The organism is Dysgonomonas sp. GY617 (assembly GCF_015233815.1).
Lineage (GTDB): Bacteria > Bacteroidota > Bacteroidia > Bacteroidales > Dysgonomonadaceae > Dysgonomonas_A.
The window spans coordinates 1-115,343 of sequence record NZ_JADCLR010000002.1; the positions used below are offsets into that span (position 1 = coordinate 1).

Sequence of the window (115,343 nt, forward strand, 5' to 3'; positions counted from 1 at the left end):
GGGGATCCACCTCTTCCCATTCCGAACAGAGAAGTTAAGCCCAACCACGTCGATGGTACTGCCGTTAGGTGGGAGAGTAGATAGCCGCCCTCTTTTTAAAAGACTCTGATTAGTGCAAACTAGTCAGAGTCTTTTTTTTTGTTTTTAAACATATCAAATACGAATAGAAAGATAGCATTAGCAAAAGAAGAAATCAGTAAGGTTCCCGAATTGGGCAAAAGTAAATATAATGTAGGATTGTATTGAGACTATTTTAAGTGATTTAAGAAATAACCTTACTCTAATTTCCTGGTTGATATAATATTATTAGATATTTATATTATCTTAGATTAATCAAATTTTCAGATATGACTAATCATGTACCTTTGATATCTATAGCATTATGTACCTATAATGGAGAGGCTTTTATACGAGAGCAGCTAGACTCCATAATTAATCAGTCATATACTAATTTAGAAATTATTATTGTTGATGATTGTTCTTCGGATAGTACAGTTGATATCTTGAGAGTTTATGAGGCTAAATACTCTAATATCTCTATATTCATAAATGACATCAATAGAGGGATTAATAGTAGTTTTTCCAAGGCCATTAGTTTATGCAATGGAGAGCTAATTGCTATTTCGGATCAAGATGATATTTGGTTGCTTAATAAAATCGAAGAAGCTTGTCAATATATAGGAAATAATATAATGCTATATTCCAACTCAATGTTAATTGATGAGAATGGCGTTGATTTGCATAGAAGAAAGTTTAAAAGCAAAAAACTATATTCGGGTTGTGATTCGCGAGCTTTGTCTTTCTTTAATGAAGTTGCTGGTCATACTATGATTTTTAAATCCTCCATTAAAAGAGATATATTATCGATTCCTAAATGTAGCCATTATGATTGGTGGATTGCTTTTGTCTCTGCTAATTTAGGAAGTATAGTTTCTTTGAATACTCCTTCTGCGATGCATCGTGTTCATACGTGTAATGTTTCAAGGCATTTGAGTTCGATTAAACAAGATTGTTATAAAGCTATGTTAAGATGGACAGAGGTGATGCTTTCTACTCAGAAATTGAAAAATAGAGTGTTTTTTGATGAATTATACTCTATTTTGAGCATGGACAATATAAAGAAGAAAAAACTTAAGTTATTATTATTTCAACTTAAGTATAGAAATCTCATTTTTACTAATAAAGGTTTTTTTTCAACAATAAATCGTGCACGAAAGCTTAGATTTGCATATATTCCAGAAGATAAATAAGGAGAGTAGTTTTTCTATTTTTTGAATGATATAATTGGGGAATATATGAATAGCTTTATATTTGCATTAAAATATATAACATGAAGATAGTATATGTAGTGCATGGTTATACTAATTCTGCTGGAACTGAAAGGGTTTTAGCATTGAAAGCAAATTATTTAGTAGATTATGGTTACAATGTTTCTATTATATCTCTAGCAGGACCTTCAGAGCCTTTTTTTTATTTTAATCCTAAAATAGAGCTATATCATTTAGATATAGCTAATAAGGAAAAGAATAAATTGGTCTTTGTAGAGAAGGTGGAGAAAATATTAGAAGAGATAAAGCCTGATATTTCAATATCAACAGGTATTGGAATATCAAGATATTTATATTTGGCTAAAGATTCAAGTAAAAAGATATTAGAAATGCATTTTGCTAAATATCGGAGGAAGTTTGAATTAGCACGAATTGAGCATACATTCTTTGGTCGGTTGGTTGCTGACTTATATTGTTTGAAAAAGAATCGTATAGTAAAGCAATATGACCGCTTTGTTGTTCTGACAGAAGAAGATAAAGAATCGTGGCGAAATATACAGAATCTTCGAGTTATACCAAATCCAATAACACTACTTACAAAAGAATATTCAAGCCTTGAGGCTAAGCGTATTATTGTGGTGGGTAGGTTCACTTACCAAAAAGGAATGGATCTGTTAATCCCTATTTGGGCAAAAGTAGCATTAGAGTTCCCTGACTGGGTATTGTCAATATATGGCTCAGGAGATAATAAGATAAAGAGAAAAGTTGAACAGGAGATCCAATCGTATAATCTTTCGGATCAAGTAATCATAAATGAACCGATAAAAAAAATTGAGACTGAGTTCGTAAAAAGTTCTATCTTTCTATTAACTTCCCGATATGAAGGTATGCCTTTAGTTTTGTTAGAAGCTATGAGTTGTGGTCTTCCGGTTATATCATACGCATGCAAATGTGGTCCACGAGATATTATAACTAATGGAGAAGATGGTTTCCTTATCAATAATGGCGATTCAGATGAATTTGCTGCTCGATTGAGAAAGTTAATGAAAGATGAGAATCTAAGAAAAAAAATGGGTTCGAATGCCAGAGAAAATGTAAAGCGATTTGATAAAGATATTATTATGAAAAAATGGATAAGTCTTTTTGAAGAATTGATAGTAGAATAGCTCTTTTCTGTTATCTTGAAATATATTTCTCGAGCATTTTATCAAGTTCTTTCCACACAGAATTTATATCTATAAGAGCAAGCTTCTGTTCGAATGTAAGGTTTTTATCTAAAGCCGACATTGGGTCTATATTAGGTAATTCTATTCCTTGGTTGCTTGGTGAAGGGTTAGGTAGCCATTCGATCATTTTTACACAAGGAGGAAAAATAGCGAAAGAAGGAATACCGAAAGCCTGGGCTATATGGCGAGGGCCTCCCTCATTTCCAAAGAAAAAATTCACATTTGATATCATTGCTGATAATTCTCTCAGATTAACAGCTTCTATATTAATAAAAACTCGAGGATGATGACTTCCTGCTTTATGTATTTCCTCTGCTACTTCTTTTTCTTTATAGCCTGCGTAATTAAATATTAGTTGTGCATCTTGGTATTTATCTAATATTCGATCTATTATCTCTTTCATTTTGATCTTTTCCCAAGCCTTAAACTCTAGTCGTGCAGTTATTGCACACAATATTATAGGCTTAGATAAATCAATGTCTTTTGATTCCATATAATGAGCAAAAGCCTCTTTTTCCTCTTTTGTTACAAAAAGCTTGAAGTAAGGATCTGTATATATATTGAAGTCTTTTTCTAAGGGATTGAGCAAGTCTAAGTTTAATTGGACGTTATCTCTAGTTCCATCAGGGAAATTATCAACTCTATAATTGTGTATGAATCTGTTATATGCCTTCCTTCGTCCTATTCTATATGGTGTTTTTAGTGAAAATAAGGAGAATAGCATAGTTCTAATAGTTGACCGAGTATCTATTATAATATCATAATCTACATTGCTTACAACTGATTTCACTTTGGATATGTATCGTTTGGTTGAAGACATATCATAGTCACTAAAAGTAACTATTTTGTCTATATCAGGGTGGTGTTCGAAAAGTGTTGCAATATTTTCATTTAAGACGTAATGTATCTTGGCATTAGGGAATGACTTCTTTAAGGAGGTACATAGTACCGTAGACAAAGTTGCATCACCCACTCGTCTAAAGCGAATAATCAGTATATTACGTATTTGCATGTCTCAGTTTCAGTTGTTTCTATTCTGGAAACAAAAGTAGTGCTTTTATGAAGATATAGTGTAATATAAATCTAATATTTGTTGAGCCTGCTTTTTATTTAGCATAATATTATAGAAGCTATGTTTAAGTATTAGACTTCTAAAAATGAGTGTCTAATTTTTTATATTTTTACAATTGGATCATATAAAATAAAAAAAGCTGAAGGATATACTGCATATTATAATCCGTTTGATAGATATATTCAATATATTTGCTATTATTTACATTTTTTGAAGATGAAGATTTCGGTTGTAATACATACATATAATGCTGAAGAATTCTTAGACAGGGTCTTGGAATCGGTAAAAGGCTTTGATGAAATTGTGATTTGTGACATGTACAGTACTGACAGAACTCTTGAAATAGCAAATAAGCATCATTGTAAAGTTGTGTTTCATGAGAATGTAGGTTTTGCTGATCCAGCTCGTACATATTCTATTTCTCAGGCTTCTCATGAATGGGTTTTCATGGTTGATGCAGATGAACTTGTTCCTACTGTATTAAGAGAGTATCTATATTATACTATCCAGAGAAGACCTGATATAGGAGGTTTGAGAATACCTCGTAAGAACTATCAAATGGGACGCTTTATGCATAGTGCCTATCCTGACTATATATTACGATTCTTCAAGAAAGAGAATACAATATGGCCTGCAACAGTACACTCTCAACCTATAATTGAAGGAGGAAAAATATTTGATATTCCTTCGAAGCGTAAAGATCTAGCTTTTATTCATTTGTCTAATGAGACGATTCGTCAGACTATCAATAAGATGAATACATATACTGATTTTGAGACTGAGCGTAGACGACACAAAAACTATGGAGTACTTTCTCTTATATTTGAACCTTTACTCAGATTCCTCAGGTTTTATGTTTTCAAGGGAGGCTTTAGAGATGGGATTCCAGGCTTGATCTGGGCTTCTGAATATGCTTACTATAAATTTATTACAATTGCTAAAGTAATAGAGTCTAAGGTAACTAAGGAGGATTGGGATAAGGATTTAAAAGAATAAAGGATAATTTATTTTATTTTTTACCTAAAAAGAGTTTCATACGTTTTTTTCTCTCTTTCTTTTTCTCAAATTGATGTTTGTACTTTAGCATCAATTGATGGCAGATATCACTGTCCAGATTACGAATCTTGGCATATATTGGAGCTATAAATTCAATTGCTTCATCATATTCGAACAGACGACAAAAGTTTTCACATCCTTTGTTTATATCTACGTTTTTAAATTGCATTCGGTTAATATCTACCAATGAAAATTGATATTGGTTATTATTCTCAGAAATTAAAATATTTCCGGGTGAATAATCTAAATGTAAAATACCGGCATTATGTAATTCTGCAGTATATTGTGCAAAAGCTGCTAATAATTCTTTGTCTTCGTTTGCCTTGGAAAAGTAGTGTTCTCTTATCTCTCTGGCATTTTCTATTTGTGTACTTACAAAATATGAAAGGGAAAGTAATCTCGCTTTCTTTAGTTCTATGTATGCAATAGCCTTTGGGGTATGGAAGCCTCTTTTTGTAACCTCTAATGCGTTGTAATATGCTTTATATGCTTTAGGTTTCCGAAAGAAGGAATAGACTATTCTATTGATAAATATAGGCTTCCTAAACAGTTTAATGTTTAGTTTAAGACCATCAACATTTATTGACTTTATTATATTACGTCTTTTCTGAATTATATCCCCTTGTGTTTCAAAAGTTAGAGGCAAATTATGAATAAACTCTTTTAGATATTCATATTCTGGATTTATGACAATATTTGTTTTCAAAATGAAGGTATATAATTCTTGTGACTTTATATTTGGTTGATACAAAGGTAATATATAAAATATAAAAGCAGTGAATAATTTATTCACTGCTTTTATGTTATTCTTTTATTGAAAGACAATTTAAAGTGTTGTACTTTATTTTACGTCTTTTACAAATGTAAGGATTACTTTTCCATCTTTAGAGAAAGTAATTTTATTTAAGCCTGCTTCAATACTAGATGTTCCTGTGATAATTTGTGTGAATTTACCTTCACCTTCCATATTAGGACAAGCCATTCTTGTTGACATTACTGGACCTACTGTTATTGTTGTACCTTCTATTTTGTAGGTTGCATTATAACGGTTGCATCCTGCATTTCCTCCAAATCTGCTTTCAGCAAGATCAAATGAAATAGTAGGAATATTGTCTGCAAATAGGGTTGCTACGTCACCGTCAGCAATAGTTTCTAATTTCCATTCTCCTATAAGAAGAGATGTGTCTATGCCTTTTTCGAACTCTGCAACAACTTTGCCGTTATTGCTTAGTTGAAGTAGTACTCCATCTCTAATGGAAACTTTGTTTGGTTGACCTAGAACTTGGTGGAATTGATGTTCTTGATTTTCATCAGGACACATCATCATAGTCGATGCTAAATTAGGAGCTGAAAGGATTCCTTTTTCGTAAGTGAAAGAACCTGTATAGCCGTTACAGCCACCGTTTCCAAATATTCTTTTCTCTACAACATCTATATTCATTGTTGGAGTTTTTCCTTTAAAAATGCTCGCTGTTGGCTGTCCATTCAATGACTTCAAAACCCAAGTTCCTGTTATATTGGGAGTGTTTTCACCTGGATAGTCATTTTTAGATGATTGTTTACTTGTTTTACAACTTTGTGCCATAATTCCTAGCGATAGTATCATTGCCAACGCAAATGATAATTTTACTAATTTCTTCATTGTTTACTCTATTTAGTATTACTTAATTATATAACAAACATCTATTGATCTTGTTTACTTAGATTAAAAAGACATTTGACCTATAAAGTTTCAGTATGCTTTTATTTCTACTGTGTTATTAATAGAGAGTAAATTTATCTGCATCTTTCCACACAGGGAATTTATTTCTAAATAAATTTAACTCTTCTTTTGAGATTTCAACAGTTGCAGTCTGTTCAGTAGCAGTATCCAGATATACCCTTTTATTGCCTTTGTAATCAATTAGAGCCGATTGTCCTGTATAAGTAAGACCTATATCGTCTTTACCTACTCTATTTACTCCACAAACATAAGATTGATTTTCTAATGCGCGTGCTTCTAGCAATGTATTCCATACTTTTATTCTTGCTTCTGGCCAATTAGCTACATACAAAAGCAGGTCGTATTTGTTATCTACATTACGTGCCCAGATTGGAAAGCGCAAATCGTAGCAAATCAGCAAGCAAATATTGAAGCCTTTGTACTGAATGATACATTGTTTGTCTCCTGCCGAAAAGTGTTTAGATTCGTCTCCCATTCTGAAGAGATGTCTTTTGTCGTAAAAGGTAGCTTCGGTTGGAGTTATAAAAAATCCTCTGTTATAATATTCGCCATTATCTCTAGCAATAAAGCTGCCTGATAGTGCTACATTATATTGAGTAGACCATTTTTGTAGTGTTGTGATTGTCTTTTCGTCCACTCCCTCTGCCAAGGTATGACTGTTCATGGAGAAACCAGTAGAAAACATTTCCGGAAGGACAATTAGGTCTGTCTTTCCGGTTAGTTCTAAAATATATCTTTCAAGAGTTGTCAGATTGTACTCTTTGTCTTCCCATTTAATATCTGTTTGGAGAAGACTTACTCTTAGATTGGTATCTTCATTCTGCATTTCCTGATGAGAACTTTTCTTGGTGTTTACCATTTGCGTTCTTATAACGATCTTGTATTGCAGCTATATCTTTTTCGGCATCTCCTGTGGGAGTGAAAACAGAATCAAAATATGCTGTTTTATCTTTATAGTCAAGTATTGCAATTACAATAGGAACATTTGCTGTTGTTGCAATATAATAAAAGCCACGTTTCCATTCTGTATTTTTACTACGTGTACCTTCAGGGGTAATTGCTAATTGAAAATCATCGCGACTGGCAAACTGCGAAGCCATTTGTTCTGTCAATGATGTTTTTTTCGATCTGTCAACCGGTATTCCTCCCATTGCATTAAATAATAAATTCATAGGGAAGAAGAACCAGGTTTTCTTTATAAGAAAATAAGATTTTCTACCTAATGATAAATATATTAATTTGCCTAAAAGTAAATCCCAATTACTGGTATGTGGTGCAACACATATTATACATTTGGAGGGTAAATCGGTTGTACCGACAATTTTCCATCCTATTTTTTTTAGGATGAAGCTACTAAGCTTTTGCATGTGCGGGGATCAGTCTAATTTTTGAATTTCTAATCCAAATTTATCAAGCTGAGTTTTCAAGTCTTCTTTTACTTTTTTGTAATAAGCTTTAGTTCTGCTTTTAATTTCTTTGCCTTCTGATGTGCTTAAACGATTTATTAAATCGGTATGTACATCTGCTATTTGAAGAATAATTTCATTCGCCTTTTCTACGTTTGGGCTATGAGTGAATACTTTGTAAAATATACAGTCATTGTATAATAACCCCATTGAGTTATTAATTAGTTTTTTCAGATCTTTTCTGCTGCTCATTTTGATGTTTTTTTATTGCCGGTTTGTTTGTCTCGGGCTTTTTATTATTGGTTGCAAAGGTAGCTAAAATAGACCAAGCTCTAGAAGTATTTATATTATTATTCCTTAATCAAGAGTTTATATCACTCATAAATTGGACGTAATGGTTAGAACCTTTAGGAGAAAAAAGCGAAAAATAGTCTTCAATCTGGTTTATTCTTAAAAAATATCACCTGTATTTTGTAATCTCAATAAAAAATGTTTCATTTGTATATATTTCTTACTAGCAAATATGTTTAATGGAATCAATCTGTAAATTAAAAGATATATATAAAGCTCTCTACAACTTCGAAAAGGAGTTTGCAGAGAAGAATGGTATTACTATTAATGAAGGGATGATACTTTGTTGCTTGAAAGAAGGCAAACCCAAGTCAGCTAATGAATTGTGTGATTTTGTAGGGTTGTCTAATTCTCGTGTATCTCGAGTGATAAATACGGTCGAGACAAAAGGATTTATAGTTCGTGAAATGGGTTTGACTGATAAGCGTCAAATGATATTTACACTCAGTGAATCTGGGAAAGCTAAAGTTAAAGAAATGTTGAAACAGGATATGGATTTTAAAGAGTTGGGTTCTCACTTTTTTAAATTAATGGAATAGTTTCCATTTTTATTTAATAATATTGTTGCTAATAGCAAATATGTTTAATGGTAAATTAATAGATGATGAAAGTACTTATTATAGGAGGAGTTGCAGGAGGAGCCACAGCGGCTGTACGAATGCGAAGAGAGAGTGAAGATGCTCAAATTATTTTATTTGAGCGAGGAGAATATGTGTCGTATGCTAATTGTGGTTTGCCCTATTATATTGGAGGAACAATTAATGATAGAGACAGACTATTCGTGCAAACCGTAGAGGGATTTGTAAATAGCTTTAATATTGATATACGGATTAAGTCGGAAGTGACAGCTATTGATGTGCAAAGTAAAACTATTACTGTGCAGAATCGCTCAACTAACGAAAGTTATACCGAGAGCTATGATAAGTTAATTATTTCTACTGGTGCGGAACCTATAAAACCTGCGATGCCCGGAATAGATGATTCGAGGATATTTTCTTTGAGGAATGTTCCGGATATGGATAATATAAAAGCATATATAGACCAGCATAAACCCAAAAGGGCAGTTGTGATAGGAGGTGGATTTATTGGTCTCGAAATGGTTGAGAATTTGCAGGATGCAGGTGTAGAAGTCTGTGTGGTAGAAAGAGCAAATCAGGTGATGGCTCCTATCGATTTTTCGATGGCTAGTTTGGTACATCAACATTTGAAGAGTAAGAATGTTGGTTTGCTTTTAGGTGAAGTTGTAGAAAGTTTTGAATCGGATAACGATGAAATAAAAGTATTACTCGAAAGCAAGAAAAATGTTTCGGCTGATATGGTAATACTTAGTATAGGCGTACGTCCCGAAGTTTATTTGGCTAAAACCGCCGGTTTAGAATTGGGTTCGTTAGGAGGTATAAAGGTTAACGATTATATGCAAACTTCCGATCCTGATGTTTATGCTTTGGGCGATGCTGTAGAAGTGTTTAATCCTGTGATAGGCAAACATTCATTGATTCCTTTAGCAGGACCAGCCAATAAACAAGCACGTATTGTTGCAGATAATATATTGGAAGGAAATATCTATAAATATAGCGGAACGATAGGTACTTCTATTGCCAAGGTGTTTGATATAACCGTTGCTGCAACGGGTGCTTCTTCAAAATTATTGGATAGGGAAAATATCTCTCATTTATCTTCATTTATACATGGAAATTCGCATGCAGGATATTATCCGAATGCTCTGCCCTTATCCATAAAAATAAATTTCTCACCTATTGATGGGAAATTATTAGGTGCACAAATCGTAGGTTTTGATGGTGTAGATAAGAGAATCGATTTATTTGCTCAGATTATCAAAAAAGGGGGAACTATTTATGACCTGATGGAAGTAGAACATGCCTATGCACCCCCATATTCATCAGCAAAAGATCCCGTAAATATGGCTGGATTTGTTGCCGATAATATTCTTAAGAACAAAGTAAATATTATTCATTGGAGAGAGGTTCGTAAACTTGATAAGAATGAAATACTATTGATTGATGTTCGTACAAGTGGAGAATTCCAGTTTGCACATATTGATGGTGCTATAAATATTCCCGTTGATGATATTCGTTCTCGTTTATCGGAGATACCAAAAGATAAAAATATTGTAGTTTACTGTGCTGTAGGATTGCGCGGATATTTAGGCTCACGTATTTTATTACAGAATGGGTATTCTAATGTATATAATCTTTCAGGAGGATATAAAACATATTCGGCTGCAACTGACATTCAATCAACAGATGTAGCTTTCAAAGATGCGTTGCCATTGGTCAACAATAATATTAAATCAGAAATGAAAACAATAACAATAGATGCCTGCGGATTGCAATGTCCGGGTCCGATAATGCAATTGAAAAAGAATTATGACCAAATAGAGAATGGTGATAGATTAGAAATAAAAGTGACCGATCAAGCATTTGGTGAAGACTTAAGTGGATGGTGTCGAATGGTAGGTGCAAATTTGATAAGCATAAATAATTTGGGAGGGGTAGTGACAGCTTGTGTTGAGAAAACAGAAAAGGCTCAGTCTTGCGAAATGGTTTCTAAACCAAAGGACAATAAGACTTTGATTGTTTTTAGTGACGATCTGGATAAAGCTTTGGCTTCTTTCGTTATTGCAAATGGAGCACTGGCATCGGGTAAAAAAGTAAGTATGTTTTTTACTTTCTGGGGATTGAACGTGATTAAGAAAGTTTCGAAACCAGCTGTGAAGAAAGACTTCTTAGGGAAGATGTTTGGTATGATGCTTCCTTCGAGTAGTAAGACATTGGGATTGTCTAAAATGAATATGGGAGGCTTAGGTGGAAAAATGATGCGCTATATAATGAAAGAGAAAAAAGTAGATACACTCGAAAGTCTTATGCAGCAGGCAATAGATAATGGTGTAGAGTTTATAGCTTGCTCGATGTCGATGGATGTAATGGGTATAAAACAAGAAGAATTGATGGATCATGCTACAATTGGAGGAGTAGCTGCTTATCTGGATAGAGCTGAGAATGCTAATGTGAATTTATTCATCTGATAGTGAGTGAACAAGGATTCTATTAAAATGTGTCTTTTTGAAAAATAGGGAGAGATTTTTAACTGTAGTTTAGATCTATTATTTACTTTTACGCTTAATTTAGGTAACTATCATTTAATATTCAATTTCTATGAAATCTATCTCATTCTATTCCTCTATGGGGATGATGCTAGCTATGCTTGTGTGCAGTAGTATAGCCGTTTCTCAGAATTCAGCTTTTCATCCTGATCGTAAAGTTGAAATGATTGTAGAAAAGCCTTCATCTAAAGCAATCGAATCTCTACAGATTTTAAAAGAGGGTAATAAGCGATTTCTTTCGGGAGCATCTACGCATGAACGCCAAGATCCGGAGAGAATAAAAGATTTAGCCAAGGGTCAAAATCCAAAATGTGTTATTGTAGGCTGTTCTGATTCGCGTGTTCCACCCGAAATTGTATTCGACCAAGGTTTAGGAGATGTATTCTCTATACGTACAGCGGGTAATGTAATGGCTGATTTTGAAATAGGTAGTATAGAATATGCAATAGACCATTTGCATACCCCTCTAGTTGTTGTTATGGGACATCAGGGATGTGGAGCGATTAAAGCATTATTAGATCATGTGGATAATGTGGATGCGGGTGGATGCATCGGAAAGAGAAGATCATGTATCTAAGATTATCGAGAAATTGAAAAGTGAAGAAGAGGAGCAAGAGGTGCTTAGAACTGCCGGAAAGAATTTTAATTTAGCTGTAGTCGCTAATGTGGTGCACGGTGTAAAGCAACTACGTAACTCTGATCCACATTTAAAAAAGGCATACCTTAACGGTGAAATTAATATTGTAGGAGCAATTTATCATATTGAATCGGGAGAAGTTGAGTTTCTAGATTTCTAATCAAACAATCAATTCCGAAATAAATAAAAAAGAGTTACCCTTTATGGATAACTCTTTTTTATTTATAGAGAGATTCTTCTTAATTGATGTCACGCATATCGCTAAGAGCTTTATTTTGATATTTTATTTCAGAGAAAATTCCTGTAAAACCAGTACCTCGTGATCCATGTGCCGCAAAACCAACTTTAAGGTCTGCTGTTGTATCAAGATGAAAGTTTCGGATCATTTTCCAGCTCTTGTTATCTTCGGAATAAAAGAATGAAAATTCATTGTCCTTTTTCACAATTGAAAGGTAGGCAAACGATCTAGCCTTTTCTGAATTACAATCGTCAGATAATGATCTTGTAACTACCGATACAATTGTGGGTTCTTTAAGTACCGAATTCTCATAACAAAATTTCGCCCAAGTGTATTCATCTTGATATATAACCAATGCTGCAACGTCATATATAAATTTCAGATCACCTGTCACTTTTGCACTTAATGTAAAATCAGTGTCAGGCTTAAACAACAACATCGGTGCATTATGAATATTTGATTTTCCGTTTGGATTATTGAAGAGATTTGTCTTCTCTCCCGATGTAATTTTAATCTCAGAATCATTTATTACATAGCTAATCGGATTGTTATAAACCTCTAACTTATAAGGAATACTCTTTACTCGTTGCTCCGACTGCTGAGCGAATAGACTTCCCGCTATAAGAATAAATGTAAATAGAATGCCTATACGGCTCGAGGTTAATGCTGTTTTCATAATAGGTTAATTTAAATGATCTAAGATCTTGTATTGATTAGGTTCTTATGGTTTAACAGATAATCATATTATACAAATAGGGACGTATATAATACGCCCCTAAATTTAAATAAAATAATGTATGTTTATCAACGATTTGAATTTGCTTCTATACTTTATATCAATTCACTAAGTTCTATCCAGCGAAAAGTCTTTTCTTCTATTTCAGTAATCAATTCGCTTATACGATTTGATTTTGATAAAAGAGCTTCTGGTGATAAATTGCTGTCAGATAATTCGTTCTCTAATTTTACTTTTTCAGCTTCTAATTTGGGAATCAGAGCATCCAATTCTTCAAACTCACGTTTGTCTTTGTAAGATACCTTTTTCTTTTCTTCCTTTCTGGGAGCTTCAACTTTAGGTTTTTCCTCTTTAATTTCTTTTGCTTTTTCAGTTTGGGCAGCTTCTTTTGCTATTAATTCCTGTACCTCTTTCCACTCGCGATATAGCGTGTAGTTACCTGGGAAATCTTTTATCTGAGCGTTACCCGAGAATGCCAATAGATGATCTACAACCTTATCTATAAAGTAACGGTCGTGCGATACTACAATAACACATCCTTTGAAACTTTGAAGATATTCTTCGAGAATATTTAAAGTCATAATATCCAAATCGTTCGTAGGCTCATCGAGAACGAGGAAGTTTGGATTTTTAATCAATACTGTACATAAATACAAACGGCGTTTTTCACCTCCTGATAGTTTATATACGAAGTTGTGTTGTTTTTCGGGTGGAAACAAAAAGTGTTGCAGAAATTGCGATGCAGTAAGACGATTACCATTACCCAAGTCAATCACTTCGGCTATGTTCTGAACTACATCTAATACTTTCATCTGATCATCAAACTGTAAACCATCTTGACTATAATAGCCGAAGTTTACTGTTTCGCCCACATCAAATTCGCCTTTGTCGGGTAGGGCATCTCCAATCAACATTTTGATGAAAGTTGATTTTCCTGTCCCGTTATTTCCCACGATACCCATTTTTTCGTATCGGGCAAATACGTAATTGAAATCTTCAAGAATCTTTAAATCTCCAAATGATTTATATATATGCTTTGCTTCGAATATTTTATTACCAATATACGAGCCCTTCATTTGTAGTTGTACATTACCCAAATCACGTTCCTTTTCTGCCTTCTTCTCCAGATCATAATAGGCATCTATACGTGATTTTGCTTTTGTACCCCTTGCTCTGGGTTGCTTACGCATCCATTCCAGTTCTTTACGAAGAAGATTATTAGCTCTGTCAATTTCTGCATTTTGACCGCTTACTCTCTCTTGTCTTTTTTCTAAGTAGTAAGAGTAATTACCCTTGTACTGAAACAATTGTTTTTGATCGATCTCAATGATTTCCGAACAAACTCTGTCTAAGAAATAACGGTCGTGCGTTACCATCAATAAACTTAATCGTGAGCGTTGAAGGTATTCCTCCAACCATTCGGTCATATCTAAGTCAAGGTGATTGGTAGGCTCATCCAGAATAATAAGTTCGGGTTCGGTAATCAATACGTTTGCTAATGCAACACGTTTTAATTGTCCCCCAGATAATTCGGATATTTTTTGATCGAAATTTCGAATCTTTAATTGCGATAGAATTTGTTTGGCTCTTTGCTCATAATCCCAAGCTTTCAGCATATCCATACGTTGAAGTATGTCATCCAGATTCGAGTGATCTCCCAATTCCATTGCCTTTTCGTATTCTGCAATTACATCGGTTACATCGGTTCCTGATAGGAAACAAGCATCAAGAACTGTTATATCGCCCGGATATTGAGGATCTTGTTCTAAATAGGCAACTCTCAAGTCACGACGAAATACCACAGAACCTGAATCGTATGACTCTTTACCTGTTAATATATTGAGTAGGGTTGTTTTTCCTGTACCGTTTTTGGCAAGTAAGCCAATGCGTTGCCCTTCGGCAATGCCAAATGACATATTGCTGAATAATATTAAATCACCAAAGCTTTTGGTGAGCTGATCTACCTGAAGATAGGATATAGCCATTATTTTGTTATTTCTATTTTTAAGGTCGAAGACCTGTTTCTTGTATCGCTAAAGACTATATATATCTGATTGTCTTTAGATAATTGGTGTAAATACCATATAGTATTTATATGTAGCAAAGGTAGAAAAAATATAAGCTATTCTTCCTTTTTTTCTATGGGCTCTATAGAAAACTTATAACGAAGTAAAAGTTTAGGAAAAGCATCATTGGTCATTCTGCATACGAGATCTACTCCTGCAAACGATTCGGGGACTATATATTTGCCTCCCGATCCATCAAATACTATTTCATCCCCACTTTCGAACCAACGGTATCGGGTTTCTTTTCCATTTTTCATAAACTCAGAACTGAGATCTATGGTATCACCACATTGAGCTATGCCTCCATCTATAATAGTTTGTGGAGAATAAGTATAATTTCTGATGAAAGTATAGTCCGATAAATTGATTGAGGAAAAGCTTAAGGAGTTGTGCGAACAATTCATTTTAAAGAAGAAGCTTTTGTCGATATCTAAATTGGTTATATTATTGCTCGAACAATCTAAATAGAGTAGAGGAAGGTTGCGAGGCAACTCCAGATTATCTAGCGAATTGTTAGAGCAGTCAAGCTTACTCAATACTTGATTATTACTGAAATCTATTTCTGTCAATTTATTTGCCGAGCAAGTAAGTTCCGTTAGTCTATGATTGTTACTTATGTTGAGATTGCTAAGCTCGTTGTCGTCACAATATAAAATGCTTAAGTGTTCACATTTAGTAATGTTGAGCGAATCGATGGTATTTATAGAGCAATTTAAAGTTTTTAAGAGTGTATTGTATTCTAAGTTCAAATCTTTTAATTGATTATCCGCACAGAATAAATCTGTTAGTTTCTTGTTCTTTGAAGTGTCAAGTTTACTAAGCTTGTTTACTGAACAACTAAGCTTTTCTAATTTGATAAGGGGAGTTATATCCAGATTCTTTATACTGTTAGAATCGCAGTTTAAAGAAATAATATCTTGATTGTTTTGTAGATCTAGCGAGGTTAGTTTGTTAGATATACAATCTAGTTTTGAGAGATATTTATTAGCGGAAATGTCAAGTTGTGTAAGCGCATTTGACGAACAGTCTAAAGTAAGCAACTCTAGATTGTTTTTTATATCAATATCTGCCAATCCATTACTTGAGCAATATAATTCCATCAACATGCTGTTTTGATCAATGTCTAGTTTTGCAATGGGGTTGTCCGATATTTTCAATAATTGGAGGTTTGGATTTTTAGAAAAATCGAAAACCATGATAGAGTTTTTCGAACAGTCAAAAATATTGAGATCATGCAGAGTAATTAAATTGAGGTTACGAAGTTTATTGTCCGAGCAAGAGAATATAGATAAAACAGAAGTTTCACCAAAAGTTATATCTTCGAGTTGATTTTTGTCGCAAGCCAGATGAAAGAGTTTTATATTTGATCGTAGATCCAGACTTTGCAACTTATTTTCGGTACAGTCTAGGTTCTCAAGTAAAGTGTTTTTCGAGAGATTAATAGAAACGAGATAGTTTGCATAGCAACTCAAATCTACTAATTGCTTATTGCCCGATAAGTCTAAGGTGGTGAGTTGGTTCCAATAAATATCTAACGACTTAAGTGCTGAGTTTTTAGATAAGTCGATATCTTTTAGTCCATTATAACTGCAATTGAGATGTTCTAGTTGTTTGTTGTTTTTCAGATTAATAGAAGTTAACCCATTCCCCGATACATTTAGATACGAGAGTAACTTATTATTCAATAGATATATACTGTCTATTTCATTTTGAGAAATGTTCAGGTGAAGTAGCTGCTTATTTTTCTGAATATCTATTTTAGAGATGTGGTTATTGGCACAAATAACTGATTGTAGCTCGTGAAAATATCCAAAGTCAAAGCTTCCCGATAAATTAACACTTGTCCAGTCTATACTTGTAATTCGTTTGGGTAGCTTGTCGTTCCACTCTATTCCTTTTAATTTAGTGATCCATGCGTCAGATGTTTCCCAATTTGTGGTATCGCTCTCACTGAGACCCAATTGTTCCAGATTTAAACTGTCTCGGTTCATCGATTCTTGTCTGAGTATCTGCATCAATCCTGCTTTATCATCTTTATGATAATTTTGGGCATGAGTGAATATGCAAACCAACGAGAGTAAGACGAGAGTAAATATTTTTTTCATGTATGTAGTGAGTCGCTATCGTGTGAGCGGTATATTAAAGACAAAAGGTTGTAGACCTTTTGTTTATACTTTGGAAAGAATAATAGCTACAGCTTGTTCTGTCTCAAAAGTATATCATTAATAATACCTTCACTTTCTTATTTTTATAAGATACCTATTTTTACACAAAAGTAACAACAAAACTTTAATATACTAAATAAGCCCTATGCTTTAATTATTTTACTGATTTAGAGAATTAGAGAACCAATCTGTCGATTTATTTCTAATTTTGTTTTGTAATTAAGTTTAAGATCGAATTATCGTTATTATGATAGAAGTACAGAATATAACCAAGAGTTACGGACAACTGCAAGTCCTTAAAGATGTCAATCTACATGTCAATCAAAGTGAGATTGTATCTATTGTTGGCGCTAGTGGTGCGGGTAAAACAACTCTACTCCAAATAATGGGAACTCTGGATAAACCCGATTCGGGAACGGTTATAATCAATGGTCAGAGAGTGACAGGACTGAATGATACGAATGTTTCAGATTTTAGAAATCGTAATATAGGATTCGTTTTTCAATTCCATCAATTATTGCCCGAATTTACGGCTCTTGAAAATGTAATGATTCCTGCTTTGATTGGTAGAGCTAAGGAATGGGAAGCTAAGAAGAAAGCTAAAGAATTACTCGAATTATTGGGGTTGTCTTCGAGGCTTGAACATAAACCGAACGAATTGTCGGGAGGAGAAAAGCAGCGTGTAGCGGTAGCTCGTGCTTTGATCAATAATCCAGCAGTGATATTAGCTGATGAGCCATCGGGTAGTCTTGATACCGAAAATAAAATAGAATTACATAAGCTCTTTTTCGATCTTAGAGATCAGTTTGGTCAAACATTTGTGATTGTAACTCACGATGAGGAACTAGCCAAAATTACAGATCGTACTATATATATGAAAGATGGCTTTATCTTATAAGACCTCAAACCTTTTTATTATTTGGGTAAGCGATAGTTGCAATTGGTTATTATGCCTTTCAAAGTGCAACCTTCTACTTATATTGAGAGGGAGCCGTCTAATTTTATATTACTTAACGCTTATTTTAAACTTCTATTAATATTTATAGTATATCTTTGTTACGAGTTTAAAAAGTCTGCTTAGACTTTAGGGTATCTTTAATCGTTAGAACAAATTGAAAGTGCAAATGACAAATAGGCAAAAAATAGCCTCGTTATTTATTATCGTCTTTTTCGGTGTAATACTGATGAAGCCGGTTCACTTCTTCTTTGTAGATCACGGTTCTCATTACGATACACATTGTCATTCGGCAGGAAAATCAGCAGCCATTCATCAGGATTGCGATATCTGTCTTTTTATGCTTCAGGCATTCACTCCACAACAGTTTGCCGAATTACAACAACATTTTGATATTTACTTTGCTGAAATTATACAAGCTGAGATCCAAACTCAGACTTATCAACCTATTCTTCATGTTTCGCTGAGAGCACCTCCTGCACTCGGTCTTTTCTAAAATAAATACCAAGGTCTAGGACCTTGCTTCTACTTTGGCTAAGAGTAACAACAATAGATTGTTATGTCTCTAAAGTGTCATTAGAAATAGCTAAATTATTCAAAATCTATTTATTGTGCGAATTGTAGACTGAATTTATTCAATCTATGCGATTCGGGTGTATATCATTCCGTTAATCATAATCGTACGATAAATGTAGTATCCAAGTCTACCTGTTTTTAAGTAACAGCCACTTATTTAGTGTGTTGTTTCTAGGTGGCAACTGGTAGTTGCGCTTATACTTATAAAATAATAAGGTTTTAGACTGTAAAGGGTTGAAATTCAAAACATCAAAAAAGAACATGAAAGTAATATACACAATCATCATATGCCTACTCTCTTTGGCAACACTATCTGCTAATAATGCGCCTACCGATAACAGGTCGCTACAAGGAGTTATTACAGACGAAAAAGATGGAGAAGCTCTTATGGGAGTAAATGTTTATCTCCCCGATCTGAAAAAAGGAGCCATTACTAATGAGAAAGGACAGTATCGAATTGACAATCTGCCTTTAGTTAGAACTACTGTACAAGTAACTTATTTAGGTCATCAAACACTTGTTCAGACAGTTGATTTAAGATCTGTAAATGATCTGAATTTTGCTTTGAAAGAATCGAGTGCCGAAATTAATGAAGTAGTGGTTACCTCATTAACGGGTAGCTCGCTTATAAAACGGACGCCATCTCCTATATCATTCATTGCACGTAAAGAATTGCTTCAACAGTCATCCTCTAATATAATTGATGCTATATCGCGTCAACCGGGAGTTTCTCAGATAACAACAGGTTCGGGGATATCTAAACCCGTTATTCGTGGTTTAGGATACAACAGAGTTGTGGTTGTTAATGACGGAGTGCGTCAAGAAGGGCAACAATGGGGAGATGAGCATGGTGTGGAGATCGATCCTCAATCGGTAAATTCGGTAGAAATACTTAAAGGTCCTGCAAGTTTAATGTACGGATCGGATGCCATGGCAGGGGTTATTAATTTTCAATCAGATCCAATCTTACCCGACGGAACAATCAATGCAAATGTTTTGACTGAGTACCAAACTAATAATGGTTTGATTAATTATTCAGTCAATACAGCAGGTAATAAAGGAGGTATTGTTTGGAATGCAAGATATAGCGACAAATGGGCTCATTCGTATAAGAATAAATACGATGGATATGTGTTTAACTCAGGGTTTCAAGAAAGGGCTGTTTCGGGGCTTATAGGTCTTAATAAAAATTGGGGTTATTCTCATTTGACCTTAGATTACTATAATATTACACCTGGTATTGTTGAGGGTGAAAGAGATGAGAAAACAGGAGGCTTTCTTAAGCCTGTAGTTGTGGATGGAGAACAGGGTACAGCTATTGCTACTGATAGAGATGGTAGGTCGTATAGACCATTTGTGCCTTATCAACAAGTGTATCACTACAAAGCAGTATCAAGTAGTAATATAATATTGGGTGATGGGAGTTTACGTACCATCTTTGGGTATCAACAAAATCGACGTCAGGAATTTGAGAATGTGATGGATCGCAATGAGTATGCTTTGTATTTTCAGTTACATACAGCAACCTATGATGTACGTTATAGCTTACCTGAGATAAATGGATATAAGTTGGTGACTGGTGTAAACGGAATGTATCAATCCTCATTAAATAGAGGACATGAAACGCTTTTGCCAGAATATAAATTGTTTGATATGGGGGTATTTGCCATTGCTTCTAAGAACTTTGGTAAATTAGATGTTAGTGGGGGATTGCGTTTCGATCGCCGCCATCAGAGTGTGAAAGAGTTTGAACCTCATACACACGACCATGGAAGTGGTGGACACGAAGACCATGAGGACGGTGATGATCACGACCACGACCATGATGCAGAAATATTTCCGGCATATACCCGAAATTTTCAAGGGCTTAGTGGAAGTTTAGGTTTTACCTATCAGCTATCGGATGGTTGGTATACAAAATTAAATTTATCGCATGGTTTCCGTGCTCCCAATATTAGTGAACTAGCTTCTAATGGAGCGCATGGAGGTGCTGTTCGTTACGAAATAGGAAACCCTAATCTTAAAGCTGAAAATAGCTGGCAGGCAGATTTAGGTTTTGGTTACTCATCACCTATCATTTCGGGGGAAGTTTCTTTGTTTGCCAATCGTATCAATAATTATATCTTCTCTCATAAATTATTAGATGAGGATGGGCATGATTTATTGACCGATGGTTATAAAACATTTCAATTCGTATCGGGAAATGCACGTATTCTTGGAGGCGAAATAAGTATTGATATACATCCTATTGAAAGATTACATTTTCAAAACTCATTCTCGTATGTAAATTCGGTACAGTTGAATCAGCCCGATTCTACTAAAAACTTACCATTTACGCCAGCTCCTAAGTTAATTTCAGACTTACGCTTCGATTTGATTCGTCATGGAAAAAACTTGAATAATACTTACGTTTCGGTAGGTATAGAGAGTAATTTGAAACAAGATCGAATATTTTCGGCTTTTGATACTGAAACAGTGACACCTGCCTATACATTATTGAATGCTTCTTTTGGAACGGATTTTGTACATAAAGGACGTACATGGGCTTCGCTTTATTTTATGGCGAATAATTTAACGAATAAGGCTTATCAAAATCACTTGAGCCGTTTGAAATATACCGATGTAAATCAAGTAACAGGTAGAGAAGGAGTTTTTAATATGGGGCGTAATTTTGGCATAAAGTTGCTTGTTCCGCTCAATTTCTAAATATGATAAAGTAATATTAAGTTCTTAGAATTTAATGTTATATTTTCTTTTTTAATCAAAGTTTATATAGTGATAAAGGAGTTGCTTTAATTAGTAGCTCCTTTGTTTTTGTGGTAATGTTTTTCTATTTTTAGATTCAAAATAAAATACTATGAAGAAGATTATACTGTGTTTAATTTCCATTATACTATATACAACAAGTTCTTTTTCTCAAGAGAATCAATCGGTAGAGAAAAAGTATTATACATATTGTATGGTGTATTTGCATGACGCGGAATTAGTCTTGGGTTTGTCAGAGAACTATTGGCTGGAAAAAGAACCTCGCCTTAGAAATGCGAAAGGTAAATTGGTGAAGTTTCGCGAGTTTATCGATGCAATGAATTATATGGAAGCTTTAGGATGGGAAGTTATGCAGATATATCCTGATAATAGGGGATTTTCTATTAGTTCAGACGGGAATATGGAAGAATTGTCTATTTCTCGTGCAGGTTATAGAGTAAAGCTATTCCGTAAAGAAGTTACAAAAGAAGAGTTGGAGCAGATAGGTGCTGCAATTCAGCAAAGACTGTAACTTGGGTTAAAAATAATAATAAAAGACACAATGAGTAGCTTAGATGAATCTGCCTATTGTGCCTTTTCTAGTTGAAGGTTTTAGCTAATATCTTTCTTTTGTTGTTTTGGCTTCATTGATTAGTTATAGATTCAGGGCAAACTGAATATAGTCTTCTGCACTTTTTTCTAAAGTTTCAGTGTGAAGTGCATCATGTGAATTGTATAAAACGAAATGTCCTCTAAAGTCAGACTTAGTATAAAGTGCTGTTGTTTTAAAAGGTAAGATCAGTTGTTCTATTGTAACTTTCCATGTTCCATTTTCTTGAAAATCTACTTCTTCAATTCCTGCAGATATAGCTAATGCTATTTTTTTGTCTTTCATCTTATCTCCAGTAGAACCATAAGCCCATCCATAAGTGAAAACATCATCTAACCATTGTTTTAAAAGGGGAGGGCAGTTGAACCAATATAAAGGATACTGAAGAATCAGAGTCTCGTGTGCTTCAATTAGTCTTTGCTCTCTCTCAATATCTATTTTGCCATCGGGGTAGGTGTTGTATATATTGTGTACAGTAAACTGTTCGGGATGTTTCTCCAATTCTTTTACCCAACGTTTATTTATTACTGAATCTTGGATATTCGGATGACTGACAATGATAAGTTTCTCCATCTGTTTTTTTCTTTTACGTTTATTGAAATACAAAGTTAGTATCACTGAGTATGAATCACAATAAGGGATTTTTTTATCTCTAAGTGATAATTTTGTCACTAACTTTGTATCTAAATTATATTCTAAGAAATTCAACAGACGGTGTATGTATGAACGAAAAATACCTTTAGATTTTGAGTGCGGAATCACTATTGCTACGGAAGTTATTTTCTCGAAGTGGAAATTTTGCATACTTATGGAGATTGATAAGGGGGTAACACGACCTAAAGATTTGGTTGAGGCTGTAACGGGTATTACCAAGCGAGTATTACATCAACAATTGAAGCAGTTGGAGTTTTATAAAATAATAGATCGAACTACTTACCCTGAAATACCACCAAGAGTAGAGTACTCGCTTACTGAGGATGGTAAAAAGATATTGCCTATTCTGAATGATATTAATAAATGGGGTTTAAATTATGCTCCTAAGTTTAAAGAGATAACGGAATCTGAGAATCTATGATTATTTAGGCATTGTTTAAATAGTTATGTACTCTAAAATCAGAACGGGAGAAATTCAACTTATTGAATTTCTCCCGTTCTGATTTATATTTTTACTTTTTATTTAATCCAAACGTTAAGTATTTCTCCCATATACATTTTGTGTAATGCTTTTCCATTCCACTTCTTAGCAGCATCTGAAGTTGTGTCTGCTATTGCATCTTGTGATAAAGGTTGTGCAATCATTTTTTTGCACTCGAATATCATCCACGCCTCGGCAAATGCTGTTGCTCCCGAAGGTGTTTTGATTGGAGTTAATCCCGAACCTTTTATCTTATCCTCGTTACGTCCGCTTGTCGATCCACAGTATTGAATAGCATCATTATAGGCTTCAGTGTAGAAAGATATAGTGTAGGTCTCCCCTTTATCCATCGTTGAGATAGAATAACGTTGAGGATTCAAGAAGCAGAATGACACAGGTTTTTCCCAGAAAACACCCAATCCACCCCACGAAGCAGCCATTACATTTACATCATCGCCCGATCCCGAAGTTATCAGAGTAGCATTGTTCAGTAGTTTAATTATATTTCCGGGGATTTTATCAGCCGAAATTTGTCTAAATCCAGCAAGTGTAGCTCCCGATGTTGTATTGGTTGCCGGTGCCGATTCGCCTGCAGGAGAGCTAGCTACCAATGGAATCATCGGTATAGATTGAGATTGTGTGGGCTCTGTTAAAGCAGTCATCGGTACTGTTTTCTGAACTTCAGTTTCTGCAGCTCCCTCTCGTCTTTTTACTCCATTTAAATACACATCAATAGAATTAAATATTCCGTTTATACTATCTACTGTGTGAGTTCTGAATTTATCGTAATATCTGTTTAGTTTCTGACCATTAAGAGCCACTTTGTCACTAATCAATTCTTCCGCAGTATAATAATCTTTATTGCCTTTGTCGTAATAATCGTATTTTATATTTTTTACGGTTGCCTGACATTCGCCCGATTCAATCTTAAGAATAAGTTGATATGTTATTACGGTTTTATCAAGTGAAAGAGCCGATTTACTGAATATAATATCCTTTTCGCCTCTGCAAGCAATCGTTTTATCCGCAGGGTTTGATAATAATATTCGTTGTGTTGAATTGGCTGATGAAGAATAATTATCCTGTGCCCATTTATTCATCAGATCAAATATTTTTTCGTCCGATATACTATTATTTACTTTTATGGCTCTGGAGAATATTACTTTTCCGTCCACCTCAGGTACTGCTCCTTTAAGGTATTTAGAGTCAACTTGTGCATAGGTACTCAACGAGATTATTGCAAAGAGTATAAATAAGATATGCTTGTTCATGATACTTAGATAAAGTGAGATTTCTATTGTTATCTTGTTTTATTATAGTGAATTATACTAAATAGAGTTGCCTTACAATAAAATGTATGTGGCTTAAACATCTAAGATGTATTTTATTCAAAGATAGGAAAATCTGATAAAAACTTGGGTAGACATTTCGAAAAGACTTTTAATGATGTAAAGATTATTAATGGAAGCAGAAAACTTAAACAAAGTCAGGCTTTTACAGTATTGTAAAAATGAATAACTTTGAGGGCGAAATTTGGAAATAAATTATCAATCTATATAACGAATGAAATACAAATCTATTATGGCGATTGCTTTGAGTGCCGGAATGTTAGCTTGTGGCTCTGGAAAAGAGAAAGCCGAAGATGCTAACGAAGCTCCTTTGATCGGAAAATCTGCAATAAAAATTACAGATGGCGTAATGACTCCAGAAGCTCTGTATAGCTTTGGGCGTGTGAGTGATGTGCAGGTCTCTCCTGATAATGCCAAAGTGTTGTACGGTGTTACGTATGTGAGCGTTGAGCAGAATAAAACTAACCGTGAACTGTTTACCATGAATGTGGATGGAACAGATAATAAGCAGATTACTAAAACACCAAAGAGCGAGAATAATGCGGTTTGGGTAAAGAATGGTTCTAAAATTGCATTTTTGAGTAGCGAAGGCGGGTCATCTCAAATATGGGAAATGAATGCTGATGGAACAGATCGTATTCAGATTAGTGATGTAAATGGAGGTGTTAATGGTTTTGCTTATTCTCCTAATGGGCAAAAGGTGCTTTATATCAAAAATGTAAAATACGGAGAGCGTGCGGTTGATAAATACCCTGATTTGCCTAAAGCTTCGGGGCGTATCATTGACGATTTGATGTATAAGCATTGGGATGCTTGGGTGGAAGAAGTTCCGCATCCTTTTATTGCAGACTTCGATGGTGAAAAATTAGTAAACGATCTTGATCTTTTAGAGGGTGAACCTTATGAATCGCCAATGCTTCCTTCGGGCGGTATAGAACAGCTTGCTTGGAGTCCCGATAGTAAAACGGTAGCTTATACTTGCCGTAAGAAAAAAGGGCTGGAATATGCTTTATCAACAAATTCGGATATTTATTTCTATAATCTCGACACTAAAGAGACTCGTAATATTACCGAAGGGATGATGGGATACGATATTAACCCAACGTTTTCATCTGATGGTAAGTATGTTGCTTGGCAAAGTATGGAGCGTGACGGTTACGAATCGGACAAGAACAGATTGTTTGTAATGGATTTGTCGTCGGGCGAAAAAATATATGTAACTGAAGATTTTGATTATAATACCGATTTTGCAGTTTGGAGCAAGGATAATCAAAGTATGTATATTGTGTCATGCGTTGAGGCTAAGACTCAAATATTTCAAGCTTATATCCATACAAAAGAGATAAAAGCTTTGACTAAAGGTGTACATGATTACGAATCCTTCGCAATTGCAGGTGATAAATTGATTGCTCTTCGTCATTCTATGTCTCAGCCAAATGAAATTTATTCGGTGAATACTTCAACAGGAGAGGCTGCTCAAATAACACATGAGAATAAAGAAATACTTGACCAAATAACAATGGGTAAAGTAGAGGAGAGATGGATTGCTACTACCGATGGTAAGAAAATGTTGACATGGGTAGTATATCCACCAAATTTTGATGCAAATAAAAAATATCCAACATTGCTTTATTGTCAAGGAGGTCCTCAAAGTACAGTAAGTCAGTTCTGGTCATATCGTTGGAATTTGCAAATGATGGCTGCTAATGGTTATATTATAGTTGCGCCTAATCGTCGTGGTCTTCCTAGCTTTGGCAAAGAGTGGAACGAGCAGATTAGTGGAGATTATGGTGGTCAGAACATGAAAGATTACCTTTCAGCAATAGATGAGCTGGCTAAAGAGCCATTTGTTGATAAAGATCATTTAGGATGTACTGGTGCCAGTTATGGTGGGTTCTCTGCATATTGGTTAGCAGGTAATCATAATAAGCGTTTTAAAGCATTCTTAGCTCATGCAGGTATCTTCAATCTGGAGGCTCAATACTTGGAAACAGAAGAGATGTGGTTTGCCAATTGGGATTTAGGAGGATCATTCTGGGATCGAAGTAATTCTATTGCTCAACGTTCATATGCTAACTCACCTCATCGTTTTATTGAAAAATGGGATACTCCAATCATGATTACTCATGGTGAATTTGATTTCCGCATCCTAGCTTCACAAGGTATGATGGCATTTAATGCAGCTAAGTTGAGAGGAATTCCTACTCGTATGTTGATATTTCCTGATGAAAGTCATTGGATAGCTCAACCTCAAAATGGAATTTTATTTCAGAGAGAGTTCTTCCGTTGGTTTGATCAGTGGTTGAAAAACTAAAGATTAAAAGGTCATATATAAATAATATCTCAAAGAATTCTTTGGGATATTATTTTTTCTTGAGGGTTGTTGTTCCTGAATAATGTCTGATAATGAAATGAATAATGAATGTTTGTATTGCGAAAAGATTTTTTTTGTAAAAAAACGTTGTAAATGTTTGGAGAAAACAAAAAACGGACATATCTTTGCATCGCATTTCAGAGGAAATGTCACTTCTGAAATGGAGTAAAACAAAAATGGTGTGGTAGTTCAGTTGGTTAGAATACCTGCCTGTCACGCAGGGGGTCGCGGGTTCGAGTCCCGTCCATACCGCCAAAGCAAAAGCTAGATATCTTATTAAAGATATCTAGCTTTTTTTGCCTTATTGCGTTGTTGGTATTCCCTAATCAGTTTGCTAGCTTTTATTTATCTTTCGCTTTAGCGTATCTTTTTATAAATAGTCCTGTCTAATTGGAGAGAGCACGTCTACAACTTCTCCTGCTTTTATAATTTGCAATGAGTGTTCAGTATTCGCTGGAATCGAATAAGTATCTCCTTCAGATAAGAAATATTCTTTTTCTCCAGAGATCAATTTATACTTACCTGAAATAACGTAACCGCTTTGTTCGTTAAGATGCTTATGTGGAGTAACATTGTCTGTGCTTTTATAAAACACTTTTGTGACTATTGTATCTTTTCCAATGGAAAGTACTGTGAAATCAACACCTAAGAACTGTTTATAAATAACACAAACTTTTACTACATTTCGCGTTATTTCATTGTTTTATTATTAATGTTAATTCCATTTGTATACCCATACCCGTATTATTGTACTTATTGAGGGATGAGAATGTCCAATTTCCTCTGCTACTCTGGTTATTGTACGTGGATTTCCATCAGATAAAATAAAGAAAATAGGAAACTATGTAGCATTAAAATCCATACCATAAAGTTGATATCTTTTCGAAGCGTCTTCGACTATTATATCTGTTAGCATTCGTAGTATATTACCAATAGTCATTATACCTATTTTGTCGAAAAAAAATCCATAGAGTATAATTTATAATGTAATTAAAAAATTATTTTAAATATTGCTTGATTCTATGCATTATTTCACACATACAAGGCTTCTACATTTATTATTTAAATCTTGTTGAGCCAATAAACAAAATACTACATTTGTAAAAAAGATACTTTATGGAATTCGAACGCGATGAATCTCTGACTTTTAGTTACTCCGATGTTTTTTTTAGCTATCTGTTCAATAATGACCGGAAATGTACACCTATGGTAAAAGATCATATGCTTGTATATGTTTACTCAGGAGAGTTAATAGTGGAGCAAAAAAGTAAGAAAACTATAATTCGAGAGGGTGAGTGTGTGTTTCTACGTAGAGATAATCGGGTGAGTTTAACAAAGCAACCCAAAGGAGAAGAACATTTCCAAGCCATCTTTATGATTTTCAATCGTAACTTTCTTCGCGAATTTTATCAGAGTTTTGATAAGAAACGCCTTCCGGATACAAACACCAAAGAATTACCTAGTGTTGTTAAATTACCCCAAACACCTGATATTGCAAGCTTGTTTCAATCTATGACGCCTTATTTCGACTCCTCAGTAAAACCTGCTGATGAATTGATGAAGCTTAAATTGCAAGAAGGAGTATACTCCTTGTTCAATATAGATGAGATGTACTTTCCTATTCTTTTTGATTTTACCGAACCTTGGAAAATAGACATACTCGATTTTTTGGAGGAAAATTATATGTATGATCTTACAATTGAAGAAATAGCTCATTTTACAGGGCGAAGTTTAGCTTCCTTCAAAAGAGATTTTAAAAAAATAAGTACATTGTCTCCCCTAAAGTGGTTAATGGAGAAACGACTGAAAGTAGCACACTATAAAATTCGGAATGAGAATAAAAAGGTGTCAGATGTATATCTCGAAGTAGGTTTTAAAAATTTATCACACTTTTCATCAGCGTTTAAAAAACAGTTTGGGTATTCGCCAACACAATAAATAGTGAGCCATATAGCAAACTATCTTTGAGCCACAGGGAAAAACATTCTCTGTGGCTCTGTCTTTATATTTGCATTGAACTTTGATACTTAATCTTTTCGACGATGGAATTTAATATTAACGAATCAATAACATTTAATTACTCCGATGTGTTTTTTAGCTATTATTTTAATGATGAGCAGATATGTCGGCACATGGTAAAGAACCATACATTAGCCTATGTTTATTCGGGTGAACTACTATTGGTGGAAGGGAAAACGAAGACTAAAGTTCATAAAAGCGAATGTGCTTTTCTGAGGAGAGACAACCGTGTAATTATGACAAAGCAGCCAAAAGGTTCGGAACAATTCAGTGGCATTTTTATGATTTTCAATCGTAATTTCTTACGCGAATTTTATCAGACAATCGATAAAATGCAATTGCCGTTAGAAGTTGAGAAATGTAAGCCTAGTGTGGTAAAGCTTCCTCAAACGGTTGCTATAGCAAGCCTATTCCAATCGATGATACCGTATTTTGACTCGTCAGTAAAACCTGCTGAAGAATTAATGAAACTCAAATTACAGGAAGGTGTATTTTCTCTTCTACAAATAGAGAATAAATTTTACCCTTGCCTTTTTGATTTTACCGAACCTTGGAAAATAGATATACTCGATTTTATGGATAAGAACTATATGTATGACCTTAGTATTGAAGAAATCGCTCATTTTACAGGTCGAAGTCTGGCTTCATTTAAGAGAGATTTTAAAAAAGTAAGCACTTTACCACCTCAAAAATGGTTGATGGAAAAAAGGCTTAAAGCTGCTCAGGATAAATTAAATAATGAACAGAAGAAAGTCTCAGATGTGTATCTGGAGGTAGGCTTCAAAAACCTCTCACATTTTTCGACAGCTTTTAAAAAGCAATTTGGATATTCACCATCAAAATAAGAAAATGAGCTTTATAGAATAATTATTTGAGCCATAAGGAAAAACAGTTCACATTGCTTCCGGCTTACTTTTGTATAGTGAAATTTTAATACAGAAGAATTATGCGTCCTAAAATTATTTGTCATATGATGACATCTGTAGATGGAAAGATTACTGGTCCGTTTTTGGAAACCGAAGCAGCAAGTAATGTGAACGAAGAGTACGAGCGCACAAACGAAATATATAATCCTCAAGCATGGTTATGTGGACGTGTTACGACAGATGAGAACTTTACATTTTACCGCATTCCTGATTTGGATGATAATGCACCCATGGTGCCAGATGGCGATTATGTTGCAATAGATGATGCAGATATGTATTACATTTCGGTGGATGCTTCGGGTAAAATAGGGTGGACATCAAATACACTGCATTATGCAGACAGACCGGTGGCACATATAGTTGAGGTATTGACAGAAGGAGTATGAAATGCTTATCGTGCATTTCTTCGAAAATTCAACATCTCATATATTATTGCAGGAAATGATCGTTTAGATTGCACATTGGCTTCGGAGAAATTAAAAGCACTTTTCGGTATTAAGACTCTTATGTTATCCGGTGGTGGCTACATAAATGGCTCTTTTTTTAATGAAGGATTAATTGATGAGTTGAGTATTGTTATAGCTCCAGTTACAGACAGCTCTTCTGATACGGTGACATTATTTGAAAGAGGGGATTCTTTGCCGGAGAGAATACCTACCGAATTTACACTTAAAAGTGTAGAGGAATTAAAAGGGAATGGCGTGTGGCTTCGTTATATAGTAAAGAACTAATAAGATGTTCAAAAACAATAGCTTTGGCTTGAATGAGGTTATTACACAACTCTCGTTTTTTAGGCAAAATATCTAATAACTAAACTCAACAATACAATGAAACAGTTCGTTATAATAGTAATGGCGTTTACTGCTAGTCTATTTACCTCGTGCAACAATAACACAAAAACAAATAACGATATGGAAACATCCAATAATTTAAAAGCAGATATGATTTTCCCTAAAGGAGATAAGCTTGAAAATAATAATTTTAGTGGAACTGCATGGCTTCAAATGTTAGTTACCAATCAGGAAGCTTTTGATATGACAATTGGTAATGTAACCTTCGAGTCGGGAGTGCGTAATAGTTGGCATTCGCATCCTGGAGGACAGATATTACTTTGTACTGATGGTACAGGTTATTATCAGGAAAAAGGCAAACCTATACAAATACTAAATAAGGGTGATGTAGTTGAAATTCTACCCAATGTGGTGCATTGGCATGGAGCAACTCCCGATTCGGAATTTACTCATATCGCAATCAGTACAAAAATCGGACTAGGACCGGCAGTGTGGCTAGCCCCTGTAACAGATGAGGAGTATAACAGTTTAAAAAAGTAATTATGAAAAATGTTGTATTGAATAATGGAGTAGAAATGCCCATCTTAGGATTTGGTGTTTATCAGATAGAAGATAGTAACGAGTGTGAACAAAGCGTATATGATGCTATTGAGGCAGGATACTGTTCTATTGATACAGCTGCTGTTTATTTAAATGAGGAAGCAGTTGGTAATGCTATAAAAAGGAGTGGGGTTGCAAGAGACGAATTGTTTATTACTACAAAGCTTTGGATTCAGGATATGGGATACGAAAATGCAAAGAAAGCATTCGAAAAGTCTTTATCCAGATTACAATTAGATTATCTGGATCTATATCTTATCCATCAACCATTCGGAGATATATATGGTTCATGGCGTGCTATGGAAGAACTTTATGAAGAAGGCAAAATTCGCGCAATTGGTGTAAGCAATTTTCAACCCGATCGTTTAGTAGACCTTATTCTGAATAACAAGATAGTTCCCGCTGTTAATCAAGTGGAAACAAATCCTTTCTGTCAGCAAATAGAAAGCTCTCGGATCATGAAGGAGAATAATGTTCAGATCGAGTCATGGGCTCCATTTGCTGAGGGGCGAAATAATATGTTCGAAAATGAAGTGTTAGTGTCGCTTGCTCAAAAATATAAAAAATCAGTAGCTCAGATAGTTTTGCGTTGGTTGATACAAAGAGATGTAGTAGTAATTCCTAAGTCGGTGCGTAAAGAAAGAATCATCGAAAATATTGAAATTTTCGATTTTGAACTAGATCAGGCAGATATGGATAAAATAGCAGTATTAGACACAAAGGAAAGCTGTTTCTTCTCTCATCGCGATCCCGAAATGGTAAAATGGCTTAGTACATTAAAGCATGATATCTAAGTATTAAGTGTGCTTTTCTAGAGTAACAAATTTTGTATTTTATACCTGCCAAAGCAAAAATAGGTCTGAGACCTGACATGAACTATACCATTTAAAAAATAAGATTTACACAATGAAAAAAAGAATATTAGGAAGTTCTAATCTCGAAGTTTCTGCTATCGGATTGGGATGTATGGGCATGAGCTATGGCTATGGACCTGCAAAAGATAAAAATGAAATGATTGCTCTGATCCGCAAAGCATTCGATCAGGGTGTTACTTTGTTTGATACAGCTGAAATTTATGGACCATACGTCAATGAAGAATTGGTTGGAGAAGCTCTAGAGCCCATCCGTGATAAGGTTGTGATTGCGACTAAATTTGGATTTAATATTGAAAACGGAAAAGAAACAGGAGTAAATAGCCGCCCTGAGCATATTAAACAAGTAGTTGAAGGATCGCTAAAGCGTCTTAAAACTGAAGTGATAGACTTGTATTATCAACATCGTGTAGATCCTTCTGTGCCTATTGAAGATGTTGCCGGAGCAGTAAAAGACTTAATAGTAGAAGGTAAAGTAAAGCATTGGGGATTGTCCGAAGCTGGCGTAAAAACAATTCGCCGTGCACATGCTGTTCTGCCACTTACAGCTGTTCAAAGCGAATACTCTCTTTGGTGGAGACGTCCAGAAGAAGAATTGCTACCTACACTCGAAGAACTTAAAGTCGGTTTTGTACCGTTCAGCCCGCTAGGAAAAGGGTATCTGACCGGAAGTTTTAATGTTAATTCAAAATTTGAAGGAAATGATTTTCGCAGCGTACTACCTCGTTTTACACAAGAGGCTCTTGAGGCTAATCAAGCTATTGTTGATCTTATAAAACAAATAGCAGATGAGAAAAATGCAACTCCGGCTCAAATAGCATTAGCTTGGTTACTTGCTCAGAAATCATGGATTGTACCTATTCCTGGTACAACAAAACCGCATCGTTTACAAGAGAACCTGGGTGGAGATAATGTAGAATTGACTTTAGAGGATGTGAAGAAGGTTAACGAAGCTAGTTCTAAAATTAATCTGAAAGGAGATCGTTATCCCGAAGAACTCGAAAAAAGAACAGGACTTTAAGCCTTAGATATCTAAAAAGCAGTAAACGCATTAAGGTGATAAATATGAAGATGACAAATGTAATATTAATGACCATTATAGCTACTTTATTGTTTAGTTATGATAATCAATTAAAAGCTCAAAACATGAAATCAGTAATTACAGAGACTGCACATAAGAATCATGAAGAGTTGTTTCCAAATTATGTATCGAAGGTAAAAGTTACCGATTCTGAATTAATTGAAGTATTCGATAATTTTGCCTTTGATGAAATTCTTAGTTATGGAAACTTAGATACCAAAACAAGAGTTATGGCAATTTTGGCATCCACAATCGCCAGTCAAGCTCTTAGTGAATATAAGATGATGCTTGGTGGAGCACTAAATGCGGGGGTAACTCCTATCGAAGCCAAAGAGATTCTTTACCAGTCTGTTCCGTATGTAGGTATTTCGAAAGTACTCGATTTTATACATGCTACGAATGAAGTATTAACTGAAAGAGGTGTAGAGTTACCTTTAAAAGGGCAATCGACCACTACACGCGATACACGATACGAGAAGGGGTTGGCATTACAAAAAGAAATTTTTGGAGAAGAAAGGATTAACAACATGTATAATAATGCACCTAAGAATCAAATTCATATCCAAAAATATTTATCGGCTAATTGCTTTGGTGATTATGTAACTAGAGATGGTCTTGATATTAAAACGCGAGAGCTTTTAACCTTTTCGATGCTTTTATCGTTGGGTGGATGCGAATCTCAATTGAAAGGGCACATCTTAGGAAATGTAAATGTGGGAAATGATAAGGAAACTTTGTTGAGTGTAGTTACACAACTGATTCCCTATGTAGGGTATCCCAGAGCCTTAAACGCAATAGGTTGTTTGAATGAAGTGATACCCGAATAACAATATCGAAAATCTAATTTAGTATGGATATTTTTGAAAGAATGAGAGAGGGTGAATTAATCAGACTAGATGATCCTGATTATCCAAAGGTATATGCAGCTATAATGAGGGCATTTAAAATTACCGGAGAACTCAATTCATCTTATCATACTCCTGATGAAACACGTGTTGTTTTGAGTGAACTTATTGGTGAAAAGATTGATGAATCTACAACCGTGATGCTTCCCTTTTACACTGATTTTGGACAGTTCACCCGTTTAGGGAAAAATGTATTTGTAAATTTTGGATGTGGATTTATGGATAGAGGAGGGATAACAATTGAAGACAATGTCTTGATAGGTCCCCGAGTTAATCTTATCACAGAAAATCATTCGGAAAACCCTCAATTGAGGCAAAATGTTTATTCGAAGCCTATTGTGATAAAGCGCTATGCATGGATAGGTGCTGGAGCTACAATTCTTCCAGGAGTAACTGTCGGAGAGAATGCAATTGTTGCAGCAGGTGCTGTTGTTAGCAAAGATGTTCCTCCCAATACAATAGTGGGGGGAGTTCCTGCTAAGGTTATCAGAGAAATAGAATACTAAAAGTGATGAAAATACTTTTGACCTTTCTGGTATTTTCAATGAGTTGCAGTTTTGTATTATGCGAGACAGAGAATGATAATCAAAATTTACTTGAAAACATGAAACTCAAGATAACAATAGGTGAAAGAATCCTTACAGCTACATTAGTCAATAATCCGACAACAAGAGATTTTATTTCACAGCTCCCATTAACACTAACATTGAGCGACTATGTGCAAGCCGAAAAGGTAAGCGACCTTCCGAAACGCTTGTCAACTAAAGATGCACCTTTAGGTTTCGAACCTACCATTGGTGATTTAACTTATTATTCTCCATGGAATGGTTTGGCAATATTTTATAAAAATAGAGATTATGCAAGAGGTCTTATTCCCATCGCAAGAATTGATGCTGGTGTAGAAGTTTTTAGCATGTCGGATTCAGTAAAAGTTACTATTGATATTATAAAACAAGAAAAAGAATAAATTTAAAAACATTAGAATTATGGACGCAAAGAACACAAAAGCATTTGGTACAGTAGCCAGTGATGCACCTTTAAAAGAAATACATATTCAACGTCGTGAAGTAACACCAAAAGATATAGAAATAGAGATTCTGTATTGTGGTGTTTGCCATTCCGATTTACATACAGCTCGTAACGATTGGGGAGGAAGTGTTTACCCTGTAGTTCCGGGACACGAAATTGTAGGAAAAGTAACCAAAGTAGGGAGTGGAGTTACCAAGCTAAAAGTTGGTGATTTAGCAGCTGTGGGTTGTTTGGTCGATTCATGTAGAGAGTGTGATAGCTGTCAGCATGATTTAGAGCAATATTGTTTGAACGGTTTTACAGGAACATATAACAGCCCTGACAAACATCTACATTTACAGACTTACGGAGGATATTCAGAGAAAGTAGTAGTAGATGAGCATTTCGTATTGAAAGTTCCTGCTAATCTTAATTTAGCAGCTGTTGCCCCCTTATTGTGTGCCGGAATCACTACATGGTCTCCACTTAGACATTGGAATGTAGGAAGAGATAGTAAAGTAGCAGTTGTAGGTTTAGGAGGTTTAGGTCATATGGCAATTAAGTTGGCTAAAGGCTTAGGAGCAGAAGTTACTTTATTCTCAAGAACACCCGAAAAAACTCAGGATGCAAAAGAACTTGGAGCAGATACAGTAGTAATTTCTACAGATGCAGAGCAAATGAAATCGGTAAAGGGTAAATTCGATTTAATTATCGACACTGTTCCATATATCCATGACATTAATCCTTATATCTCAACACTAAACATCAACGGAACGCATGTACTCGTGGGATATTTAGGAGATCTTAATCCGATGTTAAATTCTGTGCCTATGATTATGGGACGTAAATCGGTTGCGGGTTCTGTTATCGGAGGTATTGCCGAAACTCAAGAGATGCTCGATTTCTGTGGAAAGCATAATATTGTATCCGAAATAGAAATTATTAAAATGCAGGATATCAATACTGCTTATGAAAGAATGCTAAAGAGCGATGTGAGATACCGTTTTGTTATCGATATGGCTTCTTTGAAAAAATAAATCAGAAGAATGACTAACGTATTGATAATAGGAGCGGGTGGTGGTATTGCTCAAATCGTAATAGACTTGTTATTAGATAACAAAGATCTTAATTTGACTCTATACCTTCGCAATGCTAAGAAGCTGGTGAATAAAGATCTTTCTAAATGTCGTATTGTTGAGGGCGATGTTATGGATCTCGAGAAACTGAAAGAGGCTACTAAAGGACAAGATATTGTTTATGCTAATCTGGCCGGAGATCTCGAAAATATGGCTAAGAACATTGTCAAAGCGATGAAAGAAACGGGTGGTAAACATCTCATCTTTATAAGCTCGATAGGGATTTATGATACTCCGATAAAATCGGTTTTAGTTCCTTATCGTAAAGCCGCAGATGTGGTTGAAGCTTCGGGGCTTGATTATACGATATTACGTCCGACATGGTTTACTACTACACATGAAGTAGATTATGAAACTACAAGAAAAGGCGAACCAGAGAAAGGTTCGGTTATTTCACGTAAAAGCCTTGCGACTTTAATTACGAAAATTATCGAATCGCCAGAAAAGTATGCTCGAGAGAATTTAGGGGTAAACAAGCCCAACTCTTAATTTCGATTTACAAACTTAGCTTAAAATAAATATTTATGAAGCAGAAATTTATTTTCACATTACTATTCACTATTTTATTTTCGGTCACTTTATCTGCCCAGCATAATCATTCACATGGAGATCGTGTTCCGAGTAAAGGAATGGCAATAATGGATGAGAATGCAGTGTTTGTACCTTTTGATTTTGACAGACATCCCGTAGGTGATAATGATGTATTGATTGAGATTCTTTATTCTGGAATATGTCATAGCGATTTGCATCACGCACGGGGAGATTGGCGAAAAGAAACGTACCCAATGGTCCCCGGACATGAAATTGCGGGACGGGTAACCGAAGTAGGGAAAAGCGTTACTAAATTTAAAGTGGGCGACTATGCAGGCGTAGGCTGTATGGTTAACTCATGCGGTGTATGTGATTATTGTAAAGCAGGCGAAGAGCAATATTGCGAGAATGGACGTGTTTTGACGTATGCCTCAAAGGATATTTTTCATGATAATGAGATGACTCAAGGTGGTTATTCGAACAACATGGTGGTGTCTGAAAAATTTGCGATCAAAATTCCTGAAAATGCTCAGTTAGAGAAAGTAGCTCCATTGCTTTGTGCAGGTATAACAACTTATTCGCCTCTCAAATATACTCATGTGAAAAAAGGAGACAAAGTTGGTGTTGCAGGTTTTGGAGGATTGGGACACATGGCTGTACAATATGCAATTGCTTTTGGTGCAGAAGTAACCGTATTTGATATTACCGAAGATAAAAGACAAGCAGCTTTGGATATGGGAGCAGCAAAATATGTAAATGTGAACAATCCTAAGGAATTAGAAGGCATGAAGAGTATGTTTAATGTGATAATCAGTACCATTCCTGCTAAATATGATCCTCGAATGTATGTCAATATGTTGGAAATTGATGGAGAGTTGGCAGTAGTAGGTCTTCCCGCAACTAAGGATGTTCCGAGTATTGATCTTGCTACATTAGTATTTCAAGGACGTCGTAAGGTTTTTGGTTCATAAATTGGAGGTATCAGAGAAACGCAAGAGATGCTCGACTACTCAGTGAAAAATAATATCTATCCATATGTAGAAATAATTGAACCTTCACAAATTACAGATGCCTATAAAAAGGTAGCTGATGGTGAAGTACGTTTCAGATATGTAATTGATATGTCGAAGCTGTAGTAATTGAGTTTATTCACAAAACAGTAAAAGCCACAAGTGTATTTCTTGTGGCTTTTTTATATTCAGATAAAAGGAGCTTTTATACAGTTTTGTTCCGAAACCAAGCATCTAATCCTATACGGGCATCAGCTAGTTTGTCTTCCCAATGTTTTACTGAGTTTTGACCTATAATATCTGTAATGTATTTAACTGCAATAAAGGGAATATTAAATTCTTCGCAAACAATCGCTTGAGCAAATGCTTCCATATCTACAACATCTCCCTCTATAAATTCGGCTTGCGTAACAAAGCTATCACCAGTGTTGCATACAGCTGTTTGTCCGTTTGAGGATATCCAATCTAGAGCTATTCCGTTTTCGGAAAGTATGGAGTTAAAGTCTATTTCAAACTCAACTCCCGGAAGTTTTACAGACTGAAAGTCTCTGTCAATAAAGCGTCGACAAACAAACACATCTCCAATAGCATGGTTTAGCGTCCCTGCTGTTCCCATATTCAATACAAAATCAGGACGCTTTTCGCAAATAGCCTCCGTCAGTTTCATCGCAGCTTTGGCTTTTCCAATTCCAGTTAAAGCATATCTTATTTTATAGCCTTCGAGAGTTATGGGCATAAACTCATCTTTTACAGCATAAGTGATCAAAATTTCTTTCATTTCTAATAAGTATATATAGATACGACTCCTTTTTTTATATGGAGTAAAGGTATAAATTAAAATACTAAGAAGATAAAACCTCATGCATTCGGGATTGAAGCCTCTTCATCCTTTTGTTTTTCGAAGTATGCTTTTAATCTCGCGCGATGTACTGTAACTACAATTCCATCTTTAACCTTACATTTATTTACAGATCCCAAGGGTAGAATAGTTATTACATCTGCACTCAACAGTTTCTCTAATTGGTTTAATGAAATGGTGAAACATCTTCTAATAACTGAGGTTAATTTCAGGTTGAGATTTATATTGGCTTTTATTTCAAATTCAATTAACTCTTCTTCCATATTCGATATATCTTCAAGCATAATGTCTTCATGAATTATCTCATACTCGATATTACTGTAATCAAGTTCCATGCTATTCTTTCTTATCGTTTCAGGATCGAAAGCATATTGCCAAGCTGTATTTTCATCATTCATACTGAACTTTTGAAACAACTCTTTGTTGATAAGTTCGGGCTTTGTTCGAGAGAGAATTGTCATATTACATGTATTATCGCATTTTACGCATCTGTAAATCAGCCATACATCAATGCTCTTTTTTTGAGAGTTTAGCCTGAATTTATTGCTGCAATAATAAAGGTTGCTACTTCTACATTTACTGCATTTTCTCTTAAATAAGGGAGTACTTGTTGGTCTCACTTCCCATGTGAAATTTTTAACTGCTTTTTTATTTGTCTTTAATTCTTTTGAATTAGTCTGCTTAATATCTTTTTCGGAATTTTCCATTTGCATTTGATGCATGTATGAATCAATCGCCCCATCGTATTGAAATGGTCAAAAGATTCGGTAATAGTTAAGCGATAGCCTTTCAAAAAGGATATCGTAAACTGATAATAAATTTTAATAATGAAAAACTCATTTGAGCTGAATTACCCAAATGAAAAATATATTAGCCTGTGGTATTAAAGGCTAATGTTAAGCAGTAATATATAAGAGAATTATTCTCAAAGCACGTATGTTTATAATTTCGTGTACAAATATATAATTTTTCTTTTGAGGATATTCATGCTAAAGGATAAAGAGTGGAACTATCTTTTGGGGCGAATAGCGTTCGCCTCTACGGCCAAGAATAGAAAAGTCTGTGGTCTTAGACTCTAAAATTTTGAAAAATATAGTTACTTTTATTTCTTGCTTATAAATAATCGCTATAATGCGATTTATAAATAGATGAATAAAATTAAAGCCTCGCCAACTATCCTAGGTATAGAAGATTAAGGGCTGTCGCTATACTTACCCTAGCAATAAAGGTTTGAAACCTTAATTATTTTATGATGAATATAGATGTCAATAATATTACACTGAATTATACTAAATTAGGTAAAGGTAATCCTATTATCCTATTACATGGCAATGGAGAAGATCTTCATATTTTTGATCCTTTAGTTGATAGGTTGAAACTTCATTTTACCGTATATGCTGTGGATAGTAGAAATCATGGTGACAGCACTAAAACCAAAGACTGGACTTATGAAGCAATGGCTGAGGATATTTTTCAATTGATTGAAAAACTACAACTGAAAAAGGTCTCGATAGTCGGTTTCAGCGATGGTGCAATTATTGCTTTATTATTGGCTATAAAGCATCGTAATTTATTCTATAAGATGGTACTTCTCGGAGTTAATCTAAAACCAACAGATTTTAAGAAGAATATATATAAATCTCTAGTTGATGAATATGAGAAAACTCAAGATCCTTTAGTCAAAATGATGTTAGAGCAGCCAAATATAGAATTAGAAGAATTAAAAAATATAGAGACTCCAACATTAGTTGTTTCAGCAGAACACGAATTGTTTTATCGGAAAGGTTTCAAAGATATGGTGAAGATAATGCCAAATGCGAAATTGAAAATTATGAAAAATCATGACCATGGCAGTTATATTATAAATGAGGCTATTTTATATCCTGATTTGATGGAATTTATTGAATAGTTTACATCTTTTATATAAATAGCAAGCGCCTGATATCTCCAAATATCAGGCGCTTACTTATATGTGACTTTTTATGATTCTTCCATATTAGCAACTTTGGGTTTTAAGAATAACAATTGAACGCAAAGCACTATAAACACAAGAATACTCAACATGGCGAAGTCAGTTCCAAGAGTTCCCGAATCGGTTGATTTACCTAGGAGATTGGTGATAAATGCTCCTGCAAATACACCCGTCATATTCATGATACCATAAACAGTACCTCGATATTTGGACGATACAAACTGACAAAGTATAGGCATATTATTAGCATCAAACATTCCATATCCGAAGCCGAAGCATAAAGCTCCTCCGATAATCATAGGTAAATTATGACCGAATCCTAAGAAAAGCAAAGAAGGTATAGTCAATCCCAATCCTATTGCACCCGTATAGATACGTCCTTTTATATTCTTTTGTACCCATTTGTCGGATAATATTCCTCCAAGAATAACCCCAATAAAAGAAGATACAGCTATGGTAATAGTAGACATAGGACCGGCGTGTGCCATATCAATCGACAGATTCGATGAAAATAGGGTAGGGAGCCAGTTCTTAGTTGCCCAACCTGGTAAACTGGGGGTTGCAAAATATAATAAAATAACCCAGAACCATACATTTGCAGCTAGCATAGTCAGCCCCTTGAATATGGGTATCCTTTCTGTTGGCTTCTCTGTTTTTACGGGTTGTTCTACGGTTTTCTTATCTCTAAGGAAAAGAATTAGTATAATGCTATATATAACACCAACGATACCAAACCAATGAAAGGTTGCTTCCCATGAGTATGCTTTTGCTACAGTTGCACCAAAACCGCCAATTGCCTGACCTGTATATAAGCCCGTCATATGTATACCAACTGCTAAAGATCGGGTTTTATTGGAATGAAAATCGGCGATTAACGATAGTCCCGCAGGAATATAAAGAGCTTCGCTCAATCCCATTAATGCTCTGAGGGCATACAGTTGATCGAAGCTGGTAGCATATCCCATCAAGAGTGTAACTAGAGACCATACAAAAAGGCTACTTACTATTAGCCATTTGCGGCTAATCTTGTCGGCTATTATTCCTGCAACAGGGCTCATTAGTCCGTAAGTCCATAAGAATATCGCCATCAGACGACCGAAGTTTGCAGCCGATTCTAATTCCGTAATATCTATCATCATGGCATCTCGCATGGTCGATAGCATCTGCCTATCCATATAGTTTAGCAGTGCAACAACCCATAGCAATGCCACGACAACCCATGGGTAGATTGTTCTATTTTCTAATTTCATAGTTTTAAATAGTGTTTAATCGACTCTAATCTATCGATTTAAGGTTTATAGTCTCATTTTTCAGTCCTTCTGAAATAGCTTTTAATTGAATATTGCCCGTTTGTCCTTTTATGGAACGAATAATAACAAGGCATTTACCATTAAAAGCTTTTATATTTTTATTCTGAAAAGGTTCATGACTGGTAGGGTCTCCATTATCAGTGGCAACTATTTCTCCATTTCCAGATAATTCAAATTGTACCAGATTGTTAGCTCGAGGTACAAAAATACCATCTTTATCTTTGATTTCTACAGTTACATATATCAAGTCCTGCCCATCGGCTTTCATTGTGTTTCTATCAGCTTCCACTTTTAATTGATAAGCATCTCCACTGGTTTTTATTTTATCGGATGCCCATACTTTATTGTCTTTGTATGCAATAACTTCAATAACACCTGGTTCGTAAACCACATCATCCCATCGCAAACGATATTCGTATTCTCCTTTTGTCTTTTTACCTAATGACTTTCCATTCAGAAATAATTCTGCTGAATCGCCCGAAGTATATACATGAACGGGTGTTACTTGACCTATTCTTTCAGACCAATTCCAATGTGGAAGAATATGAGCCATAGGAAGATCGGGGCGCCAGCGTGCCTGATAGATATAAAAACGGTCTTTCTTGAAGCCAGCTAAATCTACAATTCCAAAATAAGAACTACGAGAAGGTACTTCTATTTTGCCCATTTCTTTTAGAGCTTGTTCGGCTTTAGCACGTTCAATAGGGTCATGATAATTTGTTAGAACGGTCAAGTCTCTGGTGAATGGGGTAGGTTCTCCCAGATAGTCAAATCCAGTCCATACAAACTCACCGGCATTAGCTTTAGCCTGATCTTGTCCCTTAAACTCAGTATCGGGAGGTGATGCCCAATCGGGAGCATATAGATCGTAAGAACTCATTTGGAATCCTATTTTACCTCCGCTTTTATCATCGTCTACGGGGAATAGATATTCGCCACGAGTGCTTATACATGATGCTGTTTCGCTTCCATAGAATGGAATGTTTGGACGATCTGCACTAAATTTAGAATATAGATGAGGCTTATAATTAAAGCCGAATATATCTGTTGTATTTTCAAAACCGTTGAAGGCTGCATTCGGATTGTCGCATCCTATTGTTGCCGGACGGCTTGGGTCTTCTTCGTGAACAATAGAAGTAAGGAGATTAGAAATGCGAATACCATCGGCAGAGCCTTGTTCGCCTACTTCATTTCCTGTACTCCACATGATTATACTCGGGTGATTTCTGTCACGTTGCATAAATGCTCTTAGGTCTTGTTCATGCCAATCGTTAAATAAGATAGCATAGCCGTTCTTCTTTTTAGGAACTACCCATGTATCTATAAATTCGTCTATAACAAGAAATCCCATTTTGTCGCATAGATCGAGCATTTCGGGTGCAGGTGGATTGTGTGACGTACGGATGGCGTTTACACCCATTTCTTGAAGAATTTCCAACTGACGTTCCATAGCTCGGTAGTTAAAAGCTGCACCTAATGCTCCTAAATCGTGGTGCATACATACACCTTGCAGTCTAACGCGTCTGCCATTCAGGTGAAAACCATTGTTTGCTTTAAACTCAATGGTTCTTACTCCAAAAACAGTATTGTATGTATCTATTGCTTTTCCGTTTTTTTGTAGTGTGATTGATGCTACATACAGATGAGGATTATCTATATCCCAAAAAATAGGCTGTTTTAAAGTCAGCGATTTTTCAAGTTGGCTCTCTTTACCCGATAGTTTTAGAGGGGTATTATCAATAATAAGAGGCTTTCCTGTTGGATTACCTTGTTTGTCTACATTGTATATTTTGGTTTTTACATTTATCTGATCTTTTGCCGAGTTAACATTATCTATGTTCATCTTCAGATTCAAAGTGGCTTTCTCTTTACTGATATCTGTGGCTGTAATAAATGTACCCCATTGAGCAATACTTATGGGATTGGTCTTAGTTAGCCAAATATTGCGATAGATACCTCCTCCGGGATACCATCGGGAAGATTCATCGGGATTGTCGAGACGTATTGCAATCACATTTTTTTCTCCTGCTTTAATATAGGGAGTCAAATCTATACGGTAAGATGCATAGCCATAAGGCCAGCCTCCAACAAAATGTCCATTACACCAAATTGTAGAAAAAGACATGGCTCCGTCTACATCCAGATAAAATTGTTTTCCTGCATCAGATGCATTTATGTCTAAACTTTTGCGATACCACGATACTCCGAACCACGGTAATTTGGCTGTTTCTCCGGGGTATTCCTGTACAAACGGACCTTCGATTCCCCAATCGTGAGGAAGGTTCAATTGTCTCCAACTACTGTCATCATAAGCATATTGGGCGTACTTTCCACCATCAAGGTTTGCTGTTGGTTTTTGTGGCTTATTTGATTTTACAAGGAATTTATTTCCCGAAGGAAGAACCCATTGTTTTATTTTTTCATAGTCGAGCGTGTGATTTATTTCAGTAGAGTCGAGTTTCTTGAATCGCCAACCTTCATTAAGTAATACTCTATCTCTGGACGAAAGATTCTGTCCAAGAAATAAAAGACAAATAATTAATAGATAGTAATGTTTCATATGGTATGTTTAAGTAAATGACAATTTTAAGTAATCTGCTTTAGAGTTCTATTTCTGTTACGACTTACAAAGTAGCTGTAATCTTAGTTAATAGTAATACAATTTACTTCTGCTGTACGGATTCCCGGTTTCAATTCACCACAGACAATATAGATTTTGTTTTTCCAGATAGCAACGCCTGCTCCTGCACGAGCCAATTGTGGAAACTCGCCGAGCGTTTCCCAATTATTGGTTTTGAGATCGAGTGATATCAATTCTGTTTCGAATTTATACCAGCTAATCTCTTGGCTCATGTATTCTTTTCCTACTAGTTTAAGAGAATCAGCCAATGCAGTATCTCCACTTTCTTGTGCTTCTTTAGTTTTCTTGATCCGTTTTAATGCCGATGAAAAAAGGTCGTAATTAACTCCTCCCATAAATAGAATCTGATCTGCTTTATAGGGAACTCCGGCTGCACCAACAAGTGTTTTTATGGCGTTATTTTCTGCATTAATTTCAGAAACTGTATCCCATTGTTTTTTCTCAGGGTTATATCTTATTACGTCTATAAAAACTTTAGCCTCTGCTTCATCATAACCTCCTGCAACAAATAGCTGACCATTTTGCGCAACTACAACGGGTTGTTGGCGCTCATAGTCTGTTGGTATTGTAATTTGTGTCCATCCATTTTCTAATTTCTCTAAATCAAGAGTAAAGATGAATCCTTTTGTTTTGCTACTGCTTACCCCTCCCGTAACATATATTGTTGAGCCGATAAGGGATGCACCTCCGTTGAAAAGACCTGTTGGTAATTGAGGTAGTTCTGTAAAGATAATAGAATCTACGTCATACTTAATAAGGGTTACGTTAGTTAACGAACCGTCTTTGTTTTGTCCACCAATACAAACCAGTCCTTTGGGTGTGGAGACAGAAGCTCCGTATGCAGCTTCGTAGGGAAGTGCTTCGCATTTTATCCATGATGTATTCGTTGAATTATCGGATATGTCAAGCACAAAAACGTCATTGTAAAATGCTTTTACACCTCCTTGTGATGCAGGTGTTTCGGGGAAATTACACCCTCCGACAATAATTAATTTGTCTTCGTAGATTCCGGTAAAGGGAGCTGATACTCCTCCTTGAATAGGTAGGTCGGGTAGTGGTTTACAATTTGCAATTGTTTTCATATCGTTTTCGGTTTTAAAAGTTGAAGCAGGCAGATTGGCTTTATTCACTAGGTTTGCACGTGTAAAAGGTTGCCATCCATAGCGTACATATTGTGGTGATTTGATATCTTTAGACCACACTTTAATCGTATTATTTTCAACTATAGCTTTGGCTGGAAAATAAAGTCCTTCTATTTCGGCTATTTCAAATGTTTGTAGTTCTTTTCCATCTGAAGAATGCATTCCATCTGAGTAATCAAAAGAAATATATGCGGCTCCATTTTTGAACGTTACCGATCTGTAAATAGGTCCCGATGGAATTATATTTTTTCGATTGTAAGTATTATATAGAGCTTGAAAAGCAAGTCTTTCACCTATTGGTTTTTTATTTCTTGGATGCACATCTAGCGAATCACCTTTGTCGCTCGATACAACCATATGTATATTAGGTATTTTATCCATCAATCTACGTTGCGAATCTCTGAACCAAGTCCATGAAGGTCGGTTGAGGCTCGATAACTGAACGTAATAAACGGGTAGTTGAGTATTGTTCCAATTCTTACGCCAACTCTCGGTTAAGAGCGGAAATAATTTCTCATGTGTTTCTATATTGTGAGCATTAGATTCTCCCTGATACCAAATGACACCCTTAATAGAATATTGTTCTAATGGAATAATACCCGCTTCAAAGAGATAGCATGGTTCGTATGGGTGACGCTGCAATTTATTTTCGGCTTGTTTTATATTCAAAGACGCTCGTTCTCTTACCCAATCTTGTATGAAATCGTTTTTTGTCCAATCACTTAGTATATCGGGGAACTCATATTCCAGAGTGTGCCTGTCTATCCACGATTCTGTTGGAGAGCCACCTACGGAGTTATGTATTAATCCGATTGGTACTTTTAAACTGTCTGCCAACGCCTTTCCGAAATAATAGGCTATGGCGGAAAAATTGACAACATTGTCGCTTGTGCAAATATTCCAATGAGTAGTTTTGTAATATTCTAAGTTATTGATTGAGTCGAGAACACTTTTGTCCCATTCAACAGCATTAGTGTTCCAGCGGGGTTTCATGTCAAACAATCGAATTAAATTGTTATTTGTATTTTTAGTGCTCTCGTTTCCCGAAATATCTTCGTTAAGCATGAATGCCATATTAGATTGTCCAGAACAGAGCCATACTTCGCCTACCATTACATTCGTATACTGTAAAGAACGTTTTTCAGTGGTTATCTTTAAATTGTAAGGACCACCTGCTACCATAGGGTCAAGCGTTATCGACCACTTGCCGTCTGCTTGAGTTGTAGTTATTCTATCTTGTCCGTCTATTTGTATCCTTACTTCTTCTCCTGCATCTGCAATTCCTTTTATTTTGAGAGGAATGTTGCGCTGAAGAACCATATTATCCGAATATATTACTGGCATCTGTAGACCTCCATAATCACCCGTAAGTGCAGAATAGACTGTTTGAGCTAAGATGCCTGCACCTTCGATATTAGGATGAAGTGCATCGGGTAATAAATGTGGGAGGTTATATAATTTTGCTTGTAAATCGATAAGTCCTACATTCGAATAGCTTGCTATCCGTTCTATTGTATTTTGTATTTCTTGGTACCAATCTCGTGTGCCCGATCGGAAACGGGGATGACTGTCTCCAATGGGGGATAGACCGCATATCCATATTTTACTATGTGGATTTACCTTTCTAAAAGAGTCAATCAGATTTATATAATCTCTAAAAAAGTTGTCTTTGTAATTTGGCCAGTTACGCGGATCTGTATCATTGAGTCCCAAATGAATGATAACTATATCAGCAGCATAATCAAGTGCATCCTGATAAACTTGTTGTTTTATGTAAGGTTTATGTCCTTTGCTGAGATGTGTAGCTCCACTATATCCAAAATTTCGGACTTCGTATTTACCGCCCAACATCTGTTGTAACTGATATGGATAAGCATTCTTTTCCCTTTCGGGCAATAGGGCGCCGTATGTCACACTATTACCAATGCAACTTATTTTTATTTTAGTCTGTGCATATTGTGACAGGCTAAAAAGGACGAAAAGGAATAGAACTAAAGTTTTTTTCATCGCTTTGCTTATTCGTTTACATAAGGCAGTATTATTTTATGCCACAATATATAACCTGCTCCCAATAGGTGTAAACCATCGTTGGTATAGGCTGGGTTCATTTTATCCGTATTATTTTCTTTAAAAAGTGAATACAGATCTATATATCTAATATTGTGTGTAGTTGCTATGTCACACAATCTGGTATTTACTTCTTTTATTACTTCTGGTTTCATATGACCTTGAAACATCCCAAAATCAGGATTCACAGGTAATATACTTTGTATATAAATTCGCGTTGATGGCGATTCTTCTTTTATTTTGTCTATAATCCGTTCAAAATTCATCGTGATAGAATCTGCTGTCGTACCTCTTGCAATATCATTAATGCCTATCATTAAAAATATTTTGGCAGGCTTGTTTTTTGTTATCATTTCAAGTCGATCATAGACTCCAGCGGCAATGTCTCCACTAATGCCTCTGTTCTTAAGTTTATCATTATTGAACAGTTCTGCCCACTCAGCACCGTTTGTAATACTATTTCCCAGAAAAATAATATCGTGCGGCGATATGGATAGTTCTTCAAACAGTGAAGTTCTTTGTTCATAAAACGTAGAATACTTACGCTGTTGGGCAAAACCATTCAAAGAGAGAAAAATACATATAAAAATAATCGTGTTTTTCATAAATAGAAGACCTTATATCTTTTTGTCTGGCGAATAGATTAATCCATCTACAGACTTATTTCCGTCTGATGTTACAAAAACGCAGGTAAACATCCACTTTACAAGTCGTACCTCGTGAGTAGAGAACTTACCAACAGGTAATTTTAGTAAAACTTTGTTCCAACCTTTATTTAGAGTAATTGATATGGGTTCTCTAACTTCGAAATTTTCGTTTGTTAGAGGTGTTTCATTTGACTTTTCTGTGTGATTCGATAGTCATTTAGGGGGATGAATTTCATTGTTATTAATCCAGATTTTACTTTCTCTATAATCCCACTTGCCTAGTGGCGGAGGCAGATCTTTTTCTGAACGGCTGTAATTCTGGAAATTTATCCATAATCCGACATCTTGCTTTTTATCTGAGTACACATATGTATATGCATATGCAGTATGATCGGGTTGAGGGTCTTTATAAAATGCAGGAACAAAAGTTCCCCAAACATGACGTAAGTAAATAGCTGCTCCCGTAGCATCTCGGGTGTTATATGTTTCCCCCTGATATTGATATGTGTTGTTCAATTCTACTTCTTCGGGAGGAAATACTTTAGCTAATTCTCCTTCATTCGGAAAAGCATCGGTTATGCGCCACTTTACATTTGTTTGATTAACATAAGCAAAAGGATACCCTTTAAAGTTATTTGCCTTATGCCAGAGCAGTCTGTTTTCGAAATCTTGAAACGATCTAAATTCGGGAGAATCTTCTTTGGGCAACATAGTCCCATTCTTATCAAAGTACTCATACCCTCCACCCAGCCAAGCACGTTCAGCTAAAGCTAGTATTGAGGGATAGAAGCCATTCTGAATAAGTAAATCGTATTCAGATGTTACATATCTATCGTGCCACATACCTATTATGCTGCCGGCGTGATCCCTATCACCATGCTCTTTATTCAAAATCTTACTGTTATATAAGGATATTATATCAGCAAAAGCATCGAAATGATTTATGTAATGAAATTTTGAATCAATGGCAGGGATGCCTTTTTGAGCTTTCCCTCTATAACTCCAAAGCTGTGTCATATCTATTTCTCCCGGTCTGTAATTCCACCCGGGATTCCACGAAATAACTTTCTTTCCCTTGTTGCGGATATAGGCGATCATTTCGGGTACAAAATCGGGATTAGTAAACTCTATTTCATCAGTACCAATGTGAATATAGGGGACATCGAAAGTCTCGCAGACCTCATCCATCAATAGTTTGAGAATAGTCATTCCTTCTTTGCTCTGCATATCGTGACGAAATGCTTTTCGAAATGCCAGACTATGACCGGGCATATCTATTTCAGGAACAAGTAATACATTGTGTTGTTTACAAAATTCAACTAACTCGCGAGCTTCTTCTAATGTATAATATCGACCGGGCATACGTTGATAATTGATACTGTCATTAAGCATTGGAAATATTTTGCTTTCGAGCCTCCATCCTAAATCTTCGGTCAAATGCCAATGAAATACATTTATCTTGTACTGAGAGAGAATAGCGATTTCCCTTTTCAGTTCTTCTATAGAAATGTAGGTACGTCCTACATCCTGCATAAATCCTCTTATTCTGAAAACAGGATAATCGATAATCTCACATCCTTCGAACGTCGGTTTAACTTTGCCTTCGACTTGTAGTTGGCGTAGTGTTTGTATTGCCCAGTACACGCCTTTTTGAGAAATAGTTTCAACCTTTATTTTATTCTTGGTTACAGTTAAAGTATATGCTTCGTCTTTGTTGTAAAGGGCTGTTGGTATATCATCAACCAATATTACTTCTATCTTTTTCTCGCTCTGTTTTACAATCTGACCTCCCGTTGAGGAGATAAAGTCTGTCCACTCTTTTTCTAATACAGGAGTGGACAGATACACTTTATCCATCTGAAAGTAATTATTGTTCTTTTTAATATTCTGAGGTTTAGGCAATAATTGGCCTATTCCGCCATAGGCATAAGCGGAACAGAATAATAAAAATAAGAACAGAAACGGGAACTGTATATGTTTCATAGTGAGTGATTATAGTTAACTGAGGCTATAAACTCATTTCTTGATTATATCCGAAAGTTTTATTGCTTGAAAAGTCATGTGAGCCACACTGCTTTCATAGAATATGCCTACTGTTTCTTTGTCAATCATCGAAAGGCATGAGTATCCCCAACTGTAGTCCTCATCAAGTAAGATCTGCTGCTCGGGTAACCATGTGTTTCCACCATCTAAACTTGCTTTGATAGTTATATCTTTTCGCTCCTTTGTTGTATTTGGGTTTGAGAATAATAGTATATCTTTCTTTAATACATTGTCTTTAGCTGCTACTTTTATGATACTAGCCATGCAAACAGGCTCTTGTAATGCTGAGCGAGACGATGGGTGTTCCGTCCATGTTTTTCCCATGTCTTTGGTTGTCGCTACTGCACGGCTTCCTCCTCTGTTGTCTCTCATATTTAGCATTAGCACGCCCGGTTCTATTTCTACTACTTGTGCTTCGGTAGTGTTCGTTCGTGCATAATTATGTGTTTGCCATGTTTTACCATGGTCTTTACTGTATATGATTCCGGCATTGGGTATTCTTTCGGAGTCTATAAATTGACTTGCAAATACAATTGTTCCATCTTGCATGGTGATACCGTTTCCAGGGCCTTGAAGAAGAAAATACCATGAAGGGTCTTTCAGTTGAGGTGTAACATTGATTGGTTTTGACCATGTTTTGCCATCATCGTCACTTTTTACCATTACTAATTGAGCAGTTTGGTCTATACCCATTCCTTGTTGCGAGTTAAACCATGCTCTGCCATTGCCCATACCGTGAGTCCAAGCTGCAACGACCCAAATAGTACCAGTTGTTTTATCAACCAGAATTGCAGGATCGCCTACACCATTCTGAGCCTTAGGTAGTCCGCCGTATTCATCAAAGTCCATGATGATACGCATTGGCTCCCATGTTTGACCTTTGTCAACACTACGGCTCAATCCTACATGAACATATTCTTGAAGGTCTGCACTATTATTATAGCGTACATCGTATACTCCAAGCATAGTTCCTTTATTGGAAGTTGCTAAACCTGGTATGCGATAAGCAGCAGCTTTGTCGTCTCCTGCATGGCGAACGCCTATCCCTAATTTACGGCTAACCGATCTTTCTTTATCGAAAGCTAGAATAGCTGATTTATTATCCAGAATAACGTCTGTTATATTTGCCTGTACGTTAGAAAGTAAAGAGGCATTGGGTTTCATCTCTATGCTTACCCAGAAATAATTAATCCCCGGAAATAATGGCTGATCGGCTGTAAGTGTAATCTCATTTTTGAGAGTCCTTAATTCTGTCTTCTTTACAGAGTAGGAACTGTTTGCTGCAAAAGTATTTCCCGGCACATCTTTAGAAATATATTGTACAGGGGCATAGAATGTTTTGCCTTCACGTTGCACACATTCAGTGCCGCTGTAGTATAACTTGATTGATTTTATTTCATTCAGATTTACTTCCTTGTCAAGATTTACTTTGACATTGTTTAGAACTTTGCTGTTTGCAGCATCCAATCGGATGTAAAATAGTACATTGTCTTGCCTGTCGGTTAGAATAGGAATTTGAGGTGCTTTTATTTTAACTGTATCACTTGCTGAATTTATTGTAAGTGATAATAAGAGAAAAAAGCTAAGGAATAAATTTTTCATGGTTTTGTTTTTAGTAACGAGGAATATTCTATAAATATAACACTTTCCTTTACTGGTAACAGCCTTGTTATTGATAAGTAACTGAAAATATCTAATGTCGTATCTCAGAATCCGAACTATCATTTGTTGGTATGCTTACCCAAGCGATAAAGAAGTCTGAGAGCTTAATCATAAAAGACTGCCCTGCATAAGGCAGTCTTTTATGAAAGGTTTTATTTATTCATATCCAGGTGTTTGAGTCAATGCCGGATTTTTAGTTATTGTACTTTTGTCGATAGGCCAAAGCAAGCGAAGAGGGTTTAGAGGGTCGGCTAATGTATGTTTAAATACATATTCGTTTCCGAAGCGTCTTAGATCGTACCATCTTTTTCCTTCGAGGATAAATTCAAAGAATCTCTCTTCCAATATGGCGTCATTGATATTCTTATCTATTGCTTGATTAGGATATGCTATTGAGCTGTCATAATTGTCTCCGTATGCACGTTTTCTAACATCGTTTATTTCGTTCGCAGGATTTTCTCCTAATATTGCTTTCGCTTCTGCAAGCATCAAAAGTAAATCTGCATAGCGATAGATCGGATAATCGTCGGCGGCAACGCGTACACTTCCATTCATTGTACCCGGATATTTTTTAGGATACGTACCTACTAATGTCAGTTTACCATCTACAAAGTCATATACTCCTTTTATGATTGCTCTCTTACGTGAGTCTTTATCATTGAAGCGCGTATAGTTGGTTGTTTTAATTTGTAGACGCATCAAACCGAAGTTGTTTTCTACTGCTGTATTTATTTTTGTTCCCGTTTCATCGTAATAATTACGTAGGTACAAATCTCCCGGAAGTAGGTTATATGCATAGCTTCCTCCTAAAAGATTAGCTTCGTTTAACTGATTGTGAATTGCAAAAATAATTTCGTTGTTGCCTTTCTTACTGTAATCGAATACGTCGGTGTACTTAGGTTGTAAAGCCAATTCGGGAACATTCTTTTGAATGTCTAGCAATGCTTCTTTTACTTTTGCAGCATCTGCAGTTCCTCCGTTAAGCTGGCGACTGCTCCATAGATATACTTCTGCTTTCAGCATAAGTGCTGCCGGTTTAGACCACAACGATTTAAGTTCCTTTATAGAGTAATCGTTCCCGAAAGAGTTTATAGAGGCATCTATATCTTTTTTGATATATTCCATAATCTCATTTGCAGGAGTGGCTGCTTTGTCGAGCTTTCCGATTTCGAAACTCTCACTTGGTTCTTCTGTATAAACAGCAGCCCCCCATGTGCGGTATAGTTGAAAGAAATAATAAGCGCGCATAGCGTAAGCTTGTCCCAAATAGTAAGCCTTAGCATTATCCGTTAGAACATTGGTTGCATTTGCTTTTTTGATGAAAAGATTAACCTGATTGATATTTGTATAGAAACCACCGTAATTAGATATCCCCGGATTATCTATATTAAGTGTATTGAAGGGGAATCTTTCCATTCCTTGTGAAGCTTCACCTCCAAAGGCTTGGTCTCCAAAAATATCGCTTCGTCCATCACCCATTAAAAAGAAATTCCAAGCATGAGTTCTAAATCTGCTGTGCATGCCATACATAAATGCATCGAAGTGTTCTTCGGTCTTCCAATAGTTTTTGTCCGTAATCTCGCTGGTCGGCTCAATATCTAAATCTGTACATCCACTTAGCAGGAAGAGCGATGTCAGAATATATAAAAATATATTTTTCATTGTTTTCTGATTTATTAGTTATTAAGTAAATAGAAGTATTTAATGATATATTTTCGGTTGATAACAATCGATAATTATTATACTTACCAAAGTTGTAAATAGGTTTTAGGCATTAAAATGCAACTTGAATACCAAACAATATACTTCTAGGAACAGGATAACGTCCGTTGTCGATGCCGCCACGTCCATTCGCTTGATAATCTACTGCCGGCTCGGGCGATGTACCGTCATAACCAGTTATATAGAAAAGGTTTTGTCCAGTTACACTAAGTGTCATATCGCTCATGTAGGCTTTGCTGATTAGGCTTTTAGGCAATTTATAGCTTAGCGAAAGTTCTCTCAACGATAGGTAATCTCCCTTTTCATAGAACAGAGAACTGTTGTTGTGCAAGGCAGTACCTCCATTATTGGAACGTGTAATATTTTTCTTTGATAATTGATCAGCATAATAGAACTTAGGATATTTGGCATTTGGATTACTTTCCGACCAAGAATCTTTTACTTCTGATATGATATTAAATGTTCCTTGATATTGACCTAGCGAACGAGCTTTAAGATCATTATAAATAGTGTGACCTAAGACAAAGTCGAAACGAGTATAGAGTGAGAAGTTTTTGAATGATAGTGACGATGAAAATCCTCCTGTCCAGTTAGGGAAAATGTTTCCTACTTTTACTCTGTCATACGAATTTATGATTCCATCATTGTTTAAATCTGCCCATTTCACATCTCCCGGTTCTATTTGCTGTTTCCCCGTTTTATTAGCTAGAGCATTCCATGCATCAGGCCCGTATAATTCTCCAATAGCATCGTAACGATTAGCTGCATTTGCTTTTATATCGTCCCAATCTGTAAATAAACGCTCATGCTTGTAGGCATATATTTCACCAAGTTGTTGTCCTTCCTGATATCCTCCTGCCCAGATGTTTTTGCCACTTTTAGGGTCATATATTTCATGCCCTCCTTGGCGGTTATTTTCCAATCCGTTATTGGGTAACTTGAGTATCTTGTTAGATACAAATGCCGCATTGGCTGAAAAATCCCAGCTAAATCCTTTTGGATTATTCAGAATGTTGAATTTTGCTTCTATCTCAAAACCTCTGTTTTGGATGGTTCCCAAATTTGTTTTAAATGAATCGAATCCGGTATAGCCTGGTAAATCAAGGTCGGTAAGCAAATCTTCTGTTTTACGATTATAGTAATCGAATATCAGATAAATACGGTTCTGGAGAAGTCCAAGATCAAGTCCAACACCAAAAGTTTTACTTTTTTCCCAACGCAGATTGTTGTTTACAACACCTGTATTTAGAAATCCTGTATTCTCGTTATATGCAGTCTGAGTTTTATAGATACCGTATACATCAAAATTGCCAATACCATTTACATTACCATTAGTACCATAAGTTATACGTGGTTTTACAACAGATACTGTTTTTTCGATACTGGAATTTTTGAAGAAGGCTTCTTCGTGCATATTCCATCCTCCCGAAATACCGGGAAAGAATCCCCAACGGTTATCTGATAATTTAGATATACCATCGTAACGAGCCACAAGCGACAGCATATAACGATAGTTGAAATTATAGTTGATACGTGAGAAAGCCGATACTATCTTATAATCTGTTTTAGATGACGAGATAGATGTTTTCTCCGAAACTACGTTTAGGGTAGGGATGTCATCACTTGGAGCACCTCTTCCGGCAGCCGAAAATTCAGAATAGTTATTCTCAAATATCTCTCCCCCGATCATGGCATCTAAATTGTGCTTTTTGGCAAAAGATTCTGTGAATGTTAATGTTGCATTATGTTGTACCTGATAGCTTTTAGTTAATCTAAACATAGATTCTCTATTACTATCGGGTGTAGCACGATTTTGTAACTGAAATTTCTTATCAAATGATTCGAATTGGTAATCAACATAGTACAAAGAGCTATTTTCATTCAAGAAGAGTTTCTTAGGTATTAGCTCTAATTGCGCTCCTATATTGAATGTTGTTTTTCTGGTTTTATTTTTGCGGCTAAGTTTTTCTTTCCAATATAAAGGGTTACCGTCCGATTTGCTAAAACCTGATGCGGGGTTACCATCTTCGTCATAAGGATTCCATGTAGGCCAGATACTCATTGATCGGTAGAATAATTCAAATTCACCCGTTTCACCCGAGTTATTACCTGTCCATAAATTAGGTGAGCTCGATTGAGAGAATATACCTCCCGCATTAACAGTTAATATGGAATTGATTTTGTACGAACCGTTAATAGTTCCACTAAAACGTTCATAATTTGTACCTACAACCTGTCCGTCTTCTTTGTAGTATCCAAGAGTCGATGCAAATGTACCTTTTTCAGTTCCTCCTGAGAAGCTTAAGTAATGGTCTTGCATAGATGCGGGATCGTTGAAAGCATCTTCACGCATTTGTCCTCCATAATCTTTAAATATAAGAGTTTGGCTTTCATCATAAGGGTCAGTCATAGATTTCCATCCCTCGCCTAATAACTGCTTGTTATCATTGGTCATCTTGGCAATAGAGAAAAGCCCACCGGAGTTTAAGCCATATCCGTTTTGGTTCTCAATACCGGCACGTCCGGTACGTTTGTATCCCAAACGATTATAGTATATATAATCTTCGGCATTAAGGAAGTCATATCCTTTTCGAGCATAGCTAGGTCCACCTCTAAATTTGTAGGCTACTTGTGCTTGTCCTTCTTTTCCTTTTTTTGTGGTTACAAGAATAACTCCATTATTGGCACGAGATCCGTAGATAGCAGTTGATGCAGCATCTTTTAATACCTCAATCGATTCTATATCCGAAGGGTTGAAATCGTCCAAAGAACGTATAATTCCATCAATAACAACCAGAGGGCCTTCCAAAGGTTTATTGATAGAAGCTCCACCTCTTAATACGATATTGGGGCTGCTACCGGGTTTTCCCGAAGTATTTATAACACGCAGACCACTCACTGTACCTTGTAAAGAAGAAGCTGCATTTGCCATTACCGATGTTTTGAGAACTTTGTCATCTAATTTAGATATAGAGTTACTCATCAGCGATCTTTTCTGGCTGGTTCCATATCCGGTTATGATAACTTCGTCCAGAATTTGTGAATCTTCTTGCATCACAATCCGCAAGTTGCTTTGATTTTGTGGTGAGATAGTTTGAGATTTATATCCTAAAAAGCTAACCGTTATTTTGCTGTCAGGTTTAGCTAATTCGAGAGAAAAATGTCCGTCGATATCGACCATTGTTCCATTTGCTGATCCTACTTCGGTAACCGTTGCTCCGATAATAGGTTCATTATTTGTGTCAACTACAGTTCCTGTAATCGACTTTGTCTGTGCTATTATCTGCAAGGATAAACACAAACAAAATAATAATACCAAAAAGTTTCTCATAGAAGTGAATAATTAGATTTAATAAAAAAGTTAATATAATTGAGGAGAGGTAATATTGCTCGTAATTATTTCATGGCATATCTGATACGATTTTATCATCATGCGTGGTATATGAAAAGGTCCTTTAAACAGATTGCCTTTAGCCGATTGAGATACAGTTCCGTCATAATGTAGATAGCCAAACCATTCACCGTATTCCTTATCTGGAAAATGAGAATAAGTATAATCGCTGATTTGCTTATGCATTTCTAGATACTTCGGGTTCTTTGTTGCCTGATAAGCATATAGAGTCGCTATAATAGTTTCTGTTTGAGGCCACCAGAATTTCATGTCGTGCGAATAATCCTGAGGAGGTAGATTTTTGCAATCTTTAAAATTGCTTATTCCTCCTTTATCTTTATCCCAGCCCCATTCCCAAGACCAGTCGAGAATAGTTGTCGCAGTCTTAACCATCTCAGCATCCCAATTTCGATATTTGGCTTCTTCCAATATAAACCATGCGGTTTCGATACAATGCCCCGGATTTATGGTTCTTCCTAATGTGCTGTCTATAAATTCTCCGTTAGGTCCTACAGTTTCCAATAGAGCTTTAAATTCGGGATGTATGAAATCTTTACAAATAGAATCTATTGATTCGTTGATCTGAGCATCAAGGCTAGGGTCTTTAATAGCTTCGCGTATTCTGCTCGCTGTATTTATAAGAATCATAACAAGGGAATGTCCTTGCATGTCAACTGTTTTTTCGTACTTCGGAGCTAATAGTCCGGGTGTGTTTATTAGCCTTAGCATATTCTTAAATAAGGCAAGTGCTTTTTTTGCATAGCTAGTATCACCCGAAGCAATAGCATATTCAGACATGGCTATGGCAGCAAATGTTTCTGAAAATATATATCTGCGTTTTCTTATTGGTTGCCCTGTATTGGTTACTTCAAAAAACATTCGACCATCGGTATCAAAGCAATGTTTTTCTATAAAATCGATTGTTAGCTTAGATGCTTTCAACCATTCGGGTTTTCTTTCGATAGTATTGTATGCAAAAGCACAGACGAATGCAAACCGTCCTTGAAACCAAACAGACTTTGTGGTATCAATCAGCGATCCATCTCTGTTAAGGCAGGTATAAACGCCTCCGTTTACTTTGTCTAAACCGTTGGTTAACCAAAAAGGCATTATATCTTCGATCAGATCTTTTCGATATCTTTCTGCCCAGTCTTTTATGTATTGATTTGTCGCTGTCATTATTTTAAAAGTGTATAAGAGTATCCTGTCAGCAATAAAATTGTTGACTAAACTGTTTGTATTTAAGATGTTCTGTTTTTTAGAGCTTATTGCATCTCTCGAAGAAATTTATGTTTTCTAGTTCCTTTTTCATATTAGATTCTTCCTCATCAGTCATGTTCTGAAATGGGGTACGATTCTTACCCAGATCTAAGCCTATCAGTTTCATAATTCTTTTTCCGCCTACAATATTTCCTCTGTAATGGCAGATCACGTTTATTACATCTTGTGAGAAATTTTGTAATTCTCTGGCTTTTTCTAGATTACCGGCATTCCATGCAGAAATAATTTCGGTCAAGGCTTTTCCGTTGTAGTTTGTTGTTCCACCTATTCCTCCTTCGGCTCCGCCCATTGCCAAACATGGTAATATGGTTTCGTCCTGCCCATGTAACATGTCGAACTTACCATTTTTATATAATCGGCACTGATTGTATTCGTATATACTTTCGTAAGTGTATTTTATTCCGGCAAAGTTTGGAATACGGCCATCTACTGCTTCCAGAAAAGAAACCATAGGTAAATAAACTCCGTTGAATGCAGGAATATGATAGAAATAGAAAGGTAGTTGGGGAGCTCCGCATGCTATTTCTTCGCAATACTTTACAAGTTCTTCAATTCGCGCTACTTTAGGAAATGGAGATGCCATTGCACCTATGCCCCATGCGCCTATTTGTTGTGCATGTTTAGCTAATTCGAAACTCGATTTTACGCAAGTGCTGCCTACGTGTACTATTACTTTAAAATCTTTGGGTGCGGTTTTTACCCATCTTTCAGCTATTAGTTTTCGTTCGTCATCAGTAAGTAGGTAACCTTCTCCTGATGAGCCATTGATGAAGACACCTTTCAGTCCGTTTTTAGCAAGCATGTGTCCGTAAGCTTCTATCGGTTCAAGGTTTATTTCTCCATTTTCAAGAAAAGGAGTAAATGGTGCGTTTATCAAACCTTTTATTCTTTCCATAGTGATTGTGTATTTTAAGATTATTATAGTATAAGAAATGTTATATCGCAAATATATTAATTAAAATAATTTAATCAACCATAATTAATAAAATATTTTAGTTAATAATGAAATTATGGTTGATTTATTTCTTTAATAAGCTCTTCAAACGATGTATTTATTGCTATGTTGATTCAATATTTTGCTACATTTGTATTAATGGAAAACATAACCCAAACAGTATGAATAAGAATTTTATTCAGGAAATAGCAAAAGGCACAAAGAATGCGCTTATAAAGAAGAAGATTATAAATTACTATATTAATAATGGCAATTCAACTATTCCTGATCTGTCAAAAGAACTAAACCTAAGTATACCTACTATCACCAAATTGATTACCGAAATGTGTGGCGAAGAGTTTTTAACAGACTATGGTAAGTTAGAAACCTCGGGAGGCAGATATCCTAATTTGTATGGTTTAAATCCCGATTCGGGATATTTTATAGGAGTGGACATTAAGAAATTTACAATAGATCTTGCCTTGATGAACTTTAAAGGCGAAATGTTGGATTTGCAAAAGAATGTGCCTTTTTCTTCGGAGAACACAACTGAGTCTTTTGAGAATCTGATTGTAATAATACAGTCTTTTATAAATAGCCTTACTATAAATTTAGAGAAAATACTGAACATAAACATCAGTATATCGGGACGGGTAAATACCGACTCGGGGTATAGTTACAGTTTGTTTTATCTTGAAGAACGATCGTTGACTGATATTTTGGCTGAACGACTGGGATATAGTGTTTCTATTGATAATGATACCCGAGCCATGACTTATGGTGAGTATATGGTAGGTAATGTAAAGAATGAGAGTAATATTATTTTCATCAACATTAGCTGGGGATTAGCCGTTGGGATAATAATTGATGGTAAATTGTATCAAGGGAAATCGGGCTTTGCCGGAGAATTTGGACATATTAATGTATTTGACAATGAGATTCTTTGTCATTGTGGGAAAAAGGGATGTCTTGAAACCGAAGCCTCGGGATTGGCAATTCACCGAACATTGCTTGAAAGAATAAGTGCCGGTGCAAACTCTATCCTTTTGAAAAAAGAGAAAAGTCATGCGCCTATCTTCTTAGAAGATATCATTGATGCAGTAAACAAAGAAGATGTACTATGTATAGATATCTTTGAAGAGGTAGGTCAAAAATTAGGCAGGCAGATAGCGGGCTTAATAAATATATTTAACCCCGAACTTGTTATTATTGGAGGAACGGTTTCTCTATCGGGAGATTATATTCTGCAACCTATAAAAAGCGCTGTTCGAAAATATTCACTTAACTTAGTTAATAAAGACTCTAATATTATTATTTCAAAACTAAAAGATAAAGCAGGTATCGTGGGTAGTTGTTTATTGGCTCGCAGGAGAATATTTGAAGAATCATAATAGTGAATTTAAGGTCCTGTGACTGATTTAGGTTTTAAAAAGATCTGTTCTCAAATAGGAATATAATAATTTAAGAATATATTTGTAATTGGATAAAAACGAACAGCTTTGTTACTTATTATATGGAGATTAAAAAACGTATTCTTCTCATTTTTCTTTGTTCAATATGTATAACTTCTCTTTTTGCACAAAAGGATAGTATACATGATACTGAACGATTGGAAAAAAGAGTAGATAATCTGGAAAAGATAGTTAGCAGACTTAATAATATTACTCTAAGCGGTTATTTTCAAGCTCAATATATATCAGCACAAAAGGATGCCGACTTAAGAATCGGTGCAGTTAACGAAAATCCGAATAATGCTTTTAGCCGTATTGGTATTCGTCGAGGTCGTATAAAAACCACTTATGAAGAAGGGTTGGGTTCTGCTGTCTTTCAGTTAGATATAACTGAAAGAGGAGTTGCTGTGAGAGATGCTTATCTTAAATTTAAAGACCCATGGTTTAAAACTAGTTATATACAAACAGGACTTTTCTTTCGTCCGTTTGGACACGAAGTTCGCTATTCTTCTTCTCGAAGAGAATCTCCTGAACGTTCGCGTATTATCACAACTCTATTTCCCGGAGATAGAGATATTGGTGCAATGATTCAGTTTCAGGCGAAAGACGGCTCACCTCTTCAATTATTTACATTAGAAACAGCTTTGATTGCCGGTAACGGAATTGCTAGGGAAGTAGATAGCCGTAGAGACTTTATCGGACATTTAAGTGCCTCTCCCAAGTTACCCAATGGTGGCAGATTAACTTTCGGAGTCTCTTATTATTTAGGTAGTGTATTTCAAGGGACTGAAAATGTATTCAAGATGGAAGGTGATGGCTTTGTTCAAAATTCCAATCCTAGCAATCTTGGACGATATGCCAAACGTGAATATTTGGGATTCGATTTACAAAGTAATTGGACTTCTCCATTAGGAGGAACTCAGCTGAGAGCCGAATATATATTTGGTCAACAACCAGGTTCTGTTAATGGAACAGTGAGTCCACAGTCACCCGATCGCCCATCGTTTGATACCTATATCCGAAATTTCGTTGGGGGATATGCTATTCTGATTCAGGATATTGGTAAGCTCCCTTTTGAAGCTATCCTAAAATACGATTGGTACGATCCTAATACGAAAGTTTCGGGTAGTGCTATTGGATTGAATGGAACTACAGAAGCCGATATTAAATATAATACTATGGCATTTGGTGCTATATGGCATGCTTATAAGAATGTTGAACTTCAAGCCTATTATGAAATAATAAAGAATGAGAAGACAAATAATTTGGCTCGTTTTACAAACGATCTGAAAGACAATGCATTTACACTCACTCTCCAATATAGATATTAAGGGCAATCACTAAGTGTCTTTAGTAGGACTTTTCTAATGGTGAAACAGTATTAATCTGTTTCACCATTTTTGTTGTGCCTCTAAACGAAATTTAAACTTCTGAAATGTGATAAAATTATAAAGTTTTTATTATTGGTATAAAGAAATTAATCACTTACTGTAAAATTATTTTACATGATTTGACTTCTTGAAAATAGCTAATCTGTTGTAAATGAATAGTTCTCTGTTTTTGGCATAGAATTGGTTTATATATTAATAAAAACGTAAATATTATTATGAAATACTTAGTTACTATCCTCTTTATTCTGATGAGTATAACTGCTTATACTCAGGATAAAAAATGGACTCTTATGGATTGCATGGAGTATGCTGTGAAAAATAGTCCAAGAAGAAGTAAACAAGAAGCTCAAAATAGCATCTATCATCAGAACTTTCTGGAAGCTGTAGGGCAGTTACTTCCATCTATAAATGCGAGTACTTCGGCTTCTTTCAATTTTGGTAGAGGACTTGATGCCGAGACCAATACCTATACCAATATAAATTCATTTAATAATAACTACAATTTATATTCGTCACTTACTTTGTTTGATGGTTTAGCCAATGTAACAAGAGTTAGATTACAAAATGTGAATAAACTGTTGGGAAGACAACAACTTGAGTATACCAAAGATATGATAGCCTACGAAGTGATGGAGGCATTCTATAATGTGATGTATAATACTGAAAGAGTAAAACTTGCAGAACAAGAATTGGAGGAGAGTACTGCTAACTTGAAGCAGGTACAACGAATGATGGAACTGGGAGTAAAAGGATTTCCTGAAGTGGCTGAAATGACAGCACAAGAAGCAGCTAACAAATACAACTTGACACGACAAAAGAATATCTTAATTATTGGGGTTATTTTATTGAAAGAGAAAATGAACTTTCCGATTGAAGAGACTTTGGAGATAGGCGATTCAGGAGCTTTAGATATAATTGCTAAGTCAGATCAAACAGCATATAATATTTTTGAACACTCGAAAACATTTCTTCCTCAGGCTCTTGTTGCCGAGTCTGCTGTGCAAGTACAACAATTAGCTTATAAATCGGCTAAGGGAGGTTTATTTCCTACCATAGCAGTAGAGGGTGGATATTCTACCGGATTTTCGAGATATATGGATGGTAGCGAATATTCATCATTTGGATACCAATTCAAGAATAAAATGGGGCGATATGTTGGCTTCTCAATTCGAGTACCTATTTTCAATGGCTTCTCTCGCACAGCAGAAGTAAGAAGAGGAAAAGCTCAGCTTATAATAACTCAGGCAGAGCGTGAAGAAACATTGCAGAAGCTATATAGTGAGATAGAGCAAGCTGTTGCAGATATGAACGGACAGGTTGATGAATACTATCAGGCAAAAAAACAAACAGAGGCCATGGAAATTGCTCAGAAAGTAAATGAACGCAAGTTTTCAGAAGGACTTATCAGTGCCATAGAAATGCATACAAGTGCAAATCGTCTGCTTCAGGCGAGAGCTGAAGAGTTAAACGCTCAACTTAAATTTCAATTGAAATTCAGATTAGTATCTTATTATAAAGGAGAACCATTTGTAGTAGAAGATTAACAAAAAGAATAGAAACAAAAGATAACCACATATTGATATGGATACGATTATAGAGAAGAAAAAAGGATTGAAGAAGAAGCATATTCCGTTTGTTATTGGAGGTGCAATATTGCTGATAGCTATTGGATGGCTTATTTTCGGTAATCATGCTTCGAAACTAAATGTTGAGAAGCAGAAAGTTAGCGTTCAATCTGTAACGAAAGGTCAGTTCAATGACTATGTTCGTATCAGTGGACAAGTTCAACCCATCAATACCATACAGTTAAGCGCGATTGAGGGTGGAATGGTAGCCGAAAAATTGATTGAAGAAGGCTCGGAAGTTCACAAAGGAGATGTTGTAATTCAGTTAACAAACCCAATGTTGAGCCTAAATATATTGGATAGTGAAGCTCAATTAGCAGAAAAACAAAACTTCCTTCGTAACACTCAGGTTGCTATGGAGCAGGAGAAATTAAATCTGAAGAAAGAGAAGCTTCAATTGGATATGGATGTGGAGCGTAAGAAAAGAAAATTTTTGCAGTATAAACAATTGTATTCAGAGAATCTGACTTCAAAAGAAGAGTTCATTCAAGCTAAAGAAGATTATGATTATGCTGTTGATGGTCGCAATTTGGTAGTAGAACGTCAGAAACAAGATTCGCTTTATCGAGGTATTCAGATCCATCAGATGGAGGAAAGTTTATCTAACATACGACGCAACTTAACATTAGTACGTCAGCGAGTGGATAACCTGAATGTAAAAGCTCCTGTTGACGGACAATTGGGATTACTGGATGTAGAAATAGGGCAGACTGTTGCAACAGGCGGACGTATTGGTCAGATTAGTGTTCTATCGGATTTCAAAGTAGAGGCTTTAATTGATGAGCATTATATAGACAGAGTAAGAACGGGTTTAGATGCAACCTTTGAACGTCAAGACAAGAATTTTGCGTTACGTGTCCGCAAAGTATATCCCGAAGTGAGAGAAAAACAGTTTAAGACTGATTTTATATTTGAAGGCGAACGTCCCGATAATATACGTGCAGGTCAAACTTATTATATAAACCTTCAATTGGGGCAACCCGTAGACGCCATATTAATACCACGGGGTGCTTTTTATCAGGCGACAGGTGGTCAGTGGATTTTTGTTGTAACTCCCGATGGTAGTAGAGCAATCAAACGTAAAATTACTATCGGGCGACAAAACCCTAACTTTTATGAAGTAACGAGTGGGTTGGAACCGGGAGAGAAAGTTATCACTTCATCTTATGATACATACGGAGATGTGGAAGAGCTAATATTAAAATGAAATAATCTAATACTATGAAATTTATTACGATAAGCAGAAAAAGGACGAATGCAACTATTGCAGATTCTATTGATGCGTTATCGGATGAGTAACACCACCTTTTAAATCGAAATGATAATGAGACATTTATTTATTGTAGGACTTTTCCTCGCTTCTTTGCTCTCTACGCAAGCTCAGGATACTTTTTCTAAAATTAGCTTGTCAGGGTTTAGAGTAAACCTTATTCCTTCCGAAATATTCTCTATACAATTAGAGGATTCGCTAGGTATAGAACAAGAAATAGAAGATGGTATCTTGGAGATTCGAGTTTTAGATCAGAGAGGACGAGTTCCTAAAGGAAGCATCACTATTTACACAAATAAGTTAGATTATTTGAGTTTACACAATTGCCAATTGGTTATGGATGCTCCGCTTGAAAACGATTCGTTAACATTGATAACTGGTTCGTCCTTTGGAGCGTTGAAAATAAAGTCTAATTACCTTTCAGCTAATATTGCTGCTGGGAGTCGTTTCGAAATTGAAGGCACAACAAAATACTATGACTGTGCTGTTGGTGCAGGTAGTGCATTGAAATCTTCGAATTTGTTGGCTGATAAAGCTGCTATAAATGCAATGGGGTATAGTAATGTTGTATTAAATGCTAAGGAAATAATAAGGTCTGAAGTTAAAAATGCAAATGTGAAAAATATCTATGAATAACTTTAATCTAATATTAAGATCGCTCTTTAAAAAGAAAGAGAATAATATTATTAAAATATTATCTCTAGGAGCAGGTTTGGCAGTAGGGCTAATAATTATCTCAAAAGTGTTTTTTGAGCTTAGCTATGATAATTTTTACCCTGACTCTGATCGAATCTATCAGATACAATCGTATGCAATAGTTGGAAATGAAGAACCAAACGAATTTGGACAAGTAAGTGGTGCTATAGCTCCCGGCATGAAAGCTGAGATACCTGAGGTAGAGGTTGCAACACGTTTGACATATATGGGATGGGATGCTTCATTTTTTACGCCTGATAAGAAACGTTACACAGGTACATTTATCATGGCAGACAGTTGTCTCTTTGATGTATTGCCTCGTCCAATGGTTATTGGAAATGCAAAAGAAATACTATCCAGACCTCTGTACGGATTGGTATCCGAGTCTATTGCCGAAAAAATGGGTAACAATGTTATAGGACAAACTATTCAAATCGATAATTATCCCGGACGTACAGTCACTATCGGTGGAGTCTTTAAAGATGTACCCGAAAATGCACATTTAAGATACGATCTTGTAATATCATTAGCATCCATAAAAGATTTTATGTGGGATGGTACTCAAAATTGGGTGGGTAACGACCGCTATCTGGGATATGTAAAACTAATGTCTGGTACCGATCCGGCAAGTTTGGCACCTGCTATCCGAAAGATGCAAGAGCGTAATCAGCCTATGGAAGAATTAAAGAAAGCAGGCGTTGAACTCTCATATACCTTGTCAGCACTCACCGCATTGCATAGTGATACGCCTGAGACAAAGCGTATGACTCTTTTATTGTCGGCAATAGCATTTGCTTTGATATTTACTTCTATTATGAATTATATCCTGATTCTGATATCAACGTTGGTAAATAGAGGGAAAGTAATTGCTGTATATAAATGTTATGGGGCTGAACAGAAAGATATATCGAAGTTAATATTTGGAGAAACATCTCTACATCTGGCTATTTCCTTGGTAGTTGCTCTACTCCTTATTTTTTGTTTTAGAAGTACGGCAGAAGAGATTTTATCGGCTTCGGTTTACTCATTGTTTTCTTTTCAAACTTGTTTGATACTGGTGGTTTTCTGTGTAATTATTTCATTGATTATAGGAGCTATACCATCTTATTTGTTTTCTCGGATTCCTGTGTCGTCCGTTTTTCGTCATTTGACAATGACCAAACGAGGTTGGAAAATGGCACTTCTGTTTTTTCAACTTGTAACTACTGTTTTTCTTGTAACATTACTCATTATAGTAGCTCGACAATATGATGTGATGGTTAATGACAATCCAGGATATAATTATGAGCGGTTGCTTTACTATAATACAAGGGGAGTGAATAACAATGAAAGGCAAAAAATAATAGATGAACTTCGTACTGTTCCTCAGGTCGAGTTGGTTGCTACTGCTGATGATCTGCCATTCAGCTTTGCATCGGGTAATAATGTGTACCTACCAAATAATGACCATGAGCTTTTTAATATTGCAGATCTGTATGGTGCAGACGAAAACTATTTGCCCTTAATGGAAATACCAATAATTGAAGGTAAAGGGTTTGATAAAGAGTCGGTGCCAGATAAGGATATAGTGATCAGTAAGAAGTTTGCTGATAAAATATCAGGGCTTGCAAACTGGCAGGATGGAGTTATTGGCAAAGAAGTCTTCATCTCGGAACATCAACAAAAGAGTGGAGTATCTCGTATTATAGGTGTTTATTCCGATATTCGATTAGGTTCTATTGGAAGTGAAGACACTCGCCCTTCCGTTATCTTCTACTCAAGTGAACCATCTTCAGTTATTGTAGTAAAGCTTAAGGATTTGAACTCAGATAATATCCAGATTGTATACGATGTATTTAAACGATCGTTCCCAGATAAAGAAATTGCACTTTCGCTCTATAAAGACAGTATGGTCAAGTTATATAGCAATTCGCGTCGCTTTATGAATGCAATAACAATTGGTGGAATTGTTACTTTACTAATAACTCTCATTGGGTTGATTGGCTATACCAACAACGAGGTAAATCGTCGTAAGTCGGAGATTGCTATTCGTAAGGTAAATGGAGCTGCATTGGTTGATATTCTGAAGTTGTTCTTGCAAGATAATTTATGGATAAGCTTTCCTGCTCTTATTTGTGGTGGAATGTTTGCGGCTATTGCGGCTGCTAAATGGATGGAAGATTTTTCTGAGAAAGCAGAGCTATCTCCTCTATTATTTATTTCCTCTGGACTGGCTGTTTTAGCAATAGTGTTATCTGTAGTATGCTTGAATTGTTTGTATACAGCTAATCAAAATCCTGTAGATACCTTAAAGAACGATTAATAAAATTGAAAGATGAAATCAGTTATAAAAAACTTCTACTATATATTAAAGCGATTTAAAACCTCTTCGGTTCTGAATATAGCAGGCTTGTCTGTTGCCTTTACTGTTTTTATTATAATAGCCATCCAATCGTATTACGATGCTACTTATAATAGGAATTTCGAAAAGGCTAACAATCTAGAATATATTACTATTTATTACGAAGCAGACGAAAGGGAGGCTCATAATCTAAGTGTTCCCATAGGACAGACTATTGCAGAGGCAGTACCCGAAATAAAGAATTATGCTTTAGTACAAGATTGGGGCAGTCAGTTTTTTGATAAAAGTGTGGAGGCAACCTCTCAAAGTGTAGATATAGAGCAATTTGCCGTTTCTGGAGGTTTTCTAGAAGTATTTACACCGGAGATAATTGCAGGAAATGCACCTGATATGTTTTTGGGTAAGCATAAGGCTTTAATCTCGCAAAGTGATGCTCTAAAGATATTTGGAGACGAAGATCCTATTGGGAAAATTATTTATCATCATTTCTCGAAGATTCCGGTTACGATTGTAGCGGTTTATAAGGACTTCCCGAAAAACTGTTCTCTTACTAATGGTATGTATGTGGCAACCCAGACTACAGATCCAACTGAATGGAGTTTCAAAATGTATGTGGAGATACAGGAGGGAAGTCATGAGATAGTAAAAGAGAAATTGAATAGTGATGGAAAAATTGCTGAGATTTTCTCTGGATACGTAAATAAGGAATCGGGTAAAGGTGTTGAGTTAAGATCTGTTCCTCTGGAAGAGGCTTATATGATACAGGCAAACAATAAGACTACTTTCATATCTTTAATTGCTATTGGAGTTATTATTCTACTAATAGCATATATAAACTATCTGAACTTCTCCATTGCGATGGCTCCATCGCGAGTGAAGTCGGTAAATATTCACAAGATTCTGGGACTGAATCGATCAGCCCTACAAATGTTAATGATGTTTGAGGGAATATTTTTTGCTCTAATTTCATTGTGTTTATCTGTAATCTTGGTCAACTTTTTTGCATCATCTCCTTTAAGTAGTTTTTTCTCGGCTAGTTTACTTATAACTGAAAATCTTTTCTTGATAGGTGTAGTGGGTTTATTTCTGCTTGCTCTTATAGCTATAGTGGGCATATATCCGGCGAAATATGCAACATCTTTTCCCGAAGCAGTTGCTTTGAATAACTCGTTCGCACTATCTCCCAGAGGGGTTTATATGAGAAATGTGTTGATCTTGATACAATTTGTAGCAGCTATATCGTTGTGTTGTATTGCTTATTTTATAAAGATACAGCACGAATATATGATAAATTATTCGAGTGGAATACAAAAAGAAAATATAGTATATCTCCCATTAAAAGGACTTGATACTGACCTTAACAGCTTTGGTGATGAAATGATAAAGAATCCTTTAGTGTTAGATTATACAGCTTCCGAAGCTATTCCCGGTACTGTTCCCATGGGGTGGGGACGACGTTTTGAAGATAAGCAAGTACAGTTTACCTCATGGCCTGTAACGCCTAATTTTCTTGACTTTTTTGGAGTTAAAATTATTGCCGGAAATGGGTTTACCGAAACAAAGAAAGATTCTACAACTCTTGAGCAAGTAATTTTTAATAATAAGTTTATAGAGAAATACGGCTTTGATAATAGCTTGATAGGAAAAAATGTCTTTTGTCTTTCTAGGGATGGAACTGTAAAGGGAATCGCAGGTGATATAAACTTTCAGTCTTTGCATTATCCTATCGAACCAATGGCTTTTGTTGTGTTAAATGGTAGTTATAGGGAAGCCAGATTAAACTTTGTGTTCTTTAAAATTTCAGGTAAGGATACCCCATCTACAATAGAGTATATGAGTAAAACATGGTCGAAGTTTAGTAAAGAAGAATTTAAACTGACATTTCTTGACCAGAAAGTGAACGATCTATATAAGAAAGAGGATAATATGGCAAGGCTTATAGGCTTCTTCGGTCTTATAACTATTGTAATAGCCATTATGGGTATTTATGGACTTATAGTATTTAATACTCGCTATAAAACCAAAGAAATAGCTATCCGTAAAGTGAATGGTGCTACTGAGTTGGAGATCATATTAATGCTTAATAAAGGACTGTTGGCTTTGTTTCTTATAGCTTTTGTTATTAGTGTGCCGCTCGCTTATTATGCTATAGACCGCTGGGTCGAAAGTTTTCCTTATAAGGCAAGCATTCCTTGGTGGTTGTTTTTAGGCGCAGCCACAGTGGTGTTTATTATATCTGCTATAACTGTAAGCTGGCAAAGTTGGAAAGCGGCTACAGTTAATCCCGTAAAATCATTGAAAAGCGAATAAAATAGTAAATAATTAAAAAAACAATATTATGATACAGATTAAAGATCTAAAGAAAGTATTTCGCACAGAAGAAGTTGAAACAGTTGCGTTGAACGGTATTTCTATGCATGTAACTCAAGGTGAATTTATTGCTATAATGGGACCTTCGGGTTGTGGAAAATCAACGTTGTTGAATATTCTTGGTTTGCTGGATAACCCTACTTCAGGACAATATCTACTTGATGGAAAAGAAGTGGGTAATCTGAAAGAAAAGGAACGTACCCAATCGCGTAAAGGAAACATCGGATTTGTATTTCAGAGTTTCAATCTTATAGAAGAGATGACTGTTTTTGAGAATGTAGAATTACCTCTTACATACTTGAAAGTAAAAGCAGCAGATCGTAAAAAACGAGTAGAAGAAACTCTGCGTAAGATGAGTATTAGTCACCGAGCAAGTCACTTCCCCAATCAATTGTCGGGAGGTCAGCAACAACGTGTAGCTATTGCCCGTGCGGTGATTGCTAATCCTAAATTGATTCTTGCCGATGAGCCTACTGGTAATCTGGACTCTAAGAATGGTAAAGACGTTATGGATTTGTTGACCGAGCTAAATCAAGAGGGAGCAACAATTGTAATGGTAACTCACTCTCAACACGATGCTTCGTTTGCCCATCGTACAATAAATCTATTTGACGGGCAGATTATTACAGAAGTAGAAAGTAAGATGTAAATCGTATTCTATTTCATCTTTAGCGAAAAAGAAAATTATGAAGCAATTTCTCAGGAATTTTAGCAAACAAAAGACTGTCGGCATATTGAATATTTGCGGCTTGAGTCTTGGGATCATGGTATCTCTTACTGTGGGATTATGGGCTATTAACGAATTGACATTCGATAATTTCCATACCAATGGAGATAAAATGTATCGGGTTGTGCAGAGCTTTGTTTTAAATGAAGAACCTATAAAAGCAGCATCCTCTTTCAAACCATTGGGAGAATTAGCCGCAGCTGAAATTCCTGAAATAGAGCAAATGTGTAGGGTAGTAGTACGAACCGATGGTGTAACTATAAATAATATGGTTAGCTGGGGTGTAAAGGTGCTTATTACCGATCATAATTTCTTCTCATTCTTTACCTTTCCTCTAAAGAAAGGCGATATAAGAACGTCTTTTTCTGCTCCAGATAATGTGATTCTAACTGAATCTGCAGTTAAAAAATATTTTCAAGAAGAAGATCCTATAGGTAAAATTATTAAGATTCATGGGTCTCAATTTACAGTCTCGGCAATAATGTATGATATGCCTCGAAATTCGCATATTCAAGGCGAAATGGTATTTCCTTTGTTTGGTGAATTCAAAGATTTGGGCTGGAATAGTAGCTTTTCGTATGATACCTACTTTGTTATACCTTCTAATGCTGATTTTGGCTCTATTGAGGAGAAACTTACTCAAATTAATAAATTGGGTGCATCTTCATTTTTAGACGGTGCGCATAATGATGTAAAGCTTGAGCCTTTAAAAGAAATCCATTTTAGTAAAACGGACCCTGCTTTTGACAGTGCAGTTAAAGGGGATAAGCAGCTTTTGATTATATTTCTAACCACAGCTATTGCTATTCTTATTATTGCTTGTATAAATTTCACGAATCTGTTTATCTCAACTTCCTTTATTCGGGCAAAGGCTATAGGAATTAAAAAATCGCAGGGAGCAAGCAAAATATCTCTGATATCAGATTTCTATAAAGAGACCCTTGTGTATGTTCTGGTTTCAGTTGTTGGCGGTGTATTGCTTGCTGTATTTACTTTACCAGTCTTTAATAGTTATACAGGATCTCAGGTAAGTATCGATTTCTTATCGCCTGAATTGTATTTATATATTATTTGCCTGATAGTTATAACAACACTATTGGCAGCCTCTTTCCCTGCTCTTCAGATGACCCGATTCGGAATCATCGAGACGCTTACCAGTAAGTTTCGAGGAAAGAAGATGTCAGCCTTTCAGAAAATACTTATCATCATACAATTTACATCATCTATTTGCTTACTCATAGTAGTATTCTTTTTGGCTAGGCAGATTGATTATATTCTATCTCAGGATTTACGATTCGATAATAAAAACGTAATATATGTACAAGGATGGGATACTTTTGGCGCTGACTATAAGGCTTTACGTGAAGAATTGATTCAAGACCCATCAATCAAAGATGTCGCAATAAAACAATACAATCTGCCATTTAAAATGGGGAATGGAATAGGTGGAAAGAATCTTGAAACGGGAGAGCAAATATTGTTGGATTTATCGGAGGTTACACCTAACTATTTTGATCTTTTTGGAATGGAGTTTGTCGCCGGCGAAAATTCGCTAACTCTCGAAAGTTCATCCAGTGCAAATTATTGTGTTATCAATGAGCGTGCTGCTGAGGTTTTGGGACTTAAAGATCCGGTTGGAAAGTCTTTTAGTCTAGTGTCTATTGGGGGAAAACTTAGTGAAAAAGATGGTGAGCCCTATATTGTGAAGGGGGTGATAAGAGACACATATGTAAAATCGCTTCATCAAGAGCCCGATCCTCAGATGTACCTTAGTACATCACACACCGCGAACAATCCTATATTTTTCAAAATTGTAGGCGATCCACAAAAAGCGATAAGAACCATAGAGAAAAAATGGAAAGAAGTTGTGCCGTATGTTCCTTTCGAATATCATTTCTTGGATGAAACATACGAAAAACTATACTTGTCGGAAATCAATACACGTAATGTTTTAAGCTATGCTTTGGTTATAACTTTTATAATTACAATAACAGGATTGTATGCTATGGCTTTCTATTCTATTCAACGAAGGATAAAAGAAATAGGTATTCGTAAAATAAATGGGGCAACACTTGCCGATCTTTTATTATTACTAAATAAAGATATTGTGATATGGGTAATCATCTCTTTTTTTATAGCCTGTCCAATATCCTATTTATTCTTAAATAACTGGCTCAATAGCTTTGTCGTAAAAGTAAATTTGAGTATATGGGTATTTCTTTTAGCCGGAATTTTATCGGGTTTGATTGCATTGTTGACAGTAAGTTACCAAACATGGAAAGCTGCATCAACTAATCCCGTAGATTCTATTAAAGACGAATAATTTTAGTTTCCATAATATTCTGTGAAGGAGAAGTCTATTTTTCATTTTTTCATGTGCAAAGTGATTATTAGTTAGATACCACTTCTCCTTCTTCTTAGCAAAAATTAAAACATATAAGATAATGAGAATAGCAGATTTAAAAATATACCAGAAGTTTCTGTCTCGAAACAAATTATACACCTTGGTATCGGTGGTTGGCTTTTCGGTATCACTTACGTTTGTGATATTACTGGGTATATATGTAAAGCAGGAATTATCGGTGGATAGCTTCCATGAGAAAAAGGACAGAATCTTTTTAATGGCTCATGATACCTCTACTTCATTTGGTAATCCTGTTGCCGATTTTGTTAAAGATAAGTGCCCCGAAGTAGAAGCATATGCCCGAATACATTTCACTCCTGTGATCTTAGGTGAGAAAGGGGGAGCTAAAATAAAGGCGGATGCATTGTTTGCTGATCCGAGCTTTTTCAGTATTTTCTCATTCAAGCTTCTAGAGGGCGATCCTTCTCAGGTTTTGGTTCCCTTAAAATCGGTGGTAGTAACAAAGTCATTTGCAAATAAGATGTTTGCGGATAAAAATCCGATAGGTGCTCATCTTATTATTAATAATACGGAACATACTATTACAGGTATAATGGAAGATATCCCTCAGAATACACAGATACATAAGGCTGATTTTATTGTGAATTATAAGTCTATTACTATGATTTGGGGTGGAGATTGGATATTGGATAGATCGGATAATTTTGGTTTTACAATGTATTTTCTCGAAAAAGAGGGAAGTAATCTGCCTGCTAAAACATCAATGTTATTGGAGTTATTCAAGAAAGAATTCTGGTATTATAAAGACGGTTTTACCAATGATCTAAAGTTTATACCTCTGGAGGATGCTTATTTTCAGATAGATCAATCATATTCATCTATCAGGACTAATAGCAAAACACTTATTTCTGTATATATGGGTATTGTTATACTAATATTAGTTATTGCTTTGCTTAACTATATTAATCTGACAATTGCGCAGGCAGGATTCAGAGGTAAAGAAGCAGCTATGAAGAAACTTCTGGGCTGTAGTCGTAAGAGTTTAATACTGCAATTGCTAGTCGAATCATTCTTAATGACCTCTTTTACTTTTATCTTGGGGCTTTTCATGGCATTTCTATTAGAGCCATCTTTTAATGGCTTATTAAATACGAGTCTACATTTATCGAGTCAGTTTACACCGTCACTTATTGGTGTAGCTATTCTTTTTGTCTTATCTATTTCTATTGTCGCAGGTCTTATTCCGGCGCTCATTATATCAGGTTTCAACCCTATCGAAATAGTGAAAGGCTCTTTCTCTCGTAAGGTGAAAGCGAAGTATTCTAAAGGCCTTATCATATTCCAATATATTGTTACGATAGCTCTACTTATATGTAGCTTCTTTATTAAACAGCAGTCTGATTTTCTTGTGAATTATGATCAAGGCTTCAATCGTGATGGTGTTTTTGTTATGGATAATGTTTTAGATAGTGCTCAACTCGAGGGGTTCAAAGATAAGTTGCAATCAATATCAGGTGTTGAATTGGTCTCTTATTCTCGCGGTACACCTGCTACTGGCAGCAATAATTATTCTTTTGAAGTGGATGGGGTACAGTTTAGTTTTCAAGAACTAGTCGTAGATTCTACATTTTTCAAGATATTCGATATTAAAATATCCCCGACAGGTATAGAGCCTACTAATGAAACGTATTGGGTAAACCAAACTGCTTATAATGCACTACATCCCGATTCAATTTCGTTTCTAGCCAATTTTGGGCATAACGAGTATAAACAGATTGCAGGAATTGTTAATGATTTTAACTTCAAATCGTTAAGAGAGCCAATTGGTTTGATGCGTATCCAAAACTTACCTCATGGTCATCTTCCGTGGAATATTATAGTGAAAATTGCTAAAGGAGCAGATTTATACAAAACAGCAGATAAAATAAAAGATACATATTCTCAATACAATGGAGGAGAGTTTTTCGAGTCGCAATTTGTAGATGATGTTGTTCAGAATGCGTATGAGAAAGAGAAAAAGACTTCTCAAATTATATCAGCATTTACTATACTTACTATTGTAATAATGGTTATGGGTGTCTTTGCCATGTCACTTTATCTTATTCGTCAGAAAGAGAAAGAAATAGGTATCCGCAAGGTAAATGGTGCTACTGAGGGGGAGATTCTAAGAATGCTAAATATGGATTCTTTTATTAGAGTACTTATTGCTTTTGTTTTTGCTTGCCCAATAGCTTATTATGCCATGAGTAGATGGCTTGAAGGATTTGCTTACAAAATAGAACTGAACTGGTGGGTTTTTGTTGTTGCAGGTCTGGTAGTACTGATATTATCTCTACTTTCGGTAAGCTGGCAAAGTTTAAAAGCAGCACGTGCCAATCCTGTTGATTCAATAAAAGGAGAGTAATGTATCATTTTATTAATAATTTAAGCAGACTCTAAAATGAAAAGTAAGTAAAGAGCCTTTTCGTATGTAGAATCAATGATTCTCTGTTTTACTTGAATATTTAAACAAATATAAAATGAGGATATCAGATTTAAAAGTATATCAGAAATTTTTGTCCCGCAACAAATTGTACACTTTGGTTTCGGTTATTGGCTTTTCAGTATCGCTTACATTTGTGATACTATTGAGTGTCTATGTAAGACAGGAATTATCTGTTGATAGCTTCCATGAGAAAAAAGACAGGATATTTTTGCTTAGCAATGAAGATTATTCAAGTTTTGCAAACCCCGTTGCCCCTTTTATCAAAGACAATTTTCCGGAGGTTGAATCCTTCACACGTTTTACCTCTAAAAAAACCGCAATTGGAAATAAGGGTACTCCAAAGCAAGCTGCCAAAACGTTATTTGCCGATTCTACGTTTTTCAAAATATTCTCATTTAAGCTCATCGAAGGCAATCGTTCACAGGTGCTTGTTGCCCGAAAATCAGTAGTATTAACTCAGTCGTTTGCCAATAAGATATTTAAGGAGCAGAACCCTGTGGGTAAAACAATCTTTATAGACAATGAAGAACATATAGTAACCGGGCTTGCAGAAGATATACCTGATAATACGATATTCCGAAAAGCAGATATAATTGTTACTTATAGCTCGCTTGCCCAATATTATGGAGAGGGTGTTTTTACCAGATGGACATGGTCTAATTATGGAATGTTTTTTCTCGAAAAAGAAGGAGCGGATTTACAATCAAAAAGTGCTGATATTTTAAGGCTTTTAAAAAAAGGCCACTCTGAGGATACCTCGTATTATGAGGAATTATCATTTATACTTCTGAAAGATGTTTATTTTTCGCAAATCAAAGGATTAGATGACCTGAGGACAAATAGCCCGACTCTGATTACAGTATATATAGCGGTTACAATCTTAATATTGGTGATAGCCTTGCTGAATTATATAAACATGACAATTGCTCAAGCCGGATTCAGAGGTAAAGAAGCGGCTCTGAGAAAATTACTGGGGTGTAGCCGTAAAGATTTGATTTTACAGTTTTTGCTTGAATCATTATTGATGACCTCTTTTACATTTATTCTCGCGCTGCTTATGGCTTTTATGGTAGAGCCATACTTTAATAATTTGTTGAGTACTAATCTCAGGTTAATAAATGAATTTACTCCTTTACTGGTTATTATTGCTATTCTCTTTATACTTCTTATTTCTATTCTGGCAGGTCTTATTCCGGCACTTGTTATCTCAAGGTTCAATCCAATTGAGGTTGTCAAAGGTTCTTTTACACAAAAAATGAAATCCAAGTACTCTAAACTTCTGATTGTTTTCCAATATACTGTTGCTATAGCTTTACTTGTCTGTAGTTTTTTTATTAAGCAACAATCGGATTTTCTTGTAAGTTATGACACTGGATTTAATAGAGAACGTATATTGGTGATGAATAATAAATTAGACATAAGTCAATTGTTGGCATTCAAGGCTACGTTGTTAACTATTCAGGGAGTGGAAAATGTTTCTTATGCCACAGGTACACCTATAGATGGTATATATCATAATTTATTTGAAAGGGATGGCGAGAAGATTTCCTACCAGTATTTTGCGGCTGATACTGCGTTTTTTAGTATTTTCGGAATAAAGGTTGTGCCAATAAATACACCTACAGCCAATTACTCATTTTGGTTGAATCAAAAAGCATATGATTTATTGACCGATTCTGCAACTAATATGGCAAATGTAGGATATAGGGAGAATGTTCAGGTTCTGGGAATTATTAGCGATTTCAGAGCAGGGTCTCTTCATCAAATAGATAATTTGATTGCTGTTGAGCTACTTGGCGATAAGCAAAAGCCATATGATATTATTGTAAAGATAGGAGATAATGCAAATTTATTGCAGACGACAGATAAGATAAAAAAAGTATATCTGGAATATAACAGAGGTGAAATTTTTGAAACCAGATTTGTTGACGAAACTATACAGAAATGGTACGAGAAAGAACAAAAGACTTCTCAAATAATATTAGTATTCACCATCCTTACTATTATAATTATGGTGATGGGTGTCTTTGCCATGTCACTCTATCTGATTCAACAAAAAGAGAAAGAAATTGCTATCCGCAAAGTAAGTGGTGCAACCGAAGGAGAGATTTTGAGAATGCTTAATGCCGATTCTTTTATAAGAGTATTGATTGCTTTTGTGTTGGGGTGCTTCATTGCTTATTTTGCCATGAGTCAATGGCTAGACAATTTTGCTTACAAAATAAAGCTTAGTTGGTGGGGATTTGTGGCTGCAGGTGCGATAGTATTGTTATTATCACTTCTGTCTATAAGTTGGCAAAGTTTAAAAGCAGCAAGAGCCAATCCCATTGATTCAATAAAGGGAGAATAAAGAGTATCTCTTAAAATAAAACATATTATGTATAATACTCCATTTGTAGTGAGGCGTTTTTGGAAAACGAAAAATCTTAGAATTGTAAATTTGTTGGGTTTGGCTCTCTTGTTTGCATGTATACTCGTTTCATACACTTATGTAAAGAGAGAGCTTAGCTTCGATAAGTTTTATTCGAAAGCAGATCGCATAGTTCGTATGACGGTGAGCTACGATGGGCAACAAGCTGATGGACGTATCTACGGAACCAACTTTAATCAAATATTGCAAAGTGTTTCCGAAATAGAAGATGGTTTGAAGTTGTCAAAAATAAATACAGCTATTCTTACCCTCAATGAAAAAAAGCAAGTAGTAACTGATATTTATTTTTCGAGTGAGAACCTTTTTGAAATACTCGATATTCCATTGTTGGAAGGAGATCGCAAAACAGCCTTTAAATCACCCGGAAGTGTTGTGATTAGTGAAAAACAGGCAAATCAACTATTCGGAAAGACAGATATAGTAGGAGAGAAGATCGAATTGAGTGGGCGTAGGTTCAATAATATGACCTGTTCTATAAGTGGTGTTTTTAAGGATATGCCTGATAATACCCATTTCCATACTGATATTATTGTCCAAGAAACCGATTTTGATAGTCTCTTTTTCTATGCTTATCTCTTAGTTGGTAAAGGGCAGAACTATTCAGAATTAGAGAAAAAAATATCAGATGTCTTTCTCAAGGAAAATCCTCAGAGACCCAGTGCTAAGATAAGTCTTATGCCTATGACGGATATTCACCTGAAAAGTCATGTCTTGAGAGAGATGGAACCCAATGGTAATATCTTTTATGTCTATCTTATTATTGGAGCCAATGTGCTACTTTTTATTATTGTGATGTTTAATTTATGGCTCAATGCCAGTGTTATCTTCTCTTATAATAAAAGGTACTATCAATTGCTTCGATTTAATGGAGCTTCGTCAATGGTGGTTGCTAAAGACGAGTTTCAGGTGGTCTTTGGGTTAGCTGTTATAGGGGGGCTGATGGGGAAACTGATCTCGGCATTTGTAGCTGATTATTTTTCAATCTCCTTTAATTTTATTTCTATTGGAGAGGAAATCATACTCACTTTATTGTTTTTATTGGTGACAGCTTTTATTTCGTTATTACCTATTCTGTCAAATATTTCATCAACCTATTTTTTCAATGATTGCATAGATCTTAAAGCTGCTCGCTTCTCGTTCTCGAATGTAAAATATATGCTTGTTATACAATATAGTATTGTGATTTTTATAATTATAGTAACTATTGGTATCAACAATCAGATTATGTTGATAAAAAATACTCAGGTTGGCGGTACGGATACTAATATTCTGGTTCTTGAAGAACAGCCAACAGAGGTTATCAGTAATTATTCTACACTGAGGAATGAATTGCTTAAACATACCGAAATAGAATCGGTAACGGGAGCCATGCAATTACCTGGTTCGGCGGTAAGAGATATGATTGGCGTTTCTATTGACGGGAAAGAACAAACATATATACCTGTATTGGTTATAGGTGAAGATTTCTTTTCTTTTTATGGAATTAAATTAGTTGCAGGTACGTTATTTCCTCCCTTGAAGTTGACTTTAAAAGAAGAGGAAGAGCTTGTTTTTAAGCGAATGGATGAAAACATCTTTTCGAATATAAAAGAAGATGTAATTCTCAACAGCAAAGCTTTGCAGGTATTTGGATTTGCATCTGCGGAAGAAGCTATTGGTAAAGAGATAAAGATAGAACATGGCTCGCTCGATTTTACTCAATCTGCGGTTGTATTGGGAGTTGTGGAGGATTTTACATATACGAGTGTCTACGAAGATGCTATACCCATGATAATACTGCAACGCAATATGTTTATGAATTGCTTTATGATAAGATTTGCACCTGAACAAGAAACTCAGGCTATGCAAACATTGAATGCAGTGTGGGGTAAAATAAATCCAGATTATCCGATCAATTATAAATTTCTTAGTGATACGTATAATGCTGTATATAAGAATGAGCTGAATGCAGGTAAGGTTATAAAATTTTTCTCGGTACTATGCCTGATAATTACCATTCTAGGGTTGATTGTTTTTATGACATTTATGATAAAAACGCGTACTAAGGAAATTGGTATCAGAAAGGTAAATGGAGCAACTAATCAAGAAATTGTTGTGATGCTTAATGTGAGTTTATTGAGGTGGATTATACTTTCGATTTGTATAGCTATACCTACTGCTTGGTTTATTATAGATAAGTGGCTCGAAAGTTTTGCATATAAAACAGAACTTCACTGGTGGATGTTTATTGGAGCAAGTATTTTTGTTTCTCTTATCTCTCTTATTGCTGTTAGTTTCCAAAGCTGGAAAGCAGCAAAGATAAATCCAGTGAAATCAGTAAAGAGTAATTAATAAAAGGGAATTTGTCCCCCTTTTTTTATTAATTGTTATTGCTGTGTTTTTTTATCCAATCAAGAATAAGGTAGCATCCGGGTGCATATACCGCTCCATGGTCAAACCCTTGCAGTTCATAGAGGGTGATTTCTTTGTTGCCTAACACCCTTAGGATTGCATCCAAATGTGCATTTTCTTCATAACGTGCAGGTAGTTCGAGTCTCCTGTCTCCTGTAATAAGAAGTGTGGGTGGAATATCTTTTCGTGCATGAGCCAGAGGTGCATAATTATCGATATAAGGTATTTCGATAGGAAGTCCCCGCTCTTTTTTAATTGTATAATGTGTATTTGTTTGTCCGCTGATGGGTATCAATCCTTTTATGCAGTTTGCATCTATATTATACTTATTCAAATAGCTTTTATCGAGTCCGACCATAAGAGTTAGATACCCTCCTGCCGAATGTCCCGAAATATAAATCTCTTCGGGGTTACCACCAAAGGAGGCAATGTTTTTGAAAACCCATGCAACAGACTCGGCAGCATCTTCGATATATGCAGGGTTCTTGGCTCTGGGACTTAAGCGGTAATTAACAGCTACGACTGCTATACCTTTATTTTTCAATTCATCAGGAATGCCTTTTTCTCCACCTTCAAGTCCTCCTCCATGAAACCAGATAACTGTAAGGAAATTCTTCTTATCGGTTGGATAATAAATGTCGAGTTTGCAACGCTCCAATTTATAAACATCCTTTTCAGAGCTACTTATATAGGGGATATTCTCTTTCAGAGCATAATTGTTATTATTTGTGCTTTGAGCAGTAATAATAGAAAACGTACCTAATAGGAAACAAATATTTAAAGCTAGTTTCTTAATCATATACAAATATTTTGTTTGATGTTACACATTAAATACCATGCTGAAAACAGTCCATTCGTTTGAAGTATGGTGTTTTAAATTTCCACCATGTAGTCGCATAATATAACGCGATACACTAAGTCCGATGCCCGTACCATAATCTTTGGTAGTGAAAAAAGGAATAAATATATGAGCAGCTATTTCGGATGGAATTGGTTCGCCATTGTTTGCAATATCAATTGATACTTTATTATCAGCTTCTGTTACCTTTATTTCTATTTTTCCATCTTGATTGGCTGGTATGGCCTCTAGTGCATTCTTTATTATATTAACAAGAATCTGTGTTATTTGTCCCTCGTCGGCATTTAATATAGTCTGTTTATTTGTATAAGTAATCTGGGCTGTGATCCCTTTCTCTTCCATGTTTGCTGACTCGAGGTGGATTATTTTTTCTAATAAGGGAATCAAATCGAATTGGCGGAATTGAGGGGTTGGTACACCCGTAAATTTGCGATAAGAATCTACAAAGGTAATCAAACCTTTAGCCGTAGAACTAATGGTCTCAAGAGCATCAATTGTATTTCTTCGAAGAGAATCGTTTGAAGAGTCATCCGAATTTATTTTGTAGGAGAAGAGCAGAGTTTCGGTTAAAGAAGTAATTGGTGCTATCGAATTCATTATTTCATGAGTCATTACGCGAATCAAACGTATCCACGATTCCATTTCTTTAGCTTCAAGTTCATTCCCAATATTATTAAGGGTAATAACTTTCATCGCCCCTTTCTTCAATGTTATTTTGGAAACATTTAAACTAATCTGAATTTCTTCTCGTTCATTAGCTATCTTTATTTGAGTATTGTCTTTTACTTCTAAATTTTTAAAAAGTTCGGGCAACGATTCGTCAATAGCTTTTAATTGACTTAAGTGGGTAAATACAGGTAGTCCCAATAATTTATTGGTGGCACGATTGGTTGCATTTACATTATTATGAGGATCTAATATTATGATTCCGGTAGAAACGCTTTCAAGAATAAGACTCAAGAATTTTTCGTTCTCTATTACTTCTTTTCGTGCTCTTGTCAATATATCCTTGATACGGTTCATCATCTGATTCAGCTCTTTCTCTCTCTTCGACGTTTTTGCTTCCGTAAAGTGAAACGAGTAATCTCCATTATCTAAAGCATTGAGAAGGAAAAGTATATTTTGATTGAATCTTCTATAATGGCTATAGAGGCTCTTTAAGGAAAATATCGCCAATAGTACAAATATGCCAACATATACATATTCACCTTGTATTGTGAGATAAGTACTTGCTGCTACTGATAGTATCAATAGTATTAAAAAAAGTATGAGCTTATACTCGATAGATTTAAACATATTATTTCTTAGTTATCGTATAAGTTTCGACTTATAAACCATACTTTTTCATCTTGCTATATAAAGTAGGGCGTGTAATACCCAATTCGGTAGCAATAGCAGATATATTTTTATCGTATCTGGTCAAAGCTTTTTCAATTAGAATTTTTTCCATTTCTTCGAGAGTTATCGCTTCTATTACAGCCGCTTTGGTTTCCATGGGGCGCATATAGAAGTCGGTAGGCTGCAATTCTGTTCCATCACTTAGTATGACCGCTTTTTCAATTGCATGCTGTAATTCACGTACATTCCCCGGCCATGAATAACCTTCTAGTTTTGAAACTGCCTTATCGCTTAGTTTTAATTCTTTTTTGTTGTATTTTTTGGTAAACTTATCAAGGAAGAAGTTAGCTAATAATACAATATCTTCTTTGCGTTCACGCAGTGGGGGAACTTCAATTTGTATGGTATCAATACGATATAGTAAGTCTTCGCGAAACTCGCCTTCCTGCACCGATTTAAACAAATTTCGGTTTGTGGCACAAATAAGACGTATATCTACGGGAATAGGTGTATTACTACCTACTCTTATAATATATCTCGATTGTAAAGCCGTTAGTAACTTAGCCTGCAGAGTGTAACTTAAATTGCCTATCTCATCTAAAAAAAGAGACCCATTGTCAGCAGCTTCAAACTTGCCTGCACGATCGGTTTTAGCATCAGTGAAAGCTCCTTTTGTATGCCCGAATAATTCACTTTCGAATAGGCTTTCGGTTACTGCCCCCATATCTACGCTCACCAATGTTTCACTGGCACGTAACGATAGGTGATGTATCTTTTTTGCGATTAACTCTTTACCCGTTCCGTTTTCGCCGGTTATTAGCACATTGGCATCAGTCTTTGCTACCTTTTTGATGAGGGTAAGAAGATTCTGCATTATTTCGGATTCTCCCCAACAGAAGTCTTCCTCTTTATTTAATTCAGAATTTAGGACATTCTGTTTCTCCCGTAGTTTTTTTACTTCTTTACGTGATTGACGTAAAGAGAATGCAGCTTGCAGTGTAGCTAGCAATTTGGTATTGTCCCATGGTTTGACAACAAAATCAGAAGCACCTTCTTTCAATGCTTTTACGGCTAATTCTATATCTGCATATGCTGTGAAAAGTACGACGGGTAGTTCTGGATCAATCTTCTTAACTTCTGATAGCCAGTATAAACCTTCATTTCCTGAATTTATTCCGGCAGAGTAGTTCATATCTAATAGTACGATATCCGGATTTTTCTCTCTCAATGTAGAGATAAGTGTATTAGGAGACGATAATAGATAGACATGTTCGAAATAACTGTCCAGCAGAATGCGTAGTGCACTTAGTACGTTTTTATTATCATCAACAACAAGAATACTTCCTTTTTTCATTTAGTAGAATCAATTAAGCTAATAATACAAATGTAGTTAATAATCAAATAAGATATTCGTCTTCATTCGAATTCAATAGAAAAAGGATGTTACCAATACTGATAACATCCTTTTTTATTATAAAGTGTAATTTTTTTATAATGTTTGTTTTGCAGATATAATCGTTACTTCTAATACTCGTGACAAGAAAGAAAACTTCTCTTTCATCATGTCATAGTCATCACCCAAGCTCAGATATTGGGCTGTGCCTGTAATTAAAAAGCCAGTACCCTGATAATCTTTATAACCCAGAACTTCTTTGCTTCCTAATGTTAGTTTTATCTTGTTGTTTACCTCTACATTCTTTTGAGTTTTACGTAACCCATATGCAGGAATCAAGATTCTGCCATCTTCTGTTACTACAATATAAGAATTCCATGTATTGGCGATATGGGGTTCGTCAAGTCCCCAAGATACAATTGATACTACTCCTTCGTGATTAATAACATCAAAAAATTTCTCTGTTAGTTTTACTGCCTTATTCATAATTATTGCTTTTCTATTTATTTAATGCAAAGCTACAGGAAGTGATGTTGGAAAAAATTAAGCCAGTTTAAGAAATAGGGAGTAAGTAATGGAAATATTACCAAAGCAATAAAAAAAAGTCTAAGACTTTAGTATTTCTTTTTTCGGACTTCACTTAAGTATTCGGGTGTAAGCCCAAGAAATGAAGCTAGCATATATTGTGGTATTCGTTGAATGAATTCCGGGAAATTAGAACTGAAATGTAGGTATAGCTCTTCTTTAGATAGATCGTAAAGTAGTTTAATTCTTAATTGTGATGCAGCTACGGCTCTTTGCATGATAATTCTAAAATAGCGTTCCAATATGGGTACTTCCTTAAGTAGCTTCTCAAAAGATAGATGGTCAATTGCTAATATCTCGGACTTCTCGATAGCTTGTATGCTATATGCAGATGGTTTTTGGTCGGCAAAACTAAAATAATCGGTAATCCACCAATTCTCTAAAGCAAACTGAGTTATTTGCTCTGCACCTTTGTCTGTATAAAAGAACATACGTGCGCATCCTTTCTCTACAAAAAAGTATGATTTACAAACTTGTCCCTCTTCCAATAAGTATTCTTTATTCTTAAGGTGTACTCGCTTAAAATATTTAGAGACGGTTTTAATTTGATCTTCCTCTAATTTTATGTAACTTTGGATATGATGGATAAGGTCTGGATACATATTAGTTAATCATTTTCGTCTTGTTCCTTTTTTTCAAAGATACTTCAGATTTGCCAAGAGACATTCAAAAAAACGTAATAATTTGTGCTTAGTAAAACAATCTGATTGTTTGTTTTAGCTGTTCGGATAGCTACTTAATACTCCTATTTGTTATTTCAAAAGATCTTGTTCTACAAAACAATACGAGCTTAATCTTGTTTATATAATATAGACTTTATTTATTTTCGTTGTTATACCTTTTTTGAGTGTAGGGATAAATTTCAAAATTCTTTATGCTTAAAGAGGGAAGTGTTTGATTATGAAAATTAGAATGAAGAACCTAAATTATGACCACCTTAGATTGAGGCTTTAGACCTGTTTACTACTTTGGTCAGAATTGAAATATATGTTACTTGTTTTAAATATTAGTGTGTTAAAAGCTCACTGCCTCTTAATACACTCCGATTGTACTAGGATATAAACTCTAAAAAAACGTATAATATGGATTTTAGAATAGAGAAAGATACTCTGGGTGAAGTAAAAGTTCCATCAGATGCATATTATGGAGCTCAAACACAACGTAGTATCGATAACTTTAAGATTGCTCAGGATATTAACCGCATTCCCCGAGAAGTAATTCACGCCTTTGCTTATTTAAAGAAAGCCGCAGCTATAACCAATAAAGATGCAGGAGTATTGTCTGCCGATAAGTGCGATCTGATATCGCGTGTTTGCGATGAGATATTAGAACATAAACACGATAATTCGTTTCCCTTGGTTGTATGGCAAACGGGTAGTGGAACACAATCGAACATGAATGTAAACGAAGTAATTGCTAATCGTGGACATGTATTGAATGGAGGAAAACTATCAGATAAGGAAAAGGTTTTGATGCCTAATGACGATATAAACAAATCTCAATCATCGAATGATACGTTTCCTACTGCTATGCATATTGCTGCCTATAAGATGTTGATAGAGAAAACTATTCCCGGAATTGAAAAGCTGAGAAACACGCTTGCCGAAAAAAGCAAGCAGTTTATGTCGGTTGTGAAAATCGGACGTACCCATTTTATGGATGCAACACCTCTTACATTAGGGCAGGAATTTAGCGGATATGTAGCACAACTTGATCACGGATTGCGTGCGATAAAAAATACATTGCCTCACTTGTCAGAATTAGCTCTGGGAGGAACAGCAGTAGGAACGGGTATTAATACACCCCATAACTATTCTGAAAATGTAGCGGCGAAGATAGCCCAATTAACAGGTTTGCCATTTGTAACAGCACCCAATAAATTTGAAGCACTAGCTAGTCACGACGCTATTGTAGAAACTCATGGTGCATTAAAAACGGTGGCTGTAAGTTTGATGAAAATAGCTAATGATGTTCGGATGCTTAGTTCAGGTCCACGTTCGGGTATTGGTGAAATTCATATTCCTGAAAATGAACCGGGGTCGTCTATTATGCCCGGAAAAGTGAACCCTACTCAATGTGAGGCTTTGACTATGATTGCGGCACAAGTAATGGGTAATGATGTTGCTATAACCGTAGGTGGTGCTACGGGACATTTCGAGTTGAATGTATTCAAGCCTATGATTATCTATAATTTTCTTCATAGTGCCCGTTTGATTGGCGAGGGATGTGTAAGCTTTAACGACCATTGTGCGGTGGGTATTGAACCTATTCCTGAAACTATAAAAAAGAATCTTGATAATTCGTTAATGCTTGTTACTGCTCTTAATTCTAAAATAGGATATTATAAAGCGGCAGCCATTGCTCAGAAAGCTTATCAAGACAATACGACTTTAAAAGCGGCAGCTCTTGAATTAGGCTTTGTTACAGCCGAAGAATTTGATGAATGGGTTGACCCTCGAAAAATGGTAGGGAATCTTATTTAAGGTTATAAACTTTGTTATTGCTGGATTTACTCAGCAATAACAAAGTTGCCAATTGAAATGAAAAAAGAAATCTGGTAGAGATTGCTTTGTAAGAATCGGATTTAACCGATAGAAAATCAGCGAGACACGCTGATTACATAAATAACAACATCGGTTGTCGAATTAATACATTATTCGGACAATCAGCAAGGGAATCAATTATTTGAGATTATCTGAGCGAAAACTTAACTGTAAATAATACTTGCCTCTCTAACCTGTTTACTGAACCATAAGCTTCTACTATTGAGTGTTTTATTATTCACAAAATAGAACGGGTCAAAGAGCTTACTTCATACAACAACTAACTTACTCTAAAATAGCTTTTAAACTACATTATAGTAGTATTGGGCATTTATCTAACCAGTTTAAAGAAGGAGACAGATTCTATGCTCTCTTTTTTTAGAGCAGCGAAATGTATAAGATATACAAAACGATAGAATCTGTGAATTGTGTAATAACTAGCTAAAGTAGTGATCATTACTTTATAGCTGATAACGTAACTTTAAGAAATATGGATAAAATAAGGTATTTGCATAAAAAGACAGAAGAACAACCTTTACGTGATGAATTATTCACGATTGATCAGCTTATTCAGCACGCAAAAAAGCTTGCCTCAGAAGAAAAACTGACAAGCGGTCGGAAAGACAATTTTTTGCTCGAGCGACTCAATTACAATGATAAAGTATTGCGCGATTTTAATAAATCGACACTTATACTTAATAAGCAAGAAAATATTACTCCTGCTACTAAATGGCTGGTTGATAATTTTTATCTGGTTGAAGAACACGTTCAATTGGCTCGTCGACATTTTCCTAAAAAGTATAGTCAAGAATTGCCGTGTCTGGAAACAGGCGTGTCGAAAAGATTGCCTCGTGTTTATAGCATAGTATTGGAACTTCTTTCACATGTGGATGCTCAGATTGATAAAGAATCGTTGAAAGCTTTTATAGAGGCATATCAAACCAAATCTCATCTGAAATTGGGTGAGTTATGGGCTGTACCTATTATGCTTCGATTGGCACTTATCGAAAATTTACAGCGTATTGTAAGCCGTTTACGAGAGAAGCAGTCGCATCGAGATATTGCAAATGCGTGGGTAGATAAGCTTCAGCTTATGGCAAAGAAAAGACCTTCGAGACTTATCGAAGTGGTTTCTGATATGGCTAAGTCTAATATACCTCTTTCGAGTGCTTTTGTTTCAGAATTTTGTCAACGTCTTTCATCACAAAATCCAATGCTCCATATAGCCCGTAGATGGCTCGAACAAAGATTGGCGGAGGACGGACTGACTATTGAAGAACTTATCCATCTTGAAAGTCAATCTCAGGCAGCCGATCAATTGTCGGTAAGCCATAGTATTGGTAGCTTACGTGCATTAGCAGTTACAGATTGGAAAGTATTTGTAGAAACATTGAGTCTTGTAGAAATTACTCTTCGAAAGGACCCTAATAATATTTATGGTCAGATGGATTTCACCACTCGTGACCATTATCGCCATAGAATAGAAACAATAGCAAAATATTGCCCATCTTCGGAAGTTGAGGTTGCTGAGAGAGTAATTCAGTTAGCCGAAGAAGCGAAAAAACAGCAACAAGATGCTTTAAATACGCACATCGGCTTTTACTTAGTGGGAGACGGACAAGCTATTTTGAATAAGTCTTTGAAAGTAAAAGAGCCTTTGAATACGGTCTTAGGTAGAGGAATTCATAATTACCCCCTTATCTCTTATGGCGGGGGCATTGTTCTCCTTACTTTTGTTGGGGCTGGAGCGCTTATGGGTATCTTAGAAACCAGAGGTATATCATTCGATAACTGGAAAGCCATTCTCTTGTCTGTTATTTTTCTTTTGTGTGTTAGTCAGCTTGTTGTCGATTTGGTTAACTGGCTTACCATGATACTTGTAAAACCGAAGATATTACCCCGTCTCGATTTCTCAGAGGGTATTCCCCTTGAGTATCGTACAATGGTAGTTATTCCAACAATTATTTCGTGCCCTGATACAGTAGACCGATTAATAGATAATCTCGAATTACATTATTTGTCGAATAGAGATAAACGACTTCATTTTGCGCTTCTTACAGATTTCTCCGATGCTGACCAAGAAGTTATGGAGTCGGATGATACGATTCTAGAACGAGCCAGAAGGGGCATTCAGATGCTAAATGAAAAATATGTTACTGATAGTAACTCTGTTAATTCTATCTTTTATTTATTCCATCGTCCACGTCGTTGGAATTCGGGAGAAGATAAATGGATGGGATATGAGCGTAAGCGTGGAAAACTGATGGAGTTTAATGCCCTATTACGAGGGAAATCCGATAATGCGTTTTCTCTGATCGAAGGCGATACATCTATACTTTCGTCTGTGAAATACGTTATTACGTTAGATACCGATACACAATTGCCAGGCGATATAGCCTATCAGTTGGTAGGAGCAATGGCACATCCATTGAATCACCCTGTTATAGACCCAAAACGAAATGTTGTAGTCAATGGTTACGGTATTCTTCAACCTCGTGTGTCTATTAATCTGGTTAGTAGCCAACGCTCAATGTTTACACGTTTGGTATCAGGAGATCCGGGTATTGACCCATATACACGTGCTATTTCTGATGTATATCAAGATGTGTTCCGTGAAGGATCATTTGTTGGAAAAGGTATTTACGATGTGGATGCCTTTGAGCAAGTTTTAGCAGACAGACTTCCCGAAAATAAGATATTAAGTCACGACTTGTTAGAATCTACTTATGTGCGTTCGGCATTAATAAGTGATATAGAGCTGTATGAAGCCTATCCTCCCGGTTATAATATGGATGCAATTCGTCGTCATCGCTGGGTACGTGGCGATTGGCAGATTATTCAGTGGTTATTGCCATGGGTTCCCACTTTTCAAAAGAAAGCGGCTAAGAATCCTATATCTAGATTGGGCAGATGGAAGATGATAGACAATCTTCGCCGTAGTTTGTTACCACCTTCTTTTCTTCTGTTTTTAGTATTGTTTTATGTACTATTTCCTCAAAGTATATGGTTGATGCCTTTATTGGTAGGGATTATTGCTTTGTTGCCTGTCCTTTTAGGTTTATCAACCAATATTCTTTATAAATCGCAAGATCAGTCGTTGTTGATGCACTTGCAGGATGCTTTCAGAAAAAGCTGGCGTCAATTAAAACAAGTTCTGCTCTCATTGGTATTATTACCTTATGAGGCTTATCTAAATATGGATGCGATAGTGTCTACATTGTGGCGTTTATTAGTAACACACAAGCATCTGCTAAAATGGAAAACATCCATCGATGCAGAGCAAACAGCAGGTAATTCATTATCGAGTTTTTATTCGGCAATGTGGTTTTCTCCTGCTTTTGCAATAGTTTGCGCAGGACTTCTAGCCGTATTTGACCCTCTTTTGTTACTTTGTTCTTTCCCTGTTTGGATTGTTTGGGCAGCGGCTCCTTGTATTGCTTGGTTTATTAGTCGTCCTTTTGAACCGAAGAAACCTGATTTCTCAACAGAACAATCTTTGCTTTTGCATCGTATTGCCCGTAAAACATGGTACTTCTTCGAGACATTTGTAAATGCTAAAGAAAATTGGTTGGCTCCAGATAACTTTCAGGAAGTGCCCATACCAGTTATAGCATCGCGAACTTCGCCTACAAACATAGGTCTTTCTCTGTTGGCAAACTTGTCGGCATATGATTTTGGATACCTTTCGGCAGGAAAAATGCTGGAACGTACTCAGCTAACGTTTACAACAATGGGTGATCTGAAAAAGTATCGTGGACATTTATATAATTGGTATGATACACGTACTCTAGAACCTCTTCCTCCGTTGTATGTGTCGAGTGTTGATAGCGGAAACTTAGCAGGTCACTTGCTTACTTTAGGTGAGGGATTGAAAGAATTGAAAGATGCCCCTGTTTATACTCCGGTTATTTTTGCAGGCTTATTGGATACTGTACGTGTTATGAAGCGGTATACATTGAAAAATCCAGCAATAGCTCAGCTTGAAAAAGATTTGGAGGCAAGCCCTGAATCATTACAAGGAGCGCTTGCTCTGTTGAAGTCTGTAAAACATCAGACAGAAAGTCTAAGTAAGACATTGTCTCTCGAAAATAAAGAAGTAGAATCGTGGGTGCAAACCTTACAGAATAATATTGAAGATCATATAGAGGAGTTATTGTATGTTGCTCCTTGGTTACAAATAAATCAACCAACACCTCATGAAGGGTTCAATAATAAGTTGGATGAGATTATTACAAAACTTAAAGAACTAGATAAAGGTCTTACATTACGTGAAATCTGTAGATTGGAAGATTCTCTTTGTCTCTCTATAGAAGAAGAGTTAGTTAATCTTCGGAGTCTTAAAGATCCATCTGCTAAAGAACGCATAACTGCTTATTTGAATGCTTGGCTATCGGATCTACGCTTAGCTGTGAAACATGCTGCTCAAAGAATGCAAATAATAAAAGCATTGGCTGCACAGAGTGAATCTTTTGCACGAATGGATTTTGCATTTCTTTATAGCACTTCAAAAAAACTATTTGTTATCGGATATAATGTTAGCGAACAACGTATGGATAATTCGTCTTACGATATGTTAGCTTCAGAAGCCCGATTGTGTAGTTATGTAGCTATTGCACAAGGACAAGTTCCTCAGGAACATTGGTTCTCATTAAGCCGATTGTTAGTCGTGTCGCAAGGTAAGCCTGTGTTACTATCATGGAGTGGATCGATGTTCGAATATCTGATGCCTCTTTTAGTGATGCCTAATTTTGAACATACTTTGCTCGATCAGACTTATAAGGTGGCGGTTAAGGCTCAAATTGAATATGGTAAAACACTTGGAGTGCCTTGGGGTATCTCGGAGTCGGGATATAATAGAACCGATACTTCTCAGAATTATCAATATAAAGCATTCGGTATTCCCAGTCTGGGATTAAAACGAGGTCTGTCGGAAGACTTGGTAATAACGCCTTATGCTACCGTTATGGCATTGATGGTTCTTCCCAAGAAAGCATGCGAAAATATGCAACGCTTGAGTGAGACAGGTCACGAGGGAATGTATGGTTATTATGAAGCTATTGATTATACACCATTGCATCTTCGCCCCGATCAAAAGAGCGTAAATATTCATTCGTTTATGGTACACCATCAGGGTATGAGTTTGTTATCTTTGGTCAATCTGATAAAAGACAATTCTATGCAAAGGCGTTTTATGGCTTGTCCTATGCTTAAAGCTTCTGAGCTTTTGTTGCAAGAGCGCATACCTCATAATATATCAGAGACTGCGATATCCGATGACTCGGAATTCGAAATAAAAGGTCTGCATCCGCTATTGGTTGATAGCTCGGAAGTAGTCCGAAGCTTCCATGATATGGAGGTTGCTCCGGAAGTCAATCTATTATCAAACGGTCGTTATCATGTTATGGTAAGTAATAGTGGTAGCGGATATAGCCGTTGGCAAAATATAGCTGTTAATCGTTGGCGTGAAGATTCGACTAGCGATAATATGGGTATGTTTGTTTATTTGAGAGATAAAGATTCCGGAGAATTCTGGTCTACAACTTATCAACCCACTTTACATAAAGGTAAAAATGATGAGGCGATTTTTACGCAGGCGTATGCCGAATTTCGCCAACGACAAGGTGACTTAGAGGTACACACTACAATCTGTGTTTCGCCCGAAGATGATGTTGAATTGAGACGTATACGATTAATCAATCGTTCTCAAACATCTCGAACAATAGAGCTTACTACATATAGTGAAGTGGTAATTGCTCCTCAGGCAGCAGATGAGGCACATCCAGCCTTTAGTAATCTCTTTGTTCAAACTGAGTTTTTACCCGATTCTTCGGCTATATTATGTACCCGAAGGGCACGATCGGAGAATGAGAACCCTCCATATCTGTTGCATCTAATATTGGCTTCTGGTAATCAGCAGGGAGAAATCTCATGCGAAACAGACCGCTCAGCCTTTGTTGGTAGGGGACGTACTTTAGCCAATCCTTTGGCTATGGAGAATAAGGGACAACTGTCGAACAGCAGTGGTTCTGTGCTCGATCCAGCTATTTCGCTGCGTCGTACTGTAACTATTCCGGCAGGTAGAACCGTAACGGTATCTGTTTTGTTGGGAATGGCTGATACACGTGAAGTTGCCGTTGCTTTAGCCGATAAGTATCAAAATGCTCGTATGACCGAACGGGCTTTCGAATTGGCCTGGACGCATAGTCAGGTAGTTCTCAATCAACTTAGTATTGTAGAAACAGAAGCTCAATTATATAGTAAATTAGCCGGAGCCTTGGTGTATGCCAATGCTCAACGTCGTGCTTCTCAACCTATCTTGAAAAATAATAGACGAGGACAAGATGGGCTTTGGAGTTATAGTATTTCAGGAGATACACCTTTGGTGTTGTTGCGAATATCAGATGTTTCGGGTATAGAATTAGTCAGACAGATGGTACTTGCTCATGCTTATTGGCGTATGAAGGGCTTGACTGCCGAGCTGGTTATCTTGAACGAAGATGTTTCAGTGTATCGTCAATCGGTACACGATGAAATTGTCAATCTTATATCATCAGGTATAGAGGCTCCATTGTTGGAGAAAGCGGGAGGTATCTTTGTTCGTCGTATCGAGCAAGTTCCTCGCGAAGATATGTTATTGTTGCAAGCTGCAGCACGTATCGTTCTTTCGGATGAGTTGGGAACTTTGTCTAAACAATTGCAATCTCTTACTATTGCCGAGTTACAAGTTGCATCTTTCCATCCTACACATTCCGTTAGTACGAAAGTAGAGAAACCTCTTCTTAAAAGGGATTTGATCTTCGAAAACGGTTTGGGGGGATTCACACCCGATGGGCACGAATATGTTATAACTCTTGAAGCTGGACAAACTACACCTGCACCTTGGAGTAATGTGCTGGCAAATCAGCATTTTGGAACGGTTATTTCGGAGAGTGGAGGAGCTTATACTTGGGCAGAAAATGCACATGAGTTCCGTATTACACCTTGGAACAATGATCCGGTGAAAGATACTTCGGGTGAAGCTTTCTATATACGTGACGAGCAAACGGGAGAGTATTGGTCGCCAACACCACTTCCTGCAAAAGGAACAACTCCTTATGTGGTAAGACATGGGTTTGGCTATACCATATTTGAACATACCGAAAATGGTATTGAATCGGAATTCACGATGTATGTGGCTATGGATGCACCGATAAAATTTGGTGTACTGAAACTTAAGAACGTTTCGGGAAGACCTCGTAAAATATCTGTTACAGGATATTACGAATGGGTGCTTGCCGATTTGCGTCAGAAGAGTTTGCTGCATGTACAAACAGAAATAGATGTACGTACAGGAGTATTATTTGCCCGTAACTTCTACAATATAGGCTTTGCTGGTAAGATTGCCTTTATGGATGTGGGAGAAGCCCGAACATTAACGGGAGATCGTACCGAATTTATAGGTCAGAATGGAAGCCTTGCACAACCGGCAGCTATGAAACGCAGCCGCCTTTCGGGGAAAGTAGGTGCAGGACTAGATCCTTGTGGCGCTATGCAGGTAGTATTTGATCTGGCAGACGGGCAAGAACGCGATACTCGTTTCCGACTTGGTTTTGCTCATAATAAAGAAGAAATGCGCGACCTTGTTTTACGTTTCCGACATACGGGTGCAGCCAAGGAGGCATTAAAAGGTGTATGGGATTATTGGAATCGTACATTGGGAACCGTCAACGTAGATACTCCCGATGCTTCGGTAAATATGATGGCAAACGGATGGTTGTTGTATCAAACACTAAGTAGCCGTATATGGGCTCGTTCAGGATATTATCAATCGGGTGGGGCATATGGCTTCCGCGATCAGTTACAGGATGTAATGGCATTAGTACATGCCGAACCATCTATTACACGTAAGCAAATTCTTCGTGCAGCCAGCAGGCAGTTTGTGGAAGGTGATGTACAGCACTGGTGGCATCCGCCTATGGGACGAGGTGTGAGAACTCACTTCTCGGACGATTATCTATGGTTGCCTTATGTTACTTGCCGATATGTATCAGCTGTTGGAGATACGGGTATTCTTGATGAAAGAGTATCATTTATCGAGGGGCGGTTACTGCATCCTGATGAAGAATCGTACTATGATTTACCGGGACGTTCACAAGAATCGGCTACTCTCTATGAACATTGCGTAAGAAGTATTAAATACGGACTTAAATTCGGGGTACATGGTTTGCCGCTAATTGGTTGTGGTGACTGGAATGACGGTATGAACCTTATTGGAGAAAAAGGACGAGGCGAAAGTGTCTGGCTCGGATTTTTCCTATATGATGTATTACTTAAATTCTCGAAAATAGCAACTCTTCGCAATGATACAGCATTTGCCGATCATTGTATAGAACAAGCCAGAGTGTTGAGAAACAACATAAGGGAGCAAGCTTGGGATGGTGAATGGTATCGCCGTGCTTATTTTGATAATGGTGAACCTCTAGGATCGAAAGTGAATGATGAATGTCATATTGATTCACTTCCTCAAAGTTGGTCTATAATAAGTGGAGCAGGAGATCCCGAGCGATCGTTGATGGGGATGGAGCAAGTTGAGAAACAACTTGTTCGCCGTGAGGATAAATTAATCCAATTATTTACAGCTCCGTTCGATAAGTCAGATCTCAATCCTGGTTACATCAAAGGATATATTCCCGGGGTACGCGAAAATGGCGGACAATATACACATGGTGCTATTTGGACAGTTCTTGCCTTTGCTTTGATGGGTGAAACCGAGAAGGCATGGGAGCTCTTCGGATTGCTAAATCCGGTAAATCATGGAGATACAGCCGAGAATATTGCAACTTACAAAGTAGAGCCTTACGTGATTGCTGCTGACGTATATGCTGCTGAAGGGCATCTCGGAAGAGGTGGTTGGACATGGTATACCGGTTCTGCAGCATGGATGTATCGTTTGTTGGTCGAGACTCTATTGGGTATAAATCTAATGGGAGATAAATTACAATTATTACCTCAATTACCTCAGAAATGGGATAGTTATAAAATCCATTATCGTTATAAAGATACAGTGTATCATATTACAATTCTACGGATAAAAGATTCGTCATTGCCTCGTCTGATTTTTGATGGGCAACAACAAGAGAACAAAGATACTTTTGTGATGATAGATGACCGAAAAGAACACTTTGTAGATTTGTGGATTGTGTAATAAATTATACTAATAAACAAAGAAAGAGGATAATCAATTGATTATCCTCTTTCTCTTTTAAATCAGGTAACTATTTAGTTTTACTTCTTTCCTATAGTATCTTCTACACGTTCCTTGATGTATTCAGCTTCGTGCTTTGCTGCATCTGCAGCAATTCTTAAATTCCTTTTAGACTTGCTCAAGAATTTATCAACTTCATCGCAACAACAGTCAAGTTGTCCGTCGTTATACATCTTTCGAACTAAACAAATAATTCCTATACCTATTCCTACTCCTAAAATTACTTTTTTCATAACTGTATAAATTAATAGTTTATATTTTATGGCTTAGCGCCTTTGATTTTGATTGTTTCTATTCTCGGATAAACAATAAAAAATTTAGACCTTATTTTAAGTAATGTTTTAATACTGCTGCTGTATATGTAAATAAAGAACGTGTTTGCGGTATAGCTGCATATCCGTTTAATAGTCCAAAGTCGTGGATAACACCATTGTAGCGAACTGTTGTTACATCTACACCCGCTTCATCTAGTTTACGTCCAAGAGCTTCAGCTTCATCTCTTAAAATATCGTTTTCGGCTACCTGAATAACAGTAGGCGGTAAACCTTTCAATTCACTTAATGAAGCTTGTAATGGAGCTAAATATATTTCTTTACGTTCTTTAGGGTCGGTTGTATATTGATCGAACATCCACTTCATCAAAGAAGAAGTAAGAAATCTTTGCTCAGCATATATTTTGTATGAATCGGTCTCAAAATTAGTGTCTGCCACAGGCCATAATAGAACTTGAACTTTAATTTCGGGGCCTTTATTCTTCTTAGCCATCAAGCTAGTTGCGATTGACATATTTCCGCCGACACTATTCCCTACTAACGCAAGGCGTTTACCATCTACATTTATTTCATTACCATGCTCAGCGACCCATTTGGTGGCCTCGTAAATTTCATGAATAGCTTGTGGATATTTAGCCTCGGGTGAAGGAGTATAATTAACAAATACTGCAGCGTATCCCGATTCTACAACCAAGTCGCGAACCATGCGTTTATGCGTTGGGTAATCTCCTAATATCCATCCTCCTCCGTGAGTGAAAATAAAAACTGGTAGTTTTTCTTTTACTCCTTTAGGGCGAACGATGGTTAACTTAAGAGTCTGAGAATTATATGTTATCGTCTTTTCTGATTCTTCAATGCCTGAGACATCTACTTTTACCCCTGCCTGAACAGTTGTGAGTACATTACGGGCATCCTCTTTTGAGAGGGTTTCAACTGCCGGACCTCCACCATTCAGAACTTTTAAATATTCCTTAGTTTCGACATTCAGATGTGGATCTTTCAGATAATCCGGAGCTTTTTGATTTTTATTTTCCATAATTGTTTTATTAAAGTCGTATTGTATTTAAACCGCCTACGTCTGTAAAAAGTTTTGTGTTTTGAGTCTATTTAACTGTTATTGAGGAAATAGTATATATATAAGTAAATGAAAGTATTTAATGATACACTCATTAATTGTAGTGGATTGTTATTGTTTTGAATATTAGAGTTATAGATGGGTTTTCTGCTTTGTGTTATTTGTTTACTTGCTATCGGGTTTTAGAATCACGTTCAAAACCAAAAACAGCTCCTCTAGGGTCAGTTTTTCCTTCAAGTTTATTCCTTATCATTTGAGCTGCGTTTATGCTAAAGGTAATGCCATTGCCGCCATACCCGAGAGCGAAGAACATTCTGTCTTTACCCGGCCATGTTCCGATATATGGTAGTCCGTCTTTTGTCGAGCTGAATGTTCCACACCATGACATATCGGTAACAAAAGGTATTTTGGGGAATAGCTTTTTAAACTTTTTTTCGAGAATTACAGTTTTTTCTCTTAAGAGATTATCGCGTTTTACAGGGTCTTTAAATTCTTCATCTTCACCACCTACCATAATCCTATTTTTATTAGTGGTGCGGATATATAAATAAGGGTCTTTTGTTTCCCAAATAAGGCTTTTTTCGTACCATAAATATTCGGGTAGTACAGGTTGAGAGATTATAACATAGGTAGAAGTAAGTTTCATTACCTGCTTGGGAAGAAACTTACCTGCTTCGAATCCGGCAGCTATTACTACATACTTACATTTTATGGTTTTCCCTTTCGTTGTTGATAGTTCATAACCTTTTGTAGTTTCAGTCCATTGGTCTATTTCTGTATGGGTATATACTTTCAGGTTATCTTTTTTTCTGTGATAATCCAAAAGGGTTATAGCAGCTAAATAAGCATCTATTTGTGCGGATTCTTTATTCATTAAAGCTCCCGGAGCGTCAATATCGTATTTCTTCTTTAAATCTTTACTGTTTAAAAATGTGACGGGTAGGTTGTGTTTCTTACGTATTTCAAACTCTTTCTCAATTAGAGATAAACCTTGCTTGTTACTTGCATAATAAACACTAGGAACTCTTTCAAAATCAGGATTGATGCCAATGTCGGTAAATATTTTCTCAATGTCTGTAATTCCCTGTAAACACGATCGGTATGCCAAAACTGCTTTCTCCTCTCCCAGTTCTTTAGCCATTTTATATAGAGGCACATCTATTTCATACTGCAATAATGCGGTGCTTGCTGAGGAACTTCCGGTTGTGAGGGTACGTTTGTCAACTACACAGCATTTTAGTCCGGCTTCACATAATTCGTGAGCAACTAAAGCTCCTGTAATCCCTGACCCAATAATTGCAACATCAATTGTGATATCTTTTTCCAGAGGATTAAAATAATCATAAAGAGGATTTTTTATAATCCAATAAGGTAGTCCTGAGTGTAAATCCATAGTTCTCTGTATATTCGTTTATATGTAAAGAACCAATTGGTGCAGACATTTGTTTATTGTTGATATTAGTTCCTTTGATTTATTAACATAAAATTTTCCAAATGAAAGATTCCAATCGCTTTTTGAAATATTTCTTGTATATCTCTTTGATTATTATAGGTCTTATTGTTGGTGTAGCTGTTCGTCATTATTATAATATACCTATTGCTGAAACCATCAATATGGTAGATTTAGGAACTTTGGTGGTTACCATTTTTCTAGCTGTTTATATTCCGGAAGTATTAGACCGAAAATTACAGATAAAAAGAGATAAAAAAGATCTGATTGAGAAGCGTATTGAAGAATTACAAGCATTGTACAGAAGAATGAATTTGGTAGTACAAAGCGAGCAGATATTAAAGCCGAAGGATTTTCGCGTAATCAAAAATACGTCAGATATAACTCAGCATAAATTAGAAACTATTATTACATTATTGACATATTCCAATATGCATACTTCCTTCACCGAAGATATAAAGAATATAAGAAAGTTGTGTAAAGAGCATCAAGATTTACTTTGGTCTGAAGATATGGAAGATGAAGGATTTTGCTATGCCGAAGATATACAAGAAAAAGAAGAATTACTATATAATAAGATTGACGAAACTACTTGTCTACTGATATTTAAGATAAGTGAGGCTTAAGTTTAACAAATCTTATGTTTCTTGACATAGAAGATATGTTTTGAACATTTTAAAAGAAAAATTGAACATTAGATTTTGCTGTTTTTTGTGCATTTTTGTTAAAAGAGAAACCACAAAAATTAATTGATATGTTGAAAAAAGATATTGGTATTGATGCGGGAGCTATTTGGAGACATCTTTCAGAGAAGGGTATATTATCTGTACGCCAAATTGGAGAATTAACCAATTATCGAGATGGATTGATACTAATGGCTTTGGGATGGTTGGCAAGAGAAAATAAGATATATTTCTTAGAGAAAAACGACGCCTTGTATGTTGAGTTGGTTCCGTCTTCTCCCGAAATGTATTATTGATTGAGGATTAAGTCCATGATAATAAAACTACTTATTGTCATGGACTTTATTTTTTTATTTAAACTATATTTTTAGAATTAGATAATCGCATTGATGATGTGAAATTTAGATCTTTTTAGTAGGGTTTTTCTGTTCTGACCGATCATATTAAATAGAGAGAAATTGTCTATTCATTTAACACCGATTACCTATGAAAAAATTACCCCTGCACATTCTATTATCTTTAGTATTCCTATTATTTTGCAATTATCTTCATTCACAGACCAATCATTCACACGATGAACGAATCAAGACTAAAGGTTATGCCGGAATGGATGCCAAAAGCGATCTTGTTCCATACGAGTTTGAACGTCGTGCGGTTGGCAACAACGATATTCTGATTGATATTCTTTATTCAGGTATTTGCCATTCAGATATACATACTGTTAAAGGTGATTGGGGCGATACCCCTTATCCTTGCGTTCCGGGGCATGAAATTGTGGGACGTGTAACCAAGGTGGGTAAAAATGTACATAAATTTAAGGTTGGCGATATTGCCGGAGTGGGTTGTATGGTAAATTCGTGTGGTGAATGCGAATACTGTAAAGCTTGTGAAGAGCAATTTTGTACAAAAGGTGCTACATTTACCTATGGCAGTAGCGAAGACGAGGGATATACAAAAGGTGGCTATTCTACAAATATTGTTGTTAAAGAATCATTTGCTATAACTGTTCCTGATAATGTACCATTAGATAAAGTGGCCCCCCTTCTTTGTGCAGGTGTAACTACTTATTCGCCGTTGCGTTATAATCATGTCAAGAAAGGCGATAAGGTTGCTGTTGCAGGATTTGGAGGCTTAGGACATATGGCAGTGCAATATGCTATATCGATGGGGGCGGAAGTTACGGTCTTCGATATAACAGACGATAAGCGTCAAGTTGCCTTAGATATGGGAGCCGTAAAATATGTGAATACAAAGAATGAGGGAGAAATGAATGGATTGAATAATTCGTTTAATCTGCTTATCAGTACTATTCCTTTTGCTTTTAAGGTAGAACCATATTTGGCTATGCTTAAAGTGGATGGAACAATGGTGCTTTTGGGCGTACCTCCCATAGATCAAACTCCAACATTGAGCACATATGCTTTGTGGAACAGACGTAAAATATATCATTCGCTTATTGGTGGCATTCGCGAAACACAAGAAATGCTGGATTATTCGGTTAAAAACAATATTTATCCAAAAGTGGAGGTTATTCCTATTCAGAAGATTAATGAGGCATATAAGAATGTATTGGATGGAAAAGTGCAATTCAGATATGTGATAGATATGGCGTCATTAAAATAAGGCGTCAGGCCTATTGTTCTTTTATTAAATTTTCTTTTTTGCTACTGACATAAGGCTGTCACTTGTTGCTTATACTTTTGCTGATGATAACAAAGTATAATGAATAAAACAAGAAAAATTATGTTAGTAAAAGCCTACATTACATTTGACGGACAAGCCGAAGAAGCTCTTAATTTCTACAAAGAAGTGTTTAACGGGAAAATAGAAAATATGATCCGTTATGGAGAAGGCAAGGGTGATACTACTGCCGATCAATTGGACGAAAATACTAGAAAACGCATTGAAAATGCCCGACTCGATTTTGGTCGTAATTGTTTTAATGTTTCGGATATTCTACCCGGTGAAAAATTTATTGTTGGTAATAATATTCATCTCGATATTGTTTTTTTTGATGATAAAAATGTAAAAGAAACTTTCGATAAACTGGCAGTAGGTGCAGAGATAATTGAACCTTTAGGAGAAAAACCTTTTTCGCCAAATTATGGCAATCTGACAGATAGATTTGGTATTAACTGGAGTATCATGCAAATGCCGAAACATAATTAAAAGATTTAGATAAGAGAATGTGTGACCTGCTTATACAGGCAGCACATTCTTTTTATATCTTTATTGACACTCTCAATTGAACTGCCGAATGAACCGATTAGAACGAATATCTTCCATACTTGTGCAATTACAATCCCGATCGGTAATTACTGCGCAGCAAATAGCGGATCGATTCGATATTTCTCTGCGTACAGTTTATCGCGATATACGAACGCTCGAAGAAGCAGGCATTCCCATTATCGGAAATGTGGGTATCGGTTATTCCCTAGTTGATGGTTATAAACTACCCCCATTGATGTTTACACGTGAAGAAGCGATTGCATTTCTTACTGCTGAAAAGTTTATCGAAAAGATGAGCGATTTGCAAAATGTACAATCCTATAAGTCGGGGATGAGCAAAATAAAAGCCGTTCTAAAATATGTTGAAAAGGATTATCTCTCGGATGTTGAAGATAATATAAGTATTTTGGGTAAAAGTGATACAGGTAGAGAGCTTCCAACGGCGATAACACAATGCATTCTTAAAAGTATTTCAGAACGAATAGTGATGCGTATTAGTTATTCTTCTAACGAAAATATGTCTGAAAGAGATATAGAACCCATCGGATGTTTTTACAGCCAGATAAATTGGTATATGGTGGCATTTTGTAGATTGAGAAACGATTATAGAAGCTTTCGTATTGATAAGATAAATAGTTTCTCCCTAACGGATGAGTCTTTTTCAAAAGAACATTTATCATTGCCTCAATACATTGAAAAATACAGATTGCAAAAGGATATTTATGAAGTAATTATTCGAGTAAAGAGTTCTGACCTAATAACGATCAACGATTATAAATATTATCATGGTTGGTTGAAGGAGGAAGTAGAAGACGATTATACAGACATATATTTCAGAATATTCAACTTAGAGCATTTTGCCCGTTGGTACTTATCGTTTGCAGATATTGCAGATGTTTTACAACCCGCTATACTGCAGGAGAAAGTGAAAGATCAGATCAATTTACTACTAAATAGATATTCAGGAAATAGAAGCTGAAACTCCTCGCCTTAGGTTCGTGAAATAAGGAACTAGCTATTTTATATCAGTTATTTACCATCTTTTTCTACTTTTCTTTCTTATTTTCTATACTCCGACAAAGACATCCCTGTCTGTCGTCTAAAATACCTGCACATATAAGATGTATCTTCGAAATGAAGTTGCTCTGCAATCTCCTTAATTGAAAGATCTGTTGAACTTAACAAGAATTTTATTTCTAAAATAACCTGACGATTAATCAGATCTTTGGGAGAATCATTAAATTGCCTCTTTGTTATTTGCGACAAGTAAAAGGGAGTAATACAAAGCTCCTTTGCATAAAAAGCAACATCACGATGTGTTGTGCAGTGCTTGCCAACCATATCCCAGAATTTCCAGCACAGTATTTCTTTACGGCTATATTCCTTTCTAAGTATAGAACTTGCTTGAGGAATCTTTTCTGTAATCTTCAAAAAGAAATTTTGTAAATGGTTACGTAACATGATGTGTTGATGTGTAGTACACTCTTGCATAATATGAAGGAATTGCCCGAGCCATATATCCAATAATGGTAATTCTGTTTTTTTAGGAATACAAAGTGGCGATTCCCATAAGAATGAAAACAGATAATTAGGAAGATTGTAGGCTATTTCGGATGCAAAATCTTTATCTATCATGCAATAAAACAATCTGAAATCTTTCGAAGTCCGTAAGATTATAGTAATAGAATCATGTGATAAAACTAATATTTCATTCGTTTTTAATAGGTAATTTTTAAAATTCACATTAACTACCGCTTGACCTTCCATGCAGATAAAAATAACAGTATAGGAAAGTTTCAGGGGATAGCCTTTATGCCTCTCCATATTGCTTTCTCCTATTGTCACTTTTTCTTTTTTTCTAAATATGTCGGGAGCTAGATTTATCATGTGTATTTCTATTTGTACCACAAATATACTCTTATGTCAGAATAAGAGGAGTAATAGTTTTAAAAAATACCTATAATACTCAAATTATAATTCTATATCTTCATTGTAATAGCCATACTTTTGTATTCGTATTAATAATATAATTTGAAAAGTATGATTTTAGAGACAAAAAGACTTATTCTGCGCCCATGGAGAGAAACGGATGCAGAAGATTTGTATAACTTCGCCAAAGATGAAAGAGTTGGTCCTATTGCAGGATGGCCACCACATAAGAGCGTAGAAGAAAGTGCCGAAATTATTCGAACAATATTTACACAAGAAGGAGTATTTGCCGTTACGCTGAAAGAGGACGACATTGCCATTGGTTTAATTGGGCTAATTCGTGGAGCTAAGAGCAACTTTCCAATCAGCGAAAATGAAGCTGAAATTTCCTATTGGATCGGGGTTCCTTTTTGGGGTAAAGGATTTATTCCCGAAGCAATCCGCGAAGTTACCCGTTACGGTTTCGAGGATTTGGGACTAACAAACATTTGGAGTGGGTATTTCGATGGTAACGAGAAGTCGAAACGCGCTCAAGAAAAATGTGGCTACCGTCACCATCATATTGAAGAGAACAAACCCTATGCATTGACGAACGATATACGTACGGAACATGTTAGTTGTATAACAAAAGATGAATGGATTGAATTCACAAATACAAGTGTGTAATATTAGTAATCAACATGATTTTATTATAGCTATCTGTAAGGTAATAGACCTGAACAGGTAGCTATTTTTTGAAGCAGCATTTATCATTGTCTCAATACATTGAAAAATTCTGATCTAATGACTATCATTTTTGTATTTTTGTTGAAAATATAAGGAGTACCACTAACTCTGTAAAGCAATGGATAAAATAGATAAAGAAGCTTTTGTACTGGCTGTATATGATATAGTGAAAACCATTCCTTATGGGCGTGCTACCAGTTATGGAGCTATTGCCAAGGCTGTGGGTTACTATAACATGCCTCGAATGGTGGGTAAAGTGATGAGCGAATGTAATTCGTCCGAAACGGGTATTCCTGCCCATCGGGTGGTGAATAGTCAAGGAATATTATCGGGCAGAGATGCTTTTGGTGGTTCGAGCGAAATGCAAGAATTATTAGAATCGGAGGGTGTAGTTGTTGTAAATAATAAAATAAAGAATTGGAAAACTGTTTTTTGGAATCCTTTGGCAGAAATAAATATTTAACTTGCTGACAATCTCTATTAATACATTCTTTTTTGCTGAATACTTCTCTTGCAAAATAAATTATATCTTTACTGCTACATAAAGGTTTATCCTTTTTTATTACTTATATAATTCTATGTTTACTACAACTACAAATACATATTGGGTGTTGTAAATAGCTTGTATCTAACCAATACTAGCTATCCTTTCACTTTCCTGTCGGACATCTCCTAACTGTCTGATATCATTTTTGTACCCAATTTAAAACAAAAGCGTTATGGTATCTCTGCCTCAGAGGTATTGATATCTATTCGCGTATTCATAATTATAAGATGATAATGAAAAATAAAACGATTATAGAAACAACAAGACTCAGAATTATACAACTTACAGCAGAGCAATTTCAATTATGGTTATGCGGAGTTGAAAAAATGGAGCAGAGTTTACGGCTAACCCCGTCTAATGAATATCTTGACGAACATGTACAAGGGGCGATGGAGGCTCAGTACAAGAAAGCACTAAATGATCTAGATAATTATATCTGGCTAGGTAATAGACAAATTATACTGAAATCGGAGAATAAATCTATAGGTAGTGCTAATTTTAAGAACTCACCGCAAGAGAACTCCGATGTGGAAATAGGCTATGGCATAAATGCAGATTATAGAAATGAAGGCTATATGACAGAGGCTGTTCAAGCCATTTGTGAATGGGCTTTATCTCAGAGTGGGGTGAATAGTGTAATAGCAGAAACAGACAAAGAGAATGTTGCTTCCCAAAAGGTATTGAAGAAATGTGGAATGCAGAAGTACCAAGAATCAGATACCAGTTTTTGGTGGAAATTAGAAAAAAGTAGAAGAATGAACATAATTAATAAAAAACCGGAGTTCTTTAAGAAGACCGAGGCCTCTATCTGGACAGATCCTTATATTCAAAAGAATCTATTGGAAGCACATCTTAATCCCTCTTCTGATGCAGCTAGCAGGAATAAGGAATCGATAGAAACAATAGTAGATTTTATAGATCGGCAAATTAAACCTAACAGTAAAATATTAGATCTTGGCTGTGGTCCAGGATTGTATGCTGAGTCACTCGTGGGAAAAGGGCATACTGTAACTGGTATTGATTTTAATAAAAAGGCGATAGAATATGCTGTCAAGCAGAATGAAACCATAAAATATATTGAAGGAGATTATATTAAAAATTTTCCTCATGGAGAGTACGATGCCATCATTATGATCTATTGCGATATGGGTACACACTCCGATGATGACAGAGACATTTTATTGAATAATTGTTTTCACTCATTAAAAGAAGGAGGGAAAATTATTTTTGATGTTTTCAATGAGGATATAATCAAAGACAAACAAGAAGGTTTTGATTGGGAATATACTTCGGGTGGTGGATTCTGGGCAGAAAATGAATATTTATTGTTGAGTCAAACCTTTCATTATCCGGAGAAGAATGCTTTTGCATATCAGTATAATCTGATTCAGGGAGAGGATGTTCAACACTTCATTATTTGGGATAGGTATTATACTCAAGATGAAATAACGAATGTTCTCCGCCATGTTGGTTTTAAAGATATACGTGTGAAGCATAAGCTATTGGAAAGGAATGATTTTACGTCGAATAATGAGATGTTTGTTGTTGCAGAAAAATAGAGTAAATAATAAAGGACAGAAGGTTTTACCCTCCTGTCCTTTATAAGAAAAAAACAATAGATTTAATTACTAGAACTGATATTTGAATGCGACAGAAGCATAAGGAGCAACTGAAAAGTGTGGATTGTTTTCTCTACCCATAGCTTTGAAAAATGCTTGCAAACTTCTTTCATCATAATAAGCAGGTCGTTCTGCTGATACTCCCAATATAATGGGTACAGAAAAGGATTTTCCAATTTTGAATTCGGGTTGTAAACCGCCAATCATATATTGATGGGTGAACATCATATCCTTGCCATCAATGGTCTCTAATGCCAATGATCCGTTCATCTGACCCACAAGTTTTAATTTGAAATGTTTGCTAAATTTAATACCGCCTGATACCTCAAAAGCATTCATTAAAGATACATTTACTTCATAGCGTCCATCTAGTCTCCAATTCAGATAAATAGCAGGGAAAGCCATCGGGTAACCAAATGATGTGTTGACTGCCAATCCCCCTCCTAAATCTAGATTGTCTCTGCCATGCCATATGAAAATAACTCCACCATGGCCCAGAACGTTCTTCATTCTCACTTTAGATAAATCTGTATGGGCTGTATAAACTCCTGCTCCTAAAGTTGCTAATACCGACCATTTTTTGCTTATAGGTCTAAGATGCATCAATGATATTTGAGCATTTAATATCTCGGAAGGAGACAAATTTTCTGGTATATCTCTATTCTTTAACGAAGTGTAAGAACCGCCTAAAGCCATTCCCCATACTTTGGGATGGTTATATTCGTCTATCTTAACAGAAAAAGGTATTTGTGCTCCAGCCGAAAATATTCGGGCTTCACCTTCACCTCCCGTTTTTTCATTATTGATGTCTTTATAGTCAGAAGATCCGATATATTCTGTTTGTACATATATTTGTGCATTAAGTTGCACAATGAAAATTCCGAAAAATGCGAGAAGTAGCGATAGTTTCATTACCTGAAATGTTTTATTTAATAAATAGATATTTGTTTTCTGAGACAAAGATCAAGCAGAATCTCTATTTTTAGAAATAGATTTGACGAACCGTCATTTGCTTATGACGAACGATGCAATGTCTATTATTTTAAACCCTTACCTTTGCAAAATGAAATATTTTTATTTTAAAAGTTATAATCAAATCTTTGTCCTCTTTTGGATAATTATATTTATTCTACTCTGTATTCAGTGTTTAAATCAGGCATCCTTTGTAGAGGCAATCCTTTTTTCTCTGAGTTATTCCTTTAGTGCGTTTATATTAGCATATTTCTTAACTGCGATTTTATTGGAAAGGGCAATGGAAGAAAAAAAAATGACTGTTTTTGTCGGTCAGTTTATATTCTTTTCATTACTTACATCTTTGATACTTACCTTTGTTGCCTATGGATTTAAATGTCTTGAGGAGATTGGAGTCTTTGCTCCTTCACTGCTATTCAGAGAGAAAGAATCATTTTTGATTTCTTTTATTATTCAAATTCCCGGAGCCCTTATTATAAATTTAGGTTTCTGTGGATTGCGTTTTTATTATGAGCACACTAAGTTGCAAAAAGTACATTTAGAGGTTCAATTGCAAATGCTGCGAGAGCAGATGAATCCTCATTTTATGTTTAATGTATTGAACCACATTCATATCTTAATGCAGAAAGATGTCGATTTAGCATCGTCTCTATTAATAAAGTATTCCGATATATTACGTTATCAATTATATAGTGGGAAGCAGGAATACATTAGCTTAGATCAAGAAATTCAATTCTTAAAAGACTTTATTGATGTGGAGCAAATCAGATGGGGAAATGAATTGGAAGTAAATTGTTCTTGGCGTATAGAAGACAGGGGTCGAAAATTTCAGCCTCTATTATTCATTACTTTTATAGAGAATGCATTTAAGCATGTTGTGCGATCAACTTCCGAAAGAGGATATATTCATATCAATTTAGAACAAAAAGGAGATACAATTTGTCTGAATATCGAAAACTCGAAATCAACTTTACAGATCAAAAAGAATACTGATTCGGGCTTAGGTTTAGAAAACATAAAGAAAAGATTGGATATCTTATATCCTGATAAATATAAACTATTGATAGAAGAAACAGATACGGTTTATTCATCAAAACTTATTATTACAATATAGATTATGGCAGATATAATATCCAAACATACCGATGGTAGAGCTTTAAAATGCTTAATTGTTGACGATGAGCCGATAGCTATTGAAGGTATTGTTAACTATATAAACAGAATGGATTTTCTGGAAGTCGAAGATTCGTGTTCTTCGGCGATTGAGGCAGCAGAGATATTAAAGAAGAAAGAAATAGATTTGATGTTTCTTGATATCAATATGCCTTATCTCTCGGGGCTTGAATTTTTGGAGTCGTTGGAAAAAGCGCCAATGACGATCTTAACAACCGCCTACTCGGAATATGCATTGGAGGGATTTAGATTGCATGTGGTTGATTACTTGTTGAAACCAATTACTTTTCAACGATTTTTTCAAGCTGCATCAAAGGCTCAGAAATTGTTTCAGTCTCAGATCTTATTACAAAATAACGGGGAGGATGCTAAATCTAACATGTACATACGTCAGGGCGATTCTTTTGATCGGATTGCATGGCAAGATATTCTGTATGTGGAGGGTATGCAGAATTACCTGAAATTACATTTTAAAGATAAGACTTTAGTAATTCATCAGACAATGACTTCTTTAGAAGAGATACTACCAAAAGATACGTTCTTTAGGATACATAGATCATTTCTCTTGAATATATCCTATATTGATTCTATATCAGGTGGGCGAATTTTTGTGAATGGCAAGGAATTACCAATATCGAAACAACGCAAAGAAGAACTTCTAAATACTGTAGTTTATAAGAACTTATTGAGCAAATAAAAAGAAATATCTATTGTTGTCGTATCGTTGATAATGGGAGTGCTATTTTGGTATTTCAATTCTAGTTATATCTTTGTGCAGAAATGACCTGCCTGCGGAAGTCAGAACGGCTACAAACTAACTTAACTATTATCTATGAAAAAAGTATTACTCATTCTTAGTCTTTGCCTATGTTTTTTGTTAAATCTCAATGCTCAAGAACAGTCATCTAAATTTAAAGGAAAAATGGTATATGCTGAGGTCGGAGGTCCAGGTGTTCTTTTTTCTCTTAATTTCGATTCACGTTTTTCTTCTGCCAGTAACTTAGGACTAGGTTATAGAGTTGGTTTGGGTTTTGGTTTGGGAGATGAATGGGAATATTCTTATTACAATAATGGAGGCAAAGAGTATTATAGAAGCTCTACAAAAACAACTTCATACATTACAATTCCTTTGGGACTAAATTATGTTCTGGGTAAGCCAAATTCGCCCCATACCTTTGAGGTTGGAATTGGGGCAACTATATTAACTAAAAAGCTCCATGTTTTTACTTCTGATAATTGGGCAGGAAAAAGTGAAGGTGGAAATTTTATTGGTCACGCCACTTTTATGTATCGTAGACAACCTCTTGATGGCGGTTTCACATGGCGGGCAGGACTTATGCCTGTATTGGGAACATCTGGCGATATAGAGCTGGGTATTGCAGCTGGTATTGGCTATATTTTTTAAATTGATTGTAACTCACTATAATAAAACAGGACTATCTCAATCGAGAAATAGTCCTGTTTCGGGTTTAGACTTCAAAGAGTAAAACTATTTTGAATGTCTTTTGAATAGGGGGTATTTTATTATCTGTATTGGCAACAACCAGGTAATGCATCATAAGTACTTTGATCTGCTTTGTCTTTGTCAGTATCGTGTCCGGCTTTGGCTATGGCTTTACTGATGGCGTCTAAATTGGTTTGACTAGGATCGAAGTTAAGATGTAATTCCTTTTTCTCCATATCCCATGTTGCCGAAGAAACTCCTTTCACATCCTTAGCTGCCTTTTCGATACGTTCTTTACACATTTCGCAAAGTCCTAGAACTCCAAGCATAGCATGTTCATCCTGCTTATTTTCGTTTGCTGTAACAGATGTTTCTTCTGGTTTACTGTTCGAAGCGCCTGAATTGCATGCTGTAAAAGAGAATGCTCCGATAGCTGCTATTAAAAGATACTTTTTCATTTTCGTTTTATTTTTAATTATTATCTGTATTTATTCAATTCTTATTTTCTGTATTTGCAACAGTCTGGCAAGGCATCATATGTTGCCTTATCGGCTTTATACTTATCCGTATCATGTCCAACTTTAGCTATTGCTTTGCTTATTGCATCAACAGATGTTTTTGACGCATCAAAGTTAAGATGTAGCTGTTTAGTCTTTTGATCCCACGAAGCAGAAGATACACCGCTTACTCCTTTTGCTACTTTCTCTATACGATCTTTACACATTTCACAAAGCCCTTGAACATTGATCATTGCATGTTCACTCTTAGTAGAAGAGCTCGCCTTCATATCACTGCCCATGCTCGACATATCATGACCTTCATGTCCCGTAACGGGGCGCGAAGATTCTTCATTCATCATGCTACGTTTTCCTTCAAGTTGAGCACTGGCATCAATAGAGAATGCTCCGTTGGTTACAATCTCATCACCATCATTAATTCCTGAAATAACCACATAAGAATTACCAAGCGAAGGACCTAACTCTATTTCACGCAACATAAATGCAGGTGCATCTCCATCAGTTTGTTTTACATATACAATCGAGCGTTTTCCTGTCCACAATACGGCAGACTTAGGAATAACAATCTCGTTGTTGTATTGTTTCAATGGTGCTTTTATAATTGCATTAGCATACATCTCTGGTTTTAACTGAAATCTGGGATTTGCTGTCTCTACTCTTACTTTTGCTGTACGTGTTGTTTTATCCAATATCGGGTCAATAAACGAAACTCTGCCCGAGAATGTTTTACCTGGTACAGCTTGTAGCGAAAAATCTATTTTATCACCTACTCTTAGAAAAGGTAGATCAACCTCATAAGCGTCGAACATTGCCCATACTTGCGAAAGGTTTGCTATATCGAATAGTACATTTCCTTGATTAACATAATCTCCCTGATTTACTTTTTTGCTTACAACAATACCTCCTGTATTTGCTTTTATCTCAACAAGGGGAGAAACGTTACCCGAACGTTCGATATTTAGAATCTGATCGTCAGTTAATTTCCATAAGCGAAGTTTCTCTCTGGCTGCTTGAACAAGGAGAGGTTGAGCGGATGACATTTTTGCAGCTTCCAATAATTCTTGCTGTGCACTCAATAGCTCAGGAGAATAGATGGTAGCAATAGTTTGCCCTTGTTTTACTGTTTCCCCTGTGAAATTGATAAATAACTTCTCTATACGCCCATTTACGTGTGAGGTTTGAGATTGTGACAATCTTTCGTCCGCTTTTATTGTTCCGTATAGTTGTACGTCTTTTATCGGGTTCTGACGGCTCACCTTGGTTGTTTGAATATTTGCTAAAGCGATAGCCTCTTTCGACATTTGTATCGCATTTGGGTCTATTGCTTCATCAGATGATCCGCCTGATGTTTTTAAAGGAATCAAGTCCATTCCGCAAATAGGACATTTACCGGGTTTATCCATTTTTATCTGTGGATGCATAGAGCATGTCCATACTTGCCCTGCTGCGTCTTCATGAGCATGTTCTTCTGTTTCGCTATGATTGTGCGAGTTATTCCCGAATATAGCCCATCCAAAAAATAGTCCAACGATAAGAATCAAACCATATTTTAGATAGTTGTTTCTTAGTATATTTTTTATTTTGTTCGTATCCATAACATGTAGTTTATTTTTGTTCTTCTATATCTTTAAATGAAATCAATTTCTGAATGGCTGCAACCATGGTGTTATAATTAGCTATGGCTTCGGCTCCCTTCAATTGGTAATCGAGTAGCTGACGTTGAACCTGAATTACATTCGTCAAATCGCTTTTACCCGAAATAAATTCCTGCACAACCAGATTATAAGTTGTTTGTGCTAAATTGGATTGTTTTTTATAAAGAGCAATTTTTCGCGAAGCGTCATCCAATTGATGTTTAGTCTTGTATAATTCGGCTTCGAGAGTATTGAGGGTATTGGTGTATTTCTCTCTACTGGCTTGCCACCAAAACTTACTTTCTTTTTGTTGAGCCTTATATTTATTTCTGTATATAGGTATACTTACGGATACCATAGGCATAATCATATCCTTACCATTCATACTACTCATGGTATTAGATGCACCCATATCCATACTCATCGGGGTTTCAGTAGGAAGGCTTTTATTGATAAGCATATATTGAAGCCCTATGCCAAACATCGGATAACTCATCTTTTTGTCCATTTCGGCTTTAGCTTTATAAGCAAGACCCTCTTCGTTTATCATTCCCAGCATAGGGTTCTGATCTGTTATTTTATCCATTGCCGATGTTCCATCAAAAAGGAAAGGTATTTGATCGAATGAATCAGGAATATTAATCTCGCTATCAGCTGAACGATTAAGTAGAGTATTGAATTTGGCTTTCTCTGCTTTTATTTCAGATTGAAGGCTTTCTATATTATTATCAAGTTCAGTTATTTCCATCTGAATACGTAGCACATCCGACATTCCCGAAGATGAGCTTCCTGACATACTGCCTCCACCTGCACCTCCCATAGACGACATTCCGCTACTGCTTTGGGTTGCTGCCTGTGTAGTAGCACCGCCACCCATTGATGACATAGACGACATGCCTCCACCTGTTGAAGTAGACGCAGTTGATGCTGCTTGAACAGGGGCGGGGAGTGTATAGCCTGAGCTAGAACCACTTGATGGAGAGGAGAACTTCCTCAAAGCAAGTTCTTCTAACTGGGTTAAGAGCTTCTTATTCTCGTTATTATTAATCAGTTTCTGTTGTAAGCTGCAAAGTATAAACCATTGGGTATATACACTCAGAAAAAGATTATCTCTTGTCTCACGAAACTTTTCGAATGACATTCTGGCCATGTGGGTAGCTTCGGTTTGAGCTGCTTTCTTTGTTCCAAACCAAGGGAACATTTGCATCAATTTAAATTCTGCTACCTGACGACCATCAATAATATCCATCGGTTGAAGAAAAAATCCTATTTCCAATTCAGGGTCTTCATAAGCACCTGCTTGAGGTATTTTTTGTAAGGATGCTTTGTAAGCCAGAAAATCGGACTTTACACCCGGATTATTTCGGGCTGCTATCTCTAAATAATGACTTAATGAATCAGCAGTTTGTCCCCATGTGGGAATGCTGATCATAGTCATCACTACGAGTATTATTATATATTTATATTTTTTGTCTAACATATCGTTGTGTATTTTATTGTTACTCTTTTATACTACCACCTTTTTTGATAGCCCATTCTCTCCACCAGCATTGCAGCACGGGAACAACAAACATTGTCATCGACTGAATAAGCATACCTCCAAATGTTGGTATTGCCATCGGTATCATTATGTCTGATCCTTTACCTGTTGATGTTAGTACGGGTAGCAAGGCTATTAATGCGGTTGCGGTTGTCATAGCTGCGGGGCGCACTCTTCTCAATCCTGCATGAACTACTGCTTCTCGGATTTCGTCTTTTGTTTGTGGGTTTCTTTCTAAAAACGTATCGTGTATATAAGTACCCATCAATACTCCGTCATTGGTTGCAATACCAAACAATGCGATGAAACCTACCCAAACAGCAATACTTAAATTGATAGGGTGCATCTGAAACAGATCCCGTAAGTTAGTGCCTCCCATAGAGAAGTTCATAAACCAAGGTTCGCCATAGAGCCACAACAAAATAAATCCTCCAGCGAAAGCAACTAGTACACCCGAGAAGTGAATCAACGAGGCAGTTACTGTTTTGAACTGGAAGTATAAAATCAAGAGTATCGCTAATAAACTAAGTGGAACAACTATTAGCAGGCGATTGGCGGCTCGTTCTTGTTGTTCGTAATTACCAGCGAATTTATAAGACACACCTTTAGGTAATTGTAATTCTCCAGAGCTGATTTTTTCTTTTAATATTTTATCAGCTTCATTT

The 115,343-nt window shown here is 35.9% G+C and carries 88 protein-coding genes, 1 tRNA gene, 1 rRNA gene and 3 pseudogenes (1 of these 93 running past the window's edge); 55 read left to right on the top strand and 38 right to left on the bottom strand.

The features are described from left to right. The 3 genes from rrf to IR022_RS03700 all read left to right on the top strand — a co-directional run. A 5S ribosomal RNA gene (gene rrf, locus IR022_RS03690) occupies positions 1–93 on the top strand; the annotation flags it as partial. Between the two features lie 254 nt (positions 94–347). Then, positions 348–1,250, top strand: coding sequence for a glycosyltransferase (locus IR022_RS03695; protein ID WP_194202662.1), 903 nt, complete (start codon positions 348–350; stop codon positions 1,248–1,250). An 80-nt stretch (positions 1,251–1,330) separates the two neighbouring features. Then, positions 1,331–2,434, top strand: a complete 1,104-nt coding sequence (locus IR022_RS03700; RefSeq protein ID WP_194202663.1) for a glycosyltransferase family 4 protein — start codon at positions 1,331–1,333, stop codon at positions 2,432–2,434. A gap of 10 nt (positions 2,435–2,444) precedes the next feature. On the opposite strand, the gene IR022_RS03705 is transcribed toward IR022_RS03700, so the two are convergent. After that, on the bottom strand, positions 2,445–3,506 hold the full coding sequence (locus IR022_RS03705; RefSeq protein ID WP_194202664.1) for a glycosyltransferase family 9 protein: 1,062 nt from the start codon (positions 3,504–3,506) through the stop codon (positions 2,445–2,447). A 276-nt stretch (positions 3,507–3,782) separates the two neighbouring features. On the opposite strand from IR022_RS03705, the gene IR022_RS03710 reads away from it, so the two are divergent. Next, complete coding sequence (locus IR022_RS03710) at positions 3,783–4,562, top strand: glycosyltransferase family 2 protein (RefSeq protein WP_050711509.1); 780 nt, start codon at positions 3,783–3,785, stop codon at positions 4,560–4,562. Positions 4,563–4,575: 13 nt separating this feature from the next. On the opposite strand, the gene IR022_RS03715 is transcribed toward IR022_RS03710, so the two are convergent. From IR022_RS03715 to IR022_RS03735, 5 genes are all read right to left on the bottom strand, one after another. Then, positions 4,576–5,328: a lipopolysaccharide kinase InaA family protein gene (locus tag IR022_RS03715; RefSeq protein ID WP_199330255.1), complete on the bottom strand. Its 753-nt coding sequence runs from the start codon at positions 5,326–5,328 to the stop codon at positions 4,576–4,578. 135 nt (positions 5,329–5,463) lie between these two features. After that, a complete protein-coding gene (locus IR022_RS03720) occupies positions 5,464–6,264 on the bottom strand; it encodes an META domain-containing protein (RefSeq protein ID WP_194202665.1) in 801 nt (266 codons plus the stop codon). Positions 6,265–6,382: 118 nt separating this feature from the next. Beyond that, positions 6,383–7,204, bottom strand: a complete 822-nt coding sequence (locus tag IR022_RS03725) for an amidohydrolase (RefSeq protein ID WP_242047095.1) — start codon at positions 7,202–7,204, stop codon at positions 6,383–6,385. After that, positions 7,161–7,712 carry a lysophospholipid acyltransferase family protein gene (locus IR022_RS03730; protein ID WP_050711505.1) on the bottom strand — a complete coding sequence of 184 codons (552 nt, stop codon included), beginning with the start codon at positions 7,710–7,712 and terminating at the stop codon, positions 7,161–7,163. Before IR022_RS03730 ends, IR022_RS03725 begins: the two co-directional genes overlap by 44 nt. 9 nt (positions 7,713–7,721) lie before the next feature. After that, positions 7,722–8,003, bottom strand: coding sequence for a hypothetical protein (locus tag IR022_RS03735; protein ID WP_050711504.1), 282 nt, complete (start codon positions 8,001–8,003; stop codon positions 7,722–7,724). A gap of 278 nt (positions 8,004–8,281) precedes the next feature. Here IR022_RS03735 and IR022_RS03740 point away from each other — a divergent pair, with 278 nt between their 5' ends. The 4 genes from IR022_RS03740 (at position 8,282) to IR022_RS03755 (ending at position 12,023) form a co-directional block, all read left to right on the top strand. Next, complete coding sequence (locus IR022_RS03740; protein ID WP_194202666.1) at positions 8,282–8,641, top strand: MarR family winged helix-turn-helix transcriptional regulator; 360 nt, start codon at positions 8,282–8,284, stop codon at positions 8,639–8,641. Positions 8,642–8,706: 65 nt separating this feature from the next. Beyond that, the gene (locus IR022_RS03745; RefSeq protein ID WP_194202756.1) at positions 8,707–11,148 is read left to right on the top strand and encodes an FAD-dependent oxidoreductase; all 2,442 of its coding nucleotides are present in this window, start codon (positions 8,707–8,709) and stop codon (positions 11,146–11,148) included. Positions 11,149–11,278: 130 nt separating this feature from the next. Continuing rightward, positions 11,279–11,803 (top strand): carbonic anhydrase, encoded by a 525-nt coding sequence (locus IR022_RS03750; protein WP_194202667.1) that lies wholly within the window; start codon positions 11,279–11,281, stop codon positions 11,801–11,803. After that, a complete protein-coding gene (locus IR022_RS03755) occupies positions 11,748–12,023 on the top strand; it encodes a carbonic anhydrase (protein WP_194202668.1) in 276 nt (91 codons plus the stop codon). The genes IR022_RS03750 and IR022_RS03755 overlap by 56 nt, the downstream gene beginning before the upstream one ends. Before the next feature lie 79 nt (positions 12,024–12,102). Here the strand turns inward: IR022_RS03755 and IR022_RS03760 are convergent, their stop codons facing one another. The 3 genes from IR022_RS03760 to IR022_RS03770 form a co-directional block, all read right to left on the bottom strand. Beyond that, complete coding sequence (locus IR022_RS03760; protein ID WP_194202669.1) at positions 12,103–12,777, bottom strand: DUF1349 domain-containing protein; 675 nt, start codon at positions 12,775–12,777, stop codon at positions 12,103–12,105. A 155-nt stretch (positions 12,778–12,932) separates the two neighbouring features. Then, positions 12,933–14,822 carry an ABC-F family ATP-binding cassette domain-containing protein gene (locus tag IR022_RS03765; RefSeq protein WP_194202670.1) on the bottom strand — a complete coding sequence of 630 codons (1,890 nt, stop codon included), beginning with the start codon at positions 14,820–14,822 and terminating at the stop codon, positions 12,933–12,935. A gap of 137 nt (positions 14,823–14,959) precedes the next feature. After that, positions 14,960–17,008: a leucine-rich repeat domain-containing protein gene (locus tag IR022_RS03770; RefSeq protein WP_194202671.1), complete on the bottom strand. Its 2,049-nt coding sequence runs from the start codon at positions 17,006–17,008 to the stop codon at positions 14,960–14,962. A gap of 307 nt (positions 17,009–17,315) precedes the next feature. Between IR022_RS03770 and IR022_RS03775 the strand changes: the two genes are divergently transcribed. The 4 genes from IR022_RS03775 to IR022_RS03790 all read left to right on the top strand — a co-directional run bounded on the left by IR022_RS03775 (position 17,316) and on the right by IR022_RS03790 (position 21,876). Then, positions 17,316–17,966 carry an ABC transporter ATP-binding protein gene (locus IR022_RS03775; protein WP_050711498.1) on the top strand — a complete coding sequence of 217 codons (651 nt, stop codon included), beginning with the start codon at positions 17,316–17,318 and terminating at the stop codon, positions 17,964–17,966. Positions 17,967–18,192: 226 nt separating this feature from the next. After that, positions 18,193–18,519 (top strand): hypothetical protein, encoded by a 327-nt coding sequence (locus IR022_RS03780; RefSeq protein WP_050711497.1) that lies wholly within the window; start codon positions 18,193–18,195, stop codon positions 18,517–18,519. 341 nt (positions 18,520–18,860) lie between these two features. Then, positions 18,861–21,305 (top strand): TonB-dependent receptor, encoded by a 2,445-nt coding sequence (locus IR022_RS03785; protein ID WP_194202672.1) that lies wholly within the window; start codon positions 18,861–18,863, stop codon positions 21,303–21,305. Positions 21,306–21,456: 151 nt separating this feature from the next. Next, complete coding sequence (locus IR022_RS03790; protein WP_194202673.1) at positions 21,457–21,876, top strand: hypothetical protein; 420 nt, start codon at positions 21,457–21,459, stop codon at positions 21,874–21,876. A gap of 123 nt (positions 21,877–21,999) precedes the next feature. Here the strand turns inward: IR022_RS03790 and IR022_RS03795 are convergent, their stop codons facing one another. Next, positions 22,000–22,527 carry an NAD(P)H-dependent oxidoreductase gene (locus tag IR022_RS03795; RefSeq protein ID WP_194202674.1) on the bottom strand — a complete coding sequence of 176 codons (528 nt, stop codon included), beginning with the start codon at positions 22,525–22,527 and terminating at the stop codon, positions 22,000–22,002. Between the two features lie 145 nt (positions 22,528–22,672). Here IR022_RS03795 and IR022_RS03800 point away from each other — a divergent pair, with 145 nt between their 5' ends. Next, positions 22,673–23,029: a winged helix-turn-helix transcriptional regulator gene (locus IR022_RS03800; protein ID WP_050711493.1), complete on the top strand. Its 357-nt coding sequence runs from the start codon at positions 22,673–22,675 to the stop codon at positions 23,027–23,029. Positions 23,030–23,127: 98 nt separating this feature from the next. Here IR022_RS03800 and IR022_RS03805 read toward each other — a convergent pair whose 3' ends face one another. Next, complete coding sequence (locus tag IR022_RS03805) at positions 23,128–24,360, bottom strand: DUF4468 domain-containing protein (protein WP_194202675.1); 1,233 nt, start codon at positions 24,358–24,360, stop codon at positions 23,128–23,130. Between the two features lie 292 nt (positions 24,361–24,652). On the opposite strand from IR022_RS03805, the gene IR022_RS03810 reads away from it, so the two are divergent. Together IR022_RS03810 and IR022_RS03815 are read left to right on the top strand one after the other, a co-directional pair. Beyond that, positions 24,653–26,752: an alpha/beta hydrolase family protein gene (locus IR022_RS03810; protein ID WP_242053055.1), complete on the top strand. Its 2,100-nt coding sequence runs from the start codon at positions 24,653–24,655 to the stop codon at positions 26,750–26,752. Positions 26,753–26,990: 238 nt separating this feature from the next. Continuing rightward, positions 26,991–27,067: transfer RNA gene (locus tag IR022_RS03815), tRNA-Asp, on the top strand. A 115-nt stretch (positions 27,068–27,182) separates the two neighbouring features. On the opposite strand, the gene IR022_RS20310 is transcribed toward IR022_RS03815, so the two are convergent. Next, positions 27,183–27,407 carry a cupin domain-containing protein gene (locus IR022_RS20310; RefSeq protein WP_199330256.1) on the bottom strand — a complete coding sequence of 75 codons (225 nt, stop codon included), beginning with the start codon at positions 27,405–27,407 and terminating at the stop codon, positions 27,183–27,185. 521 nt (positions 27,408–27,928) lie between these two features. On the opposite strand from IR022_RS20310, the gene IR022_RS03825 reads away from it, so the two are divergent. From IR022_RS03825 to IR022_RS20220, 14 genes and pseudogenes are all read left to right on the top strand, one after another. Beyond that, the gene (locus IR022_RS03825) at positions 27,929–28,750 is read left to right on the top strand and encodes a helix-turn-helix domain-containing protein (protein ID WP_194202676.1); all 822 of its coding nucleotides are present in this window, start codon (positions 27,929–27,931) and stop codon (positions 28,748–28,750) included. A gap of 104 nt (positions 28,751–28,854) precedes the next feature. After that, positions 28,855–29,676 (top strand): helix-turn-helix domain-containing protein, encoded by an 822-nt coding sequence (locus IR022_RS03830; protein WP_194202677.1) that lies wholly within the window; start codon positions 28,855–28,857, stop codon positions 29,674–29,676. A 125-nt stretch (positions 29,677–29,801) separates the two neighbouring features. Beyond that, on the top strand, positions 29,802–30,143 hold the full coding sequence (locus tag IR022_RS19835) for a hypothetical protein (RefSeq protein WP_199330257.1): 342 nt from the start codon (positions 29,802–29,804) through the stop codon (positions 30,141–30,143). 45 nt (positions 30,144–30,188) lie between these two features. Beyond that, complete coding sequence (locus tag IR022_RS19840) at positions 30,189–30,488, top strand: dihydrofolate reductase family protein (RefSeq protein ID WP_317174046.1); 300 nt, start codon at positions 30,189–30,191, stop codon at positions 30,486–30,488. A gap of 120 nt (positions 30,489–30,608) precedes the next feature. Then, complete coding sequence (locus IR022_RS03840; protein WP_410492791.1) at positions 30,609–31,088, top strand: cupin domain-containing protein; 480 nt, start codon at positions 30,609–30,611, stop codon at positions 31,086–31,088. Between the two features lie 2 nt (positions 31,089–31,090). Continuing rightward, complete coding sequence (locus IR022_RS03845; protein WP_194202678.1) at positions 31,091–31,942, top strand: aldo/keto reductase; 852 nt, start codon at positions 31,091–31,093, stop codon at positions 31,940–31,942. 112 nt (positions 31,943–32,054) lie between these two features. After that, positions 32,055–33,041 carry an aldo/keto reductase gene (locus tag IR022_RS03850; protein ID WP_194202679.1) on the top strand — a complete coding sequence of 329 codons (987 nt, stop codon included), beginning with the start codon at positions 32,055–32,057 and terminating at the stop codon, positions 33,039–33,041. A 203-nt stretch (positions 33,042–33,244) separates the two neighbouring features. After that, positions 33,245–33,928: pseudogene (locus tag IR022_RS03855) on the top strand (carboxymuconolactone decarboxylase family protein); the annotation flags it as partial. 23 nt (positions 33,929–33,951) lie between these two features. Next, positions 33,952–34,512, top strand: coding sequence for a sugar O-acetyltransferase (locus IR022_RS03860; protein WP_194202681.1), 561 nt, complete (start codon positions 33,952–33,954; stop codon positions 34,510–34,512). A gap of 98 nt (positions 34,513–34,610) precedes the next feature. Next, on the top strand, positions 34,611–34,973 hold the full coding sequence (locus tag IR022_RS03865) for a cyclophilin-like fold protein (RefSeq protein ID WP_194202682.1): 363 nt from the start codon (positions 34,611–34,613) through the stop codon (positions 34,971–34,973). Between the two features lie 19 nt (positions 34,974–34,992). After that, positions 34,993–36,051 carry an NAD(P)-dependent alcohol dehydrogenase gene (locus IR022_RS03870; protein ID WP_194202683.1) on the top strand — a complete coding sequence of 353 codons (1,059 nt, stop codon included), beginning with the start codon at positions 34,993–34,995 and terminating at the stop codon, positions 36,049–36,051. A gap of 9 nt (positions 36,052–36,060) precedes the next feature. Then, entirely contained in the window at positions 36,061–36,639 is a 579-nt protein-coding gene (locus IR022_RS03875; RefSeq protein WP_194202684.1) for an NAD(P)H-binding protein, read from the top strand. A 35-nt stretch (positions 36,640–36,674) separates the two neighbouring features. Beyond that, the gene (locus IR022_RS03880; RefSeq protein ID WP_317174041.1) at positions 36,675–37,652 is read left to right on the top strand and encodes an NAD(P)-dependent alcohol dehydrogenase; all 978 of its coding nucleotides are present in this window, start codon (positions 36,675–36,677) and stop codon (positions 37,650–37,652) included. A gap of 27 nt (positions 37,653–37,679) precedes the next feature. Then, positions 37,680–37,817: a hypothetical protein gene (locus tag IR022_RS20220; RefSeq protein ID WP_317174042.1), complete on the top strand. Its 138-nt coding sequence runs from the start codon at positions 37,680–37,682 to the stop codon at positions 37,815–37,817. A gap of 79 nt (positions 37,818–37,896) precedes the next feature. On the opposite strand, the gene IR022_RS03885 is transcribed toward IR022_RS20220, so the two are convergent. Together IR022_RS03885 and IR022_RS03890 are read right to left on the bottom strand one after the other, a co-directional pair. Beyond that, positions 37,897–38,469 carry a nucleosidase gene (locus IR022_RS03885; protein WP_194202685.1) on the bottom strand — a complete coding sequence of 191 codons (573 nt, stop codon included), beginning with the start codon at positions 38,467–38,469 and terminating at the stop codon, positions 37,897–37,899. Positions 38,470–38,549: 80 nt separating this feature from the next. Next, a complete protein-coding gene (locus tag IR022_RS03890; protein ID WP_194202686.1) occupies positions 38,550–39,257 on the bottom strand; it encodes a DUF1062 domain-containing protein in 708 nt (235 codons plus the stop codon). Positions 39,258–39,799: 542 nt separating this feature from the next. On the opposite strand from IR022_RS03890, the gene IR022_RS03895 reads away from it, so the two are divergent. Further along, positions 39,800–40,459, top strand: coding sequence for an alpha/beta fold hydrolase (locus IR022_RS03895; RefSeq protein ID WP_199330261.1), 660 nt, complete (start codon positions 39,800–39,802; stop codon positions 40,457–40,459). A 71-nt stretch (positions 40,460–40,530) separates the two neighbouring features. On the opposite strand, the gene IR022_RS03900 is transcribed toward IR022_RS03895, so the two are convergent. The 10 genes and pseudogenes from IR022_RS03900 to IR022_RS03945 form a co-directional block, all read right to left on the bottom strand. Next, a complete protein-coding gene (locus IR022_RS03900; protein ID WP_194202687.1) occupies positions 40,531–41,772 on the bottom strand; it encodes an MFS transporter in 1,242 nt (413 codons plus the stop codon). A 25-nt stretch (positions 41,773–41,797) separates the two neighbouring features. Beyond that, positions 41,798–44,392, bottom strand: a complete 2,595-nt coding sequence (galB, locus tag IR022_RS03905) for a beta-galactosidase GalB (RefSeq protein ID WP_194202688.1) — start codon at positions 44,390–44,392, stop codon at positions 41,798–41,800. 83 nt (positions 44,393–44,475) lie between these two features. Then, positions 44,476–47,622 carry a cyclically-permuted mutarotase family protein gene (locus IR022_RS03910; RefSeq protein ID WP_194202689.1) on the bottom strand — a complete coding sequence of 1,049 codons (3,147 nt, stop codon included), beginning with the start codon at positions 47,620–47,622 and terminating at the stop codon, positions 44,476–44,478. Between the two features lie 8 nt (positions 47,623–47,630). Continuing rightward, positions 47,631–48,287 (bottom strand): GDSL-type esterase/lipase family protein, encoded by a 657-nt coding sequence (locus IR022_RS03915; protein WP_194202690.1) that lies wholly within the window; start codon positions 48,285–48,287, stop codon positions 47,631–47,633. A gap of 12 nt (positions 48,288–48,299) precedes the next feature. Further along, positions 48,300–50,312: pseudogene (locus IR022_RS03920) on the bottom strand (family 20 glycosylhydrolase). Positions 50,313–50,345: 33 nt separating this feature from the next. After that, positions 50,346–51,974 carry a sialidase family protein gene (locus tag IR022_RS03925; protein WP_194202691.1) on the bottom strand — a complete coding sequence of 543 codons (1,629 nt, stop codon included), beginning with the start codon at positions 51,972–51,974 and terminating at the stop codon, positions 50,346–50,348. 216 nt (positions 51,975–52,190) lie between these two features. Continuing rightward, positions 52,191–53,696 (bottom strand): SusD family outer membrane lipoprotein NanU, encoded by a 1,506-nt coding sequence (nanU, locus tag IR022_RS03930; RefSeq protein ID WP_050709262.1) that lies wholly within the window; start codon positions 53,694–53,696, stop codon positions 52,191–52,193. A 112-nt stretch (positions 53,697–53,808) separates the two neighbouring features. After that, positions 53,809–57,087 carry a SusC/RagA family TonB-linked outer membrane protein gene (locus tag IR022_RS03935; RefSeq protein ID WP_050709263.1) on the bottom strand — a complete coding sequence of 1,093 codons (3,279 nt, stop codon included), beginning with the start codon at positions 57,085–57,087 and terminating at the stop codon, positions 53,809–53,811. Between the two features lie 30 nt (positions 57,088–57,117). Next, positions 57,118–58,326, bottom strand: coding sequence for an AGE family epimerase/isomerase (locus tag IR022_RS03940; protein WP_194202692.1), 1,209 nt, complete (start codon positions 58,324–58,326; stop codon positions 57,118–57,120). Positions 58,327–58,405: 79 nt separating this feature from the next. Further along, entirely contained in the window at positions 58,406–59,323 is a 918-nt protein-coding gene (locus IR022_RS03945) for a dihydrodipicolinate synthase family protein (RefSeq protein ID WP_194202693.1), read from the bottom strand. Between the two features lie 221 nt (positions 59,324–59,544). On the opposite strand from IR022_RS03945, the gene IR022_RS03950 reads away from it, so the two are divergent. The 12 genes from IR022_RS03950 to IR022_RS04005 all read left to right on the top strand — a co-directional run bounded on the left by IR022_RS03950 (position 59,545) and on the right by IR022_RS04005 (position 80,845). Further along, positions 59,545–60,753 carry an ROK family transcriptional regulator gene (locus IR022_RS03950; protein ID WP_050709266.1) on the top strand — a complete coding sequence of 403 codons (1,209 nt, stop codon included), beginning with the start codon at positions 59,545–59,547 and terminating at the stop codon, positions 60,751–60,753. 122 nt (positions 60,754–60,875) lie between these two features. Continuing rightward, on the top strand, positions 60,876–62,144 hold the full coding sequence (locus IR022_RS03955; RefSeq protein ID WP_194202694.1) for a porin: 1,269 nt from the start codon (positions 60,876–60,878) through the stop codon (positions 62,142–62,144). Between the two features lie 275 nt (positions 62,145–62,419). Next, positions 62,420–63,748 (top strand): TolC family protein, encoded by a 1,329-nt coding sequence (locus IR022_RS03960; RefSeq protein ID WP_194202695.1) that lies wholly within the window; start codon positions 62,420–62,422, stop codon positions 63,746–63,748. A 37-nt stretch (positions 63,749–63,785) separates the two neighbouring features. Beyond that, the gene (locus IR022_RS03965) at positions 63,786–65,036 is read left to right on the top strand and encodes an efflux RND transporter periplasmic adaptor subunit (RefSeq protein WP_194202696.1); all 1,251 of its coding nucleotides are present in this window, start codon (positions 63,786–63,788) and stop codon (positions 65,034–65,036) included. Positions 65,037–65,153: 117 nt separating this feature from the next. After that, entirely contained in the window at positions 65,154–65,735 is a 582-nt protein-coding gene (locus IR022_RS03970) for a GIN domain-containing protein (RefSeq protein WP_194202697.1), read from the top strand. Further along, positions 65,728–68,097: an FtsX-like permease family protein gene (locus IR022_RS03975; RefSeq protein ID WP_194202698.1), complete on the top strand. Its 2,370-nt coding sequence runs from the start codon at positions 65,728–65,730 to the stop codon at positions 68,095–68,097. The genes IR022_RS03970 and IR022_RS03975 overlap by 8 nt, the downstream gene beginning before the upstream one ends. 12 nt (positions 68,098–68,109) lie before the next feature. Continuing rightward, on the top strand, positions 68,110–70,446 hold the full coding sequence (locus IR022_RS03980) for an ABC transporter permease (protein WP_194202699.1): 2,337 nt from the start codon (positions 68,110–68,112) through the stop codon (positions 70,444–70,446). A 28-nt stretch (positions 70,447–70,474) separates the two neighbouring features. After that, positions 70,475–71,155: an ABC transporter ATP-binding protein gene (locus tag IR022_RS03985; RefSeq protein WP_050709273.1), complete on the top strand. Its 681-nt coding sequence runs from the start codon at positions 70,475–70,477 to the stop codon at positions 71,153–71,155. Positions 71,156–71,192: 37 nt separating this feature from the next. After that, a complete protein-coding gene (locus tag IR022_RS03990) occupies positions 71,193–73,556 on the top strand; it encodes an ABC transporter permease (RefSeq protein ID WP_194202700.1) in 2,364 nt (787 codons plus the stop codon). Positions 73,557–73,677: 121 nt separating this feature from the next. Further along, positions 73,678–76,002: an ABC transporter permease gene (locus IR022_RS03995; protein ID WP_194202701.1), complete on the top strand. Its 2,325-nt coding sequence runs from the start codon at positions 73,678–73,680 to the stop codon at positions 76,000–76,002. A 115-nt stretch (positions 76,003–76,117) separates the two neighbouring features. Further along, a complete protein-coding gene (locus tag IR022_RS04000; protein WP_194202702.1) occupies positions 76,118–78,433 on the top strand; it encodes an ABC transporter permease in 2,316 nt (771 codons plus the stop codon). A 27-nt stretch (positions 78,434–78,460) separates the two neighbouring features. Continuing rightward, positions 78,461–80,845: an ABC transporter permease gene (locus tag IR022_RS04005; protein WP_194202703.1), complete on the top strand. Its 2,385-nt coding sequence runs from the start codon at positions 78,461–78,463 to the stop codon at positions 80,843–80,845. A 28-nt stretch (positions 80,846–80,873) separates the two neighbouring features. Here IR022_RS04005 and IR022_RS04010 read toward each other — a convergent pair whose 3' ends face one another. From IR022_RS04010 to IR022_RS04030, 5 genes are all read right to left on the bottom strand, one after another. Next, entirely contained in the window at positions 80,874–81,704 is an 831-nt protein-coding gene (locus IR022_RS04010; protein ID WP_194202704.1) for an alpha/beta hydrolase, read from the bottom strand. Between the two features lie 21 nt (positions 81,705–81,725). Next, a complete protein-coding gene (locus tag IR022_RS04015; RefSeq protein WP_194202705.1) occupies positions 81,726–83,060 on the bottom strand; it encodes a sensor histidine kinase in 1,335 nt (444 codons plus the stop codon). A 31-nt stretch (positions 83,061–83,091) separates the two neighbouring features. Further along, positions 83,092–84,456, bottom strand: coding sequence for a sigma-54-dependent transcriptional regulator (locus IR022_RS04020; protein ID WP_050709280.1), 1,365 nt, complete (start codon positions 84,454–84,456; stop codon positions 83,092–83,094). 135 nt (positions 84,457–84,591) lie between these two features. Next, positions 84,592–84,981, bottom strand: a complete 390-nt coding sequence (locus IR022_RS04025) for a pyridoxamine 5'-phosphate oxidase family protein (RefSeq protein ID WP_194202706.1) — start codon at positions 84,979–84,981, stop codon at positions 84,592–84,594. A 128-nt stretch (positions 84,982–85,109) separates the two neighbouring features. After that, on the bottom strand, positions 85,110–85,682 hold the full coding sequence (locus tag IR022_RS04030; protein WP_194202707.1) for a Crp/Fnr family transcriptional regulator: 573 nt from the start codon (positions 85,680–85,682) through the stop codon (positions 85,110–85,112). A gap of 480 nt (positions 85,683–86,162) precedes the next feature. Here IR022_RS04030 and fumC point away from each other — a divergent pair, with 480 nt between their 5' ends. Further along, a complete protein-coding gene (gene fumC, locus IR022_RS04035) occupies positions 86,163–87,563 on the top strand; it encodes a class II fumarate hydratase (RefSeq protein ID WP_194202708.1) in 1,401 nt (466 codons plus the stop codon). A 550-nt stretch (positions 87,564–88,113) separates the two neighbouring features. Beyond that, a complete protein-coding gene (locus IR022_RS04040) occupies positions 88,114–96,807 on the top strand; it encodes a GH36-type glycosyl hydrolase domain-containing protein (protein WP_194202709.1) in 8,694 nt (2,897 codons plus the stop codon). Between the two features lie 80 nt (positions 96,808–96,887). On the opposite strand, the gene IR022_RS04045 is transcribed toward IR022_RS04040, so the two are convergent. From IR022_RS04045 to IR022_RS04055, 3 genes are all read right to left on the bottom strand, one after another. Then, positions 96,888–97,100, bottom strand: a complete 213-nt coding sequence (locus IR022_RS04045) for a hypothetical protein (RefSeq protein ID WP_050709285.1) — start codon at positions 97,098–97,100, stop codon at positions 96,888–96,890. A 91-nt stretch (positions 97,101–97,191) separates the two neighbouring features. Continuing rightward, positions 97,192–98,175, bottom strand: coding sequence for an alpha/beta hydrolase (locus tag IR022_RS04050; protein WP_194202710.1), 984 nt, complete (start codon positions 98,173–98,175; stop codon positions 97,192–97,194). A 211-nt stretch (positions 98,176–98,386) separates the two neighbouring features. Next, positions 98,387–99,607, bottom strand: coding sequence for an NAD(P)/FAD-dependent oxidoreductase (locus IR022_RS04055; protein ID WP_194202711.1), 1,221 nt, complete (start codon positions 99,605–99,607; stop codon positions 98,387–98,389). 101 nt (positions 99,608–99,708) lie between these two features. On the opposite strand from IR022_RS04055, the gene IR022_RS04060 reads away from it, so the two are divergent. From IR022_RS04060 to IR022_RS04080, 5 genes are all read left to right on the top strand, one after another. Beyond that, a complete protein-coding gene (locus tag IR022_RS04060) occupies positions 99,709–100,290 on the top strand; it encodes a hypothetical protein (protein WP_194202712.1) in 582 nt (193 codons plus the stop codon). 128 nt (positions 100,291–100,418) lie between these two features. Further along, complete coding sequence (locus IR022_RS04065) at positions 100,419–100,643, top strand: winged helix-turn-helix domain-containing protein (protein ID WP_050709289.1); 225 nt, start codon at positions 100,419–100,421, stop codon at positions 100,641–100,643. Positions 100,644–100,833: 190 nt separating this feature from the next. Next, on the top strand, positions 100,834–101,970 hold the full coding sequence (locus tag IR022_RS04070) for an NAD(P)-dependent alcohol dehydrogenase (RefSeq protein ID WP_194202713.1): 1,137 nt from the start codon (positions 100,834–100,836) through the stop codon (positions 101,968–101,970). A gap of 99 nt (positions 101,971–102,069) precedes the next feature. Next, a complete protein-coding gene (locus IR022_RS04075) occupies positions 102,070–102,516 on the top strand; it encodes a VOC family protein (protein ID WP_194202714.1) in 447 nt (148 codons plus the stop codon). A gap of 88 nt (positions 102,517–102,604) precedes the next feature. After that, positions 102,605–103,555 (top strand): helix-turn-helix transcriptional regulator, encoded by a 951-nt coding sequence (locus IR022_RS04080; protein WP_194202715.1) that lies wholly within the window; start codon positions 102,605–102,607, stop codon positions 103,553–103,555. A gap of 80 nt (positions 103,556–103,635) precedes the next feature. On the opposite strand, the gene IR022_RS04085 is transcribed toward IR022_RS04080, so the two are convergent. Further along, entirely contained in the window at positions 103,636–104,463 is an 828-nt protein-coding gene (locus IR022_RS04085) for a helix-turn-helix domain-containing protein (protein WP_194202716.1), read from the bottom strand. 153 nt (positions 104,464–104,616) lie between these two features. Between IR022_RS04085 and IR022_RS04090 the strand changes: the two genes are divergently transcribed. The 3 genes from IR022_RS04090 to IR022_RS19845 all read left to right on the top strand — a co-directional run bounded on the left by IR022_RS04090 (position 104,617) and on the right by IR022_RS19845 (position 107,337). Further along, positions 104,617–105,171 carry a GNAT family N-acetyltransferase gene (locus IR022_RS04090; RefSeq protein WP_194202717.1) on the top strand — a complete coding sequence of 185 codons (555 nt, stop codon included), beginning with the start codon at positions 104,617–104,619 and terminating at the stop codon, positions 105,169–105,171. A gap of 178 nt (positions 105,172–105,349) precedes the next feature. Beyond that, complete coding sequence (locus tag IR022_RS04095) at positions 105,350–105,694, top strand: MGMT family protein (RefSeq protein ID WP_194202718.1); 345 nt, start codon at positions 105,350–105,352, stop codon at positions 105,692–105,694. 317 nt (positions 105,695–106,011) lie between these two features. Beyond that, positions 106,012–107,337: a bifunctional GNAT family N-acetyltransferase/class I SAM-dependent methyltransferase gene (locus IR022_RS19845; RefSeq protein WP_199330262.1), complete on the top strand. Its 1,326-nt coding sequence runs from the start codon at positions 106,012–106,014 to the stop codon at positions 107,335–107,337. Positions 107,338–107,406: 69 nt separating this feature from the next. Here the strand turns inward: IR022_RS19845 and IR022_RS04110 are convergent, their stop codons facing one another. After that, the gene (locus tag IR022_RS04110) at positions 107,407–108,309 is read right to left on the bottom strand and encodes a DUF6268 family outer membrane beta-barrel protein (protein WP_194202719.1); all 903 of its coding nucleotides are present in this window, start codon (positions 108,307–108,309) and stop codon (positions 107,407–107,409) included. A 340-nt stretch (positions 108,310–108,649) separates the two neighbouring features. On the opposite strand from IR022_RS04110, the gene IR022_RS04115 reads away from it, so the two are divergent. The 3 genes from IR022_RS04115 (at position 108,650) to IR022_RS04125 (ending at position 110,947) form a co-directional block, all read left to right on the top strand. Beyond that, entirely contained in the window at positions 108,650–109,483 is an 834-nt protein-coding gene (locus IR022_RS04115; RefSeq protein WP_242053058.1) for a sensor histidine kinase, read from the top strand. Positions 109,484–109,486: 3 nt separating this feature from the next. Then, the gene (locus tag IR022_RS04120; protein ID WP_194202721.1) at positions 109,487–110,239 is read left to right on the top strand and encodes a LytR/AlgR family response regulator transcription factor; all 753 of its coding nucleotides are present in this window, start codon (positions 109,487–109,489) and stop codon (positions 110,237–110,239) included. 135 nt (positions 110,240–110,374) lie between these two features. Further along, positions 110,375–110,947, top strand: a complete 573-nt coding sequence (locus tag IR022_RS04125; RefSeq protein WP_157258090.1) for a hypothetical protein — start codon at positions 110,375–110,377, stop codon at positions 110,945–110,947. Between the two features lie 119 nt (positions 110,948–111,066). Here IR022_RS04125 and IR022_RS20315 read toward each other — a convergent pair. The 4 genes and pseudogenes from IR022_RS20315 to IR022_RS04145 form a co-directional block, all read right to left on the bottom strand. Beyond that, a pseudogene (locus IR022_RS20315) lies at positions 111,067–111,306 on the bottom strand (heavy-metal-associated domain-containing protein); the annotation flags it as partial. Positions 111,307–111,485: 179 nt separating this feature from the next. After that, the gene (locus IR022_RS04135) at positions 111,486–113,099 is read right to left on the bottom strand and encodes an efflux RND transporter periplasmic adaptor subunit (RefSeq protein ID WP_194202723.1); all 1,614 of its coding nucleotides are present in this window, start codon (positions 113,097–113,099) and stop codon (positions 111,486–111,488) included. A gap of 10 nt (positions 113,100–113,109) precedes the next feature. Further along, positions 113,110–114,576, bottom strand: a complete 1,467-nt coding sequence (locus tag IR022_RS04140; RefSeq protein ID WP_410492792.1) for a TolC family protein — start codon at positions 114,574–114,576, stop codon at positions 113,110–113,112. 61 nt (positions 114,577–114,637) lie between these two features. Beyond that, a protein-coding gene (locus IR022_RS04145) for an efflux RND transporter permease subunit (RefSeq protein ID WP_194202725.1) crosses the window boundary here: on the bottom strand, positions 114,638–115,343 show its end. 3,119 nt of this gene lie beyond the right edge of the window; the window shows 706 of its 3,825 coding nt (coding positions 3,120–3,825); its start codon lies beyond the right edge, outside the window; its stop codon occupies positions 114,638–114,640.

Coding starts and splice junctions, on each gene's coding strand:
- IR022_RS03695 (WP_194202662.1), top strand. CDS start 348: ATGACTAATCATGTACCTTTGATATCTATAGCATTATGTACCTATAAT.
- IR022_RS03700 (WP_194202663.1), top strand. CDS start 1,331: ATGAAGATAGTATATGTAGTGCATGGTTATACTAATTCTGCTGGAACT.
- IR022_RS03705 (WP_194202664.1), bottom strand. CDS start 3,506: ATGCAAATACGTAATATACTGATTATTCGCTTTAGACGAGTGGGTGAT.
- IR022_RS03710 (WP_050711509.1), top strand. CDS start 3,783: ATGAAGATTTCGGTTGTAATACATACATATAATGCTGAAGAATTCTTA.
- IR022_RS03720 (WP_194202665.1), bottom strand. CDS start 6,264: ATGAAGAAATTAGTAAAATTATCATTTGCGTTGGCAATGATACTATCG.
- IR022_RS03725 (WP_242047095.1), bottom strand. CDS start 7,204: ATGGTAAACACCAAGAAAAGTTCTCATCAGGAAATGCAGAATGAAGAT.
- IR022_RS03730 (WP_050711505.1), bottom strand. CDS start 7,712: ATGCAAAAGCTTAGTAGCTTCATCCTAAAAAAAATAGGATGGAAAATT.
- IR022_RS03735 (WP_050711504.1), bottom strand. CDS start 8,003: ATGAGCAGCAGAAAAGATCTGAAAAAACTAATTAATAACTCAATGGGG.
- IR022_RS03740 (WP_194202666.1), top strand. CDS start 8,282: ATGGAATCAATCTGTAAATTAAAAGATATATATAAAGCTCTCTACAAC.
- IR022_RS03745 (WP_194202756.1), top strand. CDS start 8,707: ATGAAAGTACTTATTATAGGAGGAGTTGCAGGAGGAGCCACAGCGGCT.
- IR022_RS03750 (WP_194202667.1), top strand. CDS start 11,279: ATGAAATCTATCTCATTCTATTCCTCTATGGGGATGATGCTAGCTATG.
- IR022_RS03755 (WP_194202668.1), top strand. CDS start 11,748: ATGTGGATAATGTGGATGCGGGTGGATGCATCGGAAAGAGAAGATCAT.
- IR022_RS03760 (WP_194202669.1), bottom strand. CDS start 12,777: ATGAAAACAGCATTAACCTCGAGCCGTATAGGCATTCTATTTACATTT.
- IR022_RS03765 (WP_194202670.1), bottom strand. CDS start 14,822: ATGGCTATATCCTATCTTCAGGTAGATCAGCTCACCAAAAGCTTTGGT.
- IR022_RS03770 (WP_194202671.1), bottom strand. CDS start 17,008: ATGAAAAAAATATTTACTCTCGTCTTACTCTCGTTGGTTTGCATATTC.
- IR022_RS03775 (WP_050711498.1), top strand. CDS start 17,316: ATGATAGAAGTACAGAATATAACCAAGAGTTACGGACAACTGCAAGTC.
- IR022_RS03780 (WP_050711497.1), top strand. CDS start 18,193: ATGACAAATAGGCAAAAAATAGCCTCGTTATTTATTATCGTCTTTTTC.
- IR022_RS03785 (WP_194202672.1), top strand. CDS start 18,861: ATGAAAGTAATATACACAATCATCATATGCCTACTCTCTTTGGCAACA.
- IR022_RS03790 (WP_194202673.1), top strand. CDS start 21,457: ATGAAGAAGATTATACTGTGTTTAATTTCCATTATACTATATACAACA.
- IR022_RS03795 (WP_194202674.1), bottom strand. CDS start 22,527: ATGGAGAAACTTATCATTGTCAGTCATCCGAATATCCAAGATTCAGTA.
- IR022_RS03800 (WP_050711493.1), top strand. CDS start 22,673: ATGTATGAACGAAAAATACCTTTAGATTTTGAGTGCGGAATCACTATT.
- IR022_RS03805 (WP_194202675.1), bottom strand. CDS start 24,360: ATGAACAAGCATATCTTATTTATACTCTTTGCAATAATCTCGTTGAGT.
- IR022_RS03810 (WP_242053055.1), top strand. CDS start 24,653: ATGAAATACAAATCTATTATGGCGATTGCTTTGAGTGCCGGAATGTTA.
- IR022_RS03825 (WP_194202676.1), top strand. CDS start 27,929: ATGGAATTCGAACGCGATGAATCTCTGACTTTTAGTTACTCCGATGTT.
- IR022_RS03830 (WP_194202677.1), top strand. CDS start 28,855: ATGGAATTTAATATTAACGAATCAATAACATTTAATTACTCCGATGTG.
- IR022_RS19835 (WP_199330257.1), top strand. CDS start 29,802: ATGATGACATCTGTAGATGGAAAGATTACTGGTCCGTTTTTGGAAACC.
- IR022_RS03840 (WP_410492791.1), top strand. CDS start 30,609: ATGGCGTTTACTGCTAGTCTATTTACCTCGTGCAACAATAACACAAAA.
- IR022_RS03845 (WP_194202678.1), top strand. CDS start 31,091: ATGAAAAATGTTGTATTGAATAATGGAGTAGAAATGCCCATCTTAGGA.
- IR022_RS03850 (WP_194202679.1), top strand. CDS start 32,055: ATGAAAAAAAGAATATTAGGAAGTTCTAATCTCGAAGTTTCTGCTATC.
- IR022_RS03860 (WP_194202681.1), top strand. CDS start 33,952: ATGGATATTTTTGAAAGAATGAGAGAGGGTGAATTAATCAGACTAGAT.
- IR022_RS03865 (WP_194202682.1), top strand. CDS start 34,611: ATGAAACTCAAGATAACAATAGGTGAAAGAATCCTTACAGCTACATTA.
- IR022_RS03870 (WP_194202683.1), top strand. CDS start 34,993: ATGGACGCAAAGAACACAAAAGCATTTGGTACAGTAGCCAGTGATGCA.
- IR022_RS03875 (WP_194202684.1), top strand. CDS start 36,061: ATGACTAACGTATTGATAATAGGAGCGGGTGGTGGTATTGCTCAAATC.
- IR022_RS03880 (WP_317174041.1), top strand. CDS start 36,675: ATGAAGCAGAAATTTATTTTCACATTACTATTCACTATTTTATTTTCG.
- IR022_RS20220 (WP_317174042.1), top strand. CDS start 37,680: ATGCTCGACTACTCAGTGAAAAATAATATCTATCCATATGTAGAAATA.
- IR022_RS03885 (WP_194202685.1), bottom strand. CDS start 38,469: ATGAAAGAAATTTTGATCACTTATGCTGTAAAAGATGAGTTTATGCCC.
- IR022_RS03890 (WP_194202686.1), bottom strand. CDS start 39,257: ATGGAAAATTCCGAAAAAGATATTAAGCAGACTAATTCAAAAGAATTA.
- IR022_RS03895 (WP_199330261.1), top strand. CDS start 39,800: ATGATGAATATAGATGTCAATAATATTACACTGAATTATACTAAATTA.
- IR022_RS03900 (WP_194202687.1), bottom strand. CDS start 41,772: ATGAAATTAGAAAATAGAACAATCTACCCATGGGTTGTCGTGGCATTG.
- galB (WP_194202688.1), bottom strand. CDS start 44,392: ATGAAACATTACTATCTATTAATTATTTGTCTTTTATTTCTTGGACAG.
- IR022_RS03910 (WP_194202689.1), bottom strand. CDS start 47,622: ATGAAAAAAACTTTAGTTCTATTCCTTTTCGTCCTTTTTAGCCTGTCA.
- IR022_RS03915 (WP_194202690.1), bottom strand. CDS start 48,287: ATGAAAAACACGATTATTTTTATATGTATTTTTCTCTCTTTGAATGGT.
- IR022_RS03925 (WP_194202691.1), bottom strand. CDS start 51,974: ATGAAAAATTTATTCCTTAGCTTTTTTCTCTTATTATCACTTACAATA.
- nanU (WP_050709262.1), bottom strand. CDS start 53,696: ATGAAAAATATATTTTTATATATTCTGACATCGCTCTTCCTGCTAAGT.
- IR022_RS03935 (WP_050709263.1), bottom strand. CDS start 57,087: ATGAGAAACTTTTTGGTATTATTATTTTGTTTGTGTTTATCCTTGCAG.
- IR022_RS03940 (WP_194202692.1), bottom strand. CDS start 58,326: ATGACAGCGACAAATCAATACATAAAAGACTGGGCAGAAAGATATCGA.
- IR022_RS03945 (WP_194202693.1), bottom strand. CDS start 59,323: ATGGAAAGAATAAAAGGTTTGATAAACGCACCATTTACTCCTTTTCTT.
- IR022_RS03950 (WP_050709266.1), top strand. CDS start 59,545: ATGAATAAGAATTTTATTCAGGAAATAGCAAAAGGCACAAAGAATGCG.
- IR022_RS03955 (WP_194202694.1), top strand. CDS start 60,876: ATGGAGATTAAAAAACGTATTCTTCTCATTTTTCTTTGTTCAATATGT.
- IR022_RS03960 (WP_194202695.1), top strand. CDS start 62,420: ATGAAATACTTAGTTACTATCCTCTTTATTCTGATGAGTATAACTGCT.
- IR022_RS03965 (WP_194202696.1), top strand. CDS start 63,786: ATGGATACGATTATAGAGAAGAAAAAAGGATTGAAGAAGAAGCATATT.
- IR022_RS03970 (WP_194202697.1), top strand. CDS start 65,154: ATGAGACATTTATTTATTGTAGGACTTTTCCTCGCTTCTTTGCTCTCT.
- IR022_RS03975 (WP_194202698.1), top strand. CDS start 65,728: ATGAATAACTTTAATCTAATATTAAGATCGCTCTTTAAAAAGAAAGAG.
- IR022_RS03980 (WP_194202699.1), top strand. CDS start 68,110: ATGAAATCAGTTATAAAAAACTTCTACTATATATTAAAGCGATTTAAA.
- IR022_RS03985 (WP_050709273.1), top strand. CDS start 70,475: ATGATACAGATTAAAGATCTAAAGAAAGTATTTCGCACAGAAGAAGTT.
- IR022_RS03990 (WP_194202700.1), top strand. CDS start 71,193: ATGAAGCAATTTCTCAGGAATTTTAGCAAACAAAAGACTGTCGGCATA.
- IR022_RS03995 (WP_194202701.1), top strand. CDS start 73,678: ATGAGAATAGCAGATTTAAAAATATACCAGAAGTTTCTGTCTCGAAAC.
- IR022_RS04000 (WP_194202702.1), top strand. CDS start 76,118: ATGAGGATATCAGATTTAAAAGTATATCAGAAATTTTTGTCCCGCAAC.
- IR022_RS04005 (WP_194202703.1), top strand. CDS start 78,461: ATGTATAATACTCCATTTGTAGTGAGGCGTTTTTGGAAAACGAAAAAT.
- IR022_RS04010 (WP_194202704.1), bottom strand. CDS start 81,704: ATGATTAAGAAACTAGCTTTAAATATTTGTTTCCTATTAGGTACGTTT.
- IR022_RS04015 (WP_194202705.1), bottom strand. CDS start 83,060: ATGTTTAAATCTATCGAGTATAAGCTCATACTTTTTTTAATACTATTG.
- IR022_RS04020 (WP_050709280.1), bottom strand. CDS start 84,456: ATGAAAAAAGGAAGTATTCTTGTTGTTGATGATAATAAAAACGTACTA.
- IR022_RS04025 (WP_194202706.1), bottom strand. CDS start 84,981: ATGAATAAGGCAGTAAAACTAACAGAGAAATTTTTTGATGTTATTAAT.
- IR022_RS04030 (WP_194202707.1), bottom strand. CDS start 85,682: ATGTATCCAGACCTTATCCATCATATCCAAAGTTACATAAAATTAGAG.
- fumC (WP_194202708.1), top strand. CDS start 86,163: ATGGATTTTAGAATAGAGAAAGATACTCTGGGTGAAGTAAAAGTTCCA.
- IR022_RS04040 (WP_194202709.1), top strand. CDS start 88,114: ATGGATAAAATAAGGTATTTGCATAAAAAGACAGAAGAACAACCTTTA.
- IR022_RS04045 (WP_050709285.1), bottom strand. CDS start 97,100: ATGAAAAAAGTAATTTTAGGAGTAGGAATAGGTATAGGAATTATTTGT.
- IR022_RS04050 (WP_194202710.1), bottom strand. CDS start 98,175: ATGGAAAATAAAAATCAAAAAGCTCCGGATTATCTGAAAGATCCACAT.
- IR022_RS04055 (WP_194202711.1), bottom strand. CDS start 99,607: ATGGATTTACACTCAGGACTACCTTATTGGATTATAAAAAATCCTCTT.
- IR022_RS04060 (WP_194202712.1), top strand. CDS start 99,709: ATGAAAGATTCCAATCGCTTTTTGAAATATTTCTTGTATATCTCTTTG.
- IR022_RS04065 (WP_050709289.1), top strand. CDS start 100,419: ATGTTGAAAAAAGATATTGGTATTGATGCGGGAGCTATTTGGAGACAT.
- IR022_RS04070 (WP_194202713.1), top strand. CDS start 100,834: ATGAAAAAATTACCCCTGCACATTCTATTATCTTTAGTATTCCTATTA.
- IR022_RS04075 (WP_194202714.1), top strand. CDS start 102,070: ATGAATAAAACAAGAAAAATTATGTTAGTAAAAGCCTACATTACATTT.
- IR022_RS04080 (WP_194202715.1), top strand. CDS start 102,605: ATGAACCGATTAGAACGAATATCTTCCATACTTGTGCAATTACAATCC.
- IR022_RS04085 (WP_194202716.1), bottom strand. CDS start 104,463: ATGATAAATCTAGCTCCCGACATATTTAGAAAAAAAGAAAAAGTGACA.
- IR022_RS04090 (WP_194202717.1), top strand. CDS start 104,617: ATGATTTTAGAGACAAAAAGACTTATTCTGCGCCCATGGAGAGAAACG.
- IR022_RS04095 (WP_194202718.1), top strand. CDS start 105,350: ATGGATAAAATAGATAAAGAAGCTTTTGTACTGGCTGTATATGATATA.
- IR022_RS19845 (WP_199330262.1), top strand. CDS start 106,012: ATGAAAAATAAAACGATTATAGAAACAACAAGACTCAGAATTATACAA.
- IR022_RS04110 (WP_194202719.1), bottom strand. CDS start 108,309: ATGAAACTATCGCTACTTCTCGCATTTTTCGGAATTTTCATTGTGCAA.
- IR022_RS04115 (WP_242053058.1), top strand. CDS start 108,650: ATGGAAGAAAAAAAAATGACTGTTTTTGTCGGTCAGTTTATATTCTTT.
- IR022_RS04120 (WP_194202721.1), top strand. CDS start 109,487: ATGGCAGATATAATATCCAAACATACCGATGGTAGAGCTTTAAAATGC.
- IR022_RS04125 (WP_157258090.1), top strand. CDS start 110,375: ATGAAAAAAGTATTACTCATTCTTAGTCTTTGCCTATGTTTTTTGTTA.
- IR022_RS04135 (WP_194202723.1), bottom strand. CDS start 113,099: ATGGATACGAACAAAATAAAAAATATACTAAGAAACAACTATCTAAAA.
- IR022_RS04140 (WP_410492792.1), bottom strand. CDS start 114,576: ATGACTATGATCAGCATTCCCACATGGGGACAAACTGCTGATTCATTA.